The following is a 114,015-nucleotide window of genomic DNA, read 5'->3' as shown; positions in this document are numbered from 1 at the left end:
TGTAGTTGGTCGCGCCCAGAACCGCGGCCGTCGTGCCGTCATAGACCTTGGTCACGCCGGAGAGGCCGGCCGTCAGGGTCGCTCGGTCGATATGGCCCGCGCCCGAGGCGGTGACGGGCAGGACGTAGTTGGACAGCAGGGTCCCGCCGCTGGCGGTGAAGTCGCTCGCCCCCAGGCTGGCGGTCACGGTGCGCGCCCCGGCGTCTGCGCTGTCGTAGGTCCCGGCCGTCTCGGTGACGCTGGCCCCCTCGCCCGAGACGAAGCCGGCCAGCAGGTAGTCGGCCGCGTCCAGGGTGGCGGTGGTCGCGCCGTCATAGGTCTTGGTGGGGTCGCCCACGATGGTGACGGTCAGGCCCCGGGGCGTGATGTGGCCGACGCCGGTGGCGGTGGTCGGCAGGATGTAGTTGGAGAGGGTCGTGCCGGCATTGGCCGTGAAGTTGGGGCTGCCTAGCTGGGCGGTGACGGTGCGCAGGCCGGCGTTGGCGTTGTCATAGGTTCCGCTGGTCTGGGTGACGAGCGCGCCCTGGCCGGAGACGAAGCCGGTCAGCAGGTAGTTGCTGAGCACGGCCGAGGTGTTTCCGTCATAGGTCTTGGTCGGGTCGCTGAGGATGACCGCCGTCAGCTGCGCCTTGCGGATCAGGCCGCCACCGGTGGCGGTGGCGGGCAGGACGTAGTTGGAGAGCAGGGTCCCGCCGTCGGCGGTGAAGTCGGCGGCGTCCAGGTTGGCGGTGACTAGCCGGATGCCGGCGTCGGCCGAGCCGTAGTGGCCGGCGGTCTCGGTGACGCTCGCGCCCTGGCCCGCGACGAAGCCGGACAGGCTGTAGTTGCCGGCGGTCAGGGCGATGTCGGTGGTGGCGTCGTAGGTCTTGGTCGGCAGGCCGATGATGGTCGCGGTCAGGGCCTTGGGGTCGATGGTCCCGCCGCCGACGGCGGCCACGGGCAGGACGTAGTTGGCGAGGGTCGTGCCGCCGTTGGCCGTGAAGTCGCCGGCGCCCAGGCTGGCGGTGACGGTGCGCGATCCGGCATTGGGCGAGTCGTAGGTCCCGGCGGTCTCGGTGACGCTCGCGCCCTGTCCGGCGACGAAGCCGGTCAGCTGGTAATTGGCCCCGCTCAGCACGGCGGCGGTGGTGGCGTCGTAGGTCTTGGTCGGATTGCCGATGATGGTCGCGGTCAGGGTCTTGGGCGTGATGTGGCCCGTGCCCGTGGCGGTGGTCGGCAGGACGTAGTTGGTCAGCAGGGTCCCGCCGTTGGCGGTGAAGTCGCCCGCGCCCAGGCCGGCGGTGACGGTGCGCGCGCCCGCGTCGGCCGAGCCGTAGAGGCCGGCGGTCTGGGTGACGGTCGCGCCCTGGCCGACCACGAAGCCGCTCAGGCTGTAGTTGCCCGAGGCCAGGGTCGCGGCGGTGGTGGCGTCATAGACCTTGGTGGGATCGCCGACGATGGTGGCGGTCAGGGCCTTGGGATCGATGGCCCCGGCCCCGCTGGCGGTCAGCGGCAGGACGTAGTTGGACAGGGTCGTGCCGCCGTTGGCCGTGAAGTCGCCGCCGGTCAGGATGGCGGTGACCGTCCGGGCCCCGGCGTCGGCGAAGTCGTAGGCTCCGGCGGTCTGGGTGACGCTGGCGCCCTGTCCGGCCACGAAGCCCGTCAGCTGATAGTTGGCCCCGGTCAGGACCGCGCCGGTGGTGGCGTCGTAGGTCTTGGTTGGATTGCCGATGATGGTCGCCGTCAGGGTCTTGGGGGTGATGTGCCCGGTCCCCGTGGCGGTAGTGGGCAGGACGTAGTTGGTCAGCAGCGTGCCGCCGTTGGCCGTGAAGTCGCCCGCGCCCAGGGTGGCGGTCACCGCCCGCAGGCCGGCGTCGGCCGAGCCATAGACGCCGGTCGTCCGGGTGACGGTGGCCCCCTGTCCAGCGACGAAGCCGTTCAGCTGGTAGTCGGTCGCGGTCAGGGTCGCGGCGGTGGCGGCGTCGTAGATCTTGGTGGGGTCGCCGACGATCAGGGCGGTCAGGGTCTTGGGATCGATGGTCGCCGAGATCCCCGTCGGCTGGGTCAGGACGTAGTTGCCGGCGTCCGCCCCCGTCAGGGCGTAGCCGTTGGCGTTGACCAGATAGGTCCCGGCGTTGGCCGAGGGGAAGCTGGCCGAGGAGCCCGTGCTGTCGACGTCCAGGTCGTCGCTGCCCAGGATCCCCAAAACCGTCGTGCCGGTGTTGTTCAGGGTGAGTGTCGTGGTGGCGTCGTAGGTCTTGGTATTGGCCAGCATGCCGGTGAGGCTGACCGTGGCCGGGGTGATCTCGCCGATGGGGGCGTTGGTCAGGGTCGGGCCGATGGAATAGTTGCCCTGGTCGGTCCCGCCGAGAGCCAGGCCCGTCAGGCTGACATTGATCCCCGTGCCGACGTTCTTGCTGGCGTAGTTCCCCGTCAGGCTCGAGGTGTCGACGATCACGTCGTCGCCGACGACCACGCCCGACAGGGTGTAGGCCGAGGACGCGGTCGGCAGGGTGGTTCCGGCCGTATAGACCCGTGTCACCTTGATCAGGCTGAGCAGGGCCTGGGTGATGTCGGCGGTCAGGTAGCCGGGCTGGGTCAGGACGTAGTTGCCGGCGTCCGCGCCGCTCAGGGCGTAACCGGTGGTCGTCACCGTCTTGCCGATCCCGACATTGGGGTCGCCGAAGGTCCCGGTGGTGGCGTTGACCAGCTGCAGGTCGTCCGAGCCCAGGCGGCCGACCAGGGACGTTCCGGTGTTGTCGAGCGTCGCGGCGACCGTGCCGTCATAGACCTTGTCGTTGGCGACCGCCCCGGCCACCGAGGCCTGGGCGGGGGTGATGTGGCCGGTCCCCGAGGCGGTGACAGGCAGGGTGTAGTTGGTCAGCAGAGCGCCGCCGCCGGTGGCGAAGTCGCCGCTGGTCAGGGTGGCGGTCACCGTGCGGGTCCCGACGTTCTTGCTGTCGTAGACGCCCGCCGTCTCGGTGATCGTCAGGGTCTCGCCGGCCACCACCCCGACCAGGTCGTAGTCGGTCGAAGTGAGGGTGGCGTTGGTGGTGGTGTCGTAGACCCGGGTGGGATCGCCGACGATGCTGACGGTCAGGACCTTGGGGGTGATGATCCCGATGGGCTGGGCCGTGACGGTCGGGGAGATCGTGTAGTTGCCGGCGCTGGCGCCCGACAGCGACAGGCCGCTGAGGGTGACATTGATCCCGCCGGTCACCACCCCGCCGCTCAGGCTCCCCGCCACGTTCTTGGTGGCGTAGCCGCCGGACAGGCCCGAGGTGTTGGCCGTGACCGTGTCGCCGGAATAGACGCCGCTGAACTGGTAGGCCGAGGCGGCCGTGGGCAGGGTCAGCAGGCCGTCGTATGTCTTGGTCACGGCCAGCAGGCTGATCGGGGCGGGGGTGATGGTCGCCGTCAGGCCCTGAGGCTGGACCACGACATAGTTGCCCGCGTCGCCCCCCGTGACGGCGTAGCCGCCGGCGATCACGGGCTTGTTGACCCCGGCGTTGGCGTCCGGGGCGGTGAGGGCGGCGTTGTAGAAGAGGCCGCTGCTGGCGCCCGTCTGCAGGGTCACGTCGTCGGAGCCCAGCACGCCCGACAGGCCCGCGCCGGTGTTGTTCAGGATCGCCGTGGCCGTCTGGTCGTAGACCTTGTCGTTGGCCAGCACCCCGATCACCTGCAGCGAGGCCGGGGTGATGATCCCGATGGGGGCGTTGGTGGTGGTGGCCGCGATCGTGTAGTTGCCCGCGTCCGCCCCGTTCAGGGCCACGCCCGCCAGGGTCACGCCGATGCCGCTCCCGACGTTCTTGTCGGCGTAGCCGCCCGTGATGCCGCCGGCGTTCACCCCCACCGAGTCGCCGCCGACCACGCCCGCCAGGCCGTAGGCGCTGCCCACGGTCGGTACGCCCAGCCCCGCGTCATAGACCTTGGTCACCGAGGCCAGGGCCAGGGTCGCCTGGAAGATGTCGGCGACCAGCCCCGTGGGCTGGACCACGACATAGTTGCCCGCGTCGGCGCCGCCCAGGGCGTAGCCGGTGGCGGTGACGACGATGTTGGTCCCGACGTTCTTGCTGGCGAAGGTCCCGCTCGCGCCGCCCGAGACGACGCTGACCACGTCGGCCCCCAGCACGCCCGACAGAGTCGCCGCCCCGCTGTTCAGGACCGCGCTGGTATTGCCGTCATAGACCTTGTCCTGGGCGGTGACGTTGATCACCTGCACGCTGGCCGGGGTGATGGTCCCCGCCCCGGTGGCGGTGGTCGGCAGGGCGTAGTTGGCCAGGTTCGTGCCGCCGTTGGCGGTGAACTGGCCCGAGGCCAGGGTGGTGGTGACGGTCCGCGCCCCGACATTGTCGCTGTCGTAGGTCCCGGCGGTCTGGGTGACGCTGGCGCCCTGGCCCGCCACGAAACCGGTCAGGCTGTAGTTGGCGCTCGTCAGGTGGGCGGCGGTGGTGTCGTCATAGACCTTGGTCGGATTGCCCACGATGGTGGCCGCCAGCACCGCCTGGTTGATCGTCCCCGCCCCCGTGATCGTGGTGGGTAGGGTGTAGTTGGCCAGGCTGGTGCCTGCGTTGACCGTGAAGTCCGAGACCACCAGGTCGGCCAGCACCGTGCGCGATCCGGCGTCGGCCAGGTCGTAGCGGGCGTTGGAGGCCTGGGTGATCGACCCGCCCTCGCCGGCGACGAAGCCGGTCAGGCTGTAGTTGGCCGTGGTCAGCAGGGCCTGGGTCGAGCCGTTGTAGGTCTTGGTCGGATTGCCGATGATCGCGCCGGTCAGCAGGGCCGGGGTAATGTCGGCGGTCAGGCCCGAGGGCTGGGCCAGGCTGTAGTTTCCCGCGTCGGCGCCGCCCACCGTCAGGCCGCTGACCGCCACCGGCAGGTTGTTTCCCACGTTGGACTGGCTGAACAGCCCGCCCGCGCCGGCCGTGCTCAGGCTGACCGTGTCGGCGCCCAGCACCCCCTGCAGCGTGGCCGCTCCGAGGTTCAGGGTGGCGGTGCGGGTCGCGTCATAGGCCTTGTCCAGCGCCACGACGTTGGCCACCGTCAGCGGGGCGGGGGTGATGTTGGCGACGAGGCCGGTGGGCTGGAACAGCTGGTAGTTGGCCAGGTCCGCGCCGCCCAGGGTGAAGCCGGTGACGGTCACCGCTATGCCGGTCCCGACATTGCGGGTGGCGAAGGTCCCGGTCGCCCCGCCCGCGCCCAGGGTGACGTCGTCGCCGCTGATCACCCCGAACAGGGCGGCGGTCCCGGTGTTCAGGGTGGCCAGGGTGGTGGTGTCGTAGACCTTGTTCTGGGCCTGGGCGTTGAGGATCGTCAGGGGCGCGGGGGTGATGGTTCCGGGACCGACCGCCTGGGTGGGCAGGATGTAGTTCGAGCGCAGCCCGCCGTTGGCGAAGGTCACGCTGGTGGAGACCAGGGGGGCGGTGATCGTCCGGGCGCCGACCAGCTTGCTGTCGTAGTCGGCCACGACCGTGGGCTCGATGGCGGCGGTCTCCGAGCCGACCAGGCCGGTGAACTGGTAGTTCGAGGCCGACAGGAACGCCGTGGTCGACCCGTTGTAGATGTGGGTGGGATTGCCGACGATGGCCACGGTCAGCGGGGCCTTGAGGATCGTGCCGATCCCGGTGGCCTCGGTGGGCAGGTTGTAGTTGTCCAGATTGGTGTTGGGACCGGCGACATAGTCGCTGGGCGTCAGGGTCACGAAGACCGAGCGCTGGCCGGTGTCCTTGCCGCCATAGGTCCCAACCGTCTGGGTGATCGTGGCGCTCTCGCCCGGGATGAAGCCGTCGATCGTGTAGTCCGCCGGGCTCAGCGTCGCGATGGTGTTGCCGTCGTAGGTCTTGGTCGGGTTGCCCGTAATGCCCACGAACAGGAAGCCGGGGCCGGGATCCAGGCGGGTGATGGTGCCGTAGCCCGTCACCGGCGAGGGGATGTAGTAGTTGGACATCAGCGTCCCGGCGGCGGGATTGAAGTCGCCGGCGGTCAGGGTGGCCGAGACGGTCCACACCCCGGCGTTGGACGAGGCGTACTGGCCGTGGGTCTGGGTGACGGTGGCGCTCTCGCCGGCGACGAAGCCCGAGACCTCGTAGTTCGACGCCCCGAGGCTGGCGTTGGCGTTGCCGTCATAGGCCTTGGTGGGGTTGCCGATGATGCCGATGTCGAGCGGCGCGGGCAGGATGAAGCCCGAGGCGGTCACGGTGGCGGGCAGCTGGTAGTTCGACAGCAGCGTGCCGGACTGGGCCACGAAGTCCGAGGACGAGACGGTGGCGGTCAGGCTCCGCGCCCCTGCGTCCTTGGAGTCGTAGACGATGCCCGACGACTGCAGGGCGGTGATCCCCTCGCCGGCGACCAGGCCCGTGATGGTCACGTCGCCCGCCCCCAGCCGGGCCGCGGTCGTGCCGTCGTAGATCTTGATGGGCGGCCCGATGACGTTCAGCGTCAGCGGCCTGGGGGTGATGTCCCCGGCCAGGCTGGCCGATCCCGACACCGTGTAGTTGCCGCTGTCGGCGCCGCCCAGGGTCACCGGGCCGGCGACGACCGGGATGTTCTGGCCGACATTCTTGGAGGTGAAGTCGAAGCCGACCGGATTGAGCGAAACGATGTCGCCCGCGACCAGGCCGGTGAACGTCGCCCCGGTGGCGTCGATCGTGGCGGTGGTGGTTCCGTCATAGACCTTGTCGGACACCACCAGCCCGCTGACGGTTATGGTGGCCTTGGTGATGTCGGCCAGCAGGCCGGTCGGCTGGCCGACCACATAGTTGCCGGCGCTGGTTCCGTTCAGGGCGAAACCGCTGACGCTGACCGTCAGGTCGGTTCCCACCGCCTTGCCGGGGAAGAGGCCCGTCGCGGCCGAGGCGTTGAGGGTGACGTTGTCGCTTCCGATCACCCCGAACAGGCCCGCGCCCGAGATGTTCAGGGTGGCGACGGCGTTGCCGTCATAGACCTTGTCCTGGGCCGTCAGGCCCGTGATCGTCAGGGTGGCCGGATTGATCAGCCCCGCCCCCGTCGCCGTGGTCGGCAGGACGTAGTTGTTCAGGTCGACGCCGCTTCCGGCGACGAAGTCCGGCCGGGTCAGGCTGACGGTCACCGTCCGCGCCCCGGCGTTGGCCGAGTCGTAGGCCGCCCCGGCCGCCCCGCCCAGGGTGATCGTCTCGCCCGCCGCCACGCCCGCGATCTGGTAGTTGGCCGAGGTCAGGGTCGCGCTGGTGGTGGCGTTGTAGGTCTTGGTCGGCGCGCCCACCACCGATACGGTCAGCGGCGCGGCGGTGATCTGGCCTGTGGCCGAGGTCGGCGTCGGATCGGCGATCGCGTAACCGTAGACCGGCACGCCGCCCTGGGTGATCTGGAGGTTGCTGGTCGTCACCGTCAGGCCGGTCCCGACGTTCTTGCTGGAATAGACCCCGTCCAGCGTCCAGTCGTCGCCGGCGATCAGGCCCGTGACCGTGGTGTTGCCGGCGTTCAGCGTGGCGGTGGTCGTGCCGTCATAGGTCTTGACCACGGCGCCCAGGACGATGCTGGCCGAGGGCGCGGCGCGGTACAGCACGCCGTTGCCCGCCGCCGCCGGGGCGCCGCTGGTCAGGATGTCGTACTGGAAGAAGTCCGGCGTCAGCCCGCCCAGGGTGGTCGAGGCCGGATCGTCGGTGAGGACATACCATAGGCCGGTTGCGCTGATCGCTCCCGCCCCGCCCTGGTTCACGAAGCCGTTCGACGACGTGCCCACGTCGCCGGCCGTCGCGGTCAGCGAACCGCCGGACGTGATCGTCAGGGTTCTGACGAGGGTCGTGGTGGCGGGCACGACCACGTTCGTGCCGGTCACCGAGGCGGCGATGGTGGCGTCGCGGCCGGCCTCCAGCGTCACGAAGCCGTTGCCGCTGATCTGGGCGTTGACCGCCAGGTCGCGATAGGCGCTGAGGGTCAGGTCGCCGCCGCCGGTCCAGACGATGGGCGCCTGGACGGTCAGGTCGCCCGAGCCGCCCGTGCCGCTGGCGGTCTCCTGGGTGACACCCGCGCCGGTGTTGAGGGTGGAGACGATGGTCGAGGCCGCGGCGTCGTCGATGATCAGGTCGCTGGGATCCAGCAGCCACTTGCCGCCGGCGCCCGGCAGGATGCTGGCGGCGCCGACATCGATGCTCAGGCCCGAGGTCTCGATGCGCCCGCCGCCCGCCGGGCCGCCGGCCAGCAGCGCGGCGCCGTCGGCGATGGTGACGCTTTGGGCCATGCCGTCCTTGTCGCGATAGGCGGAGACCCCGACCAGAACCTCGCCCCCGGCCGTGCCGGTCGCCGAGACCCGCGCCGTGGCGGTCAGGGTCACGTCCCGGCCGTTGACCACGACCTGGCCGCCCTCGCCCGACGCCGCCGTGGCCGACAGGGCGCCGCCGACCGTGACCGAGCCCTCCGGCGCGCTCAGCCACAGCTGGCCCTCGATCCGTGTCGTGCCGGTGGCCTGGACCAGGCCCTCGCGATTGCCGGCCAGGGCGTAGACATTGCCGTGCGCGGCCTGCAGCGACACCGCCGCGGCCTGGATGCGCCCTTCCTGGGTCAGGTCGCCGCCGCCGCTCGCCGTGGCCACGTAGAGGCCCCGGTCGCCCTGGTCCGTCGTGGCCAGCAGCACCGCGTCGGCCGCGACCAGGCTGGCCCGGCCCTGGGCCGCCTCGATGCCGCCCCGGTTGGTCACGGCGGCGGCGATCATCACCACGTCGCCGCCGGTCGAGACGATCCGGCCTTCGTTGACGATCACGCCCGACGAGGTCCCGGAGAAGGCCAGGGCGCCGCCGGCCATGAAGCCGTCCAGGCTGGTCTCGCGGGTGGAGGCCACGAAGTTTCCGCCCGCCAGCACCTTGCCGCCGGCCCCGACGATCACCCCGCTCCGGTTCATCAGATAGACCGAGCCCGTGGCGCTCAGCATGCCGTCGATCCGCGAGATCTGCCCGCCCTGGACCCGGTTCAGCGTCGCGCCCTGGCCGTTGAGGATGTTCACCTGGCCGGCCGAGCCGATGGAGAAGCTGTTCCAGTCGATCACCCCGCGCGCGCTGGACTGGGTGATGGTCAGGACGTCGGGCGAGGGCGCGCCGATCTGGCCCTCGCCGCGCACGAAGGCGCCGCCGGTCGGCAGGACCGTCTGGGCCAGGGCGTGGCCGGCGCCGGCGGCGACCGACAGGCCCAGCAGGGCGGAGATCAGCGGCCGACGGGTAGGGCGCGTAGCCCGCGCCAGCATCGAACCGGACAGGAAGGCCAAGCGAAGATCTGGACTCATCGCGCACCGCCACGGACCCAAACGTTCCCCCCTTGCCGGCGAGGATGTCCGAGGGCGCCGAGCGGGGCCATGGGGCGAAACCCTTGAAGCCGCGTAGGAAATTTCGAGGGGGCGGTGGGGCGAAAAAAGACCGCGAAAGTCGTGGGCCGATCGCGCCGATGCGGCTATGGGATCGTTCCCGCCGACCCCGCTTCGAGGAGCCCCGCATGAGCGCCGCCGACACTCTCTTCGACGTGGACGCCTGGCGCGGCCGCATGGACGAGCGCTGGTTTGAGAGCGGCGCGGCCATGGCCGAGCAGGGGGCGGTGGACCTGGTGGCCATCGAGGACGAGGCGGTCGCCGCCCACGTCACCGGCAGCGGCGGCGACCTCTATGTGGTCACCCTGCGCGCCCCCGACGGCGAGGGCGCCTGCACCTGCCCGGGCTTCGAGAAGTTCGGGGCCTGCAAGCACCAGGCGGCGGTGGTCGTGGCCGCCAACCTGCTGGACGCCACCGGGCGCGGCTATGTCCGCGAGCGCCTGGCCCGCCTGCGCGACGGCCTGGCCCTGGAAAGCAAGGACGCCCTGATCGAGCGCATCATCGACCTCGCCAAGCGCGACCCGAAGGTGCTGGCGGGGCTGGAGCGGTAGTTGCAGCTCTTAGGGTGTCATCCCGGACAAGCGCGTAGCGCGCCGATCCGGGACCGACCCGAAGCTCTGAGTTCACGCATCGGTCCCGGGTCTTCCCCCGGCTTTCGCCGGGGTGCGCCCGGGATGACAGCCGTGGATGAGTTCAGCGCTTGGCGCTCGGGCGCGGGCCACCCGGCTTGCCGCCCGGACGCGGACCGCTGCGAACCGTGCTCGGCTTGGCCCCCGGACGCGCTCCGCCGGGCTTGGCGGCCTTGGCCGGAGCTTCGCCCGACAGCTTGCCCCCAGTCTTCCCAGGGCGAGCTTCCTTGGCGGCGGTCTTCTCGGCCAGGGCCTTGTCGCGCACCCGCTTGTTGGCCGCCTCGCGCGGGGACAGGGCCTTGGGGCCGATGATCTTGGTCTCGATGGACTTCTTGCCCGGACGCGCGCCCGGCTTTCCCGCGCCGGCCTTGGCCGGACCCGACTTCGCGACCGGCTTCGCGCCCGTCTTGGCGACGATGACGGGCTTCTTCTTGGGTTTGGCCCAGCCGGGCTTGCGGACGAACTTCTCGGGCTCGGCCTTCTCCTCGGGCGTGATCACGGCCGCCGAGGTCAGCTTGCCGGCCCGGGGCACGCCGCGCCGCTGGACGTCGCCACCGCCCGCCTGGCCCGGCGCCTTCAGGGGCTCGGCCACGCCGCCGAACTTGGGCTTGTCGCCGGTGGGCATGTTCTCGGTGGGCACGATGCCTTCCAAGAGCTCGCGGATCACCCGGGGGCCGACTTCCTCGACCTGGCCCGGCAGCAGGGTGCCCAGGGCGAACGGGCCGTAGGACAGGCGGATCAGCCGGTTGACCTTCAGGCCAATGGCCTCCAGCACCTTGCGGACCTCGCGGTTCTTGCCTTCGCTGAGGGTGACGGTGATCCAGAGGTTCTTGCCGCCGGCCTTGTCCTGGGCCTTGTCGAGACGGGCCTCGATGGCGCCGTAGCGCACACCCTCGATGGTGATGCCCTTCTGCAGGCGGTCCAGCTTTTCCTGCGTGGTGACGCCGAACGCTCGCACCCGGTAGCGGCGCTGCCAGGCGTTCTGCGGCATCTCCAGCGCCCGCGACAGCTCGCCGTCGTTGGTCAGCAGCAGCAGGCCTTCGGAATTGAGGTCCAGGCGCCCGACGGAGATCACGCGCGGCAGGTCGCGCGGCAGGGTCTGGAAGACCGTCGGCCGGTTCTGCGGGTCGTTGTGCGAGGTCAGAAGGCCCGTGGGCTTGTGGTAGCGGAAGATCCGCGTCGGCTCGGGCTCGTCCACCATCTTGCCGTCGACGGTCAGGATGTCGCCGGGGCGCACCTTGACGGCGGGGGTGGTCAGCACCGTGCCGTTCAGCGCCACCTTGCCGCTCTCGATCAGCCGCTCGACCTCGCGCCGCGAGGCCACGCCCGACCGGGCCAGCAGCTTGGCGACGCGCTCGCCCTCTCCGCCCTCGCCGATCTCGTGGTCGTCTTGACCCAGGAGGGCGTTGTCATGCAGGTGGGGCTGGTATTTCTCGGTCATGGCGTCGTCCTTCAAGGGCTGGGCGCATCTCACGATGGGCGGCTTCCTGATGGCGCCGATCCGAATGGGGATCAAGGTGACAGTGTGTCAAAATAGTATATACTAAGTATATGTTGGAGGTCTCCGCGCTATGAAGTACGAGCCCTTGAAGCGCTATCTGGAAGGAACTTTCCAGCACGGCGAGGTGCGTCTCGATTTCGCTGAGATTGAGCGCATCCTGAGCTTCGCTCTGCCAGCTTCGGCCTACGAACATCCGGCTTGGTGGTCGAACACGCGCGTCGGGCACTCGCACGCCGCTGCTTGGCTCGACGCGGGATGGAAGACCGCAGCGCTCGACCGCGCGGCGCGGAGGATCAGCTTCGTCAGGGCGGATGACTTGCCTGGCGGTATGGCCGAGGAGCGCGCGCCATTTGAACATCGAGACGCAGAGGCGATTGTGTTGTCGCGCGGCGTGCTCAGTTCGCGCGCCCTGCGCATGATCGACTATCATGTCGAGACCAACGGCGGCGACCGGGTCAGCGCCTGCGCCGCCCTGCTCGACCAGTTGGCCGAGGATCGGCTCGCGGCGATGTTCGACTGGTTTCAGAAGGCTTCGAAGCCATCCATGATCTCCAGCGCCGAATTGATCCGCGAGGACCGGGACAGTGATGACCGGTGAGGTCGTGCTGGATGCCTCGGTCGCTGCAGACCATTTCTTCCCGGGGCCAGGTTCAATCGTGGCGCGTGCGTTCATAAAGTCCGGGGCGCGGATGATCGTGCCGGATCTGATCTTCGCCGAGTTCGCCTCGGTCGCGATCAAGTTCGTCCGACGCGGCCTTGTTCCGACGGCGGTCGCGCGCGACGCTATCGCGCGGCTTCCGCTCTTGATCCATGAGGTCGTCTCCCTGGGCGATCTGGCCGGCCTCGCCTATGACTTGGCGGCCGAGCGCAGCTTTTCGACCTACGACGCCGTCTACCTGGCCCTAGCGCGTAAGCGTGGCCTCGCCCTGGTCACGGCCGATGCGAAGCTTGCTAGAAGGGCCGTCGACATGGGCCTGGCCGGCTATGTCCGCCTGTTGACACCGGAGTCCTGATCATCGCTGTCGCTCCACCTTCGAACCTCCCGCTCACCGACGAAGCCGCCATGGCCCTGGCCCTCGACGAGGCCCGCGCCGCCGCCGCGCGGGGCGAGACGCCGGTGGGGGCGGTGATCCTGGATCCGAGGACGGGCGAGGTGATCGCCAGGGCCGGCAACGGTCCCATCGGCGCCCATGACCCCACGGCCCACGCCGAGATCGCAGCCATGCGGATCGCGGCCGCCAAGCTGGAAAACTATCGCCTGACCGACCTCACCCTGGTGGTGACGCTGGAGCCCTGCGCCATGTGCGCCGGCGCCATCAGCCACGCCCGCATCGGCCGGGTGGTGTTCGGCGCCGAGGACCCCAAGGGCGGGGCGGTGCTGCACGGTCCGAAGTTCTTCGCCCAGCCCACCTGCCACTGGCGGCCGGAGGTCACGGGCGGGGTGATGGCGGAGGAAAGCGCCGAACTGCTGCGGGGGTTCTTCCGGGCGCGGCGGAAGAAGTAGGGGTCTGGGGACCTGCGATCAGGACAAAGAGGGTCGCCGGCAGGACGAACATCGCCATGCAGATCAGGGGCAAGGTCACGTCCGCCACATCAAGGGGCATGTCCTGCTGCAGATGAAGCCAGGCCAAAACCATCAGGGTCGCCAAGGCTCCCAGCGCTGCCGCAGCCATCAAGGTGTCGATCCTCGAGCGCCTTCCCAGTCGATCGAGGATCAAGCGTAGGCCCCATCCGACGCCGTAGATGATCGGCGCCGTGAGTTTGAGGAAGCCCGCCGCGTCGCTGGCCCATTTCTCCGGTTGGGTCTGCGAATAGCTGGATATGTACCGTCCGTAGAGGAAATACAGCGCGGGCACGAGCAGCGCGGCGAGAATGGCGGCCAGGTGCAGTCTGACGAGCTGGAAAATGCGAATGTTCACGGCGGCGCTCCCAGGCCATAGTGGCATGGCGAAAGCGTCGGCGGCGTCAAGAAGCTGTCAATTCACCATCGCCGAGCCCAGCAGCACCTTCGTCCCCTTCTTCCCCAAAGCCTTGTCGGCGGCGTCCTGCAGCTTGACGCCCAGGTAGTTGAGGTCCGGCGGGGCGCCGCGCGGCATGCCGGCGGTGTAGGTCATCAGGGTCTGGACGAAGGCGGCGCGCAGGCGGGGCTCCGACTGTTGCGTGAACTCCATCAGCTTGGGGTCCTTGGCCTCCACCCCCACCTCCAGGGTCAGCACGCCCCGGCGGCCGTCGCGGCGGATGGTGGTGGCGGTCAGGGGCTGGAGCGCCAGATAGGTCGGCGGCGCCTTCTTCTCCTCCTTGCCGTGACCGGCGAAGGCGGGCGGAGCGGCCAGGCTGGCGGCGGCCAGCAGGGACAGGGCGGAGAGGGTCAGGGCGCGGCGCATGAGCCCTTGTGGCACGACGTGGTTGACGTCCTCTTTACGTCTGGCGCGGATAAAGGGCCGTTAACCATGACTCGTCCCGTGCGCGTATGATGGCCGCCGGGGGCTCAGGAGGCTGAAATTGGGGCGCTTTTCACCGAAAACCCTCGATCTGGACGGCAAGGTCATCCTGGTGACCGGCGGCACCGGCTCGTTCGGCCGCCGCTTCATCGAGACCGTCCTGCGACGCGCCAAGCCGCGTAAGGTCATCATCTATTCCCGCGACGAATTGAAGCAGAGCGACATGCAGCTGGAGATGCGCGAGCTCTTCGGCGAGGAAATCTACGCCAAGCTGCGCTTCTTCATCGGCGACGTGCGCGACCGCGAGCGCCTGACCCTGGCCCTGCGCGGGGTCGACATCGTCATCCACGCCGCCGCCCTCAAGCAGGTGCCGGCGGCCGAGTACAACCCGTCCGAATGCATCCACACCAACGTGCTGGGCGCCGAGAACGTGGTCTGGGCCAGCCTGACCAATCACGTGAAGCAGGTGGTGGCCCTGTCGACCGACAAGGCCTGCAACCCGATCAACCTCTATGGCGCCACCAAGCTGGCCTCGGACAAGACGTTCGTGGCGGCCAACAACCTGTCGGGCGACATCGGCACGCGCTTCGCCGTGGTGCGCTACGGCAATGTGGTGGGTTCGCGCGGCAGCGTGGTGCCGCTCTACAAGCGTCTGCTGAGCCAGGGGGCCACCGAGCTGCCGGTCACCGACGCGCGCATGACCCGCTTCTGGATCACCCTGAACCAGGGAGTGGAGTTCGTGCTGTCGTCGCTGGAGATCATGCGCGGCGGCGAGATCTTCGTGCCCAAGATCCCGTCCATGACCATGCCCGACCTCGTCCAGGCCATGTCGCCGGGGGCCGGGGTCAAGATCGTCGGCATCCGTCCGGGCGAGAAGCTGCACGAGATGATGATCAGCGCCGACGACGCCCGCGCCACGGTCGAGCTGGAAGACCGCTACGTGATCGAGCCCACCTTCGTGGAATATCCGCGCAAGCCCTTCCGGGGCGAGGCGAGCGCCAAGGACGTGGCCGAGGGCTTCTCCTACAGCAGCGACAGCAACGACGACTGGCTCAGCGAGGACGGCCTGAACGCCATGCTGGCCGAGAAGGCCTAGGATGTCGGACCTGCCGTTCCTCCCCTACGGCCGTCAGACCATCGAGGACGACGACGTGGCGGCGGTGGCGGCGGCCCTGCGCGCCGATTTCCTGACGACGGGCCCGACCGTCGAGGCCTTCGAGACCGCCTTCAAGCAGAAGGTCGGGGCCGAGCACGCCATCGCCGTGGCCAACGGCACCGCCACCCTGCACCTGGCGATGCTGGCGCTGGGCGTGGGGGAGGGCGACGTCTGCATCGCCCCTTCGGTCACCTTTCTGGCGACGGCCAACTGCGCCCGCTATGTCGGGGCCGAGGTGGTGTTCGCCGACGTCGATCCGGGCAGCGGCCTGATGACGCCCGACACCCTGGCTGAAGCCTTGAAACGCGCAGGCGACCGCCGGGTGAAGGCGGTGCTGCCGGTGCACCTGCGCGGCGACGTCTGCGACCTGCCGGCCCTGAAGGCCCTGGCCGACGACGTCGGCGCGGTGCTGGTCGAGGACGCGCCCCACGCCCTGGGCTCGGTCGGGACCTTCGACGGCGTCGCCCATCCGGTCGGCGACGGCGCCTATTCCAGCTTCGCCAGCTTCTCGTTCCACCCGGTCAAGACGCTCGCCACGGGCGAGGGCGGCATGCTGACCACCAACGACGCCGCCCTGGCGGCGCGGGCGCGGTCCCTGCGCGGCCACGGCATGGTTCGCCCCGCCGGGGCCGATCCGTGGTGGTACGAGATGCCGGAGCTCGGCTTCAACTACCGCATCCCCGACGTGCTCTGCGCCCTGGGCATCTCGCAGCTCGCCAAGCTCGACCGCTTTGTGGCGCGGCGAAAGGCGCTGACAGCGCTCTACGTCGAGCAACTGTCAGGCCAGGCGCGTGTGAAGCTCGCCGCCAGCCCCGCCTGGTCCGACCCGGCCCTGCACCTGCTGACCGTGCTGATCGACTTCGAAGCCTTGGGAACCACCCGCCGCGCGGTGGTCGAGGCCTTGAAGGCCAAGGGCGTCGGCAGTCAGGTCCATTACATCCCGGTCCACAGCCAGCCCTACTACCAGGCCCGCTATGGCGTCCTTGATTTGCCGGGGGCTGACGCCTGGTACGCGCGGTGCCTGACGCTGCCGCTGTATCCGGGCATGGCGGACGGCGACGTTGAGCGGGCGGTCGAGGCGCTGAAGGCGGCGCTGGGGGGGTGATTGCCCCCTCTCCCAGAGGGAGAGGGTCGGGGTGAGGGGTTACGGCGTTCGACGGAGCGCCGGCACGCCGTCAAGCCTCGTAACCCCTCACCCTCCCATCGCTTCGCGACGGGTCCCTCCCTCTCCCTCTGGGAGAGGGGCAATAATCCCTAAGCCGCCGCCTTCGTCACCATGCCCTTGAGCAGGTCCATGGTCTCGGGCGAGCCGGCCAGTTCCTCGCGGGATTCCGGCGCTCGGGCGAGCTTCATCACTTCGGTTTTCGCCTTGTCGGCGACCGGGCCGCTGGGACCGGCCTCGCCCATGGCCAGCTTGATCAGCAGGGCCATCTTCTGGGGCAGGGGCGCGGGGGCGCGGACCAGCATCTGGATCAGGCGGGCGTCGGCCTCGATCATGCCGCCCACTTCGCCCAGGCGCGCGCAGAGCGGTTCGTAGTCCTCGACCACCAGGCCCGAGCGGATCAGCGATCTCTGCAGGGCCGCCAGCGCCGCCAGCTTGGCGGCCGGCGAGTCCGGTCCCTGGCGCAGCTCGCGCTCGAAGCGCAGGGCCAGGACATTGGCCGACAGCCAGCGGGCGGCCATGCGCTTGTTGACCGCGCCCATGACGTTCTCGGCCAGGCGGATCAGCATCTGGATCTCCTCGCGCGACGAGCGGTCGCGACCGAGCAGGGCCTCGATGAACTCGCCGTTCAGGAGGGTCTTGGAGCGGGTGGTGAAGGCGCTGGTGATGTCTTCCGGCGGCAGGATGCGGCCGGCGGCGGCGGTCAGGGCCATGGCCAGGGCGCGCAGATATTCGATCTCGGCCTCGGCGTCCGAGGGCTTCAGGCGCCGCACGCCGTTCAGTTCTTTGAGCACCCGCTTGGCGATCGAGAGGCGCACGGCCGGGAACTCGTCCTTGGCCAGCCACTCGCCCAGGCGCTTGGCGGTGCCCGACAGCTCCGGCATGCAGTTGCGCACGCCGGGTTCGATCTTGATCAACCCCTCGACTTGGGCGCCGCCCGACAGGCGGGTCATGGCGGCCAGGGTGGTGCCGAGGTCGGCGTCGTTCTCGCCCAGGAGGTCGGCCATGCCGGCCTTGGAGCCGATGATCTCCGACAGCGGCGTCTCGATGGCGGCCAGGGCCGCGGCGCGGGCCTTGGGCTCGGTCGGGGCCGCATCGGCCAGGTCCAGCAGGCGGGCGATCTTCTCGGACCAGTTCTTGCCCGGGGCGATCGAGGCGGCGACCCCGGCCCCTAGCAGGAAGGCGCGGTCCGGATCGGCCACCAGGCGCTCGGCGGCGCGGGCGAAGCCTTCCTTGTCGAGGTCCGGCAGCTGGCCCTTCTTGAAGGCCTTCATCAGGTTGGCGACGGTGCGTTCGACCAGGCCCTGGAAGGTGCGGATCAGTTCGTGGACCGACATGCCCCGGGCCTCGGCCTCGGGGATGGCGATCTTCTGCAGGGCGTGCTGCAGGTCGGTGCCGGAGGCTTCCAGCTTCTCGACCAAGTCGGGGCGGTGCAGCAGCTCGAACGGGGTGGCGTTGTGGCGGGCCAGCCAGCCGTCCAGCAGGCGGCCGATCCGGTCGCGGGCGTGGGCGGTGTAGAGGTCGGCGGGCTGGACGCAGAGCGGGTCGAGGTCTTCCTGGACCTTCTTGGGCTTGCCGCCGTCGACCAGGCCCTTGGTGAAGATCGAGATCGACTTGTATTCGCGGGTCTCGGGGTCGAGGGTTTCCTTGCTGACGCGCACGGCGACGGCGCGGCCTTGCTCCAGCGCCTCCTCGGCCGTGGCCAGGGCGTGGGTGCGGATCTCGGTGGCCATGTCGAGCGTCCACTGCGCGCCGGGCTTGCGGCGCACGAACAGCTCGTAATGGACTTGGTCGCTCATCGGCAAAGGGCTCCCCGAGCGGCTGTTATGGGATACAAGACCTTAAGGTGAGGTTGCCGAAGGGCCGCCTTGGCCGGGGTGCGCCGCATTGACGCCACGCTGGAGCCGCAAAAGGCGGGGAAAGCTTTGCCGCGCCACGCGTTGTAGGGCGAGGCGCCGGTCGATAGTATCGGCAGGCAAACCGCGAAAGGACCCATAGGGCTCTATGGCCGACATTACTCTCATCGACGACGACGAGAACATCGTCGCTTCGGTCTCGCTGGCCCTGGAAAGCCATGGGCATGTGGTCAAGGCTTATTATGACGGCGCGTCGGGGCTCGACGCGGTCGAGAGCCAGGCGCCCGATCTGGTGATCCTCGACGTCAAGATGCCGCGCATGGACGGCATGGAAGTGCTGCGCCGCCTGCGTCAGACCACCGAGATCCCGGTGATCATGCTGACGTCCAAGGACGACGAGATCGACGAGATCCTGGGCTTCAACCTCGGGGCCGACGACTACATCCACAAGCCGTTCAGCCAGCGCCTGCTGCTGGAGCGGGTCAAGGCCGTGCTGCGCCGGGCCCGTCCGGACGAGGAGGACACCACCGTCGGCGCGGCCGGGGCGGCCAACTCCAAGATCATGAAGCGCGGCAAGCTGACGCTCGACTCGGCGCGTCACGACAGCCTGTGGGACGGCAAGCCGGTGCGCCTGACGGTCACCGAGTTCCTCCTGCTGCAGTCGCTGGCCCAGCGCCCCGGCTTCGTGAAGAGCCGCGACAACCTGATGGACGCCGCCTACGACGATCAGGTCTATGTCGACGACCGCACCATCGACAGCCACATCAAGCGGATGCGCAAGAAGTTCCGCCAGGTCGATCCGGAATTCGATTCCATCGAGACCCTGTACGGCGTCGGCTACCGCTACCGCGAATCCTGATCCCGCCGTGGGATCGGACCTCGCAGATCGGCCGAAACGGCGGGTGACCTGGCCTCAGGTCGGCTGGCCGAGATTCGCGTGGCCGAAAGGCTCGCGGCTGGGCCGGCTGATCATCGGGCTGAACGTCCTGGCCCTGACCGTGCTGCTGGGCGGGGCGCTGGTGCTCAACGAGCTGCGCAGCGGCCTGATTCAGGCGCGCATCGACAGCCTGACCACCCAGGGCGAGCTGATCGCCAACGTCATCGACCTGGCCGCCACCGAGGGCGACCCCGAGCCGCGCCTGGACCCCGACCAGGCCAGCGCCATCCTCGAGCGGCTGTTCATCCCGCGCTCACAGCGGGCGCGCCTGTTCGACGCCAACGGCGTGCAGCTGGCCGACAGCTACATCGTCGCCGACCGGGTGGAGTCCAAGGTCCTGCCGCCGGCCCGCAAGCCGGGGCAGAGCGCCTTCGGCCTGAAGACCGACGATCCCGACGCCCGCCCCCTGGCGGCCGAGGCGGCGCGCGACGCCCTGGCCGCCGAGATCGCCCAGGCCAAGCTGGGCGAGCCCGTGGCCGGCACGCGCCGCGACGAGATGGGCGAGCGGGTGGTGTCGGTGTCGATCCCGATCCAGCACGTGCGCGCGGTCCTGGGGGTCCTGACCCTCGAAGCCGGGGACGTCGACCAGATCATCGCCGCCGAGCGCAAGGCCCTGCTGCCCTTCGCCCTGATCGCCGCGGCCACCACCCTGATCTCGTCGTTCCTGCTCAACCGCCTGATCGCCCAGCCGGTGCTGCGCATGGCCAGCGCCGCCGACCGCGTGCGCCTGGACGGGGCGCGGGCCATCTCCCTGCCCGACATCTCCGACCGCAAGGACGAGCTGGGCGACCTGTCGCGGGCCCTGGAGGAGATGACCGACTCCATGTCCGAGCGGATGGACGCCATCGAGCGCTTCGCCGCCGACGTGGCCCACGAGATCAAGAATCCCCTGACCTCGATCCGCTCGGCCATCGAGACCCTGGATCTGGTCACCGACCCGGCCGCCAGGGCGCGGCTGCTGGCCATCCTCCAGCAGGACGTCACGCGGCTGGACCGGCTGGTCACCGACATCTCCAACGCCTCGCGACTGGACGCGGAGCTGTCGCGCGAGGCGCCCCGCGCCTTCGAGCTGAACCTGCTGCTGGCCGAGGTGATCCACCTCTACGAGGCCCAGCTGCGGCCCGGCGAGGCCCCCGGCAGCGTGCGGGTGACCTTCGACGCCAAGGCCGCGCCCCAGCACGCCCGGATCGTGGCCCGCGAGACCCCCGTCGGGCAGGTGTTCCGCAACCTGATCGACAACGCCCGCTCGTTCAGCGCCGCCGACGGCGAGGTGCGGGTGACCCTGACCCGCGACCACGGCCTGCGCGACCACCACAACCGGCTGATCGTCACGGTCGACGACGACGGCCCGGGGATCCCGCCCGAAAACCTGGAGACCATCTTCGAGCGCTTCTACACCTCGCGGCCCAAGGGCAAGGCGTTCGGCGGCAATTCGGGCCTGGGCCTGTCGATCGCCCGCCAGATCGTCGAGGCGCACGGCGGGACCATGCGGGCCGAGAACCGCAAGGACGCCGAGGGCAATGTGGTCGGGGCGCGCTTCCGGGTCGACCTGCCCGAGGCCGGCGCCCAGGGCCATCACCACGGTCAACGCGACGCCCAGCGCGACGGCGGCGGACGCGAATGATCCGCCACGCCGGCCTGATCGCCCGCCGGATCGCCGGCGCCTGGCGCGGGGCCCTGATCGAAGGACCGTCCGGCGTGGGCAAGAGCGACCTGGCGCTGCGGGCCCTGGACCAGGGCTTTTCCCTGGTGGCTGACGACCGCACCCTGGTGTTCGTCTCGGGCGGCAAGCTCCACGGCCGCGCGCCCGACGCCCTGGCCGGCCTGATCGAGGCGCGGGGCGTGGGGGTGCTGGCCCAGCCGCACCTGCCGTTCTGCCGGATCGAGATCCTGGTCCGCTGCGTGGATCGGCCGCAGGCGGTGGAGCGCCTCCCCGACCCCATGTTCGAGGACATCGAGGGCGTCTCCGTGCCGGTCTTCGAACTGTGGCCTCTGGAACCCGCCGCGCCGGGGAAAATCGGACGCATGTTTGAGCATCTTGGAGTCGCCGGCTAACAAGCGTATCAAGACGACCCGCGCGGCCCTCCCTGGCCGCCACGGGTTATGGGGATCCCGTTTGAGAGATCAGGCATGATCGGGCTCGTGATTGTCACGCACGGGCGGCTGGCGGAGGAGTTCGTCTCCGCCATGGAGCATGTGGTGGGGCCGCAGAGCGCGGTCGCGGCCATCTGCATCGGTCCGGAAGACGACATGGAGCGTCGCCGGTCCGACATTCTGAAGGCGTGCGCCGCGGTCGACACCGACGGCGGCGGCGTGATTCTGCTGACCGACATGTTCGGCGGCACGCCGTCGAACCTGGCCATCTCGGTGATGGAGCAGACCAAGGCCGAGGTCATCGCGGGCCTGAACCTGCCGATGCTGATCAAGCTGGCCAGCGTGCGCCAGCGCGAGACCCTGCAGGCCTGCGTCGCCCACGCCCAGGAGGCTGGACGCAAATATATCTCCGTGGCCTCCTACGTGCTCGCGGGAGAGAAGTGAGTCGCATGGCGACGCGCACGGTCGAGATCGTCAACGAACGGGGGCTGCACGCCCGCGCCTCGGCCAAGTTCGTCAAGCTGGCCTCGGGCTTCGACGCCGAGGTCACCGTGGCCCGCGAGGGCACCTCCGTCGACGCCCGCTCGATCATGGGCCTGATGATGCTGGCCGCCGGCATCGGCTCGACCATCGACATCGAAGCCGAGGGGCCGGAAGCCGACGCCGCCGTCGAGGCGCTGGTGGAGCTGGTGTCGAACCGGTTCGACGAGGAGCGCTAGGCGCTGGCGCCGCATCCTTCCGGCTTGAATCCAAGGTGACGTCGAACATGGGCCGGCAAAAACCCGATTCCGAACTCTCGCGCTGGATAGGCGATGCTCAGGAGCGTCCTGTCGTGGTCAGGAGTTCGGCCGGGCTCAATGTTCTCGCCTTGGCCGCGTTTGGCGCGGGAACCCTCTTCCTGGCGAAGATGGCCATATTCGATATTTCGCCCCTGGTCACTCGAGGCGGGCCATTCATCCTAGTCGTGCTCGTCTTCGTAGGGCTGTTGGCGGCGTTCACGGGGTATTGTTCGTACGCCCTGCTGCGGCGCTGCTTCAATCCGCCATCGGTGACCTTGTCGCCCGAGGGCGTGTCCCTGCAGATGGACGGCAGGACCCGGCGTCTTCAGTGGTCGGAAATCACGAGTGTCGAGATCACGCGGGTCGACGGCCCGCGTGGGCCATCGTCGTGGATCACGTTCAACGGCCGCAAGATGTTCAGGGCCAAGGAAACGCCGCTCGGCGACTTGTGCATCCCGGATATCTGGGTGGTCGAGCTTCAAGAGCTGGTGGAAGCCCTGGAGAGGGGCCGAAAGCGGTTCTCTTCCCAAGGCCCGCGGCCCTGACCGGGACGGTGGCCATGGCGCGCGGCGAGCGCGGCCCGGTTTCCCGTTCCGCCCCGGCCGACGTCACGCGCGCCGAGACGCGAGAGCGCTAGAAGCGACCTGTCGCGCCGACCTTGCTACTCCGCCGCCACCGCTTCCGGCGCGACCGCCTTCGCCGAGCCCATCGGGCGCATGCCCAGGTCGTGGAACAGCTTGCTGTCGTCGTCCATGTTCGGCAGCGGCGTCGTGAGCAGCTTGCCGCCGACGAAGATCGAGTTGGCGCCGGCCAGGAAGCACAGGGTCTGCAGCTCGCGGCTCATCTCGTCGCGGCCGGCCGACAGGCGGACCATCGATTTCGGACAGACGATCCGGGCCACGGCGATGGTGCGGACGAACTCCAGCGAGTCGATGGCCTTGGCGCCGTCCTTCAGGATCGCGTCGCCCAGCGGCGTGCCGCTGACCGGCACCAAGCCGTTGATCGGCAGGCTGTCGGGATGGCTGGGAAGGGTGGCCAACTGGCGCAGCAGGCTGGCGCGGTCGCGGCGGGTCTCGCCCATGCCGACGATGCCGCCGCAGCAGGTGCTCATGCCCGCGTCGCGTACATAGGCCAGGGTGTCCAGGCGTTCCTGATAGGTGCGGGTCGAGACCACGTCGCCGTAGTACTCGGGGCCGGTGTCGAGGTTGTGGTTGTAGTAGTCGAGCCCGGCGTCCTTCAGTTCCTTGGCCTGCTCGGGGGTGAGCATGCCCAAGGTGGCGCAGGTCTCCATGCCCAGGGCCTTCACCCCCCCGATCATGGCGGCGAGCTTCGGCAGGTCGCGGTCCTTCAGCTCGCGCCAGGCCGCGCCCATGCAGAAGCGCTGGGCGCCGCCGTCGCGGGCTTCCTTGGCCTTGGCGATCACGACGTCGGCGTCCATCAGCTTCTCGGCCTTCAGGCCGGTCTTGAAGTGGGCGCTCTGGCTGCAATAGCCGCAGTTCTCGGCGCAGCCGCCGGTCTTGACCGACAGCAGCTGCGACAGCTGCAGTTCCGACGGATCGAACCAGGCCCGGTGCACGGTGGCGGCCTGGAAGACCAGCTCCATGAAGGGCAGGTCGAACAGAGCTTCCACCTGGGGAAGCGTCCAGTCGTAGCGGGGCTCGGCGGCGTTGATCTGCGTCATGGCGCGCAGGTTTGGACTCGGCCACACCGATTGGCAAGCACGCGACGCGTGCGAACGCGCTCAATTCCTTGCCCGGACTGGGCTGGGGGAGCCAAAAACCGCCAGCCCGGTTATAATCGCCGCATGGACCACGAAATCGAGCTGAAGTTCCTGATCGCCCCGGAGGCGTCGAACGCGGTCCTGGCCCGCCTGGAAGGGCGGGAGGCGGTGCGGCAGCTCGACGCCACCTATTTCGACACGGCCGAACACGCCCTGCGCAAGGCGGGCTTCGGCCTGCGGGTGCGCGACGGCGAGAACGGCCGCAAGCAGACCCTGAAATCGGCCTCGTCGGGCGGGGTGTTCGCGCGCGGGGAGTGGGAGAACGCGGTGGACGGGCCCGAGCCCGACCGCGAACTGCTGGCCAAGACCCCGGCCGCCAAGGTCATCAACGGCGACGCCCTGACCCCGGTCTTCGCCACCAATGTCAGGCGGGTGATCCGCCTGGTCGAGCGCGACGGGGCGATCATCGAGGCGGCTCTGGACCAGGGCGAGCTGCTGGCCAACGAGCGCCGGGCGGCGGTCAGCGAGCTGGAGCTGGAGCTGAAGGCCGGCGCCCCGCGCGTGCTGTTCGACCTGGCCCGGGACCTCGCCGCCCACGCGCCCCTGCGCCTGTCGCTGGTCAGCAAGGCCGAGCGCGGCTACGCCCTGGCGCTGGACGAGCCGGACGGTCCGCGCCCCGAAGCTCCGCTGGACCTGGACGCCACCACGGGCGAGGCCTTGCAGGCCCTGGGGCGCACGGCGCTGTGCCGCCTGTGCGCCGCCGCCGAGTCCCTTCGGACCCGTCCCGGCCCCGAGCGGGTGCACAAGCTGCGGGTGGCCGCCCGCCGGTTCCGCGCCCTCCTTTCCACCTTCAAGGCTCTGGCCGGTGATCCGGCTGCCGTCCACGTCAAGGCCGAGCTGAAGTGGCTGGCCGACCAGCTAGGTTCGGCGCGCAATCTGGATGTCTTCATCGCCGACGTCTGGCGGCCGGCGGTCGAGAGCCAGCCGGCCAACGATCCGGCGGACGCCGCCGCCCAGGACGAGGCCCGCGCCCTGGCCGCCTTCGGCAAGGCCCTGCTGGCCGCTCAGACGGAGGCCTACGCCCGGGCCGACGCGGCCGTGGACAGCGCCCGCTTCCGGTCGCTCGCCATCGACGCCGCCGCCTGGCTGGAGGCCGGCGCCTGGACGCTCGACAAGCGGCTGGAAAAGGTCCGCGCCCGCCCCGCCGCCGCCTTCGCCGCCGAGGCCCTGGACAAGCGCCGCAAGAAGATCCGCAAGGACGGTCGGGACCTAGCCGCCCTCAGCCCCGAGGACCGCCATCATCTGCGTATCCGGGGCAAGAAGCTGCGCTACGCCGTCGAGGACCTGGGCGGGCTGTTCCCCGATCACCCCAGGCGGCTGGAGCGCTTCGTCGCGGCGACCAAGGACTTGCAGGACGCCCTGGGCCTGCTCAACGACCAGGCCGGCCGTGAGGCCCTGGCCCGGGAGGTGGCGCTGTCGTGCGACGACCCCGAGGCCGCCTTCGCCGCCGGCCGGCTGACGGCGGGCGCCGCCGAGCACAACGCCGAGTTGCTGGCCGAGGCCCAAGGGGCTTATGTGACCTTCGCGGAGGCCAAGCGCTTCTGGTGAGGTCTCGGGAGGAATAGGGGCATGGTCCGGCGAGGTCTGGTTCTGGCGACCCTGATGCTCCTGGCGCCCGGCCTCGCCGTTCGCGCCGCCCAGCCGAGCCTCGCCAGCACCGAGGTCAAGGATTGGGCCGTGGTCTGCGACAACCTCCGCAACTGCGTGGCCGACGGGTTCTCGGAGGATGGCGACGACAAGCTCGCGATCCTGGAGCTCACCCGATCCGGCGCGCCGGACGCGGCGGCCCGGATCACGATGGAGCTGCTCGGCGACACGGCCCAGGCGATACGCGGCAAGCCGTTGGCCTTGGCCGTCGACGGCCGGACGATCCTGACCGTCAAGGCCGACCGCGACGGCGGGCTCACCCTCGCGGACGCCCAGGTCGGGCCGTTCCTGGGCGCGGCCCGCAACGGATCGGAGCTCTCCATTCGCCTGGGCGACGAGACATTGGGCGTGGTGTCGCTGGCTGGGATGGTCGCCGCCCTGCGTTTCGTCGATGACCGCCAGGGTCGGGCCGGCGGCGTCACGGCCCTGATCGCCAAGGGCGCCAAGCCGTCGTCGGCCACGCCGCCTCAGCCGGCCATGCCGGTGGTGCGACGGGCGCCGGCCGTGGCCCAGGCCGGCCTTCCCGGCAAACCCTCGGCCGAGGTCAAGGCGTTGATCGCCAAGGCCGAATGCGACGCCGAGCCGGATTTCTCCGGCGCCGGACCCGAAGTCTACCGCCTGTCGGCCGACAAGTTGCTGTGGCGGATTCCCTGTTCGGCGGGCGCCTACAACTTCACCTCGCTGTTCGTGATCGCCGACAACAAGGGCGGCGCGGCCAGGGTCGCGCCGCTGGAGGCCGTGGACGACGGCATGGCGGTCAATGCCGGCTACGATCCCAAGACGCGCATGCTCAGCGCCTACTACAAGGGGCGCGGCGTCGGCGATTGCGGCGAGTCCGACGAATGGGCCTGGACCGGCCAGAGCTTCGCGATGACCCGCTCCACCTTCATGCCGGCCTGCCGGGGCCAGTCCGACTGGCCGACCTCGTATCAAGCCAAGGTGGAATAGGGCCAAGGTCGAACAGGTCCGACTGTCGCAGGCATATAAAGAAATCCTTATGCCTTAATTGCGAGAAGGGCGCAGGCGCGGTATAGACCGCCCTCAAGACCATCCCCCGACCGCAGGAGCCGACCGTGGCCGACTACATCGTCAAGGACATCTCGCTCGCCGATTTCGGCCGCAAGGAACTCGCCATCGCCGAGACCGAAATGCCCGGTCTGATGGCCACCCGCGCCGAATACGGCCCGGCCCAGGTGCTGAAGGGCGCCCGCATCGCCGGCAGCCTGCACATGACCATCCAGACCGGCGTGCTGATCGAGACCCTCACCGCCCTGGGCGCCGAGGTCCGCTGGGCTTCGTGCAACATCTTCTCGACCCAGGACCACGCCGCGGCCGCCATCGCCGCCGCCGGCATCCCGGTCTTCGCCTTCAAGGGCGAGAACCTGGTCGAGTACTGGGAATACGCCCACAAGATCTTCGAGTGGCACGACGGCGGCTACCCGAACCTGATCCTCGACGACGGCGGCGACGCCACCCTGCTGTGCGTGCTGGGTCCCAAGGCCGAGAAGGATCCCTCGATCCTCAACAACCCGACCAACGAGGAAGAAGAAGCGCTCTATACCGTGATGAAGCGCTACCTGGCCGAAAAGCCGGGCTTCTACTCGGCGATCCGCGACGCCATCGGCGGCGTGTCGGAAGAGACCACCACGGGCGTGCACCGCCTGTACCAGATGGCCGCCAAGGGCGAGCTGCCGTTCCCGGCCATCAACGTCAACGACAGCGTCACCAAGTCGAAGTTCGACAACCTGTACGGCTGCCGTGAATCGTTGGTCGACGCCATCCGTCGCGGCACCGACGTGATGCTGTCGGGCAAGGTGGCCGTGGTCTGCGGCTACGGCGACGTGGGCAAGGGCTCGGCCGCCAGCTTGCGCCAAGGCGGCGCCCGCGTGATCGTCACCGAGATCGACCCGATCTGCGCCCTGCAGGCGGCGATGGAAGGCTACGAGGTCCAGACCCTGGACGACGTCGCCGACAAGGCCGACATCTATGTGACGGCGACCGGCAACAAGGACGTCATCACCGTCGACCACATGCGCCGGATGAAGAACAACGCCATCGTCTGCAACATCGGCCACTTCGACTCGGAGATCCAGGTCGCCGGCCTGAAGAACTTCAAGTGGGACGAGATCAAGCCGCAGGTCCACCACGTGGAATTCCCGGACGGCAAGAAGATCATCCTGCTGTCGGAAGGCCGCCTGGTGAACCTGGGCAACGCCACGGGCCACCCCTCGTTCGTGATGTCGGCCTCGTTCACCAACCAGACCCTGGCCCAGATCGAGCTGTGGACCAACGCCAAGTCCTACGAGAACCAGGTCTACACCCTGCCCAAGCATCTCGACGAAAAGGTCGCCTTCCTCCACCTGGAGAAGCTGGGCGCCAAGCTGTCGGTGCTGAGCAAGGAACAGGCCGACTATATCGACGTGCCGGTGACCGGCCCGTTCAAGCCCGGCCACTACCGCTACTAGGCTTCGGCTCACGCTGAAGACCAAGGGCCCGCCGCAGCGATGCGGCGGGCCTTTTCCATGTCCGGTCGAGTGCGGCCCGGCGTGCACGGAATGATCGATAACGTCGTTCGGTGACGCGCGCGCCACTCACTGTCGCGCTTGCCCTATTCAAGTCCTCAATGCTCGGCTAATCGCATTGTCATGCCGCTTGCTTTGATCATCTCCAGCCATGTCGCCGGCAGCCGGGTGGGCGCGTCGGCCCAGGCCGCCGCCCTCGTGCAGTTCCGCATCGATTCCATGGTCGTGCCGACGGTGCTCTATGGCCGCCACCCCGGCTGGGGCATTCCCGGCGGGGCGCCGGCGCCCATCGAGGTGATGGAGGGCATGCTCGACGGCATCGAGGCCAACGGGCTGTTCGGCCTGACCGACGTGGTCATCACCGGCTATTTCGCCAGCGCCGCCCAGGTGCGCGCGGCCGCCCGCACCATCGACGCCGTCCGCGCCTCGCCGCGCGAGAACCCGCCGCAGGGCGCCACGGCGCGCAAGCCGACCATCATCATCGACCCCACGATGGGCGACGCCGGCAAGGGCCTCTATGTGCCCGCCGAGGTGGCCGAGGCCATCGCCGCCGAGCTGATCCCGCGCGCCGACGTGGTGGCCTGCAACGCCTGGGAGCTGCAGCGCCTGACGGGCACGGACTCGCGAGACCCCCAGGCCGCAGTGCGCGCCGGCCGGCTGCTGAACAAGCCGACCCTGGTGTCGTCCGTACACAGAGGAAACGAGATCGGCGTGGTCTATGTCGACCGCAAGGAGGCCTGGCTGGCCGCCCACGCCAAGGCCGAACGCTCGCCCAGCGGCACAGGCGACCTGCTGACCGCCCTCTACGCCGCCTCGATCCTGGAAGGCCAGACGATCTCGTACGGCTTGGCCCGCGCCGTGGGCGGCGTCGCCGAGACGGTGACGGCGGCCAACATCTGGAACGCTCCGGAACTGCCCATCGTGGGCATGGCCGCGCGGATCAAGCAGACCTCGCCGACGGTTCGGATCGAGCGGCTGGCTTAAAGGCCTCCAATGCTCCCCCTCTGGGGGAGCTGGCGCGAAGCGACTGAGGGGGCCTGCGCGGCGAGGGGGGGGGGGGGGGGGGGGGCCCCTGCGCGGCGAACCCCCTCCGGCCCTCTGGGCCACCTCCCCCTGAGGGGGAGGATTTTGCTGGCGGATGACAGCCTTGGGCGCTCGGGTTAGAGCAAGCCCATGACCGTCGACATCACCGGCTTCTGCCCCGACCGCTTCTCCGCCGTCCGCGACGCCTTCGCCGCCAATTTCGCCGAGGGCTCGGAGCTGGGCGCTCGTTTCAGCCTGGCCATCGAGGGCGAGATCGTCGTCGACCTGATGGGCGGGTTCGCCGACCGCAAGCATCAGGTCGCCTTCGGGCCCGACACCCTGACCCCGCTGTTCTCGACCACCAAGGCGGTGGCCGCCCTGCTGATCGCGCGCCTGGTCGACCAGGGCCGGCTCTCCTATGACCAGACCGTGGCCTCGGTCTGGCCGGAGTTCGCGCAAGCCGGCAAGCAGGACGTCACCGTCGGCCAGGTGATGTCGCACCAGGACGGGCTGTCGGGCTTTCCCGACGAGACCGATCCGTCGATCTGGTTCGACTGGCAGGCCACGACCGCCAAGCTGGCCGCCCAGGCCCCGCTGTGGCCGATCGGCTCGGCCAGCGGCTATCACCCCGTCACCTTCGGCTTCACGGCCGGCGAGATCTTCCGCCGGGTCGACGGCCGCACCATGGGGACCGCCCTGCGCGAGGACCTGGCCGAACCCCTGGGCCTGGACCTCTGGATCGGCCTGCCCGACAGCGAGCACGACCGCTGCGCCGAGCTGATGCGCCCAACGGCCCTGCCCAAGTTCGGCGAGATCAACGCGGCGGTGAAGGCCGCCTTCATGACCAAGTGGGCCGCCCCGGGCGGGCGCGGCACGGCCGACTGGCGGCGAGCCGAAATCCCGTCGGCCAACGGCCACGCCACCGCCCCGGCCCTGGCCCGGCTGATGGGCGCCCTGGCCAGCGGCGGCTCGCTGGACGGCGTGAAGGTGCTGTCGCCGCAGACGATGGAGCTGGCGCGGGCCGAGCGGATCGTCGGCCAGGACCTGGTGCTGCCCTTCACGATCAGCTGGGGCGCGGGCTTCATGCGCAACACGCCCAACTTCTTCTACGGCCCGACGCCCGACGCCTTCGGCCATAGCGGCTGGGGCGGCTCGTGCGCCTTCGCCGACCCGTCGCGCGGCCTGTCGGGGGCCTATGTGATGAACCGGCAGGGGACCGAGCTGATCGGAGATCCGCGTCCCGTGCGTTTGATCCAGGCGGCCTATTCGGCGCTGTAGATCTGGAGGGACAGGCATGCGGGCGTTTGCGACGATCACCGGCCTGATTCTGTTGTCGGCGAGCGTCGCCCGAGCCCAGGACGCGCCCCGCGACTTCTGCGCCGACCGTCCGGGCAAGGGCTCGCCGCCCTGCGTGTTGGACGCGGGCCGCTTCCAGGCAGAGCTCGGCATCGCCGACGGCGCCTGGAGCCGGGGCGGCGGAACCTCGACGGACCACATCGCGCTCGGCGGCGTCGAACTGCGGCTGGGCCTGACCTCGACCGTCGAAGGCCAGGTCAGCTGGACCGCCTATGAGCGCATCCGCGACAAGGACCGGGCGTCGGGCGCGACCTCGACGGTCGACGGTGTCGGCGACGTCAATCTCGCCCTGCGCTGGTCGCTGCGGAACCCGGGCGGCGACGGGGTTTCCGTGGCGCTGCAACCCTTCGTCACCGCTCCGGTCGGCGCCGATGGGATCGGCGGCGGCAAGTGGCAGGGCGGGGTGATCGCGCCCGTCAGCCTGCCGCTAGACGCCGACTGGTCCCTGGCCCTGGCCCCCGAGGTCGACGTCCGGCCCGACGCCGACGGTTCGGGCGGCCACGCGGGCTTCGGCGGCGCGGTCGGGGTGGGGCGTTCGTTCGGCCCGGTGTCGCTGGGCGTGGAGCTGTGGGCCGACCGCGACGAGGACCCGTCCGGCCATGTCACCTCGGCCAGCTTCGACCTGACGGCCGCCTGGACGCCCAGGAGTCTTCCCGACCTGCAATGGGACGCCGGCGCCTATGTCGGCCTCAACCACGACACGCCGGACCTGGAGGTGGCGGTGGGCGTGGCCCGGCGGTTCTAGGCCGGCGCCAGCACCCGCGTCCGTTTCCACGCCCCGTAGGCGAAGGCCGCCACGCCCAGCCAGATGAACACGAACGACAGGGCCCGCAGCGGAGTGAAGGCCTCGCCCAGGAGGACGCCGATCAGGAACTGGATGGTGGGCGCGATGAACTGCAGGAAGCCCATGGCGCTGAGCGGCATGCGGCGGGCCGACCAGGCGAACAGCACCAGGGGCACCACGGTGGCCGGCCCGGCCAGCATCAGCAGGGTCGTGACGCCCGTCGCCGATCCGAAGTGGCCGACGCCCGTCGCATGCAGGTGCAGCACGTAGAGCAGGCCCGGAACCGCCAGGTAGGCGCATTCGATGAAAAGACCCGTCTGGGCGTCGGCCTTCACCTGTTTGCGCAGGATGGCGTAGAGGCAGAAGCTGAAGGCCACGCCCAGCGAGATCACCGGCAGGTGCCCCAGGGCCAGCGTCTGGATCGCCACGCCCACCGTCGCCAGGCCGATGGCGATCGCGCCCTCGCGGCTGATCCGCTCGCGGAACAGCAGGGCGCCGGCCGCCATGTTCATCAGCGGGTTGATGTAATAGCCGAGGCTGGCCTCGATCACGTGGTTGGCGTTGACCGCGAACACATAGATCGACCAGTTGATGAAGATCGCCGCCGTCGACAGGGCCAGGATCCCCAGCGTCTTGGGCTGGCGCAGCACGGCCAGCACCTGTTTGCCCTGCCTGGCCAGCAGCACGAACAGCAGCGCCCATGGCGCGGACCACAGGGTGCGGTGGGCGATCATCTCCCAGGAGCCGACGCCCAGGTTCGACAGCAGGTGGAAATATAGCGGCAGGAAGCCCCACAGCAGGTAGCAGCCCACCCCGGCGATCAGCGCGGTGCGACCCTCGTCGGGGCCCGTCTTGCTCAAGTCCGCCGTCATGGCGTCGTGTCCTGTGGTTCGAAGAAACGCTGTGTTCGAAGCAGCGGGGCGGCCAAACGAAAAGGGCTCCCGGGACCTGATGTCCCGGGAGCCCTTAAATCGTCCACCCGCTTGTTGCGGAGGTCGGCTTAGGCCGGGAGCTTCTGCTTGATCAGGCCCTTTTCGTGCAGCAGCTGGGCGATCTGCACCGCGTTCAGGGCCGCGCCCTTGCGCAGGTTGTCGGCCACGCACCAGAGCGCGATGCCGTTCTCGACCGTCGAGTCGGTGCGGATGCGCGAGACATAGACCGGGAATTCGCCGGCCGATTCCTTGGGCGTCATGTAGCCGCCGTCCTCGCGCTTATCGACCACCACCACGCCGTCGGCGTCGCGCAGGATCTCGCGCACGTCGTCCTCGTCCAGCGGGGTCTCGAACTCAATGTTCACGGCCTCGGAGTGGCCCACCATCACCGGCACGCGCACGCAGGTGGCGGTCAGCTTGATCGACGGATCCAGGATCTTCTTGGTCTCCGCCATCATCTTCCACTCTTCCTTGGTGAAGCCGTCTTCCATGAAGACGTCGATGTGCGGAATGACGTTGAAGGCGATCTGCTTGGTGAACTTCTTGGGCGGCGGGGCGCCCAGGACGTAGACGCCCTTGGTCTGGTCCCACAGCTCGTCCATGCCTTCCTTGCCCGCGCCCGAGACCGACTGGTAGGTCGACACGACCACGCGCTTGATCTTGGCCTCGGCGTGCAGGGGGGCCAGCACCACCACCAGCTGGGCGGTGGAGCAGTTGGGATTGGCGATGATGTTCTTGGGCAGGTGGTTGACCGCGTCCGGGTTCACCTCCGGCACCACCAGCGGCACGTCCGGGTCCATGCGGAAGTGGCTGGAATTGTCGATGACGATCGCGCCCGCGGCGCCGATCTTCTCGCCCCAGGCCTTGGCGATGGCGCCGCCGGCGCTCATCAGCACGATGTCGACGGTGGAGAAGTCGAACTGCTCCAGGTCCTCGCAGTGGAGGGTCTGGCTGCCGAACGAGACTTCCACGCCGATGGATTTGCGGCTCGCGATCGCATGCATCTTGTCCACGGGGAATTTCAGTTCCTCGAGGATGTTGAACATCTCACGGCCCACATTGCCCGTGGCGCCGACCACGGCGACCCGGTAACCCATCGCAGCCTCCAATTCATGACTTGCCCGCCAGACGACGGCAGGCGCGGACCCGTTACGCCCCGCAGGGCGCGGAAGCAAGGACAGCCTTTCTAATGCGACGCTTAGCGCGGGGCGTTGGGGGCAGATTTCACCCTGTCTCGATGGATTCTGCATCGCGGCGGTTGGACGCCTACCGCCGCTCGGCCTTCACGAAGTCCACGAACGCCCGCAGCGGCGCCGGCATGTGCCGGCGGCTGGGATAGTAGAGATACGGCCCGCTGAATGGCGGCAGCCAGTCGTCCAGCACCGTCTCCATCCGGCCCGCCGCGATGCTTCCGGCCACGAAGCCTTCGAAGGTGGCCAAGAGGCCCAGGCCCGCCTCGACGGCGGCGATTTCCAGCTCGCCGCTGTTGGTGACCAGCGGTCCCTCGGGCTGGACGCGGATCGTCTCGCCGTCCTTCTCGAACTCCCAGGCGTAGCTCGTGCCATGGGTGAAGCGGTGGCGGATGCAGGCATGGTCCAGCACCTCGCGCGGGTGGGTCGGACGGCCGTGCGCGGCGAAATAGGCCGGCGAGCCCACCACCACGAACCGCTGCGGCCCGGCCAGGGGCACGGCGATCATGTCCTTCTCCAGCCGCTCGTCGTAGCGAACGCCCGCGTCATAGCCGGCGGCCAGCACGTCGACGAAGGCGTCGTCGGCCGTGACCTCGACGCGAATCCCCGGGTGCGCCTTCAGGAAGCGCGGGATCAGGTCCGGAAAGACGATCCGCGACACCGCGCCCGGCACGTTCAGCTTCAGCACCCCCGTGGGGCTGTCGCGGAAGGCGTTGACCTCGTCCAGCGCCAGGGTGACGTCGGCCAGGGCGGGCGTCAGCCGGGCCAGCAGCCGCTCGCCGGCCTCGGTCGGGGTGACGCTGCGGGTGGTGCGGTTGAGGAGGCGCACCCCCAGATCCGCCTCCAGCCGCCGCACGGCTTCGGACAGCGACGAGGCCGAGACCCCGCGCAAGGCGGCCGCGCCCCGGAAGCCACGCGCCCGGGCCACGGCGGTGAAGGCGTCGAGATCGGCGAGGTCGGGCTGGGCCATTGTACGGATTTCCGAACAGCTCGTGCGGGGATGAACGGATTATCGCACGCGCGGCGTCGGCGCATAGTCCCCGCCATCGAACACGGAGAAACACCATGCAAACCCGTCAACTGGGCAAGACCGGCCCCGTCGTCTCGGCCCTGGGCCTGGGCGCCATGGGCATGTCGGGCATGTACGGCCCGTCCGACCGGGCCGAGAGCCTGGCCACCCTCGACGCCGCCCTGGAGGCCGGGATCACCCTGATCGACACCGGCGACTTCTACGGCATGGGCCACAACGAGATGCTGATCGGCGAGGCGCTGAAGGGCTCGAAACGCGACAAGGCCGTGATCAGCGTCAAGTTCGGCGCCCAGCGCGACCCCTCGGGCGCCTGGATCGGCTACGACGCCCGCCCCGCCGCCGTGAAGACGGCCCTGGCCTATACGCTGCAGCGCCTGGGCGTCGACCACATCGACATCTACCGCCCCGCGCGCCTGGACCCCAACGTGCCCATCGAGGACACGGTCGGCGCCATCGCCGAGATGGTCCAGGCCGGCTATGTGCGCCACATCGGCCTGTCGGAGGTGGGCGCCGAGACCATCCGCAAGGCCCACGCCGTCCATCCCATTGTCGACCTGCAGATCGAATACGCCCTGATCACCCGGGGCGTGGAGGACAAGATCCTGCCGGTCCTGCGCGAGCTGGGTATCGGCATGACCGCCTATGGCGTGCTGTCGCGCGGCCTGATCAGCGGCCACTGGGACAAGAACCAGGGCCAGGGCAAGGGCGACTTCCGCGCCTATTCCCCGCGCTTCCAGGGCGACAATGTCGACAAGAACCTGGCGCTGGTGGAAGCCCTGCGGACGGTGGCCGAGGCCAAGGGCGTCAGCGTCGCCCAGATCGCCATCGCCTGGGTGGCCGCGCAAGGGCAGGACATCGTGCCGCTGGTCGGGGCCCGCACCCGCGCGCGGCTTTCCGAGTCGCTGGGCGCGCTGGACGTGATGCTGTCACCTGCCGATCTGGCCGCCATCGAGCGCGCGGCGCCCAAGGGCGCGGCGGCCGGCGCCCGCTACGCCGAGGCTCAGATGGCCCATCTGGACAGCGAGCACTGACCGGTTCCCGGGAGCCGAATTACAAGGGGAGGCGGACGAAAATTTCCGCCTTCCCAGCGGCCGCGCCTGCATTTTAGGGTCGCGGTCATGATCGAAGCTCTGCTGAAAAAGATGGTCAAGGTCGGCGACCTGACCATTCACCTTCCCAACGGCTCGACGACCAAGGCCGGCGACGGCTCGGGGCCGCCCGTGACCATGCGGGTCAACGCCCGGGGCCTGCGCCGGCTGGTGGCCAATCCCAGCCTGGGCCTGGGCGAGGCCTATATGGAAGGCGACCTGAAGATCGAGCAGGGGACCCTGTGGGACCTGCTGGAGATCGTCGGCAAGAGCGGCGGGCGCACGCCCAAGCGCGGCACGCCGGTCACACGGGCCAAGAAGGCGCTCAAGCGCACGGTGCAGTCGGTCAACGACCGCATCGCCTCGCGTCGCAACGTCGCCCACCACTACGATGTGGGCAACGAGCTCTATAAGCGCTTCCTCGACGCCGACATGCAGTACAGCTGCGCCTACTTCGCGCGGCCCGACATGACCCTGGAGGAGGCCCAGGCCGCCAAGAAGGCTCATATCGGCGCCAAGCTGAACATCACGCCGGGCATGAAGGTGCTGGACATCGGCTCGGGCTGGGGCGGCATGTCCCTGACCCTGGCGGCCGACCATGGGGCCAGGATGACGGGGGTCACCCTGTCGACCGAGCAACTGGCCCTGGCCAAGGAACGGGCCGAGAAGACCGGGCTGTCGGACCAGGTCGAGTTCCGTCTCACCGACTATCGCGACCTGAACGAGACCTTCGACCGCATCGTCTCGGTGGGCATGCTGGAACACGTCGGCGCGCCGAACTTCCAGACCTATTTCGACACGATCAAGCGCCTGCTGACCGACGACGGCAGCGCGGTGATCCACTCGATCGGCCGAATGAGCGGGCCGGGGGCGACCAACGCCTTCACCGCCAAGTACATCTTCCCCGGCGGCTACATCCCGGGCCTGTCGGAGATCGTCCAGGCGGTCGAGGCGGCGGGCCTGTGGATCACCGACATCGAGATCCTGCGCCTGCACTACGCCGAGACCTGCAAGCACTGGCGCCTGCGCTTCCTGGCCGATCCGGACATCCCCACGATGTTCGACGAGCGGTTCCGGCGGATGTGGGAGTTCTATCTGTGCGGCGCCGAGCTGGGCTTCCGCTACGGCGGCCACATGGTCTTCCAGATCCAGGTGGCCAAGAAGGTCGGCGCCCTGCCGGTCACGCGGGACTACATGTTCGAGGGCGAGCGGTAGAGCGTTTTCGAGCGAAGTGGACGCCGGTTCGCGTGAAGAAAACGCGTCAAAGCAAAGAACTCTAGGCGCCACGAATGCGCCCGATTGCCGGGTGCTGATGAGCTTCTAGTTGAGTGGCGTGGCGTTCTCCCTGGGTGTGACACGGAGAGTCCCGATGATCCGGCTCGGCCTGCTGCTGGCGGCCTTCATGACCCTGCTGACGGCGCAGCCCGTCCTGGCCCAGAGCCAGGTCCGCGACTTCGTCGTCGCATCGAAGGCCTTCGAGGGAAACAAGATCGGGACCAGCCCGCGGCGGCGCGTGCGGGTCTATCTGCCCGACGGCTATGAGACCTCCGGGCGGCGCTATCCGGTCATCTACTACCTGCACAACATCTTCGAGGACGAGCGCGCGGCCTTCGACCGGGAAGGCTTCGCGGCCCTGCTCGACAAGGCGATCGCCGAAAAGGTGATCCCACCGGTGATCGTGGTGGCCGCCGATTTCAGCACCCCGCTGGGCGGATCGATCTATGCCAATTCGCCGGTCACCGGCCGGTGGCGCGACTTCATGGTCGGCGAGCTGGTCCCCTGGACCGACGGCCGCTTCCGCACCCTGGCGCGCCGCGATTCGCGGGGGCTGGCCGGCGACCGCATGGGCGGTCACGGCGCCATCGCCTTCGGCATGCGCCATCCCGACGTGTTCGGCGCCGTCTACGCCCTGCATCCGGTCGGCACGGGGCTTGGCCTGCAGACCATGTCGTCGCGGCCGAACTTCGACCTGCTGCAGAACGCCAAGTCGCTGGACGACCTGAAGGCCGATCCGTTCTCGCAGCTGTTCACGGCCATCTACCAGGCCCACCTGCCCAATCCGGGCAAACCGCCGCTCTATGCCGACCTGCCGGCTCGCAAGATCGACGGACGGCTGGTGGTCGACGCGGCCCTGACCGAGAAGCTGCAAAACGGCTTCCTGCTGGACCGCTCGGTGGCGCGCTATGCCGACAACCTGCGGACCCTGCGCGGCCTGAAGTTCGACTGGACGCGCGGCGATCCCAATCCCGACCACGTGATCTCCAACCAGGCCTTCTCGCGCCTGCTCACCGAATACGGCGTGCCGCACGAGGCCGAGGAATATGTCGGCGGCTGGGGCGACCGCACCTGGGGCCAGACGGGGCGGGTCTATACCGACCTGCTGCCGTTCTTCGCCCGGACGTTGGTGTTCGAGGAGAACTGATCCCTCTCCCCTTGCGGGAGAGGGTGGCCCCACGAAGTGGGGTCGGGTGAGGGGTCTCTCAGACCTTTCCGGACAGGGCTATCAACCCCTCATCCGACCTGCTTCGCAGGCCACCTTCTCCCGCAAGGGGAGAAGGAACGCGATGCGACAGGCAAGTTGATGTGATGGGCGTGGCAAGGCTAGTTTGCCGCCGCATCTTCCAGACCTCCGAGGACCTCCATGGGCCAGTTCCGCGCGGCCGATCTCTTCCGCCGCAAGCCCGTGGGCCAGGTCGTCGCCGAGGGCGGCGAGCATCTGCCGGAAGATGGCCTGCACCGCTCCATCGGCCTGTTCCAGCTGACCATGCTGGGCGTGGGCGCCACCATCGGCACCGGCATCTTCGTGGCCCTGACCACGGCCGTGCCCGCCGCCGGGCCGGCGGTGATCGTCAGCTTCGTGATCGCCGGGATCACAGCGGCCCTGACGGCCCTGTGCTACGCCGAGCTGGCCTCGACCATCCCGGTGTCGGGTTCGTCCTATTCCTACGCCTACGCCACCCTGGGCGAGTTCGTGGCCTTCCTGGTCGGGGCGTGCCTGTTGCTGGAATACGCCGTGTCGGCCTCGGCCATCGCCGTGGGCTGGGGGCAATATCTGAACGAGATGTTCTCCGACCTGATCGGCTGGCGCATGCCCGACGCCATCGCCAAGGCGCCGGGGGCGGGCGGGGTGTTCAACCTGCCGGCCGTGGTGCTGGTGGGCGCGTGCCTGATCCTGCTGCTGCGCGGCGTGAAGGAATCGGTGACGGTCAACGCCGTGCTGGTGGTGCTCAAGCTGCTGGTGCTGGCCTTTTTCGTGGTCATCGCCTTCAGCGGCTTCCACGCCGAGAACCTCAAGCCGTTCGCCCCGATGGGCGTGGCGGGGATCGGGGCGGCGGCCTCGTCGATCTTCTTCTCCTATATCGGCATCGACGCGGTCTCGACGGCGGGCGACGAGGTCAAGAACCCGCGCAAGACCCTGCCGTTGGGCATCATTCTGTCCCTGCTGATCGTCACGGCCGTCTACATCCTGGTGGCCCTGGCCGCCGTCGGGGCCCAACCCTGGACGGCCTTCGCGGGCCAGGAGGCCGGGCTGGCGGTGATCCTGCGCAACCTGACCGGCCAGGCCTGGACCTCGCTGATCCTGTGCGTCGGAGCCATCGTCTCGATCTTCTCGATCACCCTGGTGGTCATGTACGGCCAGACCCGCATCCTCTACGCCATGAGCCGCGACGGCCTGCTGCCCAAGGTGTTCCAGCGGGTCAATGCGAAGACCCAGAGCCCCGACCTCAACACCTGGATCGTGGCGGCGTTCATCGCCGTCCTGGCCGCCTTCGTGCCGCTCGACACCCTGGTGAACCTCACCAGCATGGGCACCCTGATCGCCTTCGCCATCGTCTCGCTGGGGGTGATCATCCTGCGCCGAACCCAGCCGGACCTGCCGCGCGGCTACCGCGTGCCGCTTTACCCGGTCGTGCCCCTGCTCAGCGTGGCCTTCTGCGGCTACCTGATCGCGGGGCTGCCGCTCGACACCTGGATCCTGTTCGCGGTGTGGGCGGCGGCGGCGTGCCTGATCTATTTCGGCTATTCGGTGCGGAAGTCGAAGCTGGCGGCCTGATCGGTCACCAGCGCTCGACGGGCGTGTCGAGCGCCAGGGGGCGCTGGTAGGACACGTCGCCGGCGTCACGCACGCCCTTGATGAAACCGCCCTGCTTGAATTGCGGCAGGGAGAGAATGCCGGCGTCGCCCGCGATCAGCAGATCGACCGTGCAGCGCCGCAGGGCGATCTTCCAGGCGCCGTCGCGCTTTTCCATCCGGTCCACATAGCGGCCGTTGATCAGGCGCACCGTCTTGCCGTCCGGGTTCAGCAGACCGACCAGCACGTAGCTTTCCACATGGGCGACATCGCCGGTGATCTCGCAGTTGTGGGTCGTGATGTTGTGCAGGCACAGCTGAGAGCCGCCGGCGTGGATGGCGTTGGCCCAGTCGGCATAGTCGGGGCCGGAATTGATCGCGGCCGCGCCGTGCTCGTCGACCCCGTCCGGGTGATAGGCGGCGCGCAGCAGGTCCACGTCGAAGCGGTCGTGGCCGCGCGCATGGGCGTGAACCACGTCCTCGATGGCGCGGCGGTCCAGCAGGAAGTCCACGTCGCGCCGCAGCCGGGTCAGGTCGGTCTCGTCCATCGGCGGGCTCCTCGATCAGCGGATGACGTGGGGGTGGGGGACATGCGGCGTGATCCCCAGGGTCTCGCGCACCGAGGGCGGGATCTTGCCGCCCGCGTCGGTGACGCCGTAGCGCCGGCCGAGATCCGCGCCGATCAGGGTCTGGCCGCTCAGGGCCATCAGCTCGGGATCGTTGTAGAGGGCCCAGATCAGGTGGCCGGTGAATTCCGGCGTCTCCAGCGCGTCGGCCAGATGGCCGTACTTGGCGGGCTCGGCGGCGATCATCGCCAGCAGGCGCTCGGTGGCCAGCGAGCCCATCCAGATTGACAGGGCCGCGACCTGGGCCTCGCGCAGGTCGACGGCCATGTCGAACGCCATCTTGTCGACGCCCGCCTTGTGCGCGCCGTAGGCCGGGCCGAAGACGTAGTGCGCCGCGCCCGGCGCGGAGGTGAAGACGATCAGGCCGCGACCCTGCTCGACCATCATCGGGGCGGCGTGCCAACTGGCGACGAAGCCGCTGCGGACGCCGACGGTGATCATGTCGCCGATCGCCAGGGGCTTCTGCCAGAAGTGGCCGGGCGCGGTCAGCTGGTCGTGGATGGCGCAGGCGTTGTTGACCAGGATGTCGACCCGGCCGTGCTCGGCGCGAACCTGGTCGAACAGGGCCTTCACCTGGACGTCGTCGGCATGGTCGACGCGGACGGCGACGCCCTGGCCGCCGGCGGCGGTGACCTCGGCCGCCGTGGCGTGGATCGTGCCCGGAACGCTCGCATCGCCCGCCGTCTGCGAGCGGCCCGTCACATAGACCGTGCAGCCGTGGCGCCCCAGGGCGGTGGCGATGCCGCGCCCGGCGCCGCGACTGGCGCCGGTGACGATGGCGATGGGGCCGGGCATTGCGATCCTTCCGATCCTGCGTACGGCACGCATGAATCGTCGGAGCAGACAGGGTGTCTACGGGCTCGGGTCCCGGGGCCCGCAAGCATCGCGCGGGCGGAGTCGGCTACTCCACCGTCACCGACTTGGCCAAATTCCGTGGCTGATCCACGTCCGCGCCCTTCACCACGGCCACATGGTAGGCCAGCAGCTGGATCGGGGCCGACATCACCAGGCTCGAGACCAGCGGGTCGCTGGCCGGGGCGGTGACCACCACGCGGGCGCCGGCCGGGGCGTGCTTGGCGCCTTCGGGGTCGGTGATGAACACCACCTGGCCGCCGCGCGCCATGACCTCGCTCATGTTCGAGGCCGACTTCTCGAAATAGCTGTCGAAGGGCGCCAGGATGATGATCGGGGTCTGGTCGTCGACCAGGGCGATGGGGCCGTGCTTCAGCTCGCCGGCGGCGTAGCCCTCGGCGTGGATGTAGCTGATCTCCTTCAGCTTCAGCGCGCCTTCCAGAGCCAGGGCCGACATCGGCCCACGACCCAGGAACAGCACGTCGCGGGCCTTGGCGATCTCGGCGGCGATGTCCTTGATCGCGCCTTCCAGGCCGATGGCCTCGGCGATCAGGCGCGGGGCCTCCAGCATCACCTTGCAGAGGCGCTTTTCCTCGGCCGCGTCGATGGTCCCCCGCGCCTTGGCGGCGGCCACGGCCAGGGCGATCATCACGCTGACCTGGGCGGTGAAGGCCTTGGTCGAGGCCACGCCGATCTCGGGGCCGCAGTGGATCGGCAGCACCACGTCGACCTCGCGGGCCATGGTCGACTCGGTGGCGTTGACCACCACGGCGCTCTTCATGCCCTTGGCCTGGCAGTAGCGCAGAGCCGCCAGGGTGTCGGCGGTCTCGCCCGACTGCGACATGGCGATGACCAGCGAGCCGGGCCGCAGGGCCGGCTGGCGGTAACGGAATTCCGAGGCGATCTCGACGTCCACCGGCAGGTCGGCCAGCTGCTCGATCAGGTACTTGCCGATGACGCCGGCGATGTAGGACGTGCCGCAGGCGACGATCTGGATGCGTTCCAGGTCGGCCAGGCCCAGGCCCTCGGGCAGGGTGGTGCGGGCCTCGATGGCGTCGACATAGGCCGCGATGGTGCGCTGGCAGCCCTCCGGCTGGTCATGGATCTCCTTTTCCATGAAGTGCCGGTAGTTGCCCTTTTCCATCAGCACGGCCGAGGCGGGCACGACCTTGATCGGACGATCGACCGCCTTGCCCGAGGCGTCGAAGATCCGGGCGCCGGCGTGGTCGAGGATCGCGTGGTCGCCGTCGTTCAGATAGGCGATGCGGTTGGTGAAGGGGCCCAGGGCCAGGCCGTCCGAGCCGACGAACATCTCGCCGTCGCCATAGCCCACGGCCAGGGGCGGGCCGTTGCGAGCCGCCAGGATGGTCTCGTCCTCGCCGCCTACCAGGATGCACAGGGCGAAGGCGCCGCGCAGGCGGTTCAGCGTGGCCTGGAAGGCTTCCAGCGGGGCCAGGCCGGTGGCCAGCTCGGCGTCCAGCAGGTGGGCGACCACCTCGGTGTCGGTGTCGCTCTGAAACTCGCGGCCGGCGGCGATCAACTCGGCCTTCAGCTCGGCGAAGTTCTCGATGATGCCGTTGTGGACCACGGCCACGCGGCCGACGATGTGGGGGTGGGCGTTGCGCAGGGTGGGGGCGCCGTGCGTGGCCCAGCGCGTGTGGCCGATACCGGTGGTGGCGACCAGCGGCTCATGGGCCAGGACGCTTTCCAGTTCGCGAAGCTTGCCCGGCGCGCGGCGGCGCTGCAGCGTTCCGTCCACCTGGGCCGCGACCCCGGCGGAGTCGTAGCCCCGGTATTCCAGCCGCTTGAGGCTGTCGACCAGACGTTCCGCGACGGGCTTGTTGCCGACGATGCCGATGATGCCGCACATGGGCCATGATCCTTTGTAGAACGCGCCGACGGGACTATTGCTACCCGCGCGGGATATTTCGAGCGCCGCCTTTAGCATTCGCTTATCGGCCGCTCTCATAAATCTGCATTTCGGATCGTTTCGCGGCCCGATGAAGACCTAATCGAGACAAGATCGAGATCATGAGCAAGCGCGCCTATTTCGGGACCGACGGCATCCGCGGCCAGGCCAACAAGCACCCGATGACCGCCGAGGTCGCCCTGCGGGTGGGCCTGGCGGCCGGCAAGCTGTTCCGCTCGCAGGACGACCGCCGCCACCTGGTGGTGATCGGCAAGGACACCCGCCTGTCGGGCTACATGATCGAGCCGGCCCTGGTGGCCGGTTTCGCCAGCGTCGGCATGGACGTGCGGCTGTTCGGCCCGCTGCCGACCCCGGCCGTGGCGATGATGACCCGCTCGATGCGCGCGGATCTGGGCGTGATGATCAGCGCCAGCCACAACGACTTCGCCGACAACGGCATCAAGCTGTTCGGTCCCGACGGCTACAAGCTGTCGGACGAGCAGGAGCTGAAGATCGAGGCCCTGATGGACGAGGGTCTGCAGGAGGGCCTGGCGCCGCCGCGCGGCCTTGGCCGCGTCAAGCGCATCGACGACGCCCAGGCCCGCTATGTCGAGATCGTCAAGGCCACCTTCCCGCGCCACCTGTCGCTGGCCGGCCTGCGGATCGTGATCGACTGCGCCCATGGCGCGGCCTATCGCGTGGCTCCCACCGCCCTCTACGAGCTGGGCGCGGAGGTGATCGAGCTGGGCGTCTCGCCCGACGGGACCAACATCAACGCCGAATGCGGCTCCACCCATCCGGAGTCGATGGCCAAGCTGGTGCGCGAATATCGCGCCGACATCGGCATCGCGCTGGACGGCGACGCCGATCGGCTGGTGATCTGCGACGAGAAGGGCGTGGTGGTCGACGGCGACCAGATCATGGCCATCGTCGCCCTGGCCTTCGCCAAGGCCGGCAAGCTGAAGGCCGGAGGGGTTGTGGCCACGGTGATGTCGAATCTGGGCCTGGAACGGCTGATGACCGACAACGGCCTGACGCTGGAGCGCACTTCGGTGGGCGACCGCTACGTGATGGCCCGCATGCGCGAGGGCGGTTTCAACATCGGCGGCGAGCAGTCGGGCCACGTGATCCTGTCGGACTTCTCGACCACGGGCGACGGCCTGATCGCGGCCCTGCAGGTGCTGGCGACGATGATCGAGACCGGAAAGCCGATGAGCGCCCTGGGCCGTCAGTTCGAGCCCGTGCCGCAGCTGCTGGAGAACGTCCGGTTCGCGGGCGGCAAGCCGCTGGAGCACAAGACGGTGAAGGAGGCCATCGCCGACGGCGAGGCCCAGCTGAACGGGTCGGGCCGCATCGTGGTGCGCCCCTCCGGCACCGAGCCCCTGATCCGCATCATGGCCGAGGGCGACGACCCGGCCCTGGTCCGCAAGGTGGTCAAGTCGATCGTCTCGGCCGTGAAGGCGGTCTAGAACGCCGCGACCGAGGCCTGGACCGAGAGGCCCTGCATCGACAGCTTGAGGCCGATCCTGGGCGGCGCGTCCGGCGAGAGCGTCAGGGTCGCGCCGAACAGGGCCAGGGCGAGGGCCGCGCCGAAGGCGGCCACGATCAGATGAATACGCATCTTGGCCTCCTTCGGCCGGAATTGCGGGTGAAGGCTCAGTCGCCGTCCACCCCGTCGACCACGGCGCGCAGATAGTCGACGTGGCGGCGGAAGGCCTTGCGGCCGGTGGGGGTCAGGGCCACGCGGGTGCGGGGCTTCTTGCCGACGAAATCCTTGGCGATCTCGACATAGCCGGCCTTTTCCAAGGTGGTCAGGTGGCTGCCCAGATTGCCGTCGGTGGCCTGGGTCACCGCCTTGAGGCGGGCGAACTCCACAGGGTCGGCGTCGCGCTCGGCATGCAGAGCGGCCATGATTTTCAGCCGAAGCGGCTGGTGGATCAGCTCGTCCAGTTCGGCCATGCTCAGCCCCTCCGCAGCCACAGGCCCGAGACGAACAGCCCGCCGCCGCCGACCGCCGCCATCCAGAAGGCGAGCCAAGGCTGGAAGGCGTAGTAGCCGACCAGGCTGGCGGCGAAGATCGCCGCGCCCACCCACAGGTAGCGGGGCGCGAAGACGATGCCGACCCCCGCATAGACCAGCCCCGTCACCAGGCCCGGATAGACAATGGCCGCCTCCAGCGAGGGGTGGAACAGCGAGTAGGTGGCCGACATGAAGGCCAGGATCGCGAAGGTGCCCGCCATGATCTTCCAGCCTTGCCCCGGCTGAGCCTTGACCCCGGCCCGGGCCTGGCCTCGGCGGCTGAGCAGCAGGGTGGCGGCGATGCCGATCACGTCCGCCACCAGCCAGGTCAGGCCCCACCGCTCGGGCGGCAGCAGGCCCATGGCCGAATAGCCCAGCGCCCAGACCACGCCCCAGCTCATCATGATCGGGCCGGCGATCTGGTAGCCCTTCAGCACGCGGCCGCGGCCGGCGGTGCTCTCGATATCGGCCAGCGCGGACGCCGCCTCGTTCCTCGAAATGCCCATCTCGCATCCCTCCTTCGGTTCGCGCTCAAAGCGCTCTGTGATGCAGAGTTATCATGCACCATTACTCTGTCAAGCAGAGTTCTCTCCAAGCATGAAGTTCTCGCACGGTCGTCGTCCGCACGGGGGAACCGATGGCTCGTCGAACATGTTCAGTTCCCGCGCGGTCGCGGTCGAGTTCGGAGCATGGTCATGGCGTCCCTTTCAGCATCCCGGACGGGGAGCGGCGCTTGGGCCGCCGTGCTCCTGGGCGTCGTCTTCGCCCTGATCGGCCTGACCCTGCTCGTCGGCGGCGCCTGGCTGGTCGCCCTGGGCGGCTCGCCCTACTACGTCCTGGCGGGCCTGGGGCTGCTGGCCTCGGGCGGATTGCTGGTCCGGCGAAGGGCCCTGGGGGTCTGGATCTATGTCGGCGTCTTCGTGGCCACGGTGCTGTGGGCGCTGTGGGAGGCGGGGCTGAACGGGTGGGCTCTGGTGCCGCGCGTCGTCGCTCCGACCGTGCTGCTGATCCTGGCCCTGGCCGTGCTGCCCACCGTCGATCCCGGCGCGCCTGGCCGCAAGCGGACGCTGGTCGGCTTCGCGGCCCTGGCCGTGTTCCTGCTGATCGGCGGGGTGGTGGTGGCCCAGGCCAATCGCGCCAGGGTGGACGGGGCGCTGCCCGCCGTGGCGTCCATGACCGACAACGACCCGGCCCTGATGCGGGTCGGCGCCGACTGGCCCGCTTACGGCGGCACCCATGCCGGCCAGCGCTATTCGCCGCTGGCCCAGCTGAACGCCGACAACGTCAAGAACCTGGCCCGGGTCTGGATGATCCGCACCGGCGACATGCCCAGCGCGGCCGCCCAAGGCAAGTACGGGGCCGAGAACACGCCGCTGAAGGTGGGAAACACCCTCTATCTCTGCACCCCCAAGAACATCATGATGGCCATCGACGCGGCCACGGGCCAGACCCGCTGGCGCCACGACCCCAAGGTGCCCGACGAGGCCATCCCCTACACCGCCGCCTGCCGGGGCGTGTCCTACTACGCCGTGCCCGACGCCGATCCTGCCCAGGCGTGCTCGACCCGGGTGATCGAAGGCACGCTGGACGCCCGCCTGATCGCGGTCGACGCCCGCACCGGCGCTCCGTGCGCCGATTTCGGCCAGAACGGCCAGGTCTCGACCGCCGTCGGCTTCGGTCCCTCGGCGGCTGGCATGCTGTCGATCACCTCGGCGCCGACCATCGTGCGCGGCGTGATCGTCACCGGCCATCAGGTGCTGGACGGCCAGCGGCGCGACGCGCCGTCGGGCACGATCCAGGGCTTCGACGCCGTCACCGGCGCCCTGCGCTGGGCCTGGGACATGACCCGTCCGGACATCGCGGCCCTGCCCCCCGAAGGCCAGACCTACACCAAGGGCACGCCCAACATGTGGACCACGGCCACCGGCGACGAGGCCCTGGGCCTGGTCTATCTGCCGCTGGGCGTCTCGGCCGCCGACTACTGGAGCTCCAGCCGCTCGCCGTTGGAGAAGGAATTCTCCACCTCGCTGGTCGCCTTGGACGTGGCCACTGGCAAGCCGCGCTGGAAGTTCCAGACCGTGCACAACGACGTCTGGGACTACGACCTGGGCTCGCAGGGCACGCTGATCGATTTCCCCACCGCCGGCGGCCCGGTTCCGGCCGTGGTGCTGCCCAGCAAGAAGGGCGACATCTATGTGCTGGACCGCCGCACCGGTCAGCCGCTGGTTCCGGTGCAGGAGCGCGCCGTGCCGCAGGGCGGGCTGGAGCCTGCTCAACGCACCGCGACCCAGCCGTTCTCGCTGTTCCACACCCTGCGCAAGCCGGACCTGACCGAAAAGCAGATGTGGGGCATGTCGCCGATCGACCAGATGGTCTGCCGCATCCAGTTCAAGCGGGCCAAGTACGACGGCTTCTACACCCCGCCCGTCGCCGACCGTCGCTACATCGAATATCCCGGCTACAACGGCGGTTCGGACTGGGGCGGCGTGGCCGTCGATCCCAGTCGCGGCGTGATCGTCGCCAACTACAACGACATGCCCAACTACAACCGCCTGGTGCCGCGCAAGGAGGCCGACGCCAAGGGCTGGACCCCGCGCGGCGACGCCCGTGGGGGCTCGATGAAGAAGAGCGCGGAAGGCGCGGGCGACCCGCAGGTGGGCACGCCCTACGCCATCGACGTCAACGCCGGCTGGCGCCTGCCCTTCACGGGCCTCCTCTGCAAGGAACCGCCCTACGGCGGCCTGAGGGCCGTCGACTTGAAGACGGGCAAGACCCTGTGGGACCGGCCCCTCGGCTCGGCCCGCACCAACGGTCCGTTCGGGATCCCCTCGCATCTGCCGCTTGAGATCGGCACGCCCAACAACGGCGGGGCGGTGGTCACGGCCGGCGGCCTGGTGTTCGTGGCGGCCACGACCGACAACCTGATCCGGGCCATCGACCTGAAGACCGGCAAGACCGTCTGGCAGGACGTGCTCCCGGCCGGCGGCCAGGCCACGCCCATGACCTACGAGGTCGGCGGCAAGCAGTACCTGGTCATCATGACCGGCGGGCACCACTTCATGGAGACCCCGATCGGCGACCAGGTCATCGCCTACGCGCTGAAATAGCGGCTACCCCAGCTTCGGCTGTTTCAGCCGGCGCTTGTTGACGTGGGCCGAGGGGGCGGGGGCTTCGATCTCCTCGGGATATTCGCCCTTGAAGTAGAAGCGCTGCCAGGCCTCCTTCATCGCTTCGGGGTCGCGCTTGAAGATGCGGGTGTTGAACTCGCCGCGCTTGGCGGCCCAGGCGTCGTACTGGCCGCGCAGGTCGGGGTTGGAGTTCATCGAGCGGATCACCGGCTGGACCTGCTCCAGCGGCTTGTCCTGGATCATCATGAAGAAGCAGAACGGCTCGCCCTTCTCGAACCGTACCGTGCCCGGGCGGGTGAAGATCCAGTTCATCGTGAAGGGGAAGGGCAGCCAGTCGGTCTCGACCAGGCCCGCCAGCGGCTGGATGCCGTCCTTGACGTGGTTGGGCGGACCCATGGTCCAGATCGACCAGCCCGGCGGGGTCTTGAACAGATAGCCGGTATGGAACGTCACCGTGCCGCGCGAGAAGTGCGACTTCACAAAGTCGTCGAAGCCCGGATGCGGATGGTCGGCGCGGAAGGTGATGCAGTTCTGGTGCGCTCCGCCGTCCCAGGTGGCGGTGAAGCCGACCGGGCACAGGATCTCCCAGCCGGTGGTGTTGGCCATGGTCAGCGGCAGGCAGCGATAGGGGTGGCGGTCGGCGAAATGGTCCATCCACGCCCGCTGCGGCCGGCCCGGCACGATCTCGGGCGGGCGGGGCTCGGTGGGGTAGCACTCCAGTTCCATGCCGGCTCTCTTCTTCCCTCGCTGGTCTTGGAGTCTGGTCTAGCGGCCCACGGCTCGGCTAGGAAGTCCCCCATGAAAAGCCGCGCCGACCTGTTCGCCTTTCTCGACGCCCACGGCGTCGCCCATTCCACCCTCGACCATCCCCCGGTGTTCCGGGTGGAAGAGGGGCTGGAGATCAAGGCGGCCCTGCCCGGCGGCCACACCAAGAACCTGTTCCTCAAGGACGCCAAGGGTCAGCTGTGGCTGATCTCGGCCCTGGGCGAGACGACCATTGACCTCAAGCGCCTGCACACGGTGATCGGCTCGGCCCGGCTGTCGTTCGGCAGTCCCGAGCTGATGGTCGAGACCCTGGGCGTGACGCCCGGCTCGGTCACCGCCTTCGGCCTGATCAACGACGTCGAGCATCGCGTGCGCTTCGTGCTGGACGCGGCTCTCGCCAAGGCCGATCCGGTCAATTTCCACCCCCTGGGCAACGACGCCACCACGGCCGTCTCGCAGGACGGCTTGCGCCGTTTCCTGGCGGCCCTGGGGATCGCGCCGATGATCGTCGATTTCGACGCCATGGCCGTGGTCCAATAAGCGGCTTGCCCCGATTGCGAACCGCGTCCCGAGGGACCATCTTGGCCGCCGAGGCCGGGGCGGCGTCCCCGGCAAGATCCATCCCGCGCCCCGCGCGTTGAAGACCCGCGTACCAGAGAGATCCCATGGCCCTGATCGGCGACACTCCCCCTCCCATCCAGGCCGGCGGCGCCACGAAGAGCCCGCACATCAAGGACGGGACCGACGCCAGCTTCATGGCCGACGTGATCGAGGCGTCGAAGACCCAGCCGGTCATTGTCGACTTCTGGGCCACCTGGTGTGGCCCCTGCCGTCAGCTGACCCCGGCCCTGGAAAAGGCGGTCAACGCCGCCGGCGGGGCGGTCAAGCTGGTCAAGATCGACGTCGACAAGAACCCCGGCTATTCGGGCCAGCTGCGCGTGCAGTCGATTCCGACGGTCTACGCCTTCGTCAACGGCCAGCCGGTCGACGGCTTCCAGGGCGCCCTGCCCGAGAGCCAGGTCAAGGCGTTCATCGACCGCGTGGCCGGTCCTCCGCCCGAGAGCGACATCGACGCTCTGCTGGCCATGGCCAAGGAGTCGGTCGATCTGGGCGACCTGGGCGGCGCGGCCCAGGCCTATGCCCAGGTCCTGCAGATGGACCCGGCCAACCTCAAGGCAATCGGAGGCCTGGCCAAGTGCTACCTCTCGGCCGGCGACCTGGAAGGCGCGGCCGAGGTGGCGGCCACCGCCCCGGCGGGCGCCAAGGACCCGGACCTGGAAAGCGTGCGCGCCGCCCTGGCCCTGGCCGAGGACGCCCCGTCCGAGACCGCGCCGTTCGAAAAGCGCCTGGCCGCCGATCCCGACGACCACGAGGCCCGCTTCGAGCTGGCCAAGGCCCTGGCCGGCGCCGGCCATCTTCAGGCCGCTTCGGACCATCTTCTGACCATCATCGAACGCGACCGTGCCTGGAACGACGAGGCGGCCCGCAAGCAGCTGCTGACCGTGTTCGAAGCCGCCGGCTACGCGTCGGAGGTAGCCAAGGCCGGTCGCAAGCGGTTGTCGTCGATCCTGTTCAGCTAGGCCGTCATTTCCGCCGGATTACCAAGGAGCGCCGTATGCCGGGAGTCTATCGAAGGGCCGACGACCTGCCGCTGGTGATCCCGGTGTTCCCGCTGGACGGCGCCCTGCTGCTGCCCGGCGGCCAGCTGCCGCTGAACATCTTCGAGCCGCGCTACCTCAACATGTTCGACGACGCCATGTCGGGCGAGCGGATCATCGGCATGGTCCAGACCCGGCCGGGCGGCGACCTCGAGCGTCCGAACCTGGCGCCGGTGGGGTGCGCGGGCCGGGTGACCAGCTTCGCCGAGACCAGCGACGGCCGCTATCTCGTCACCCTGACCGGAGTGTGCCGCTTCCGGGTGGGCGAGGAGCTGCCGGCTCGCTCGCCCTACCGCCAGGTGCGCGCCGACTTCACCGCCTTCGAGGACGACCTGCACGAGGACCAGCCCTCGACCGTCTCCGGCGATCCGTCCTCGCTGCTGGACGCCCTGCGCCGCTATCTGGACCATCGGGGCCTGGCCATCGACTGGTCCAGCGCCGAGGCCGCGCCGTCCGACGCCCTGATCAACAGCCTGGCCATGGCCCTGCCGTTCGAGCCGGTCGAGAAGCAGGCCCTGCTGGAAGCGCCCACTCTCGCCGACCGCCGCGAGACCCTGGTGGCCCTGCTGGAGATCGACGCCGCCGGCGACGACGAGGAGCCCGGTACACTGCAATAGGGGACGCTGCAGTAGGGGGTGTGCGGCTGTTCCAAAACCGCTTAGAAACGCAGCCATGACCGCCGCACCGCCTCCGCCGCCCGCCGATCTGGATCCGCGCCTCCTGGAGGTGCTGGTCTGTCCCGTCACCCGCGCGCCGCTGTTCTATGACCGCGCCCGGGGCGAGCTGGTCAGCAATTCGGCCAAGCTGGCCTATCCGATCCGCGACGGCGTGCCGATCATGCTGCCCGAGGAAGCCCGGAACCTGGAAGACTAGGTGACCGACGCCCGGCCCCGCCTCGCATCCCTGGATGTGCTCCGGGGCCTGACGATCGTCGGCATGATCGTCGTCAATTCGGCGGCCTTCTGGTTCTACGCCGAGAACGCGCCGGTGTTTCCGGCCCTGATGCACGCCCATTGGCGCGGCTACACCCTGGCCGACGCGGTGTTCCCGGCCTTCGTGTTCATGACCGGGGTGTCGATCCCCCTGGCCCTGGGCCGTGCGGGCGAGGGGCTTTCCGCTCCCACCTTGCGGCGACTGCTGGTCCGGGCCGGACGCCTGTTCCTGCTGGGCGTGATCCTGTCCAACATCTTCTGGATGGCCACGCCCGACAGCGTGATCTTCCGGCCCATGGGCGTGCTGCAGCGCCTGGCCCTGGCCTTCCTGGGCGCGGCCGTTCTCTACAAGCTCCTGGGGCCGCGCGCTCGTCTGGCGCTCGCCGTGGTCCTGTTGCTGGCCTACTGGCCGCTGTGCCTGGCGCCCTATCCGGGCGGGCACGCCGACCTGGCCACGCCCGGCGCCAATCTGGTGGGCTGGATCGACCGCATCCTGCTGGGCGGTCACACCTATGTGAAGGGACCGCTGGGCTACGACCCCGAGGGCCTGGTCTCGACCCTGCCGGCCATCGCCCAGGCCCTGCTGGGCGTGGCGGCCGGCGAATGGCTGATCAACCGGCGCGGACCTCTCGGCTTGCTGGCGGCCGGTGTCGTCCTCGTGGCCGCCGGCCTGGCCTGGGGCCTGGTCTTCCCGATCTCCAAGGAGCTGTGGACGTCCAGTTTCGTCCTGCTGTCGACCGGGGTCCCGATGATCCTGCTGGCCGGCCTGCACTGGCTGCTGGACCTCAAGGGCGTCCGCCTGCCCGGCACGCGCGTCCTGTCCGACTTCGGGATCAACGCCGTCTTCGCCTACAGCCTGCACATGCTGACCTCGGAGGTTCCGGGCGCGGGTGTGCTGAAGATCGCCTACGGATGGGCCACGCCCCTGGTCGGCCCGGAGACCGCCGCCCTGATCCCGATCGCGGCCTATGTCGCCCTGATCTGGCTGGTGCTGGCCTATATGCGGCGCAAGGGCTGGGTGGTGAAGGTCTAGACCTTCGCCGGCCAGGCCTTGCGGCCCGCCAGCTGCAGCCCCAGCGCCACCAGGGCGCAGGCCGCGCCGAGGGCGCAGACCGCCGACCAGCCGGCCAGGTTCCAGGCCAGGGTCGCGCCGGCCGATCCGGCCGCGCCGCCGAGGAAGCTCACGCCCATGAAGATGGTGTTGATCCGCGCTCGCGCCTCGGGCCGCAGGGCGTAGACCAGGTGCTGGTTGGAGATCAGCGAGCCCTGGACGGCGAAGTCCATCACGATCACTCCGACGATCAGCCCGGCCAGGGCGTTCCACAGGCCGAAGATCAGCCAGGACACGACGCAGAGCCCGGCGCCGAGCAGGATCACCAGGTGGGGGCCGCGCTTGTCGGCGATCCGCCCGGCCAGGGGCGCGGCCAGTATGCCCACGGCCCCGACCACGCCGAACAGGCCGGCGACGTCGGCGCCCAGGCCAAAGCGCGGCTCCTTCAGATGCAGGGCCAGGATGGTCCAGAACATGGTGAAGCCGGAAAACAGCAGGGCCTGGGTGATGGCCGCGCGGCGCAGGGTGGGCAGGGCCGTCCACAGCTCGCCCAGCGATTTCAGCAGAGCGCCGTAGCCCAGGTTCCCGCTGGCGGGGCGACTGCGCGGCAGGACCGCGGCCATCAGGGCGCAGGCGACCAGGGCCATGGGCGCGCCCAGCCAGAACATCGCCCGCCATCCCAGATGGGTGGCCACGAAGCCCGCCAGGGTGCGGCTCAGCAGGATGCCGCACAGCAGCCCCGCCATCACCGTGCCGATGGTCGCGCCGCGCCGCTCGGGCGTCGATAGGTGGGCGGCGAACGGCACGATCTGCTGGGCCGCCGTGGCGCTGAACCCGACCACCAGCGAGGCCAGGATCACCAGGCCCACGTTGGGCGCCAGGGCGATGGCGATCAGGCCGGCGGCCAGCACCAGGAACTGGGTGAGGATCACGCTTCGCCGTTCCAGAAGGTCGCCCAAGGGCACCAGCAGGAACAGGCCCAGGGCGTAGCCCAGCTGGGTCGCGGTGGGGATGAAGCCGGCCACGGTCTGGCCGGGGAAGTCGGCCTCGATCACCCCCAGCATCGGCTGGTTGTAATAGATGTTGGCGACCGCGACGCCCGTGGCGACCGCCATGGCCAGGGTTAGGCCCCGACCCAAGGCCGGCTGGCTCGGGGCGTCGGTGGCGGTCTGGGAGGTCATGCAAGCAACTCCGGCGCGTCGATGCGTCTAGGTCGGGCGTGTTACGCCTCGCCGCAAGGGCGCGCTTGAAAGATCCCGTCTAGATCCCCACGCCCCGCAGCAGCTTGGGCAGGTCGCCCACCCCGCCGCCGGCCTCGTGCATGAAGAACCGCCGAGCGGGGGCGATGCGGTTGACGGCCGCCATGCCCACCCCGCGCGCCAGACGCAGCAGCGGGTTGTCGTTGGAGAACAATCGCACGAAGCCGTCGAAGGCCAGGGCGTTGGAAACGTTGTCGAACCGCCGCCAGCGGGCGTAGCGCTCCAGGGTCGCCTCAGCCCCGATGTCCTCGCCGTTGCGCAGGGCCTCGGCCACCACCTCGGCCAGGGCGGCGGCGTCCTTGAGACCGAGATTCAACCCCTGGCCGGCGATGGGGTGCACCCCGTGGGCGGCGTCGCCGATCAGGGCCAGGCGCGGGGCGACCAGCCGCTCGGCCAGCGACAGCGACAGCGGATAGACGAAGGTCGGGCCGGCCATCTCGACCGCGCCCAGGAACTCGCCGAACCGCCGCATCAGGTGGCTGTGGAAGGCTTCGGGCGAGGCGTGGCGCAGGGCCTCGGCCCGGTCGGTGCTCTCGGTCCACACCAGGCTGGCGCGATTGTCCGTAAGCGGAAGAATGGCGAACGGGCCGCTGGGCAGGAAATATTCGTGGGCCACGCCCTGGTGCGGATGCTGCATCCGGACGGTGGCCACCACCCCGCTCTGGCCGTAGCTCCAGCCGATGTCGCCGATGCCGGCGGCCTTGCGCAGCACGCCGTTGCGCCCCTCGGCGCTGACCACCAGCGGGGCCGACAGGGTCCGGCCGTCCGTCAGGGTCAGGGTCGCGCCGGCGGCGGTGACCTCCAGCCCCTTGGCGCCGACAGGGGCCAGCACTTCGACGCCCTTGTCGATCACGGTCTGGGCCAGGGCCGCGCGGATCTGGCGGTTCTCGATCAGATAGCCCAGGGGTTCGCCCTCGGAGCGGTCGGCGATCTCGCCGCTGTCGAACCGCAGGAAGAACGGCGAGGGGCCGCCCGAGGCCGGACCCGGGGCCTTGCCGTCGGTGACCAGGATCTGCTCGATCCGCTGGACGTGGGGCGCGAGCGCCTCGCCGGCCCCGATCGCCCTCCACTGCCGGAACGACGAATAGGCGATGGCCGACGAGCGCCCGTCGAAGCTTTCCGCCAGCTGGGCGTCGAACGGCTGGGGATCGACCAGCAGGGCTTTCACCCCCGCCGAGGCCAGGGCGAGCGCCAGGGTGGTTCCGGCCATGCCGGCTCCGGCGATGATGACGTCGGCGTCGTGGTCGCGCATGGGCGGATATGGCGCGCGGCGGGCGGTGGTGTCCAGAGGGCGCGGCTTGCGGCCGCCTGGGCTTGCGCGCAAGCTGGACCGATGAGTTCCACGTCCGCCGCGCCGCCGTCCGGCCCCGTCGCCCTGATCCTGATCGACATGCAGCGCGGCATGCTGCCCGAAAACACCGGTCCCCGGAACAATCCCGGCGCCGAGGACAACATGGCGCGCCTGCTGGAGACCTGGCGGGCGCGGGGGCTGCCCATCGTCCACGTGCGCCACATGTCCCGGTCGCCGAGCGGCTCCTTCTGGCCGGGCTTGCCGAACTGCGAGTTCCAGCCGCGCTTCCAGCCCCTGCCGACCGAGCACCGGATGGAGAAGAACGTCAGCGACGCCTTCGCCAACAGCGGCCTGGAGCGCTGGCTGCGGCTGCGCGACATCTCGCGCCTGGTGATCGTGGGCGTCAGCACCAACAATTCGGTGGAGGCCACGGTGCGGGCGGCCTTCTGCCTGGGCTTCCAGGTCACCCTGCCGGGCGACGCCTGCTACACCTACGACAAGGTCGACATCCTGGGCGTGGCCAGGCCCGCCGAGGATTGGCACGTGACGACGCTGTCGAACCTGCACGGCGAATACGCGACCGTGACCTCCACCGAAGCGGTGATCTCGGCCTAGGGCAGCGGCCGGGGCTTCCGGTCTTCTCCGATGGCCACGAAGGTGAACACCCCTTGGGTCACCTTGTGCGCCTGCTCGGCGTCGCGGCGGCGGCGCCAGGCCTCGACCTGGATCTTCAGCGAGGTGCGGCCCACGTGGACGACCTTGGCGAACAGGCTGACCTCGTCGCCGACGAACACCGGGCTGATGAAGGTCATGCCGTCGATGGCGATGGTGGCGCAGCGGCCGTTGGCGCGGTGGAAGGCCACCGAGGCGGCCGCCAGGTCCATCTGCGACAGCAGCCAGCCGCCGAAGATGTCGCCCTCGGGGTTGGTGTCGGACGGCATGGCGATGGCGCGCAGCACCGGGGCCTCGTGCGGCCATTCGGCGGCTTCCCAGGCCTTGGCCAGGGTCTCGGCGCGCTGGGTCGTTGGAACCTGGTCGGTCACCTAGTGGCCGCCGGAGCCTTCGTAGACGCCGGGCGCCAGCTGCTCGTCCTCGTCGTGGCCGGCGGCGGTCGAGGCCACGAAGCGGCGGTCGCAATAGGAGCAGTCGACGAAGCCGGCCGCGCCCATTTCCAGCCAGACGCGGGGGTGACCCAGCGCCCCGCCGACGCCATCGCAGGCGATGCGGTGCGAGCGGACCATGATGGTTTCCGGCGCGGGGCCGGCGCCGATCTCGACGACGGCGGGCTCCATGGCGGTGGGAGCGGTGGTCTTGGCCTTGCGCGCCATGTTCGTAAAACCCTTGAAATCCAGACGCGGCCTTGGCGTGGCGACGTTGCAGGCATACCTATGCGACCAGTCGCGGCGCCGTCAATTGAAGCCGCCCGTTCCTTTTCCGATCTGGACGCTCCATGGACCTGCCCGCCTACGCGATCGAAGCCGAAGGCCTGTTCAAGACCTATCCCGCCACCAAGACCGCGCCCGAGAAGCGCGCGCTCAACGGCATCGACCTGAAGGTGCCGCGCGGCTCGATCTTCGGCCTGCTGGGTCCGAACGGCGCGGGCAAGTCGACCTTCATCAACATCCTGGCGGGCCTCACCCGCAAGTCGTCGGGCACGGTGAAGATCTGGGGCCGCGACATCGACGAGCGCCCGCGCGACGCCCGCGCCGCCATCGGGGTGGTGCCGCAAGAGCTGGCCGCCGACGTCTTCTTCACCCCGCGCGAATCGCTGGAGGTCCAGGCCGGCTTCTACGGCGTGCCCAAGAACGAGCGCCGCACGACCGAGCTGCTCAACGCCCTGGGCCTGGGCGACAAGGCCGACGCCTATGTGCGCCAGCTGTCGGGCGGCATGAAGCGGCGTTTGATGGTGGCCAAGGCCATGGTCCACCAGCCGCCGGTGCTGATCCTGGACGAGCCCACAGCCGGGGTCGATGTCGAGCTGCGCCGCCAGCTGTGGAGCTATGTCACGGGCCTGAACCAGCTGGGCGTGACCATCGTGCTCACCACCCACTACCTGGAAGAGGCCCAGGAGCTGTGCGACCAGATCGCCATCGTCAATCGCGGCGAGGTGGTCGTGAACGAGCCGACGGCCAAATTGCTCAGCCGCATGGACATCCGCAACGTGGTGGTCACGCCCGAGGAGCCGGTGACGGCCGCGCCGCTGCTGCCGGGCTTCGAGAGCAAGCTGCGGGCGGGCGGGGCGTTCAGCGTCTCGTACCGCACGGGCCAGTCCAGCGTGGAGCAGGTGCTGGCGGCGGTCCGCGCCGAGGGGCTGAAGATCAAGGACATCGCCACCGAGGATCCGGACCTGGAGGATGTGTTCGTGTCGCTGACCTATGGGGATCCGAACGCCAAGGATCCGTTGAAGACTTAGGTAGCACCTCACTTGCCCCCACCTGACGGCTTCGCCGTCTGTCCGCCCCCGTAGGGGGCGGAGGACCTGAACGCGGGCCCTCTTCCCCCTGCGGGGGAAGACGACCGCGAAGCGGTCCGTAGGGGGCAAGTGTTCGCCGTCGAGGCGCCGGAAGCTCTATCTCACCCTCCCGCCGATCCCCGATTGCGCCGAACGCCGCATCGGTGGAGTTTGCGCCCCAGTTTTCGGGCGTGAGGGCGGTATGCGGACATTTCTCATTCGGATCGTGATGGCTCTGGCCCTGGCGGCCGGCCTCGGCGGCGTGGCTATGGCCAAGCCGATCCCGATCAAGGTCGTGGTCGTCACCACCTTCGAGATCGGGGCCGACACCGGCGACATGGCCGGCGAGTTCCAGCCCTGGGTCGAGGGCTGGCCGCTCAAGCACGAAATCACCATCCCGGGTGTCCGCCACGTGGCCCGCTATTCCGACGACGGCGTGCTGGCCATCGTCAGCGACATGCGCGGCCGGGCGCGCGACAGCGTCGCGGCCCTGATCCTGTCGGACCAGTTCGACCTGACCCACGCCTATTGGCTAGTGGCCGGCATCGCCGGGACCGATCCCAAGGTCGCCTCGCTGGGCAGCGCCGCCTGGGCCCGTTACGTGGTCGACGCCGACCCGATCTACGAGGTCGATGCGCGCGACATGCCCGCCGGCTGGCCCTACGGCCTCTATTCCAACGACGCCGAGCGCCCCAATGTGAAGGGCAAGGCCGAAGGCTCCAGCGCCATGGTCTGGACCCTGGACAAGGGCCTGGTCGACTGGGCCTACGCCCTGACCAAGGACGTCAAGCTGCCCGATCCGCCCGGCCTGCAGGCCCTGCGCGCGCCCTACAAGGGCGACCCCGAGGGCCAGCGCCCGCCGTTCGTGCTGAAGGGCGACGCCCTGGGCACGGTGCGCTTCTGGCACGGCGACCGTCTGACCCAGTGGGCCGAGGACTGGGTCAAGCTCTGGACCGACGGGGCCGGAACCTTCACCATGACCGACTGCGAAGACCAGGGGATCCTCGACGTGCTCGACGCCCACGCCACGTCTGGAAGGATCGACCGCAAGCGCGTCCTGGTGCTGCGCACGGCCAGCAACTATTCGCGCGGCCCTCAAGGCCAGCAGAGCCTGCCGCACGTGTTCCACGGCGAAGGCCTGACGGCCAGCTTCGACTCCGCCTTCCGCGTCGGCGGCGTGGTGGTGCGCGAGCTGACCACCCATTGGGACCGCTACGCCGCCGCCGTTCCCGCCGGAGCCCGATAGTCATGCTCGAACGCGTCTTCGGCCTGAAGGCCAATGGGACCAATGTCCGCACCGAGGTGCTGGCCGGCGTCACCACCTTCATGACCATGGCCTATATCGTGGTGGTCAATCCCACGATCCTGGGCGAGGCCGGCATGCCGGTGGCCGCCGTGGCCGCCGCCACGTGCCTGGCCGCCGGCTTCGGCTCGATCCTGATGGGGCTGATCGCCAACTACCCCCTGGCCCTGGCGCCGGGCATGGGGCTGAACGCCTATTTCACCTACACCGTGGTCAAGGGCATGGGCGTGCCGTGGCAGGTGGCGCTGGGCTGCGTCTTCCTGTCGGGCGTGGCCTTCCTGATCCTGACCCTGGCGGGCGTGCGCCAGATGATCGTGGCGGCCATTCCCAAGCCCCTGTTCGCGGCCGTGGCCGCCGGGGTGGGTCTGTTCATCGCCTTCATCGGCCTGAAGGAGGCCGGGATCATCGTCGCCAATCCCGCCACGACCGTGGCCCTGGGGGATCTCACCACCCCGACCGCCGCCGTGGCGGTGATGGGCCTGGTGCTGATCGCGGTGCTCCAGGCCTGGCGGGTCAAGGGCGCGATCCTGATCGGCATCCTGCTGGCCACCGCCGCGGGCTGGGCCCTGGGCCTGGCCAAGATCGTGCCGGCGACGTCCAGCCTGTCGGAACTGACCGCCACCGCCTTCAAGATGGACGTGGCCGGCGCCTTCCACCTGCAGGGCGGCATGGCCCTGGCCATGCTCGAGATCGTCTTCGTCTTCCTGTTCGTCGACCTGTTCGACAATGTCGGCACCCTGGTGGCGGTGACCAAGAAGGCCGGCCTCCAGGCGCCCGACGGCTCGATCCCGCGCCTGAACCGCATCCTGCTGGCCGACTCGGCCGCCACCATGGTCGGCGCGGCGGCCGGCACCTCGACGGTGACCAGCTATATCGAGAGCGCCGCGGGCGTCACCGCCGGCGGCCGCACCGGCCTGACGGCGGTGGTGGTCGGGATCCTGTTCCTGGTCACCCTGTTCTTCGCGCCCCTGGTCCAGGCCATCCCGGCCGCCGCCACCGCCCCGGCCCTGATCCTGGTCGGGGCCATGATGGTGGGCGCCCTGGTCGACGTGGACTGGGCCGACCCCACCGTGGCCATCCCCGCCTTCCTGACGCTGGTGACCATCCCGCTGACCTTCTCGATCGCCAACGGCCTGGCCTTCGGCATCACCAGCTATGCGGTGCTCAAGCTCCTGACCGGCAAGATCAGGAAGGGCGACTGGCTGCTGCTGATCCTGGCGGCGCTGTTCGTCGTCCGCTTCATCTATCTGGCGAAAGGCTAGCAAAGACCCGTTTGCGCCAGCGCGGCCTTTCGGCTAAGACCGCGCTTCCGCAAGGCGGAAGCACCCGTAGCTCAGCTGGATAGAGCGTTGCCCTCCGAAGGCAAAGGTCACACGTTCGAATCGTGTCGGGTGCGCCAGCCTCTCTGACGAGGCCCCCCAAACCATCTCCCTTCCGCGCCGTTTAGGCGTTGAAACCTTCGGGCCGTTCGGTCACCGATAGGCGGCTCGCCACGGGCGCGTGTTCGCGCCCTCCCGCCTCGACGGAGACTGCTCGCATGTGTGACGACGATATCCACCCCGGCCTGGTCCACGATCCCCGCCTGTCGCGGCGGACCTTCGGTCTGGCGGCCGCGGCCCTCGGCGGGGTCGCCGCCACGACGGCTCATGCCGGCGCGCCGGTGGTCGAGAAGGACGTCGAGATCAAGACGCCCGACGGCGTGGCCGACGCGGCGCTGTTCTACCCGGAAGGCCCCAAGGGGAAGAATGGGGGCAAGTGGCCGGCCGTGCTGGTCTGGCCCGACGTGATGAGCCTGCGGCCGGTGTTCCGCGACATGGCCCGGCGCCTGGCGGGCGAGGGCTATGTGGTGCTGGTCCCCAACCTCTACTACCGGGCCAAGAAGGCGCCGGTGATCGAGGGCACGTTCAACTTCGCCAATCCCGAGGATCGCGCCAAGTTGACCCCGCTGCGGGCCACGGTGACGCCGGAGGGCACCGACCGCGACGCCACCGCCTATGTCGCCTTCCTCGACGCCCAGCCCCAGACCGACAAGGGTAGGAAGGTCGGCGTCCAGGGCTATTGCATGGGCGGCCCGCTGGCGTTCCGGACGGCGGCGATCGCGCCGGGCCGGATCGCGGCCGTGGCCAGCTTCCACGGCGGCGGTCTGGTCACCGACCAGCCGACCAGCCCGCACCTGCTGATCCCCAAGACCCACGCGTCGTTCCTGATCGCCGTCGCCGACAACGACGACAAGCAGGACCCGACCGTGAAGGACAAGCTGAAGGCCGCCTTCGCCGAGGCCAAGCGCCCGGCCACGGTCGAGGTCTACGAGGGCGCGGCCCACGGTTGGACCGTCAAGGGCGGCGCCGTCTACAACGAACCCGCCGCCGAGAAGGCCTGGGCGGAGTTGCTGGCGTTGTACAAGAAGACGCTGGGCTGACGACTCGAAGAAAAGGAGCGCGGCGGTCAGACCGTCGCGCTCCAGGAACCGAAGTCGATGGCGTGCGGGAGGCGTTCGGCGGCCATCACGCCGAAGTCGTCCGGATGATCAGAACTTCACGCCCAGCGACAGGCCGTAGGTGCGCGGCTTGCCGGGGAAGCGGACCACGACGTTGGCGTTGCTGCTGACGGCGGTCCAATAGTACTCGTCGGTGAGGTTGCGGCCCCAGACCGACAGGTCCCAGCCCTTCTCGGGGCTGGAGACGCCGACGCTGGCGTTGAGCAGGCCGTAGCTGTCGATCGCGAACAGCGGATTGCCCTCCAGGTCGGCCGATGACTTGTCCTGCCAGCGGCCGTTCAGGGTCGCGTTCAGCTTCAGGCCGTTGGCCAGGTCGTGGTCGAACAGGGCCGTGAGCCCGCCCTGGAACTTGGGGCTGTAGAGGAACGGCTGGCCGTCGAAGTCCTGCGGCTGGCCGGCGGCGTTGATGCCGGTATAGCCCTTGACCTCGGTGTGCAGCCAGGTGGCCGAGGCGATCAGGGTCAAGTCGCGCACCGGCCGCCAGGTGAGGTCGCCGTCCAGGCCGTAGGCGTTGGAGTCGGGCACGTTGGCCAGGCGCGACAGGGCCGTGTAGATCGGGTCGGCGAAATACACGCTCAGCTGCTTGTCGGTGTAGTCGTAATAGAAGGCGCTGAGATTGAGCTGCACCCGGCGGTCGGCCAGGGCCGCCTTCATCCCCAGCTCGTAGGCGGTCAGCAGCTCCTGATTGGCCGGGGCGTCCTGGGTGGAGATATTGGCCGCGTTGATCGGGGTGACGCCGGCCTTGGCCCCGCGCGAGATCGAGCCGTAGAGCAGGACGTCCTCGCTGGCCTTCCAATCCAGGGCCACGCGCCAGGCCAGGTTGTCCTCGTCCAGCTTGGACTTGACCAGGCCGAAGGTCTTGGTGGCGGGGTCGAAGGTGTTGCACTGGCCCTGGCTGATGGGCGCCACTAGGCCGTAGGCGGCGAAGAACAGGGCGCGGTTGACGACATTGACGTTGGGCAGCATGTCGCCGTTGAAGTCGCGCGAGCAGCCGGCGAAGTCCTGCTTGTCCTGGCTGTAGCGCACGCCCAGCGTCAGCTTCAGGGCGTCGGTCAGCTGGTGGTCGACATTGGCGAAGACGCTCCAGGTGTCGGTCTCGATATTGCCGATGTCCTCGTAGGTGCGGAACGCCTGGCTCATCTGCAGGGGCGTATAGCCGCCGCTGTTGAAGGGCGTGGCCAGCAGGGTCGAGCCGTAATAGCGCACCAGGCCGACATTGGCGTTCTGGCCGAGCAGGGTGCGGTTGCTGTCCAAGAGCTCGTCATGGGCGACATAGGCGCCCACCAGCCACGAGCCCTTGGCGGTCTTGCCCTCGAAATGCAGTTCCTCGGCCGAGGACTCGATCTCGCCGTGGGCGTCCTGGATCAGGATCTCGTAGGGCGCGCCGCTCCAGTCGAAGACGGCGTCGCGGGTCAGCTTGTTGTAGCTGGTCAGCGAGACCAGGCGGACGGAGTCGGTCAGGTCCCAGACCGCCTTCAGCTTGACCGCGTCCATGCGGTCGTCCTCGCGGGCCGGACCGCCGATACCCAGGCCCGCCCCGATGTCGGTCCCCCGCGCGGTGCGCGAGACCCAGTCGGCCTGGCTGGCCTTGGTGGGGGCGTGGGTGGCGATGTAGTTGACCAGCCCCGGGGCGTTGAACGGGCTGGCGGCCGTGGCCGGGGTGAAGCCGATGCCCTGGGCGGCCACCGTGTCGGACTTGTTGATCCAGCCCGAATAGGAAAGTTCGAACTCGGCCTTGTCGGTGGGCTGGAAGGCGATGGCCGCGCGCCAGCCGTCGCGGTGGTTCTCGCCCTGGCGCTCGCCGCGCGTATTGCTGATCTGCCAGCCCTCGTCGCTGTCCTCCGAGCGGAAGGCCAGGCGGCCTTGCAGGCGCGGCGCCAGCGGCCCGCTGACGAAGCCTTCGATATTGTGCGTCTGGTAGTTGCCGCCCTCGACGGTGAAGCCGCCCTCGAACGTCTCGGTGGGCTTGTTGGTCACGAAGTCGACCAGGCCGGCGGTGGTGTTGCGGCCGTAGAGCGTGCCTTGCGGCCCCTTCAGCACCTCGACCCGCTCCAGGTCGAAGATCGGGCCGGTGTTCATGAACGGATAGGCGTAGGCGACCTCGTCGACATAGGTGCCCACGGTCGAGGTGGCCGACAGGTTGATGGTGTTGAAGCCGATGCCACGCAGCGTGTAGGTCGGCACGCCCTGATAGCTCTGCGAGACGGTGAAGCTGGGGGCGATGGCCGTCAGGTCCTTGGGGTCGGTGACCCGCAGCTTCTGCAGCGTCTCGCCGCTGAAGGCCTGGATCGGCATGCCGACGCTGTTGGCGGTCTCTTCGCGGCGCTGGGCCGTGACGACCAGGGTCTCGATGGTGAAGGGCTCGGTCTTCGACGGAGTCTGGGCTTGCGCCCCGGCGGGCAGGGCCGCCAGCAGGGCCAGGGCCGAGACGCTCAAGATCAGCGGCAGACGCGATGGTCCGGACATTGTTGTTCCTCCCTCATGCCGCGCCTTCATGGGACGCTGGCGTTGAGTGGAGCGTGCGGGGCTAGCGCAAGGCGAACAAGCTATCGGAAATGATAGGGGCGCCCTCGCGCGACGCCTTCAAAGCCCCAGGATCTGGCGGGCGATGATGTCGCGCTGGATCTCGCTGGAGCCGCCGTAGATCGAGGCGGCGCGGTTGTTGAGATAGCGGGCCATGGTGGTCAGGCCGTGCTCGGGGCCGATGGGCGTCAGGTTCGAGCCCGCCGCCCGGGCCTGGGGCTGGTGCGGCGCGCCATAGGCCCCCAGGCCGTCGACGGCCAGTTCGTCCAGACGCTGGAGGGCCTCGGAGCCCTGCAGCTTCAGGAGCGAGGAAGCCGGGCCCGGATTGCCGCCGCCGGCCAGGGCGCTCAGCACCCGGCGCTCGGAGATGTCGATGGCCAGGCCCGCGATCTCGGCCTCGGCCAGGCGGCGGCGATGGTCGGGATCGTCGAGCAGGATGTCGGTGGCGTCGCCGGCCTCCTGCTCGGCGCAGGCGCGCAGGCAGCGCTGCATGGCCTCCAGCCCCGGGCCGTAGCCGCCGCCGCGCTCGAATTCCAGAAGGTGCTTGGCCACGGCCCAGCCCTGGTTCTCCCCGCCCAGCCGGTCGGCGACGGGCGTGCGGGCCTCGTCGAAGAACACCTGGTTGACCTCGTGTTCGCCGGCCAGGGTGACGATCGGCTTCACGCTGATGCCCGGATTGTCCATGTCCAGCAGCAGGAAGGTGATCCCCGCCTGAGGCCGGCCCTCCGTCGAGGTGCGCACCAGGCAGAACATCTTGTTGGCCCAGTGGGCGTGGGTGGTCCAGATCTTCGAGCCGGTCAGCACGTAGTCGTCGCCGTCACGCACCGCGCGCAGCGACAGCGAAGCCAGGTCCGACCCCGAGCCGGGCTCGGAATAGCCCTGGCACCAGTAGTCCTCGCCCGACAGAATGCGTGGCAGGTAGTGGGCCTTCTGGGCCGGCGTGCCGAACGCCATGATCGCCGGGGCCACCATCTTCAGCCCCATGGGCGCGAGACTCGGCGCCCCCGCCCGGGCGCATTCGGCGGCGAAGACGTGGCGCTGGATCACGCTCCAGCCGGGTCCGCCGTACTCCACCGGCCAGGACGGGGCGACCCAGCCGCGCGCGTGCAGGATCCTCTGCCAGGCCAGGCTGTGGGCCTTGTCGCTGAAGACGCTGGTCATCCGGCGGCCGGCTTCGGCGAGTTCAGGCGTCAGCTCGGCGTCCAGGAAGGCGCGCACCGCGTCGCGGAAGGCCAGGTCTTCGGCCGACAGTTCAAGCTCCACGCGTCACCTCGCCGGCGTCCCCAGGGGCGGTCTCGCGCCGCTCCGTGCAAGGCTCGTCAAAGCCGCCGGACGGCGCAAGCTATCGGAACTGATAGGGCGTTGACGTCGGGGATCGTTGCGCGACGACCGCCTTGAGATCATCGTCCTCCGGGGCGGAAAAAGAGGCGAGACCCATGGGCGAAAACCTCGCGCTGGTGGAGGATCTGGCGCGGCAGGTCGAGGCTTTGGGCCGGGCCGTGGGCCTGCCGTTCATCGCCGTCAGCGCCGACATCTCCAGCCCCAAGCCCATGCTCGGCGCCGACGGCCGGCCCCTGGCCGAGACCCTGTTCCGCTGGATCGATCCGGAGCTGGAATACTGGCGCGACCGAGCTTTCGCTCTGCGTGCGCCCTTCGTCTTCGCCGCCCGCCTGACCTCCGAGCCGTTCTTCTTCCGCGACGGGCGGCTGGAGACCTGGCGTCCGGCGGCCTGGACCCAGGCGATGGGGGTGATAGAGCCGTGCGACATGTTCGGGGTCGGCACGGCCATCGTCGCCCCGGCCTATCTGCCGCGCGGCACGATCGGGGCGGTGGTTTGGGCCTCGCCCGACGCCGCCGTCGACGTCGGGGCGATCTTCGCCGCGCGGGCCGAGCAGTGCCATTTGCTGGCCCTGCGCCTGACCGCCGCCTACCAGGAGGCGGCCCTGGGCGCGCGCAAGGACATGGCGCGGCTGACCCGCCGCGAGATCCAGTGCCTGAAATGGGCGGCGGCGGGCAAGACCGACGGCGAGATCGCCGCCATCGTCCAGATCGCCACCCCCACGGTCCGCTTCCACATGATCAACGCGGCCGAGAAGCTGGGCGTGGCCGGCCGTTCCCAGACCGTCCATCGCGCCGCCAGCCTGGGCTATATCGGCGCGGCCTGAGCGATCGCGCGTGCTGGGCGCACAAGCGGGCGGAATCCTACAATTTCGGGACGGCTAGGACGTTCAGTCTGCGGCCTCGAGGATCGATCTGTGATCCCGGCGCAAAGATCCCTGTCCCGCAGGTCCCCTAATCCGGGGAAGGGCGGCGCACTAGCTTTGCGGCTCGACATCGTATCGGAGCCCGTATCGTGCCTCTCGCCCTCTACGCCCTGACCGTCGGCGCCTTCGGGATCGGCGTCACCGAATTCGTGATCATGGGCCTGCTGCTGCAGGTCTCGGCCGATCTCGGCGTCTCGATCCCCCAGGCGGGTCTCCTGATGACCGGCTACGCCTTGGGGGTCTTCGTCGGCGCGCCGATCCTGACCATCCTGACCCGCCGACTGCCGCGCAAGACCACCCTGCTGGTGCTGATGGCCATCTTCACCCTGGGCAACATCGCCGCCGCCCTGGCCCCCAGCTACGGCCTGCTGATGGCCGCGCGGATCGTCACCGCCCTGGCCCACGGCACCTTCTTCGGCGTCGGCTCGCTGGTCGCCGTCAGCCTGGTGGCGCCCGAGCGCAAGGCCTCGGCCATCGCCATCATGTTCACGGGCCTGACCCTGGCCACCCTGCTGGGCGTGCCGTTCGGCTCGTGGCTGGGCCTGGCCTATGGCTGGCGCGCCACCTTCTGGGCCGTGGGCGCGATCGGCCTGGTCGCTTTCGTGGTGCTGGCGGCCCTGGTCCCGCGCGAGAAGGACGTCGCCGCGCCGGGTCCACTGCGCGAGGAGTTCGCCGTCCTGGCCCGGCCGCAGGTGCAGATGGGCCTGGTGATGACGGTTCTGGGGTTCGGCGGCGTGTTCGCGGTGTTCACCTATATCCAGCCGATCCTCACCGAACTGGCCGGCTATTCGAAGGACGCGGTCTCGCCGATCCTCTTGGTGTTCGGCGCGGGCCTGGTCGGCGGCAACCTGCTGGGCGGCCGCTGGGCCGACAAGGCCCTGGGGCCGGCCCTGGTGGGGAGTCTGGCGATCCTGACCGTCGTGCTGGTCGCCTCGGCCTTCGGCTTCCATGACCGCATCGGCGCGGTGGTCGCCGCCTTCCTGCTGGGCGCGGCCGCCTTCGCCACGGTGGCGCCGCTGCAGATGCGGGTGCTGTCCCAGGCGGGCGGCGCGGGCCAGGGCCTGGCGTCCAGCCTGAACATCGCCGCCTTCAACCTCGGCAACGCCTTCGGCGCCTGGCTGGGCGGGGCGGTGATCGCCCACGGACCGGGCCTGGCCGCCGTGCCCCTGGTCGCCGCCGTCGTGCCCCTGTCGGCCCTGGCCCTGGCGGGTCTCAGCCTCTCGGTCGAGCGGCGGGCGCTGAAGTTGGCCTGATAGTCCGTAGCCGGACGATCAGCCTTGGCCGGTCTTCATCAGGGCCGAGCGCGAGGGCAGAAGCTGGGCTTGGAAGGGCAGCAGGGCGGCCCCTACCGCCGGGCCGTCGGCCGAGGTGGCGGCGCGCTCCACCCTGGCCAGGGCGGGCACGGCCTCGACCTTGGCCAGCCGGGCGTTGACCGCCGCCACCAGCCGGTCGATCAGGTCGTCGGGCAGGCGGCCGCCCACATAGATGGCCTCGGGATTGACCACGCAGCTGATGGCCACGAACGGCTGGGCCAGGAGGTCGGCGCTCAGGGCGATCCAGGCCTCGACCAGGGTCTGGCCCTTGGGCGGCAGGTCGGTCAGCTGGTCGGGGCGGCTCACAGTGAAGCCGCCGGCCTCCAGGTGGGCGTACAGCGCCGACAGCGACACCACCTCCTGCAGCGAGCGGGCCGAGGTCAGGGGCGAGCTGACCGGCAGGAAGCCGATCTCGCCGCTGCGGCCCTGGGCGCCCCGGAAGTAGTCGCCCCCGACCACCAGGCCACCGCCCAGGCCCGACGAGACCAGCACGTAGAAGAAGCTGGGCTTGCGCAGGCCGTGGCCGAACTGCAGCTCGCCCAGGGCGGCCGCGGCCGCGTCGTTCTCCAGATAGACCGGCAGGGGCAGGACGTCGGCCAGCAGCTTGGCGACGTCGACCGAGCTCCAGACGTCGTACTCGGCGGGACGGTGGGGCAGGTCCACCCGGCCCAGGTCGTCGGGCAGGGCCACGCCGATGCCGGCCAGGCGCGGCGGGGCGTCCTTCCAGGCCGCCAGCATCTTGCGGATCTGGGTCTTGCAGAACTTGGCCACGTCGGCCGGCAGGGGGAACTCGATCTCCTGGCTGGCCCGGGCCCGCACCACGCCCATCAGGTCCAGCAGCACGACGGTGATGTGGTCGCGGTCGATATTGACCCCGATCGACAGGCAGCCGTCGGGATTGACCGTCAGGTTCATGGCCGGCTGGCCGCGCGCGCCCTGCACCCGGCCCGCCTCGAGGATCAGGCCGTCGTCCAGCAGGCGCTTGGTGATGTTGGCCACGGCCGGCGGGGTCAGGCCGCTGATCTGGGCCAGGGTCACGCGGGTGATCGGCGCGCCCACCCGGATGGCCTGCAGGATGACCCGCTGATTGTGGTCGCCGACCCGCTCCAGATTGGCGCCCGACAGGCTGGTTCCCGTGGCGCGCTTCCGGCTCGACTTCCGCGTGGCTTCCAAGGACGGCATCCGGTGATTTGACGAATGGCCTTACTAGCATTGCCTCGGCTGCGGGCGATAGCGGGGCGTTTGCCATGGATTATTTAAATTGCTTTCTTTATTCTGCGCGGCTGACTATTGAGCCCTGATCGGAAGCGCGTCGCAGCGCGGGCTCCGAAGGGCGGAGGAATTCGGCTTGATTCAGGTCGGCGTTGATTTTGGCGGCACGAAGATCGAGGCCGCCGCCCTGGCTCCCGACGGCCGGTTCCTGGCGCGGGTGCGCGCCCCCAATCCCGGATCCTACGACGCCGCCATCGCCACGGTCCGCGACCTGATCGGCCAGGTCGAGCAGCAGGCCGGCGGGCGCGGCTCGATCGGCGTGGGCGCGCCCGGCTCGGTGTCGCCGCGCACGGGTGTGATGCGCAACGCCAATTCCACCTGGCTGAACGGCCGCCGGTTCCGCGAGGACCTGGAGACGGGCCTTGCCCGTCCCGTGCGCCTGGCCAACGACGCCAACTGCCTGGCCCTGTCCGAGGCCGTCGACGGCGCGGCCGCCGGCCTGGCCGTGGTGTTCGCCGTGATCGTCGGCACCGGCTGCGGCGGCGGGCTGGTGGTGGACGGCAAGCTGGTCGAGGGCGCCAACGGCGTGGCCGGCGAGTGGGGCCACGTCCCGCTGCCCTGGCCCAAGCCCGAGGAATCGCCCGGTCCCGCCTGCTGGTGCGGCCGTCACGGCTGCCTGGAGACCTGGATCTCGGGCACCGGCCTGCGTCGCGACCATGCCGAGCGCACCGGCCAGGACCTGAGCGGCGAGGCGATCATCGACGCGGCCCGCGCGGGCGAGCCCGCCGCCGCCGCCAGCTTCGACCGCTATCTCGACCGCCTGGCCCGGGGCCTGGCCGTGATCTGCGACATCGCCGATCCGGACGCCTTCGTGTTCGGCGGCGGCCTGTCGAACGTGGCCGAGATCTACGAGCGCCTGCCCGCCTTCATCGAGCCGCACGTCTTCTCCGACGGCTGGCGGGCCCGCCTGGCCCCGGCCCGCTGGGGCGACTCCTCGGGCGTGCGGGGCGCGGCGCGGCTGTGGACTCTGGCCGAGGCCCAAGTCCAGGCCGGGGCCCATGACGCGGCCTGACATCGCCGCCGTCGCCCTGACCGCCCTGCTGGCGTTCGGCGCGGCGTCCTGTTCGGCCCTGGCCGCCCCCGACATCGCCGTCACCGGCGGCACGATCCATGGCGAGGCCCGGGGCGAGGGCGCGGTCTTTCGCGGGGTGCCCTTCGCCGCTCCGCCGGTGGGCGAGCGCCGCTGGAAGCCGCCTGGACTCGTCGCCGCCTGGAGCGGGACCCGCGAGGCTGTCGTCTCGGGCGCGCCCTGCCTGCAGCGGTCCTATGGCTGGAACGCCAAGGACGCCGCCGACAGCCGCGAGGACTGCCTCTATCTCGACCTCCGCACGCCGCGCCTGAAGGCCGACGCGAAGCTGCCGGTCATCGTCTGGATCCACGGCGGCGCCAATCGGGCTGGATCGGCGCGGGGCACGGTGGAGTCGGGGCTGGTCGAACAGGGCGTGGTGCTGGTCTCGATTCAGTACCGGCTGGGCGCGTTCGGCTTCCTGTCGCACCCGGGGCTGACCGCCGAGGGCATGGGCGCCTCGGGCAACTACGCCCTGATGGACCAGATCGCCGCCCTGCGCTGGGTGCGGGACAACATCGCCAGGTTCGGCGGCGATCCGGGCAATGTCACGATCGTCGGCCATTCGGCGGGCGGCCAGGATGTGGGTCTGCTGCTGCTGGCGCCGGATGCGCGCGGCCTGTTCCACAAGGCCGTCGAGCAGAGCGGCACGGCGGGCTTCGGCCTGCCGCCGCGCTCACTGGCCCAGAACGAAAAGCTGGGCCTGGACCTGGCCAAGGCGGCGGGAGCGAAAGACCTGGCCGGCCTGCGCGCCGTGTCCGGTCCCGCCATCCTGGACGCCTCGGAGGGCCTCAAGCCCCCCATCGCCGACGACGGCTTCGTCTGGCTGCAGGCGGTGGTGGACGGGGCGGTGATCCGAGAGGCCCCGGCCAAGACCCTGGCGGCCGGTCGCCAGGCCAAGGTCCCGCTGATCATCGGCAATAGCGCGAGCGAGCTGTCGCTGTACGGCGGCGCGGCCAACGCCCGGACCTGGATCGCGGCCGAGTACGGTCCCGGGGCAGGCCAGGCCCTGGCCTTCTACGGCATCAAGGCGGGCGAGCCGGTTTCGGACGCGGACGCCGACCAGATCGCCACCGACACCGGCTTCCGCTGCCCGGCCATCTGGGTGGCCGGCCGCCAGGCGGCCGCCGGCGCGCCGGTCTGGCGCTACGACCTGAACGTCGCCGCGCCGGGCTCGGGCGCCGTGCGCCATGGCTCGGAACTGCCGTTCGTGTTCGACACGCCGCCCGCCGGATCGGATGCGGCGACCTGGCCGCCTTTGCAGGCCTATTGGATCAACTTCGCCCGGACCGGCGATCCCAACGGCCCTGGCCTGGCGGCCTGGCCCGCCGTCGGGCGCATGGGCGCGGCCCTGGCCTTCACCCCGTCGGGACCGGTCCCGACCCGAGACGACCACGGGGCGCTCTGCCGGTTGCTGCCCCGTCCCTGACACTGACCAAGCGGCCCGCAGAGGCCGTTCCCGGAGGAGGAAGACAAGATGACCAAGTTCGCGCGTCGACTAGCGTTGCTGGCCTCCTGCGCCGCCCTGGCCACAGGCGGGGCCTTTGCCCAGACACCATCCGTCTACGGACCTTACAACGCCGACCTGCCGCGCGGCGGCGACGGCCTGTCCAAGCCGCTGGCCGGAGCGGCCCTGCCCGCCGACGGCCCGTGGTCGCTGCAAGGCTGGGTCAGACCCGCCGTGGCCGCGCCCGGCCGCACGGTGGTGGCCGGGGTCGGCGAGGCGCCGGCGGGCGGCCGCTTCCTGGTGCTGGACGGCGGTGTCCCGGCGGTGCTGGTCGGCGGGGGCGTGGTCAAGGCCAAGGGCGCTCTGAAGCCCGGCGCCTGGACCCATCTGGCGGCCGTGTCGGACGGCGCCCGCGTGGTGCTGTATGTCGACGGCGCCAAGGCCGGGGAGGGCGCGGCGCCGGCGATCGGACCGGCCCCGGTCGTGCAGCTGGGACCGCGCAAGGTGGACGGCACCGCGCCGTTCGGCGGCCAGGTCGCCGGTTTCACCGCCCAGGGCGGGGCGCTGAGCCCGGCCGAGCTGAAGGCCCTGGCGGCGGTCAGGCCCGATCCTGACCTGACCGTCTACGAGTCCGGCGCCCCGACCTGGCCGGTGCAGGTGCGCCAGATGTACGGCCAGGTCGCGCCGCAGGACGCCTGGACCCGGCCCAAGAGCCAGGCGCCGTTCTCCAAGCCCGTGGCCATCGCCCCCTATGCCGGACCTGCCCTTGTGGCCGACGGCGACGCCGCCTGGACCCTAAAGCGCTGGTCGCTGGCCGAGGCGCCCAAGGTCGGCGGCGACGGGACAGCGCTGTCGCGGCCCGGCTACGACGCCAAGGCCTGGTACGCCGCCACCGTGCCGGGCACGGTGCTGACCACCCTGGTCGACCGCGGCGTCTATCCCGACCCCGACTACGGCCTCAACAACACCGCCATCCCCGAGAGCCTGAACAAGCAGGATTACTGGTACCGGACCGAGTTCGACGCCCCGGCCGGCCAGGAGGGCCGTCACCAGGAACTGATCTTCAAGGGGATCAACTACGCCGCCGAGATCTGGCTGAACGGCGAGAAGCTGGGCACGCTGAAGGGCGCCTTCATCCGGGGCCGGTTCGACGTGACGGGCAAGCTGAAGCCCGGCGTCAACGCCCTCGCCGTCAAGGTCTCGCCGCCGCCGCATCCGGGCCTGGCCCACGAGGAGAGCCTGACCGCCGGGGTCGGCGAAAACGGCGGCATGCAGGCCCTGGACGGCCCGACCTTCATCGCCAGCGAAGGCTGGGACTGGATCCCCAGCGTCCGCGACCGCAATACGGGCCTGTGGCAGGACGTGGTGTTGCGCTCGACCGGCGATGTGCGGATCGGCGACACCCATGTGGTGACGACCTTGCCCAAAGCCGACAACAGCGTCGCCGAGGTCGAGATCGCCGTGCCCGTCCAGAACCTGACGGGCGCGCCGGTGCGGGCCAAGGTCCGCGCGGCCTTCAACGACGTGGCCGTCGAGAAGGAGGTCGAGCTGGCGCCGGGTCAGGGCGAGGTGGTGTTCAAGCCCGCCGACTTCCCGCAGCTGTCGATCCGCGATCCCAAGCTCTGGTGGCCCAACGGCTATGGCGCCCAGACGCTCTACGGCCTGCGGGTGCTGGCCAGCGTCGACGGCAAGGTCAGCGACCAGAAGGACAGCCGCATCGGCCTGCGCCAGATGACCTACGAGCTGTCGCTGATGGATTCCAAGGGCGAGCTGCGCCGGGTCGAGGTCGACTATTCCAAGGCCCGCCAGCTGGGCCAGGACATCACCGACGGCAGCCACGAGGGCATCCGCAAGGTGACGGACGGCTGGGCCACTTCGCTGACCAAGGTCGGCGAGACCTCGCCGGCGGTGAAGGACATCCCCGACACCGGCCTGACGCCGTATCTGGTCATCAAGGTCAACGGGGTGAAGATCGCCGCGCGCGGCGGCAACTGGGGCACGGACGACTGGCGAAAGCGTGTCTCGCGCGAGCGGCTGGAGCCCTATTTCCGCCTGCACCACGACGCCCATCTCAACGTCATCCGCAACTGGGTGGGGCAGAACACCGAGGACGTCTTCTACGACCTGGCCGACGAGTACGGCCTGCTGGTGCTGAACGACTTCTGGGCCTCGACCCAGGACTATCAGTTGGAGCCGCAGGACGTTCCGCTGTTCCTGGCCAACGCCGCCGACGTGATCGGCCGCTACCGCAACCACCCCTCCATCGCCCTGTGGTTCGGCCGCAACGAGGGGGTGCCGCAGCCGATCCTCAACGAGGGGCTGGAAAAGCTGGTCCACGATCTGGACGGCACGCGCTGGTACACCGGCAGCTCCAACCGGGTGAACCTGCAGAACAGCGGGCCCTACAATTATCGGGAGCCGGAGACCTATTTCACCGACCACGCCAAGGGCTTCTCGGTCGAGGTCGGCACGCCGTCGTTCCCCACCCTGGAGGCCTTCCAGGCCGCCGTGCCCGTGCCCGACCGCTGGCCGATCAGCGACGTCTGGGCCTATCACGACTGGCACCCGACGGGTAACGGCGCGACCAAGACCTTCATCGACGCCATGACCGCCAAGCTGGGCGCGCCCACGAGTCTGGAGGACTTCGAGCGCAAGGCCCAGCTGATGAACTACGAGACCCACCGGGCGATCTTCGAGGGCATGAACCAGGAGCTCTGGACCAAGTCTTCGGGGCGCCTGCTGTGGATGACCCAGCCGGCCTGGCCCAGCACGATGTGGCAGATCCTCAGCCATGACTACGACACCCATGCGTCGTTCTACGGAACCCAGAAGGGCTCGGAGATCGTCCACGTGCAGATGAGCCTGGCCGATCACCGGCTGGCGGTGGTCAACAATGGTCTCAAGCCGATCGTGGGGGCGACCCTGCGGGCCCGGGTGGTCGGGCTGGACGGCAAGCCGCTGGCCGAGCGGTCTTCCAAGATCGGCGTCGGGGCCAACGCCAAGGCCCTGGGCGAGGTGCTGGACCTCTCCGGCCCGCTGGCCCAGGGCGCGGTGGTGGTGCGGCTGGACCTGACCGCCGCCGACGGGACGCCGCTGTCGAGCAACCTCTACTGGGTGGCGCGCGACGCCGAGGGCGAGCGCAAGCTGTCGGCCATGGCGGCCCAGCCGGTGACGGTGTCGGCGACGTCGTCCAAGTCCGGCGCGGAGACGGTGGTCGCCGTGTCCCTGGCCAACACCGGCTCGGCCCCGGCCCTGAACGGCAAGCTGACCCTGGTCGACGCCAAGGGCGCGCGCATCCTGCCGGCCTACTATGCCGACAACTATGTCTCGCTGCTGCCGGGCGAGAGCCGGACCGTGGAGGTCCGCTATCCGGGCGCGGTCGTGGGCGCGAAAGTGGAACTGAGAGGGTGGAACGTGACGCCCGCCGTAACGGAGGTGCGTTGATGCTGGACCGTCGATCCCTGCTGACGGCGGGCTTGGCCGCCGCCCCGGGCCTGGCGCTGGCCCAGACCGCAGCCCCGCCCGCCCCGAGCCCGGAGGAGCTGCGGCTGCGCACCGACTGGCCGTTCCTCCAGCGCTACGCGGCCGAGAACGCTGTCGACCGCGACTTGCCCGCCGAGCGGCGGCGGGTGGTGTTCATTGGCGATTCGATCACCCAGGGCTGGCGCGACTCGCGGCCGGACTTCTTCGCGAGCCACGGCTTCCTGGGGCGCGGGATCGGCGGCCAGGTGACGGCCCAGATGCTGGTGCGGTTCTGGCCCGACGTGGTGGCGCTGAAGCCGGCGGCGGTGCACGTCCTGGCCGGGATCAACGACATCGCCCAGAACGCCGGCCCCTACGACCCGGCCGCCACCCAGGCCAATCTGATGGCCATGACCACCCTGGCCCAGGCCAGCGGGATCGCCGTGATCCTGGGCACGGTCACCCCGGCGGCGGAGTTCCCCTGGCGGCCGGGCCTGGGGCCCATCGCCAAGGTGGCGGCCCTGAACGCCTGGCTGCGGACCTGGGCCGCCGAGCGTGGCGCCGTGCTGGCCGACTACACCGCCGTGCTCGACGACGGAGCGGGCGGCATGAGGCCCGGCCTGGCCTATGACGGCGTCCACCCGACCGGCGACGGCTATTTCGCCATGGAGCCGGTGACCCTGGCGGCGGTGGAGCGGGCCCTGGCCTCGAAGGGATAGACCGGGCCGTCGGCCTCCCGAGAGGAGGTGTCGCCAGGATCGGCTTTGACAAAACAGCGCGCGGCAGAAATCATCCAATTAATAGGATAATTATCCATATATTGGGAGGTTGGCGCCGTGTCGTTGCGTTCGAGAAGGCTCGCCCCGGCGGTCGTCCTGGCCTGCCTTCTGATCCAGTCGATGACCGCCTTCGCGGCGACGCAAGGCGCGGCGTCTTCCAGCGCCGTCGTCGAAGCCGTCCCGACGCTCGGCCCCAGGGCGTTCATCGACTATTTCAGGCCCATGCCGGCGGCCGCGCTGTCCACGACCGCCTGGGGCGCCCGGGAGGTCGGGGCGCGCGATCAGGACAACGGTCTCGAAGACCGGGGTATGAGCCGCTGGAACTATTGGGACGGCCAGATCCTCAAGGGCCGCGACGGCAAATACCGCATGTTCGCCAGCCGCTGGGACCAGGCGCTGGGCCACAAGGCCTGGGGCGACTCCCTGGCCGTCACCGCGGTCAGCGACACGCTGTTCGGGCCCTATCGCGACAGGGGCCTGGCCTGGCCCGACAATCAGGGCGGCCGGGGCCACAACGTCACCGCGCTGAGACTGCACGACGGCCGCTACGCCGTCGTGATCAGCGAGACGCGTGACGGCGACGTCTTCGTGTCGGACTCGATCGACGGGCCGTGGCGGCAACTGGGCTCCATCGGCCTCGACCAGAGCCGCTTCCAACTGGTCAAGACGCCGGGCGACGTCGCGGTGCGGAACGAGCCGGCGGCCAAGCCCGCGCGCGCGGCCAATTTCAGCGTCATGCTACGGCCCGACGGCGCCTATCAGATCGTTCCCCGCTCGGGACAGATCCTGATCAGCACGCAGGGCGTTCTTGGCCCCTACGTCGTGATGGGCGATAGCGTCTATCGGGGGCTGGACGGCATGCCTCAGCGCGACCTGCGCGCCTTCGAGGACCCCGTCGCGTGGTTCAGCGGCGGCTGGTACCACATCGTCGTCAATCACTGGCGCGAACGCCGCGCCTATCACCTGATCTCGCGCGACGGGATCGCGGGGTGGAAGGTTCAAGGCCTGGCCTATGAGCCCGGCGCGGACTTCGTCCGCTACGCCGATGGCGCTCGCAATCATTGGAACAAGCTGGAGCGTCCGGGCGTGGTGATCGAGAACGGCCATGTGGTGGCGATGACCTTCGCGGTGGTCGATACGCCCAAGGACGATCAGACCGGCGACAACGGACACGGCAGCAAGGTCATCGTCGTGCCCTTCGACGGCGCGGCGATGGACCGGGATTTGGCCAAGCTCCAGCCCTAGAGCAATGCGCGGGCGTGGCCTCCGCAACCCCTCAAACGTTGCCGAACGATCCCGATAACGCAATTCGGTTTCAGAAAGTTTCTGTCCTGCATTGACAGCGCTGTCGGCTGCTCATAGGTTGAAGCTACCGGCATGCCTAAAAAGGCCGGAGCTCCACGGGAGGATGCGCTGGCATCCCTCAACTTCTGCGTCTTGGCTCGTTCGGCTCCGCTGATCGAGAACGAGAGCTGCTGCCGAAAACCAGGGGAAATACAATGACGACAAAGACTTATCGATCGCGCGCGGTCCTGCTGTCGGCCGCCTCGGCCGTGGCGATGCTGGGCGCCGGCCAGGCCATGGCCCAGACCGCCGCGCCGCCCGCCCAGGACACATCCACGGTTGAGGAGGTCGTGGTCACGAGCTTCCGCGCCTCGCTCGCGAACGCGCTGAATCTGAAGAAGAACTCGGATCAGATCATCGAGTCGATCACCGCCGAGGACATGGGCAAGTTCCCCGACCAGAACATCGCCGAGTCTCTGCAGCGCCTGCCCGGCGTGCAGATCGACCGCGAGAACGGTCAGGGCACCAAGGTCCGCATCCGGGGTCTCGACCAGAACGTCACCCTGCTGAACAACGACACCTTCCTGTCGGGCCTGGAAGCCTTCCGCCTCGGCGAAGGCAACGCCAAGCAGACCAATTCGCTGGAAGGCATTCCGTCCGACCTGCTGGCCGGCGTCGACGTGATCAAGTCGCCCCAGGCCGACCAGATCGAGGGCGGCCTGGGCGGCACGGTCAATCTGAAGACCCGCAACGCGCTGGACATGCGCAGCGACACCACCCTGTCGGCCGACGTGCGCGGCAACGAGGGCTCGACCAACGGCAAGATCCAGCCGAACGTCTCGATCGTGGTGGGCCACAAGTTCAGCGACAGCTTCGGCCTGCTGGGCAGCGTGTCCTACGACAAGAACTACATCGACACCGAGGTGCTGAGCGGCGAGAACCGCGGCGGCTGGGCGTATCTGAACCGCCCCACCGCCACCGGCAACAACCAGGTCCAGACGGGCACGGCCAACATCTGGTCGCCGGAATACCGCTACAGCAACAACCGTCACCAGGAACGCGAGCGCACCGCCTTCTCGCTGAACGCCGACTGGAAGCCGTCCGACTCGCTGTCGGTGAGCGCCGACTGGTTCCACTCGGACCTGAAGATCTTCACCGGCGAGCACTCGCTGAAGTGGGCCTACGCCAACGAAAACGCGATGTACAATTCGCAGGGGCTGACGTTCGACAACAACGGCGTCCTGCAGTCGGGCCTGGTCACGGCCAACTCGTCCGAAGGCGACACCTTCGCCAAGAACGCCAAGGCCAAGACCGACAATCTGCAGTTCTCGGCCGACTGGAACAACGGCGGCCGGCTGAGCGGCAAGGTCCGCGCCGCCTGGTCCAAGACCGACTACAAGTCCACCTCGGGTCAGGTCGACACCCGCTACACCCAGTACACCGTGCGTGACGGCGTGGCCGGCTTCGCGCCCAACTCCACCGCCCCGGCGACGGCCACCTACGGCTTCACCAACGGCGCCTATCCGATCTTCACGCCGAACGCCGCCCTGGCCACGGCCATGACCACGCCCAGCTCGGTGTTCTTCAAGTCGCACTGGGCGTTCGGCGACAAGTCCAAGCTGGACGACAAGGCCCTGACCGCCGACTTCAAGTTCCGCCCCGAATTCGGCGAGGGCGGCGGCCTGGTGCTCAGCTTCGGCGGCCGCTATTCCGAGAACAAGGTGACCTCCGACTACGGACGTTACCTGAATGACCTGTCGGCCAAGGGTGAGCTGCCGGCCAGCGCCCAGGGCACCACCGACCACGGCGTGTTCGTGGATTGGACCCCGCTGGGCTACTTCCAGGACGGTTCGATCGGCCTGAAGAAGTGCGACATCGCCTTCTACGGCTGCTCGCGCTTCGGCAATTCGGTGGCGGTGAACACGCCCTACCAGACCGTGGCCACCAATCCGGGCCGCGCGGTCACCGATAACGTTCACGGCGTGACAGCGCTGTTCCAGGACTACGGCCAGATGAAGGACCCGGTGGGCTGGATCCAGGCCCTGTATCCCTCGACCAAGTTCGCCTTCTACCGCGACCCGATCGAGTCCTTCAAAATCAAGGACGAGACGACCTCGGGTTACCTGATGGCCGACATGGGTGACGACGGCTTCCACGTGAACGCCGGCGTCCGGGTGGTGCACACCAAGCTGGTCATCGACTCGTCCAACACCCCGGTCACGCCGCTGTGGTGGGGCACCGACAGCTGGAACGGCATCCTGAAGAACCCCGACTCGGTCCGCACCGTGCGGGAGTACACCGACGTCCTGCCCAGCGTGAACGCGGTGTTCAACGTCACCGAGAAGGACAAGGTCCGGGCCACCGCGGCCCGCGTCGTGGCCGCCCAGAACCTGTTCGACCTGGGCCAGGGCGCTTCATACAACTTCACGCGCTCGTCCACCCCGGGGCCGAACTTCGACAAGTTCCTCTACACCAACGGCAGCGGCGGCAACCCCAACCTCGATCCGTTCCGCGCCTCGCAGTTCGACCTGGCCTGGGAACACTATTTCGGCAGCCAGGGCCTGATCTCGGCGGGCGTCTTCTACAAGACGATCGACTCGTTCATCGTCCCCGAGACCTTCTCGGTCTCGGTGAAGGACCAGTCGGTGGCCGGCGCCACGACCGGCACCTTCAACTCGGTGGCCAACGGCGAGGGCGGCACGATCAAGGGGCTGGAGTTCCAGGCGCAGTACGCGTTCGAGAACGGCTTCGGCTTCACGGGCAACTACACCTACTCCGACTCCAGCTCGCCCGAGTTCACCGACTTCTCCGACAACCTGCCCATCCCGGGCGTGTCCAAGCACGCCTTCAACGTCCAGGGCTATTTCGAGAGGGGGCCGTTCTCGACCCGCCTGTCGTACGCCTGGCGTGACAAGGCCTATCTGGGCCGGTTCAGCTTCGGCGCCGATCCCGACACGCACAAGCTGGGCATCTACAACGAGGCCTACGGCCAGCTGGACGGCCAGGTCGCCTACGCGATCACGCCGGACCTGAAGGTCACCCTGGAAGGCTCCAACCTGACCAAGGAAGACAACAAGGCCTACCTGCAGTTTCCGGACCTGCCGTTCCGCTTCGTCTCCGGCGACCGCCGCGTCACGTTCGGTGTCCGCTACCGCTTCGGCGGCTAGCACTTGAGCACGGCCTCCGCCGGGGACAGGATCGTCCCCGGCGGAACGCCATGAACCAGGAGGACGGCATGCCGGACGATCGCTGGATCCAGGACATCGTCATCGTGGGCGGCGGCAGCGCCGGCTGGATGACCGCCGCGGCCCTCGCCCGGGGGCTGGACCGCCGCTACCGCATCCAGGTGGTCGAATCCCAGGACATCGGCGTGGTCGGGGTGGGCGAGGCGACGATCCCGCCGATCAAGCTGTTCAACGCCATGCTGGGCCTGGACGAGGCCGAGTTCATGCGCGAGACCCGCGCCACCTACAAGCTGGGCATCCGGTTCGACGACTGGGGCGCCCGGGGCCATTCCTATTTCCACCCCTTCGGCGCCTACGGCCACAGCGCCGAGGTCGGCCACTTCTTCCAGTACTGGCTGAAGCTGAACGCCGAGGGCGCGGGCCTGGATCTGGACGACTATTCGCTGTGCGCGAAGGCGGCCCAGGCCGGCCGGTTCGACCGCCAGAGCGACGATCCGCGCGATCCGATGTCGACCTTCGGCTCGGCCTATCACTTCGACACCATCCTCTACGGCCAGTACCTGCGCCGCTTCGCCCAGACCCTGGGCGTGGTCCGCACCGAGGGCGAGGTGGTCCAGGTCGACCAGGACGGCGAGACCGGCTTCGTCACCGCCGTGCGGCTGAAGTCGGGCCAAGTGGTCGCCGGCGACCTTTTCATCGACTGCACCGGTTTCCGGGGCCTGCTGATCGAGCAGACCCTGGGCGCGGGCTACGACGACTGGTCCCACCAACTGCCGATGGACCGCGCGGCGGCCGTGCCCTGCCATCTGAAGGGCCCCCTGTCGCCCTACACCACCTCCACCGCCCTGAAGGCCGGCTGGCAGTGGCGCATCCCGCTGCAGCACCGGGTGGGCAACGGCTATGTCTATTCCAGCCGCTTTATCTCCGACGACGAGGCCGTGGCGACGATCAAGGGCAATCTGGAGAGCCCGGCCCTGGCCGAGCCGCGTCTTCTGCGGTTCGTCACCGGGCGCCGCCGCAAGACCTGGGACAAGAACGTCGTGGCCATCGGCCTTTCCAGCGGGTTCCTGGAGCCCCTGGAGTCGACCAGCATCCACATGATCCAGGCGGCCATCAACAAGCTGCTGCAGCACTTCCCCGACCGCGGCTTCTCGCCGGCCAACCGCGAGACCTTCAACCGGCGCCTGCGCACCGACGTGGAGACGATCCGCGACTTCCTGATCCTGCACTACAAGGCCACCGTCCGCGACGACGCCGAGCTGTGGCGCTATGTGCGCGACATGCCCATTCCCGACAGCCTGGCCGAGCGCATGGCCCTGTTCGAGGAGCGCGGCCAGCTGGTCATCCATCCCGACGAGATGTTCACCCCCACCTCGTGGCTGGCCGTGCTGCTGGGCCAGGGGATCAGGCCGCGCGGCTACAGCCCCCTGGTCGCCGAGCACGACAGCCGGGCCGTCGGCGAGGGCTTCGCTGGCATGAAGGCCATGATCGCCCGCCGGGTCGAGGCCATGCCCGGCCACGCCGACTACCTCAAGCGCCACGGCATGTGGGCGCGGGAGGTCGAGCCCGCCTGAGGCGTCCGCGCCTCGCGAGCCCTCTCCGACGTCTTGGAAGAACAGCAAAGGTACCGCTATCAAATAGTCTAGACAGCGCTGTCAATTCATGTTGCAGTCCAGATCGAACAAGGGGCGACAGTCCCCGTATCAGGAAGGAAACCCTTCGGCCCGCGCGCCCGACGGCGCCGCGTCGGCCGCTCGACCCGACCCGCTCGTCATCCGTCCCGCCCCAGCGCCGATCCGTCGGCGGGGACGACGCGGCGCCGCCCGACCCCTCCGGCGACGTCGCGACTGGCCGCCCTTCCCAGGGGCTCTCCAAACTCCGGCGCGGCGACGTTCTCCCCGCCGCGCCGGTCTTTTGCCCGCAAGCCCGCTTCCTGTTCCCGAAGGTGTTGAATGACCGTCCGCTCCCGCCTTCTGACGTCGCTTCTGGTCAGCTCGACCATCCTGGCCGGACCGGCCCTGGCCCAACCCTCGGCCGTCGCCCATCCCGACCAGTGGCCGGCCGCCGCCAGCCCGGCGGCGATCACCGACGCCAGGACCGAGGCCTTCATCGGTGAGCTGATGAAGACGATGAGCGTCGAGGAAAAGGTCGGCCAGACCATCCAGGGCGACATCGCCTCCATGACCCCGGCGGACCTGGAAAAGTACCCGTTGGGCTCGATCCTGGCCGGCGGCAACTCCGCGCCCGGCGGCGACGACCGCGCTCCGCCCAAGGCCTGGACCGACCTGATCGACGCCTTCCGCAAGGAGGCCCTGGTCCCACGCCCCGGCCATACGCCGATCCCGATCCTGTTCGGCATCGACGCCGTCCACGGCCACAACAACATCGTCGGGGCCACGATCTTCCCGCACAACATCGGCCTGGGCGCCATGCGCGACCCGGACTTGATCCGCCGCATCGGCGCGGCGACGGCCGAGGAGGTGGCGGTGGTCGGCGGCGACTGGACCTTCGGCCCCACCGTGGCCGTGCCGCGCGACGACCGCTGGGGTCGCAGCTACGAGGGCTATGCCGAGGACCCGGAGGTGGTGAAGTCCTATTCCGGCCCCATGACCCTGGGTCTGCAAGGCGAACTTAAGCCCGGCAAGACCCTGGGCGAGGGCCACATCGCCGGCTCGGCCAAGCACTTCCTGGCGGACGGCGGCACCGAGGGGGGCAAGGACCAGGGCGACGCGGTGATCCCCGAGAGCGAGCTGGTCGCCGTCCATGCCCAGGGCTATCCGCCCAGCATCGACGCCGGCATCCTGACGGTGATGGCCTCGTTCTCCAGCTGGAACGGCCAGAAGATCACCGGCAACAAGACCCTGCTGACCGACGTCCTGAAGGGCCGCATGGGCTTCCAGGGCTTCGTCGTCAGCGACTGGAACGCCCACGGACAATTGCCTGGCTGCACCAACACCAGCTGCCCCCAGGCGATGAACGCGGGGCTGGACATGTACATGGCCCCCGACAGCTGGAAGGGGCTCTACGACAACACCCTGGCCCAGGTGAAGTCGGGCCAGATCCCGATGGCGCGGCTGGACGACGCGGTGCGCCGCATCCTGCGGGTCAAGGTCAAGGCGGGCCTCTTCGAGCGCACGGCGCCGACGGTGCAGGGCCGGTTCGACCGCCTGGGCGCGCCCGACCATCGCGCCATCGCCCGCGAGGCGGTGGCCAAGTCGCTGGTGCTGCTGAAGAACGACGGCGTCCTGCCGGTCAAGCCGGGCGCCAAGGTGCTGGTGGCCGGCGCCGCCGACGACATCGGCAAGGCCTCGGGCGGCTGGACCCTGACCTGGCAGGGCACGGGCAACAAGAACAGCGACTTCCCGCACGGCCAGTCGATCTGGGGCGGGATCGAGCAAGCGGTGAAGGCGGCCGGCGGTCAGGCCGAACTGGCGGCTGACGGCAAGTTCAAGACCAAGCCGGACGTGGCCGTCGTGGTGTTCGGCGAAGACCCCTATGCCGAGTTCCAGGGCGACGTCGCCCACCTCGGCTACCAGCTGAGCGACAAGGCGGATCTGGCCCTGATCAAGACGCTGAAGGCGCAGGGGATCCCGGTGGTGTCGGTGTTCCTGTCGGGGCGGCCGCTGTGGACCAACCCCGAGATCAACGCCTCGGACGCCTTCGTCGCCGCCTGGCTGCCGGGCAGCGAGGGCGGCGGGGTGGCCGACGTGCTGGTCGCGGACAAGGGCGGCAAGCCCAAGCGTGACTTCCAGGGCAAGCTTGGCTTCTCCTGGCCCAAGCGCGCCGACCAGGGTCCGCTCAATCGCGGGCAGGCGGGTTACGATCCGCAGTTCGCCTATGGCTATGGCCTGTCCTACGCCAAGCCCGGCCGGGTCGGGACGTTGCCGGAAGATCCCGGCCAGGTGGCCGCCGCCGGCAGCGTCGACCGCTACTTCGTGGCCGGCCGCCTGCCCGCGCCGTGGCGGATGGACTTCGTCGGCGCCGGAAGCGTCAAGGCGATCGACGCCGGGGCCCAGGAAAACGCTCGCCAGGCCGACTGGACGGGGCAGGGCATGCTGGCCATTCACGGCCCGCCGATCGACCTGTCGCGCCAGACCACGGGCGACATGGCGGTGATGTTCCGTTACCGGATCGACGCGGCGCCCACCGCTCCGGTGTCGATGAGCATCGGCTGCGCCGACGACGCCTCCTGCGCCGGCACGCTGGACGCTTCCAGCCTGTTCAAGGGCGGGGCGCCGGGCGAATGGCGAAGCGTGAAAGTCAAGCTGTCGTGCTTCAAGGCCGTCGGCGCGAAGATGGACCATGTCACCGCGCCGTTCGTGGTCAGCACGAAGGGACCGTTCGCGCTGTCGCTGACCGAGGTGCGGCTGGCCTCCAACGAGGGCGACGCGATCTGCCCGAAATAGAGCTGGCCCAAACAACGGGAGCCCGCGCCAAGTTCGCGCTCTGGCTCGGCGCGGGGGGACTCGGCTAGGGTGGCGTCATGTCCCGCACCACCCCCGCAACCCTCGCCCTGACCAAGGCCGGCGTCGAGTTCACGGTCCACGCCTACGACTACGACCCCGACGCCGACAGCATCGGCCTGGCCGCCGCCGCCGCCCTGGGCGAGGACCCCTGCCGGGTGCTCAAGACCCTGATGGCCCTGGTCGACGGCAAGCCGGTGCTGGTCGTCGTGCCGTCCGACCGCGAGGTGGCGATGAAGAAGCTGGCCGCCGCCGCCGGCGGCAAGTCGGCCCAGATGATGAAGCCCGCCGACGCCGAGCGGATCAGCGGCTACAAGGTCGGCGGCATCAGCCCCTTCGGCCAGAAGAAGCCGCTGCCCGTGGTGATCGAGGAAGACGCCCTGCTGGAGGATCGCGTCTACATCAACGGCGGCCAGCGCGGTCTGCAGGTGCGGCTCGATCCGAACGCGGCGCGGGACGTGCTGAAGGCCACCGTGGCCGGCGTCTCGTCCTAGCCCCGAAAGCTCATCGCCACGTCGCAACGTTCGTAGCGGGCGCCGAACAGCCGCATGATCTCCGGGTCATGCTGGAAGCCCAGCTTCTCGTAGAGATGGATGGCCGCCGCGCATTTGGTGTTGGTCAAGAGGTACAGCCGGTCGGCCACGCCCATGGCGCGGGCCCGCTCCAGGGCCGCGGCCAGCAGGAACTCGCCGACCTTGCGGCCGCGCGCCGAGGTCGACACGCCCATCTTGGTCAGCTCGAACCAGCCGTCCTTCATCTTCATGATCGCGCAGGTGCCCACCACGCCCAGGTCTGGCGTCTCCGCGAACAGGATCGCCCCGCCCTTGTCGACGATCAGCTCGCGCGGGTTGGACAGCAAGGTGATGTCGTTCTCCTCGAGCGCGAACATGTCCTGGATCCATTCGGCGTTGATCCGGTAGAACGGCTCGGCCAGGTCGTCGGAGAAGTCGCGCACGGTCATGGCGGGCGACAGGATGCGGTCCAGCAGCGGGCGGCGGTCGAGCTCCGCTTCGATCAGGGCGATCTCCTTCATCAGTTCGGCGTGTCGCCCGCCGCACAGCGAGATGGCGGCGGCCTCGACCCGGGGCCACAGGTCGCGCTCCAGCCGATCCATCAGCGCCTCGCCGGCCGGGCTCAGCGCCAGCAACTTGTGACGCTGGTCGCGCCCCTCGCGGCTGGCGTCGATCAGCCCCTGCTCGACCAGAGCCTGGATGGCCCGCGTGGCGGTGGGCTGGCTGAGCCGCAGATGCTGGGCCACCCCGCCGACGGTCTGCGGACCGTGCCGCCGCAACACCGCCAGGAACTGCTGCTGCGCCGGCTGGAGTGGCAGTCCCATGGCCTGCAGCGACGCCGCCGCGTCGGTCTGCAACCGATCGGCCAGGCGCTTCATCCGGCTGCCAAGGAAGGTCACGCCCAGGTCGGAGAGGGTGTCGGGGGTCATGATCGACGTCCAATCATATAGCTATACATATACATGACTATGTGATTTCATCTGGCAAGTGGAATTCGAGGCGGCGCCATCCGCTTCGCGTTCGCCGAACAGTGGCGCCCGAGCCACAATCGCCACGCGACCTGACGGACGCCGACGCCTACGCCTTGTCCCGGTCCGGGGATCGTGAGATCAGCGCGCCCCGTCCCTAGCTCTTGGAGCCGTCGCCGCATGATCCTGAACGCCCCGCCATTCAAGCCACCGATCCCGGTGCGATGGCGCGCGTTCGGCGAGCCGCGCCCGCTTCGTCCCCTGACCCACCGCTAGCGACGGCCGCCCCGGCCGCCGCCGGGAGCTATCGATGTCCACCCTCGTCCTGGCCAGGCCGACGCACGTCGCCTCGCCCCTGCTGCGCCTGATCGCGCCGCCCTATGCCGACGTGCTGGCCGCTCTGTGGCCCGCGCCGCACACCCCCTTCGTCACCGCGCCGACCGCGCGGCGGCATCTGATCTGCCTGATGCTGGCCATGGGCGTGCAAGCCCGCGCGCCGGTCGATCTGTCGCAGCTGCTGGAGGCGCCGCTGCGCAAGGCCGCGCGACTGGTCGTGGATCCGGCTCCGGACGGCCTGGCCCGGGCGCTGGAACGGCTGGGCGAGATCGCCTGGCAGCCCGAGGACTACCGCGCCCTGCTGAGCCTGCTGGCTGATCCCAAGCCGGCCAAGACCCTGCGCCACGCCGAGGCGATCCAGCCCGAGCAGGTGCGGATTCTGGCCGCCCTGCCCAAGCCGTTGCGCGACGCGGGCGGCGCGGCCACGCGCGTCACCGCCGGTCAGGCCAAGCTCCTGGCCGAGGCCCATGCCCTGCTCAGCCGCCGCCTGTCGCCGGAGGTGCTGGCCCAGCGGATCGCGGTCTGGACCCGCGCCCCCACGGCTAAGGCTCTGTTCAACCTGGTGGCCGACGACTTCCGCCGCGACCTGCCCAAGGCGCCGCATCCGGGTACGGAGCGCCTGAGGCCGCTGGAGACGGCGGCGGCCATCCGCGACGCCGCGCGCCGCTACCGCAACTGCCTGGCCAGCTATGTGGACGACGCCATCGACCATCGTTGCGCGGTCTACGAATGGCTGCCGACGCCGGGGGCGGTGATCGAGGTGACTCCCGACACCTACTTCGGCTGGCGGCTGGACCAGGCGCGACTGGAGAACAACAAGTCGGTCGACGACGCCACCCGGGCGGCGATCGTCGAGGAGCTGCGCGGCATGGGCATCCATGTCGGCCGCAGCGCCTGGCAGATCCGCCGGGCCCTCGCACGCGCCGGTTCGCCGACCTTCGACCTGGAGCCGCTGGACGCCGCGATCGCCGAATATTTCACGGACGACTGATCGTTCCGCAGGCGCCCAACCCCTTGTGGGGCCTCGGAAACGCCTTGGTTGGGTGCAATCGTCGGATGCGGCGCGGCGCGTGGCTCCTTCCGGCTGATTGAGCGTTTCGGGGTTCTCGGCCAAGGTAGCGTCATCAGCGAGAGGTTGTATCCGTCCTTGAACCACTTCACGTTCACGCGCGCCCCCGCGCGGCGCGTTCAGGCCACGCCTGCCGCCTCACGTTCCGCCACGCCCTATCCGGAGTGGGTCCCCGCCGAGCGGCCGCTGGCCATGCCCGAGCAGGACCTGCGCCACGGGCGGCTGGCGCCGCTGTCGAGCGCCGGCTGGCGTCGGCGGCGGACCGTGCTGCTGGTGGGCTCGGGAGCGATCACGGCCGCGGCGGGCGGGGTGACGGCCATGCTGTTCGCGCCCGGCGGCCTGTCGGTGGTGGACGTCCTGGCCTTCAGCCTGTTCATCGTCCTGTTCGCCTGGGTGGCCTTCGCCTTCGTCAGCGCCCTGGGCGGCTTCTGGACGAGCTGGCGCGAGGCGGGCCGAGCGTCCGACCCAGTCCAGCCGGTGATCCTGACCCGGACGGCCCTGCTGGCCCCCACCTATAACGAGGATCCGGGCCGCATCCTGGCCGCGGTCCAGGCCATGCACGAGGACCTGGCCGCGCGGGGCGTCGGGGCGCTCTACGATATCTTCGTGCTCAGCGACACGCGCGACGAGGCCATCGCCCGCGACGAGGCGGTCGGCGTGCTGCGCCTGCGCGCGCGCCTTGGGCCCCAGGCGAAGATCTTCTATCGCCGGCGCCTGAAGAACACCGACCGCAAGGCCGGCAACATCGCCGAATGGGTGACGCGGTTCGGCGGCGCCTACGAGCAGATGCTGATCCTGGACGCCGACAGCCTGATGTCGGGCGAGACCATCATCGCCCTGACCGCCGCCATGGAGGCCGATCCGAAGTTGGGCCTGTTGCAGACCTCGCCGACCATCGTCAACGCCGAGACGCCGTTCGCGCGCCTCCAGCAGTTCGCCTCGCGCGCCTACGGGCCGATGCTGGCGGCCGGCCAGGACTGGTGGTCGGGGCCGGAGGGCAACTACTGGGGCCACAACGCCATCATTCGCACCCGAGCCTTCGCCGAGCAGGCGGGCCTGCCGCACCTGCCGGGACCGCGCCCGTTCGGCGGCCACATCATGAGCCACGACTTCGTCGAGGCGGCCCTGCTGCGCCGGGGCGGCTGGAAGGTGCGGCTGGCGGCGGGGCTGGAGGGCAGTTTCGAGGAGACCCCGCCCACCATCCTGGACATGGCCATTCGCGACCGCCGCTGGTGCCAGGGCAATCTGCAGCATCTGGGCGTGGTCGCGGCGGCGGGGCTGCACTGGGTCAATCGCCTGCACCTGATCCGGGGCGTGCTGTCCTACGCCACCTCGCCGCTGTGGCTGTTCCTGCTGATCGCGGGCGCGGGGGTGTGGATGGAGCAGGGCGGACCGTCGGCCGTGCTGGGGGCGGGAGCGGCCACCTGGCTGTTCGGCCTGACCATGGCCCTGCTGATCGCCCCCAAGCTGATGGCGGCGGCCCTCACCTTGCGCAGCGGCGCCGCCCGCCGGGCGTTCGGCGGGACGCGGCGGTTCGTGGCCGGCATGGTCGCCGAGATCGTGCTGTCGGCCCTGGTGGCGCCGGTGCTGATGCTGATGCAGAGCGTGTCGGTGCTGCAGGTGCTGCTGGGCCGCGACGCCGGCTGGGCCACCCAGCAGCGCGATCCGGGGCGCCTCTCCAAACGCGAGGCCTGGCGCATCCACCGCGCCCACATGGGCATCGGTGGCGTGGCCGCGGGTCTGGTCTTCGCCCTGGACCCGGTGATGTTCTGGTGGTCGAGCCCGGTCTATCTGGGCCTGATCTTCTCCGCGCCCCTGGCGCTGCTGCTCTCGCAGCCGGAACTGGGCGGGTGCCTCGGCCTCTTCCGCACGCCCGAGGAGCGCACCCCGCCGCCGGTGGCGATCCGCGCGGCCCAGCTACGCGAGGCCTACGACGCCGAGGCGCCGATCCGGCTGGCGATCGAGAAGTTCCTGCGCGTTCCGGCCAAGGTGTATGGCTTCGAGGCGATACACACCCAGCCTCGGCGGTACGCGCTGGCAAGCTAGAGGGTTTCACGCTCACACTTACAGCCGTCATCCCGGGCCTCGTGCCCGGGACCCCTCTATCCGCCGCAGGTGCGGAAGAGTGGCGCGCTGGCGCGCCAACGCGCCTCACATGGAAGCTGAACCAGGGGTCCCGGGCACAAGGCCCGGGATGACGACTGGTTGGGAGGTCGGCCCCTAAACGTCCACCTCGGCGTCCAGGGCGTTGTCCTGGATGAACTCGCGGCGCGGTTCGACCAGGTCGCCCATCAGGCGGCTGAACATGTCGTCGGCGTCGTCGGCGTGGTTGACGCGGACCTGCAGCAGGGTGCGGGCCTCGACGTCCAGGGTGGTTTCCCACAGCTGGTCGGGGTTCATCTCGCCCAGGCCCTTGTAGCGCTGGATGGTCAGGCCCTTGCGGCCGGCGTCCAGCACCGCGCCCAAGAGGTCGAGCGGACCGCGCACGGTGGTCGACTTGTCCTTGCGGCGGAAGATCGCCGGACCGGAGAACACCTCGGCCAGGGTCGTGGCGCGTTCGGCCCAGCGGCGGGCGTCGGCGGCGTGCAGCAGGCCGTCGTCCAGGACCACCGTCTCGGTCACGCCGCGACGGATGCGCTTGAAGACGAAGGCGGTGTCGGAGCGCTCGCCCGACCACGGGCCGTCGCCTTCTTCCGCATACAGATCGAGACGCTTGGCGGCGGCGGCGATGTCGGGCTTGTCGCCGAACAGGCCGGCCAGGGCCGCCTGCTCGATGGCGAAGGCCGGTGCGCGCTGGGCCAGGCGGTCGATATTGCCCTTGGCCGAACGGCACAGCTGGACCAGGGACAGCAGGTCCTGGGCCATGCGGCGCTCGCCCGAGGCCAGGTCCAGCTCGGCCCCGTCCACGCCCTCGTCCACCAGGAAGGCGTCCATCTCGCTGTCGTCCTTCAGATAGCGCGAGGACTTGCCCTTGGCGGCTTTGTAGAGCGGCGGCTGGGCGATGTAGATGTAGCCGCGCTCGATCAGCTCCGGCATCTGACGATAGAAGAAGGTCAGCAGCAGGGTGCGGATGTGGGCGCCGTCGACGTCGGCGTCGGTCATCAGCACGATCTTGTGGTAGCGCACCTTGTCCGGGTTGAAGTCGTCGCGGCCGATGCCGGCGCCGAGCGCCGTGATCAGCGTGCCGATCTGGTCCGAGGACAGCATCTTGTCGAAGCGCGCGCGCTCGACGTTCAGGATCTTGCCGCGCAGGGGCAGGACGGCCTGGTTGTCGCGGTTGCGGGCCTGCTTGGCGCTGCCGCCGGCCGAATCGCCCTCGACGATGAAGATCTCGGACTTGGCCGGATCGCGCTCGGAGCAGTCGGCCAGCTTGCCGGGGAGGCTGGTGATGTCGAGCGCGCTCTTGCGGCGCGTCAGTTCACGGGCCTTGCGGGCGGCTTCACGCGCGGCGGCGGCTTCGGCGATCTTGCTGACGATCTGCTTGGCTTCGTTCGGGTGCTCTTCGAACCAGGTCGCCAGGCCCTCGGAGACCAGGCCTTCGACGGCCGGGCGCACTTCGGACGAGACCAGCTTGTCCTTGGTCTGCGAGCTGAACTTGGGGTCCGGCACCTTGACCGACAGCACGCAGGTCAGGCCTTCCCGGGCGTCTTCGCCGCCCAGATTGACCTTTTCCTTCTTCATGATGCCCGAGCTCTCGGCATAGCCGGTGATGATCCGGGTCAGGGCCGCGCGGAAGGCCGAAAGGTGCGTGCCGCCATCCCGCTGCGGGATGTTGTTGGTGAAGCACAGCATCTGCTCGTGGTAGCTGTCGTTCCACCACAGGGCCAGATCGACCTCGACCTTGTCCTTGACGCCGCGCACCGAGATCGGCGCCTTCAGCAGCGGGGTCTTGGCCTTGTCCAGGTGGCGGACGAAGGCCTCGATGCCGCCGTCGTAGTGCAGCTTTTCTTCCCACGGCTCGGCGTCGCGATGGTCCTTGAACCAGATCGTCACGCCCGAGTTCAGGAAGGCCAGCTCGCGCAGGCGGTGCTCCAGGGTCTTCCGGTCGAATTCGATGAAGGCGAAGGTGTCGGTCGACGGATAGAAGGTCACTTCCGTGCCCGTCAGGGTTTCGCCGGCCTTGGGGCCGTCCTCGCGTACGGGCGAGTCGCCGGTGACGGCCAGGCTGGTCACCGCGTCGCCGCGCTCGAAGCGCATCTGGTGGACCTTGCCGTTGCGGTGGATCAGCAGTTCCAGCCAGTCCGACAGGGCGTTGACGACCGAGACGCCCACGCCGTGCAGGCCGCCCGAGACCTTGTAGCTGTTCTGGTCGAACTTACCGCCGGCGTGCAGCTGGGTCATGATGACCTCGGCCGCTGAGACGCCTTCGCCCTCGTGCATGTCGACCGGGATGCCACGCCCGTCGTCGGTGACCGTCACCGAGCCGTCGGCGTTCAGGATCACCTGGACCTTGGTGGCGTGGCCGGCCAGGGCCTCGTCGATGGCGTTGTCGACCACCTCGTAGACCATGTGGTGCAGGCCCGAGCCGTCGTCGGTGTCGCCGATGTACATGCCGGGGCGCTTGCGGACGGCGTCCAGGCCCTTCAGCACCTTGATCGAGTCCGCGCCGTACTGGGCGGCGGCTTCCTCGGTCGACATTTCGGGCGACACTTCAGGGACTTGGTCTTCGGTGTTCTCGGTCATACGTCTTCCAATGCGGTCAGGCCCCGTTCGCTGACGCGAACGCCGAGAGCCCGACCTTTCAGATGGTCGAACAGCGACTCGTCGGTGCCTGTCAGAAAAGCCTGCAGGCCGAGCGCCGTGAGTTCGTCGGCCAGGGCGGCCCGCCTTTTCAGGTCGAGATGCGCGGCGACTTCGTCGAGCAACACTATAGGATTCGGTGCGTCTTTCGCACGCGAAAGTCGCGCGCTCTGGGCCAGAACCAGGTTCAGAATCAGCGCTTTCTGCTCGCCGGTGGAACATTCGGCGGCGGGGCGGTCCTTGTCGACGTGATGGATGGCCAGATCGCCCCGGTGCGGGCCGGTCAGGGCGCGTCCGGCGGCCCCGTCGCGGGGCCGGGCGGCGGCCAGGGCGGCGGCCAGGCGACGCTCGATCTCGGCGACCTCGAGGCCCTCCAGCGCCATCTTTTCCCACTCGCCGGTCAGGGCCAGGCGGGCGCGGGGGAAGGGGCGGTCGCCTCTGCTATCGATTTCAGCTTGCAGGGCCAGGAGGGTGCGGGCCCTCGCCGTGGCCATCAAGGCCCCGGCCTGGCCCAGGCGCGCCTCCAGGGCGGTCAGCCAGACCTCGTCGGCGGGCCGGCCGGTCTCGACCGCGTCGGTCAGCAGCTTCATCCGCTCGCGCTGGGCCTTGTCGTAGGCGTTGGCGTGGCGGGCGTGGTCGGGTTCGCCGGCGAAGACCAGGCGGTCGAAGAAGCGGCGGCGCTCGGAGGCGGCCTCCAGGAACAGGCGATCCTGGGCAGGGGTCAGCCAGATGGGGCGCACATGGTCGGCCAGGCGGCCGGGCGGGACGGTCTCGCCGTCGATGCGGACCAGGCGGCGGGCCGAGCCGGCGGCTTCGACGCCGGTGCCCAGGCGGATCGGCTCGTCGTCGCCGCTCTCGGCTTCGGCGGCCACGGCCCAGGCCCGGCCCATGGCCTCGCCCGGCAGGCGGCGGCCCACCTCGGTCAGGCCGGATCCGCGCAGGCCCTTGCCCGGCGACAGCAGGCTGATGGCTTCCAGCAGGTTGGTCTTGCCCGCGCCGTTGGCTCCGAACAGATAGACGCTGGCCCCGTCGGGACGCAGCACCGCGCGCTCGTAGGAGCGGAAGTCGGTCAGGGTCAGCGAAAGCAGGGCGGCGCGGCTCACCGACGCCTTCTAGCCTATTCGGCGCCCAGGTCTAAATCCGATCAGCCCCAATCGCGGCGACGGCCGGCCCCGGCATGGGCCACCAGGCGGACGGGGCCGCGCAGGGCGTGGGCCAGATGCGGCCCGCCCGCCAGCACCAGGAACCAGGCGGCTCCGCTCAAGACGACGACGACGATTCGTTCCCAGGCCACGCGCATCGGCGGACTCCTTGCAGGAGGTCTCGGTGCGCTTCGATTGCGGCGGCGGCGGGATGGAACGGCGGCCGAATCTGGGCCGCCGTCAGGCGTGGATCAGCCGAACTTGTAGCCGCACAGCTTGTTGCCATCCAGGTCGCGGAAATAGGCGAAATAGACGCCCGGCATCCGCTCGCCCGGCGCGCCCTCGCAGGCGCCGCCCAGTTCGATGGCCTTGGCGTGGAAGGCGTCGACGGCCTCGCGGCTCTCGAAATCGAAGCCGCCCATCATGCCGTTGCCCACGCAGGCCGGATTGCCGTCATAGGGGCCCAGAACCCCGAACAGGCTGCCGTCCTTGCCGCGATAGAGCCGTCCGCCCGAGGGGTGTTCGTACAGGCCGCGCATGCCGATCGAGCCCAGCAGGGCGTCATAGAAGGCCTTGGCCTCGTCCAGCTTGTTGGATCCCACCGTCAGGTAGCCGATCCTGGCCATGCGCCTTCCTCCCGTTTTCTTATGCAACGGAGGCTAGCATGGCCGGCGGGGCGGGCAAGGCGTCGGAGACTTCGATCGCATCGGCGACGTGGCGCGACACCAGAAGTTGCTTGCGTGCTGTTACGATTTCGTCACGATATCGGTAACAAACCTCGGGGGAGGGAACCTATGCGAAACAAGATTTTGGGCGCGCCGCGCCAGTGGTGGCAGAGCCATCCGGAACTGGGCCTGGCCACCGGCTGGGCGGTGATCTGCGGCGGCCTGTGGCTGGCCGTGCGGGTGCTGGGCCTGGCCTAGGCTCACTCGGTCCGGCGTGGGATCGCCCCACTTGCCCCCACCTGACCGCTTCGCGGTCTGTCCGCCCCCGTAGGGGGCGGAGGACGCCGCACTCACGCACTTCTTCCCCTACGGGGGAAGGAGCGCCGAAGGCGCGAAGGGGGCAAGTGTCCCGCGCACAGCAAAACGGGCGCTCGTGGCGCCCGTTTCCTAAAAGCTTGAAAGCTGGAGCCGCTACACCCGCAGCGGCATCAACACGTACTTCACGCCCGGGTCCGTCGGGTCGACCACCAGGGTGGGCGAGGCCGGGTCGGCGAAGCGGAACTCGGCGATGGGGCCGCCGATCTGGCCGCAGACGTCCAGCAGGTAGCGGGCGTTGAAGCCGATCTCGAAGGCCTCGCCGTCGTAGTCGACCTCGACCTCTTCCACGGCCTGGCCGGCTTCCATGTTGCGCACGGTCAGGGTGATGCGGCCTGGCTCGACGGCCAGCTTCACCGAACGGCTCTTCTCGGCCGAGATGGTGGCCACCCGGTCGACGGCCTTGGCGAAGAGGTCGTTGTCCAGGGTCAGGATCTTGGCGTTGTCGCGCGGGATCACGCGCAGATAGTCGGGGAAGGCGCCGTCGATGACCTTGGAGGTCAGGGCCGCGCGGCCGAACTCGAAGCGGATCTTCTGGGCGCTGATCTGCAGGTCGACCTGCTCGCCGGCCGATTCCATCAGGCGGCGGGCCTCCTGGATGGTCTTGCGGGGCACGATCACGCCGGGCAGGCCGGCCGCGCCCTCGGGGGCGTCCATCTCGGCCAGGGCCAGGCGGTGGCCGTCGGTGGCCACGGCGCGCAGCTTGGTCACGCCGCCGTCGTTGACGGTGTGGAGATAGAGGCCGTTCAGATAGTAGCGGGTCTCTTCGGTCGAGATCGCGAAGCGGGTCTTGTCGATCAGCCGCATCAGGTCGTTGGTGTCGACCGCGATCCGGCTGGAGAGGCCGTCGCTGCTCATCACCGGGAAGTCGCCGGCCGGCAGGACCGGCAGGTTGAAGCGCGAGCGGCCGGCCTGGATCACCAGGCGGGGATCGTCGCCGCTGAACGACAACGACACGTCCGAACCGTCGGGCAGCTTGCGGACGATCTCGTAGAGGGTGTGGGCCGGCGCGGTGATCTGGCCGGGCACGTCGATTTGGGCCAGGCCCTCGTCGATGATCTCCATGTCCAGGTCGGTGGCCGAGAACGACAGGGTGTCGCGATCGGCCGACAGCAGGATGTTCGACAGGATCGGGATGGTGTTGCGGCGTTCCACGACGCTCTGCACGTGACCCAGCGCCTTCAGCAGCGCCGCCCGCTCGATGGTAAGCTTCATATCTCGGTCCAGGTCCCAGGATCGCCGCCGACGAAGAGAATCCCCCCGCGACCCCGCAATGAATGGACTTGCGACATTAGCGCAAACCGCGACCGGGGGAAGGCCCGGCCGCGGCGAAATGCGCGACCGGGCCTCGATCATGGGGCGACTAGGCGCTCGCGGGGCTCTCGGCGCGGGCCGGCAGCACCCAGCCGGGGCGCACGAAGTGGCAGGTGTAGCCGTTGGGAATGCGCTCCAGATAGTCCTGGTGCTCGGGCTCGGCCTCCCAGAACGGGCCCGCCGGCTCGACCTCGGTCACCACCTTGGCGGGCCACAGACCCGAGGCGTCGACGTCGGCGATGGTGTCCAGCGCCACGGCCTTCTGGGCCTCGCTGGTGTAGTAGATGGCCGAGCGGTAGCTGAGCCCGATGTCGTTGCCCTGGCGATTCTTGGTGGTCGGATCGTGGATCTGGAAGAAGAACTCCAGGATCTTGCGATAGCTGATCACGCTGGGATCGAAGATGATCTCGATGGCCTCGGCGTGGGTGCCATGGTTGCGGTAGGTGGCGTTGGGCACGTCGCCGCCGGAATAGCCGACGCGGGTCTTCAGCACGCCCGGATAGCGGCGCAGCAGGTCCTGGACGCCCCAGAAACAGCCGCCGGCGAGGATCGCGGTTTCGGTGGTCATGGTCTGACGTCTTTCTTGCGAGGGAAGGTCGAGGCTACATGTTGGGTCCGTCCGGGTTTCGCGCAAGCGCGTCGCCCTTGCCCGAAAGGCTCTACGTGCCCCGTCCCGCCGTCTTGTTCGTTTGCCTCGGAAACATCTGCCGCTCGCCCCTGGCCGAGGCGGCCTTCCGGCAGGAGGCGCAAGCCCGGGGCCTGGACGTCGAGATCGATTCGGCCGGCACGGGGTCATGGCACGTCGGCCATCCGCCCGACCGCCGGGCCCAGGCCGTGGCGCTGCGGCACGGTATCGATATCTCGGGCTATCGCGGCCGGCAGGTGAAGCCCGAGGACTTCCGGCGCTTCACCCACGTGGTGGCCCTGGACCGCGACAACCTCGCGGACCTCAAGCGCATCCGGCCGTCGGACGGGACGGCTGAGCTGATGCTACTGCTGGACGTGGTGGAGGGCCGCCAGGGCAAGTCGGTGGCCGATCCCTATTATGGCGAGGACCGGGACTTCGACGTCACCTGGGCCGACGCGGTGGCCGGGGCCAAGGGGCTGGCGGATAGAATCGCGGGGGAGGGCTGAGGGCGGCCCGCACCCCAGATTGTCATCCCGGGTCTACGCTACGCGCTTGTCCGGGATGACAGCTAAGAGGGCGATCAGGCCTTCGTGTCGAACGAGCCGCCCGTATCCGCGCCGTTGGCCGCGTACGGGTTGGCGCCCGCCGTCGGTTCGGCCGGGGCGTCGGGGCCCTTGGAGCCCTTGGCGGCCACGGCCACCATGGCCGGACGGACCAGGCGGCCCATCAGTTCGTAGCCGGCCTGCAGCACGGTGATCACGCCGCCCGCCGAAACCTCGTCCGACGGCTGCTCCATCACCGCCTGGTGCAGGTGCGGATCGAACTTCTCGCCCTTGGCCGGGGCGATCTGCTTCAGGCCATTGCGTTCGAAGGCGCCCTGAAGCTCCTTCTCGGTCATCTCGACGCCGACGATGAAGTTGGTCACCGCCGCGTCTTCCGAGCCGCGCGGGCTGTGGGCGGTGGCGCGCGACAGGTTGTCGGCCACGCCCAACAGGTCGCGGGCGAACTTCTGGATGGCGTAGGCGCGCGCGTCGTTCATCTCGCGCTCGGCGCGGCGCTTGGTGTTCTCGGCCTCGGCGGCGAAGCGCAGGGCCTGGTCCTTCAGGGCCGCCACTTCCAGCTTCAGCGCCTCGATTTCCTGGGCAGCGTCATCAGCCTCGAAGGCCACGTCTTCGGCCGGCGCCGTATCGTCGGTCATACAGTCCTCATCCATCCATCATCCGGCCGAGCACGCGGGCGGTATAGTCCACCAGCGGGATCACCCGGGCATAGTTCAAGCGGGTGGGACCGATCACGCCGATCGCCCCCAGCACCTTCTGTCGGCCCGTCATATAGGGCGCCGCGATCAGGGAGGAACCCGAAAGCGAAAAGAGTCGCGTTTCGGCCCCGATGAAAATGCGCACCCCTTCCGCCGAGCGGACGTCGTCCAGCAGGCCGATCAGCTGGCCCTTCTGCTCCAGATCGTCGAACAGCCGGCGCACGCGCTCCAGGTCCTCCCGGGCGCTGGCGTCGGCCAACAGGTTCGCGCGGCCCCGGACGATCAGGGCGCGGTCGGGGTCGTCGCCGCCGCTCCAGGCGGCCAGACCGTCCTCGACCAAACGCGCCGCGGCGGCGTCCAGTTCACGCCGGGCCGTGTCGAGTTCGGCGGCCATCTCGGCCTTGGTTTCGTTCAGGGTGCGGCCGCGCAGGCGGGCGTTGAGGAAGTTCGACGCCTCCTGCAGGGCGGCGGGGGTGACCCCGGCCGCGCGCTTCATCAGCCGGTTTTCCACGGTGCCGTCGTCGAACACCATGATCGCCAGGGCCTGGTCGGCGCCCAGGGCCACGAACTCCACGTGCTTGACCCCGCCCTCGCGGACCGGGGCCACCACCACCCCCGCCCCGCCGGCCAGGCCCGAGAGGATGGCCGACGCCTCGCCCATCGCCTCCTCGAACGAGCGGCCGTGGGCGAACAATCGCGCCTCGATGGTGCGCCGCTCCTCCTCGCCGATGTCGCCCACTTCCAAGAGGCCGTCGACGAACATCCGCAGGCCCGCATGGGTGGGGATGCGGCCGGCGCTGGTGTGGGGGGCGTCCAGCAGGCCCAGTTGGGCCAGGTCCTGCATGGTGTTGCGGATCGAGGCCGGCGACAGCTGCACCCCGCCGCGCGAAATGGTCCGCGACCCGACCGGCTCGCCGGTCTCCAGGTAGGATTCCACCACCCGGCGGAAGATATCGCGAGCGCGGGCGTCCAGGTCCGTGAGGCTGGGAGTCTGAGCGGAAAACCCCGAAAACAGCTGTGTCATGTCGCCTTCGAACGCGTCCGGACAGGACCCACGGCCGGACCCTCGGATTTCGACGGGGTTGGACGATCCCGTCTTCGGTAGGATAAGCGGCGCAATCCTATCACGCAAAGCCCCGGAGTTTCCCATGCGTCCGTCCGAACGCGCCGCCGACCAAACGCGAGACGTCACGCTGGAGACCGGCGTCAACCGCTATGCCGAGGGCTCGTGCCTGGTCAGCTTCGGCCACACCAAGGTGCTGGTCACCGCCACGGTCGAGGAGAACGTCCCCGGCTGGATGCGCAACAAGGGCGCCGGCTGGGTCACGGCCGAATATGGCATGCTGCCCCGCGCCACCCACACCCGGGGCCGCCGCGAGGCCGCGCAAGGCAAGCAGAGCGGCCGCACCCAGGAAATCCAGCGCCTGATCGGCCGTTCCTTGCGCGCCGTGGTCGACCTGAAGGCCCTGGGCGAGCGCCAGATCAGCCTGGACTGCGACGTCATCCAGGCCGACGGCGGCACCCGCACGGCCGCCATCACCGGCGCCTGGGTCGCCCTGCGCATCGCGGTCAACTACCTGATCGAGGAGGGCGTGCTGAAGACCGACCCGATCCTGGGCCAGGTGGCGGCCGTCTCGTGCGGCGTCTTCAAGGACACCCCGGTGCTCGACCTCGACTACGAGGAAGACTCCAGCGCCGAGGCCGACAGCAATTTCGTGCTGACCAACAGCGGCGACATCGTCGAGATCCAGGCCACCGGCGAGAAGCGCGGCTTCACCCGCGGCGAGTTCGACACCTTGTTCGCCCTGGCGGAGAAGGGGATCGGGGAGCTGTTCGTGAAGCAGCGGGAAGCGGTTTCGAAGTAGCGCCCCGCCACGGGACGCTTGCCCCCTACGGACCGCTTCGCGGTCGTCTTCCCCCGTAGGGGGAAGAGCTGGACGTGCGGCTCCGCCCCCTATGGGGGCGGACAGACCGCGTAGCGGTCAGGTGGGGGCAAGTGGAGATCAATCCTCTTCGTGCGTATGCCCCGGACCCGGCTCATAGGTCATCAGATCCCCCGGCTGGCAGTCCAGCTCGCGGCACAGGGCGTCCAGCGTCGTGAAGCGCACCGCGCGGGCCTTGCCGGTCTTGAGGATCGACAGGTTGGCGATGGTCACGCCGACCCGATCCGACAGCTCGGTCAGCGACATGCGTCGTTCCAGCAGGATGCGGTCCAGTTGCACGCGGATGGCCATTGTCTTGTTCTTCTCGCGTCAGATTGTCAGTTCGGCCTCCCGCCGAAGGCGGGCGCCTTCGCGGAAGACTTCGGCCAGGACGAACACCACCAGGACCGGAAACCAGGCGCTCAGGCTGAACGAGCCGTCGACCATCTTGGTGTCCGGGGCCAGCCACTTGGCCAGGGCGGCGAAGATGTAGTGGCCGATCTCCAGGGCGGCGAGGACGAGGCCCACCACCCGCAGGCGGCGGACATTGTCCGGGTGGAACGGGTCGCCGGCGGTCAGGGTCGAGAACACCCGTCGCAGGCGCTCGACGATCACCATCCAGCCGCCGGACAAGAGTGCCCAGGCCCCCAGGGCGCCGGCGAACAGCGGCCCCTTGCTGATCAGCTCGTCGATCGAGCCGCCGATGTGCAGGCGCGCGGTGATCAGCTCCGGATTGAAGCTGAGCAGCAGCACCGCCACCGTGAAAATGGCCAGCAGGCTGACCCAGACCCACAGGCCTACGTAGATCACGTCGAGAATGATCTTCAGGAAACTCGATACCGAACCTGGCCCCAAGGCGCGCATCCGCTCTTCCCCATCCTTCAAGCAGAACGCCGACCATGCCCCGTTCAGCGCGGGGCGGTCAAAGGCGGGGTCAGAACGTCTTGAGGGCGAAGGTCACGGCGGCGAGCGGCAGACCGGCGATCAGCGTCAGGGTCGCCACGCGAGTGGCGACGGCGTCGACGATGCGGAACAGTCTGGCGGCGGACATGGCGGGCCTTCGGATCGGATGCGGGGCCGCGTCCCTATGGCGCGCCTCCCATGACCGCAAGATAGGCGGCGATTTTCTCCGGACCAATGTCGCTTATCGATAAACGATATTAAACCTCTGTAATGATCGCCCCTCGCGGAGGGATCACACAGGGGTGTGGCGTCGGGGCCACGCGTTCGGCATCGCGGCCGGGGACATGCACTTGTGCGTGTCCCCATCAGGCGCACGGAATTTGCTGCGAAGGCCGATGCGGCCGCGCTTGTGGTTGGGGACACGCACAAGTGCATGTCCCCGTCCGAAAACCTTGCGGGCGCGGGGCCACATGGAGGAGTAGAGACCTCTTAGGCATGGTTTTCCCGAGGAGACGCCCGATGACGCTGAAGCTGGACGCCGGAACCAAGCTCGTGGCCGCGACGCACAATCCGGGCAAGGCCAAGGAGCTGCACGCCCTGCTGGACGGCCGGTTCGAGGTGCTGGCCGCCGGGGCCCTGGGCTTGCCCGAGCCGGACGAGACCGAGACCACCTTCGTCGGCAACGCTCTGCTGAAAGCCCGCCACGCCGCCGACCTGTCGGGCCAGATCGCCCTGGCCGACGATTCGGGCCTGTCGGTGGCGGCGCTGGACGGCGCTCCCGGCATCTATTCGGCGCGCTGGGCGGGGCCGGAGAAGGACTTCGCCATGGCCATGGACAAGGTGGCCGAGCGGATCGAGGAGACCGGCTCGGAGGAGCGCGCCGCCTGGTTCACCTGCGCCCTGGCCGTGGCCTGGCCCAACGGTGGCCCGGCGGTGGTGGTGCAGGGCGAGGTCCACGGGACCCTGACCTTCCCGCCGCGCGGCGACCGTGGCTTCGGCTACGACCCGATCTTCGTGCCGAACGGCTTCGAGCAGACCTTCGGCGAGATGGAGCCGGCCGCCAAGGACGCCATGAGCCACCGCGCCGTGGCCTTCGCCAAGCTGAAGGCGGCGCTGTTTGAGTGACGTCTTACCAAGGGATGGGCCACCGCTGGGCGTCTATGTCCATTGGCCCTACTGCGCCCGCATCTGCCCCTATTGCGACTTCAACGTCGTGCGCGACCGGGGCAGGACCGACGAGCAGGCGGCCTTGGCCGACGCCATCGTCGCCGATCTGACGGCCCAGCGCGCCCTGACCGGCCCGCGCGCCCTGCTGTCGATCTTCTTCGGCGGCGGCACGCCTTCGCTGATGGATCCGGCGCAGGTGGCCCGGGTGATCGAGACGGCCAAGGCCCTGTGGGCGCCGGCTGACGATCTGGAGATCAGCCTGGAGGCCAATCCCACCGACGCCGAAACCGACCGCTTCGAGGCCCTGGCGGCGGCCGGGGTGGCGCGGCTGTCGCTGGGCGTCCAGGCCCTGGACGACGCGGCCCTGGCGCTGTTGGGCCGCAACCACGACGCCGACTCGGCGCGGCGGGCCCTGAACGTGGCGGCCAAGGCCTTCCCGCGCCTGTCGGCCGACCTGATCTACGCCCGGCCCGGGCAGACGGTGGAGGCCTGGACGACGGAGCTCTCAGACCTGCTGGCCATGGGCCCCGAGCACGTCTCGCCCTACCAGCTGACCATCGAGGCCGGCACCGCCTTCGACCGGGCCGTGGGCCGGGGCAAGCTGGTGGTGCCCGACGAGGACCTGGCCGCCGCCCTGTTCGAGACCACGCAAGGCGTGCTGGAGGCGCACGGCTTCGACGCCTACGAGGTCTCCAACCACGCCCGGGGCGCGGCGGCCCGCTCGCGCCACAACCTCGTCTACTGGCGCGGCCACGACTATGTCGGGGTCGGCCCCGGGGCGCATGGCCGCCTCACCCTGCCGGACGGCAAGCTGGCCACCACGGCCCAGCGGGGCATCGCCGACTACATCCGCGCCGTCGCCGAGAGCGGCGTCGGCTTCGAGCGCGAGGCCCTCACCGCCCTGGAGGCGGCCGAGGAGCGCCTGCTGCTGGGGCTGCGGATCGACGACGGCGTGGCCTATGCCGAAGTCGCCCCGCTGGCCCTCTCGCCCGACACGCCGAAGGTGAAAGCCCTGGTCCAGGACGGCCTTCTGGTCGACGATCCGGACCGTCTCCGCGCCACCCGAACGGGCCGACTTGTACTGGACCGGCTGACAGGAACGCTCGCGACCTGATAACCCTGCGCCAAGCGTCGCGTTTCGGACGCCAGCGCCATAGGAAAGTTCGCCCTTGAGCCGCCAGCTAGCCCCGCCTGCTCTCTCCGACGCGCCGCTGGCGCCGGGGCTCTATCTGGTGGCGACGCCGATCGGGAACCTGCGCGACATCACCTTGCGGGCCCTGGACGTGCTGGCCGCCTGCGACGTGCTGCTGGCCGAGGACACCCGCGTCACCGGAAAGTTGTTGTCGGCCTACGGCATCCGCACCCGGCTGGAGCGCCACGACGAACACGTGGCCGAGCGGACGATCCCGGGGATTCTGGAGCGGCTGGAGGCCGGCGAGCGTGTGGCCCTGGTCTCGGACGCGGGCACGCCGATGGTCTCCGACCCTGGCTTCCGCCTGGCCCGCGAGGCCATCGCGGCCGGCCACGACGTGATCCCCATCCCTGGCGCCTCGGCGGCCCTGGCGGCCCTGACCCTGGCGGGCCTGCCCACCGAGCGGTTCCTGTTCGCGGGCTTCCCCCCGCCCAAGAGCGCCGCGCGGCGGACCTTCCTGGAGGAGTTCGCCCATGTCCGCGCCACCCTGATCTTCTACGAGGGCGCCTCGCGCGTCGCCGACAGCCTGGCCGACATGGCCGCCGTGTTCGGACCCGACCGCCCGGCCGCCGTCTGCCGCGAGCTGACCAAGCTCTACGAGACCTGCGTGCGCGGCCCGCTGGACCAGCTGGCCGCCGATCCTCGCTTTACGGCCCCCAAGGGCGAGATCGTCATCCTGGTGGGGCCCGGCGAGGACAAGGTCGCCAGCGCCGACGACGCCGAAGCGGCCCTGCGCGAGGCCATGGCCCGCCTGCCCCTGGGCGAGGCGGCGTCCGAGGTGGCCAAGGCGCTGGGCCTCTCACGCAAGGACCTCTACCGCCAGGCCCTGGCGATCAAGGAGGCCGGATGAGCGCGGTCCGCCCGGAACGCCAGGCCCAGAGACAGGGCGAGCGGCGCACGCGCGGCGCGGCCGCCCGGCTGTCGGGACGGCGCGCCGAGGTGGTCGCGACGCTGTGGCTGATGGCCAAGGGCTACCGGATCCTGGGTTTCCGCCTGGCGACGCCCTTCGGCGAGATCGACCTCCTGGCGCAACGGGGCGGCGTCCTGGCCGTTGTTGAGGTCAAGAGCAGGACCAGTCTGGAGGCGGCGCTGGAAGCGGTGACCTACGAACAGCGGGCCCGTCTTCGCCGCGCGGGCGCCCACGTCGCCGCCGGACGCGCCGGCCTGCGCGACGCCGCCATCCGCCTGGACCTGATCGCCCTGGCCCCCGGCCGCCCACCCCGACACGTGGTCAATGCCTGGATGGACGGCCAATGACCCGGGAAGAGGCCGAAGCCCTGCTGACCGACGCCGGCCGCGCGGCGGACAAGGACTTCCCGCTGTTCGAGGCGGCCTTGGCCTGCGCCGTGCACGACGATCCCGACCGCGACTATGGCGCGGCCCGCGACCTGGCCCAGGCGGCCGTCGAGCGCCTGACCGACCGGCTCAAGGCCGAATCGCCCGAGGAGGCCCTGGCCGAGGCCATGGCCGGGGACCTGCGCCTGTCGGGCGACCTGATCACCTACGACCACCCTGACAACGCCGACGTCATCGCCATCGCCGAGCGCCGCAAGGGCCTGCCCGTGGCGCTGGGGGTGTTCTACCTGCACGCCGGCCGAGCCTGCGGCCTGGACCTGAACGGCGTCGACTTCCCCGGCCACTTCCTGCTGCGCATCGAGACCGACGAGGGGCCGCTGGCGCTCGATCCGTTCAGCGAGGGGCGGGTGGTGCTGCCGTCTGAGCTGTCGCGCCGGGCTCTGCGCACGGGGCTGATGCCCGACGTGGCCGCCAAGCTGGACGTCTTGATGAGCCCGATCCCGGACCGGGCCGTGCTGATCCGCCTGCAGAACAACATCTTCGCCCGCGCCCAGCAGGCCCGCGACTGGGGCCGCGCCGAGCGCTCGGCCCTGCGCCGCGCCCTGCTGGACCCCACCGACCACCACCCCTGGCTCGACGTCGCCGCCGCCCGCGAGGGCCAGGGCGCCCTGGCCGGGGCGCTGCAGGCCCTGTCCCACGCCCAGGTCCTGGACGGCGGCGCGGCCATCGCCGCCCGCGCGGCGCGGGAGCGGGTGAGGCTCAGACTCAATTAGCGCGGCCGGGGACATGCGCATGCGCGTGTCCCCAGATCTTGGCGCGGCGCGTGTTGTTGGGGACACGCACAAGTGCATGTCCCCGGCCGTGGTTACTGCGCCGGCCGCTCCGTCACGAACCGCGCCACCGAATCGCGGAAGGCCTGCACGTCCTTGTTCAGCTGGATCAGCTGGGCGGGGCTCATGGCGGCCGAGGCGAACAGGGTCTGGCCCAGGCATGCGCTGCGGGCCTGCATGTCGCGGCCGTGGTCGGTCAGGCTGACCACCACTTGGCGCTCGTCGGCGGGGTTGCGTTCGCGCGACAGGAGGCCCGCCGCCTCCATCCGCTTGACCAGCGGGGTGACGTTGCTGGAGTCCAGCCCCAGCCGCTCGGCGATGGCGCCCACGCTCTGGCCGTCCACCTCCCACAGCGTACTGAGCACAAGGTACTGCGGATAGGTGATCTCCAGCGCGTCGAGCAGCGGCTTGTAGGCGCGGTTGATCGCCAGGCTGGCGCCATACAGCGAAAAGCACAGCTGGTCGTCGAGCGTGAGGGCGCGGCGGGTGTCGGTCACGGGAAGCTCCTGCCCCGTCTGTAACGCGAAAATAGATGTCGTGACAAATAATGACTCGACAGCGGTCGGGGTCGTTCGATACGGATATATGTCGTGACATCAAATGTCGCGACATTCATGTTTTCATCAGGGAGGCCGGACATGGCCGAGCACACCGCCGCCGACGCGCTGAAGCGCTACTATTTCCTCCGGGCCGGCGTGGCCGCCGCCTGGGTGGCGGCCGCCTTCACCATCGGCGCGGCCCAGCCCCTGGTCGGCGGCGCTCTGCTGGTGGCCTATCCGGCCTGGGACGCCCTGGCCAACGCCCTGGACGCCCGCGCCAATGGAGGCTTCCAAGCCAACGCGCCCCAGGCCTTCAACACCGTGGTCAGCCTCCTGGTCGCCCTGGGCGTCCTGGCCGGGCTGCAGTTCGACCCGCGCCTGGTGCTGGTGCTGTTCGGCGCCTGGGCGATCCTGGCGGGCCTCTTGCAACTGGCCGCCGGCGTGCGCCGCTGGCGGACCTTCGGGGCCCAGTGGGCGATGGTGCTGAGCGGCGCCCAGTCGGCCCTGGCCGGCGGCCACTTCATCAGCAAGGCCGCCGCCCCCGGCGCCGCGCCGCTGGTCACCATCGTCGCCCCCTATGCGGCGTTCGGGGCCTTCTACTTCCTGGTCTCGGCCATCGCCCTGACCGTGAAGGGCCGGCGCGCGGCCAAGGCGGCCTGACGGCTAGTACGCGGCCGTGAACCGCGCGCGGCCATGGCGATGCTGCTCCAGCTCGTCGACCATGGCGATGGCGTAGTCGGCGAAGCTGATCCTGCTGTCGCCCGCCGCGTCCGTGACCAGTTGATCGCCGCCCAGGCGGAAGGTCCCGGTGCGCGGCCCCTCGAAGATGAAGGCGGCCGGCGAGAAGAAGGTCCAGTCGATCGTGGTCTCGCCGCGCAGCGCCTCCAGGAAGGCGATGCCCCCTTGGGCGAACACCTTCCACTCCTCGGGGAAGTCCGGGGTGTCGATCAGGCGCAGGCCGGGGGCGACCTCCAGGCTGGCCGCGCCGCCCGTGACCAACAGCCGCCCGACGCCTGCCTGGCGCAGGGCCGACAGCAGGGTCTGCGCCGAAACATCGAAATGCAGGGCGCTGATCACCGCGTCGCTGCCCTTGATCAACTCGGCCAGGGCGGCGGGATCGGCGGCGTCGCCCGCCGTCGCCGTCACGCCCGGCGCGGTGGCAATGGCGTCCGGCTTGCGGGCTACGGCCAGCACCTGGTGACCGCGCGCGGCCAGTTCCTGGGTGATTTCCGAGCCGGCGCGACCACTGGCGCCGAGAACCGCGACCTTCATGGGAGTCTCCTTGGTTTCCATCGGTGACCAGGTGCGCTAGAGAAACCCACCATGCAAGACGGCACCTTTCCCTCCCTTGGTCACCTCCAGGAAACCGGTCCGGACGGCGGCCTGCCGGCCGGCGTCGCCGCCATCGGCGCGCGGGGCGACGTGTTCGCCGCCGACTGTCCCACCCGCAGGCTGCTGGACCGCGTCGGCGACAAGTGGAGCGTGCTGATCCTGATGCTCCTGGGCGACGCCGACATGCGCTTCAGCGACCTGAAGCGCCGCATCCGGGGCGTGTCGCAGAAGATGCTGACCCAGACCCTGCGCTCGCTGGAGCGCGACGGCCTGGTCACCCGGCGGGTCGAGGCCACGGTTCCGGTGACGGTGACCTACGGCATAACGCCCCTCGCCCGGGACCTGCTGTCGGCCCTGCGGCTGATGATCGACTGGGCCGAGACCCGCATGCCCGAGGTGGTGGCGTGCCAGGCGCGCTACGACAACCGCGGCTTGAACTAGCTTTCCTCCTCACCCGCGAAGCGGGGGAGGTGGCGCGATGCGGATACGCATCGTGACGGAGGGGGCGTCCGGCCACCGCCCCTGACGCCCCCTCCGTCCGCTGCGCGGACACCTCCCCCGTTTCACGAGGGAGGAGAAGGCCTCTCGCAATCGCGCCGTTCGAACCTAACTAGACAATCGTCGCCGAGGACCGTCTAGGTCTGCGCGAACAAAGCCCCGGAGTCCCCATGTCGCTGAGAGTCGCCGTCCAGATGGATCCCGTCCTGGGGATCAACATCGAAACCGACACCACCTTCCTGATGATGTGGGAGGCTCAGCAACGCGGCCACAGGCTGTGGTTCTACACGCCCGACAAGCTGTCGATGGAAGACGGCCGGGTGTTCGCCCGGGCCCAGCCGCTGGTGCTGACCAAGACCCAGGGCGCCCACGCCCAGCTGGGCGAGACCGTGGTCCTGGACATGAAGGACGACGTCGACGTGGTGCTGATGCGCCAGGATCCGCCGTTCGACATGGCCTACATCACCGCCACCCACTTTCTGGAGAAGGTCCACCCCCACACTCTGGTGGTGAACAACCCGGCGGAAGTGCGCAACGCGCCCGAGAAGCTGTTCGTCACCGACTTCCCGGGCGTGCAGCCGCCCACCCTGATCACGTCCGACCACGAAGCGATCTACGACTTCCGCGCCCGGCACGGCGACATCGTGCTCAAGCCCCTCTACGGCGGCGGCGGCTCGGGCGTGGCGCGGCTGCTGGCCGACGACCCCAATCTCGACGCCCTGCTGGAACTGCACGCCATGATCGGCCGCGAGCAGGTGATCGCCCAGAAATTCGTCCCGGCCGTGAGCAAGGGCGACAAGCGCATCCTGCTGGTGCACGGCGAGCCGGTGGGCGCGGTCAACCGCGTGCCGGCCGCCGGCCAGGTGCGGTCGAACCTGCGGGTCGGCGGCCGGGCCGAGGCGGTGGACCTGACCGCCCGCGACCTGGAGCTTTGCGCCATCATCGGCCCGGAACTGAAGAAGCGCGGCTTGCTGTTCGTGGGCATCGACGTGATCGGAGAATATCTGACCGAGATCAACGTCACCTCGCCCACCGGCGCCCAGCAGCTCAAGCGGTTCGGCGGCGCCGACGCCGCGGCGATCCTCTGGGATCGGATCGCCGAGCTAAGCTCTACCGCAGGATGAAGACCTACCTGTAGACGACTGAATCGTCACACTTTCCTGAAACGTTCGTTTTTCGTTCTTGCTCCGCTCCAACGGCCATGCTTGGCTTGTGGATAAATCGGTGGGGAAAAGGGCGAAAAACCCAATGGCGGCAAAGGTTGTCACCGTCGCGTTCGAGGGCGTGGAGGCGCGCCGCGTCGACGTCGAGGTGCAGCTCACGGGCGGCGAGACGCGGTTCGTTCTGGTCGGATTGGGCGACAAGGCCGTGGCCGAAAGCCGCGAGCGGGTGCGAGGCGCGTTCGCGGGGCTGGGCCTGTCGATGCCCAGCCGGCGCATCGTCGCCAATCTCGCGCCGGCCGACATGCCCAAGGAGGGCAGCCACTACGACCTGCCCATAGCCCTGGCCGTGATGGCGTCCATGGGGGTCATTCCCATCGACGCGCTCGACGGCTGGGCGGCGATGGGCGAACTGTCCCTGGACGGACGGATCGTGCCGGCCGCCGGAGCCCTGCCCGCCGCCATGGCGGCCGGGGCCATGGACCTGGGGCTGATCTGTCCCGAGGCCAGCGGACCGGAGGCGGCCTGGGCCGGCGGCACGCGCATCCTGGCCCCGCGTTCTCTGGTGGCGCTGATCAACCACTTCCGGGGCGGCCAGATCCTGTCGGCCCCGTCGCCCGGTCCGGTGGTCGAGGGCGAGGCGGCCAAGGACCTGCGCGACGTCAAGGGCCAGGAGCACGCCAAGCGGGCGCTGGAGATCGCCGCGGCCGGCGGCCACAACCTGCTGTTCTGCGGCCCGCCCGGCTCGGGCAAGTCGATGCTGGCCCAGCGCCTGCCGGGCCTCCTGCCGCCGCTGACCTCGACCGAGCTCCTTGAGACCTCGATGGTCCATTCCGTGGCGGGACTGATCGCCAAGGGAACCCTGACCCGCGCCCGGCCCTATCGCGCCCCGCACCACAGCGCCTCGATGGCGGCCCTGACCGGCGGCGGGCTGAAGGCCAAGCCGGGCGAGGTGTCGCTGGCCCATAACGGCGTGCTGTTCCTGGACGAGTTGCCCGAGTTCGGGGTCCAGGCCCTGGACAGCCTGCGCGGTCCGCTGGAGACCGGCGAGGTGATGGTGGCCCGCGCCAACGCCCATGTGCGCTATCCGGCCCGGGTGCAGCTGGTGGCGGCGATGAACCCCTGCCGCTGCGGTCACGGCGGGGCCGGGCGCGGGGCGTGCGGCAAGGCCCCGCGTTGCATCCGCGACTACCAGGGCCGGGTCAGCGGGCCGCTGATGGATCGCATCGACCTGGCCGTCGACATGCCCGCCGTCACCGCCGCCGACCTGGCCCTGCCGCCGCCTTCGGAAGGCACGGCCGAGGTCGCCGCCCGGGTGGCCCAGGCGCGCCGCCTGCAGTTCGAGCGGGCCGAGGGAATCGAGGGCGCCCCGCCGGGAGCCGAGGCCCTGAACGGCCGGGCCGAGGGGCGCTTCCTGGAGAAGATCGTCGATCTGGACGAAGCCGGCCGGGGCCTCCTGGCCCGCGCCGCCGAGACCGGCCAGATCAGCGCCCGAGGCTGGACCCGCGTCCTGCGCCTGGCCCGCACCATCGCCGACCTGGAAGGCGCGGCCGGCGTGAAGCGCGTGCACGTGGCCGAGGCGTTGGCGCATAGGCGGACGGCCGTGATGGGGGCCGTCGAGGCGTCTCCCTACCCGTGAAGGGGACATGCACTCACGGCAGAGCGTCGGCCGGTGGGCAGGGCGCCTAGGGTGAGTGCGTGTCCCCAAAGTCGTCCGCTGAGCCTGGCGGGCGTCGTGTCCGAAGGTGGGGACACGCACTCACTTCAAGGCCGTTGATCAGCCCGCCGAGGTCTTGCCGTGATTGCATGTCCCCTGCGATTCAGCGGCCACGGCTGGGGACACACGCATGCGTGTGTCCCCATCAGCAGGCTCTATCCTCAGCGAATAGCGACCGGAGTTCAGCGATTTCAATCGCTTGAACTTTCTCGACCTAACTTATCCCCACGCTCCGGACCTGCCGTATCCTTATCCCACCTGAAAGCACGGGAAGGGCGCACGTACGGCGACCGTTGCGGCTTTCGGGGGCGATCGAGCGGGAAGCTCTGTCGGTGGTCCTCTTCGGAGGACCAACCTCGTCCATCTGGTGCCGGCCGGGCCTCGAAAATAAACGGCGTTGGATGGGGGCCGGCAGAACAGCAGGCGGGCGGTGATGCGCTCGCGGTCCGGGACCGGGCGCGTTGGCCTGGTTCCGCCCGTCGGAGGCTTCAAGGCGGCGAGGCCCTAACAGGGTTCAGCGTCGCGGGCTTTCGGATAACGGTCGCGCGAAGCGCTCTAGCGTCGTCGAAACGGTATTCAAAACTGCAAATCATCCGGGCGAGGCCCGGGCGCTTCGCACCCTTCCCACCTCACGGCGCTGGCTGATGGGGACACACGCATGCGTGTGTCCCCGGCCGGTGATCGGTCTACTTCGTCAGCGGGCGCAGGATGATCTCCACCCGGCGGTTCTGGGCGCGGCCTTCGGCGGTGTCGTTGCTGGCGATCGGCTGGCGCTCGCCCTGGCCGGCCACGAAGACCCGGTCGGGCAGGACCCGGCCGACATTGGTCAGGTAGCTGGCCACCGAGCCGGCGCGACGCTCCGACAGGGCCTGGTTGTAGTCGTCCGGACCGCTGCTGTCGGCATGGCCGACGATGTCGATGGTGGTCTGGGGATAGGCGTTCAGGGTGCGGGCCACGTCGTCGAGCACGCGGGTGAACTGCGGCTGCACTTCGGACTTGTCGACCGCGAAGGTGACGTCGCTGGGCATGACCAGCACGATCTGGTCGCCGTTGCGGCGGATCATCACGCCCGAGCCTTCCAGGCTGCGGCGGAAGTCGGCCTGCTGACGGTCCATGTAGTTGCCGACCGCGCCGCCGGCCAGGGCGCCGATGCCGGCCCCGATCAGGGCGTTCTTGCGGCCCTGCTCGCCCTTGTTGGTGTTGGTCAGATAGCCCAGGGCCGCGCCGATGCCCGCGCCGGTCAGGGCGCCGGTGCCGGTGTTGTTGCGCACGGGCATGCCGGTATAGGGGTCGGTGGTGGTGCAGGCGCCCAGGGCGAGCACGCCCGTCAAAGCCAGGCCGATGGCGGTTTTCTTAATCATGTCGGTCTTCCTCTTTGGCGTCGTGTCTTGGCGTCCCGAGCGGGCTAGGTAGTCAGCCGCTCTTGATCCCACGGCGCGCCGTGTGATCCCTTGGCAGGCAGAACGCCCCGTCCATGGTCAAGTTCCGACATCGCCGATGACCCGGGGATGAACAAACCCTCCGCCGCGCTTGGCGCTCCGGCCCCGGCCGGTGTAGTAAGCGCGGTCTTACTTCATTTCGAGGCTCAAGCCCGTGTCCGCATCCGCCATCGAACCCGTCTCGTTCACCCTCTATTCGAAGGACTTCCAGCGGTTCGCCCAGGAGCTGGGCGCGTCGTTCGAGCGCTACGGATTCGCGGTGCTGTCCGACTACGACCTGCCGCAGGACCGCATCGACGCGGCCATTTCCGACACCAAGGCCTTCTTCGCCCTGCCGGTCGAGACCAAGAAGCAATATGCCGGGGTGAAGGGTGGGGCGCGCGGCTACATCCCGTTCGGGGTCGAGACCGCCAAGGGCGCCACGCACCACGACCTGAAGGAATTCTGGCACATGGGCCGCGACCTGCCGCCCGGCCACCGCTTCCGCGCCACCATGGCCGACAACGTCTGGCCCGCCGAGATTCCGGCCTTCAAGCACGATGTGTCCTGGCTCTACAACGCGCTGGACACCATGGGCGGCAAGGTGCTGGAGGCCATCGCCACCTATCTGAAGCTGGACCGCGACTTCTTCAAGCCGACCGTCGAGAACGGCAACAGCGTGCTGCGCCTGCTGCACTATCCGCCGATCCCGCAGGACGCCACCGGCGTGCGGGCCGGGGCCCACGGCGACATCAACACCATCACGCTCCTGCTCGGCGCGGAAGAAGGGGGTCTCGAACTCCTGGACCGCAACGGCGACTGGCTGCCGATCAACCCGCCCCCGGGCTGCATCGTCGTCAATATCGGCGACATGCTGGAGCGCCTGACCAACCACGTCCTGCCCTCGACGATCCACCGCGTGCAGAACCCGCCGCCCGAGCGCCGCGGCGTGGCGCGCTATTCGACGCCGTTCTTCCTGCACTTCGCGTCGGACTACGAGATCAAGACCCTGCCCAACACGATCACGGCCGAAAATCCGGACCGCTATCCGGAATCGATCACCGCCGACGAGTTCCTCCAGCAGCGTCTGCGCGAGATCAAGCTGGCGTAGGGAGCGGATCCTTCTCCCCTTGCGGGAGAAGGTGTCGGCGCAAGCCGACGGATGAGGGGTCGCACAGACGCAAAACGCCGCGACAGCTGAAAGGCTGGTCGCGGCGTTTCTGTTCTTCAACCCCTCACCCGACCTCGCTCCGCGAGGCCACCCTCTCCCGCAAGGGGAGAGGGAAGAGCGGTCCTTATTTCGTGATCCGCAGGTTCTGGATGGAGCCGGCGATGGTGTTGAACACCGAGGTCAGCTGGGCCGCGTCGGTGACGTCGTAATACATGTCCGACTTGCTCGCGCAGGCCTGCAAGATTCCCTTGGAGTGCGAGGACACGCCCACGCCGATCGAATAGATCTGGATGCCCTTGGCCTTGGCGTTTGAGCACACCATCAACTGCCGGTCGTCGATGGCGTTCATGCGGTCGGTCGCGCTGGAACCGGCCACCAAGGCCGTGCCAGACTTGTTCTTCAGGCGCCCCTGCCAGACATAGCCGTAGCCGCTGTAGGTGGAGTCGTTTTCGTTGTTGCTCTCGCTCATGACGTTGTCGCCGTCGGTCAGCAGCACGATCACCTTGGTGGTGTTCTTGGTCCCATAGGCCGAGATCTTGGCGTCCGCCGGCGCGGCCGAGGCGAACGGGCTGTTGGGCGAGATCATGTGCCAGCCCCACATCGCGCCCATGGCCACGTTGGTGTTGCCCGACGCGACCATCGTCTTGAGCTTGGCCTTGACGGTATTGGTGCCGCCCGAGCTCTTCAGGTTGGTCAGCTTGAGCACGCTGGTGATGCCGCAGCCGTCGTTGGGGCCGCCGTCCACGTCGCTCGCGCCGCTGCGCAGGTTGGCCGCCACGTACTTGGACGTCAGGCCCTGGCGGCGGAGAAACGCGGTCTCCGAGTTCCAGGCGTTGGGGCTGGCCAGGTAGTCCTTGGCGTAGTCGTTCGAAACCGAGTTGGTATAGGTATAGGTGCTGCTCGAGCCGGAGCTCTTGTAGATCTTGTACGAGGAATCCGGCTCGTCGGGCGCGAAGAACGGCACGAACATGCTGGCCGGCGTGGACGCATCGGCGGCGTCGTCGGTGACATCGTAGGGGGCCGGCCGGCTTTCGATGCAGCCGCTCCAGCTCAGGCCCATGGCGGTCAGCAGCGCGAAACGATCCGGACGCGCGCCGTCGTTGAAGGTGTCGGCCCCATAGGTCGAGGGCAGGCTGCCGCGCAGCCAGGTGACCGCGCTCGGGGTCGTGGCGCCCACATTGACCGTCATCGAGAACGGCACCACGGCGAGCTTGACCGCGTCGGTCTCGGTGGCGCGGCTCGCGGCGGCGGCCAGCACGTCGACCAGCGATTGGGAGGCGGTGATCAGGGCGTCGATCTTGCTGCCGCCCTTGCCCAGGCTGCTGGCCATCGAGCCGGTATTGTCCAGCACCAGGGCCACTTCCAGCTTGTTGACCGAGCGCATCACGGTCGAGGTGGCCGATATCGGCGTGTCGGTCTTGCTCCAGAGATTGGCGATGATCGGCTTGATGATCACGCCTTGGATCGTGCCGACCACGGTGTTGTCGTCGCCCAGCTGGAAGGTCGAGTTGCCGGAGGTCAGGCTCACGCCCAAGCCGCTCATCTCGGTGGCCAGGGCGGCGTCGCCGATGGTGTCGAGGTCGGCGTTGGTGGTCGCGGTCGAGCGGGCGGCCATCAGGGTGGCCGCGTCCAGGGCGTCCTGCAGCTGGCGCTTCTGGACGCTGGCCCGGCTGACGTCGATCAGGGCGAAGGCCAGGATGGTGATGGGGAGCAGCAGCAGGGCGAACTGCACGGCGATGGCCCCGCGCTCGTCGCGGCCCCAGGGCGCGACAAGG

98 protein-coding genes, 1 tRNA gene and 2 pseudogenes (2 of these 101 only partly in view) are annotated in these 114,015 nt (G+C 69.5%); 62 read left to right on the top strand and 39 right to left on the bottom strand.

Annotated features, from left to right (window positions below):
* On the bottom strand, nt 1-9,232 hold the 5' portion of the coding sequence (locus AC07OA_RS04730; protein ID WP_494662602.1) for a YDG domain-containing protein. 3,569 nt of this gene lie to the left of the window's left edge; only the first 9,232 of its 12,801 coding nucleotides appear in the window; its start codon is at nt 9,230-9,232; the stop codon falls past the left edge of the window.
* 206 nt (nt 9,233-9,438) lie between these two features.
* Between AC07OA_RS04730 and AC07OA_RS04725 the strand changes: the two genes are divergently transcribed.
* On the top strand, nt 9,439-9,861 hold the full coding sequence (locus tag AC07OA_RS04725) for an SWIM zinc finger family protein (RefSeq protein WP_494662601.1): 423 nt from the start codon (nt 9,439-9,441) through the stop codon (nt 9,859-9,861).
* A 142-nt stretch (nt 9,862-10,003) separates the two neighbouring features.
* Here the strand turns inward: AC07OA_RS04725 and AC07OA_RS04720 are convergent, their stop codons facing one another.
* On the bottom strand, nt 10,004-11,380 hold the full coding sequence (locus AC07OA_RS04720) for a pseudouridine synthase (protein WP_494662600.1): 1,377 nt from the start codon (nt 11,378-11,380) through the stop codon (nt 10,004-10,006).
* Nucleotides 11,381-11,510: 130 nt separating this feature from the next.
* Between AC07OA_RS04720 and AC07OA_RS04715 the strand changes: the two genes are divergently transcribed.
* The 3 genes from AC07OA_RS04715 to AC07OA_RS04705 are packed head-to-tail and all read left to right on the top strand — an operon-like array spanning nt 11,511 to nt 12,944.
* Nucleotides 11,511-12,038, top strand: a complete 528-nt coding sequence (locus AC07OA_RS04715; RefSeq protein ID WP_494662599.1) for a DUF7662 domain-containing protein — start codon at nt 11,511-11,513, stop codon at nt 12,036-12,038.
* Nucleotides 12,028-12,453: a type II toxin-antitoxin system VapC family toxin gene (locus AC07OA_RS04710; protein WP_494662598.1), complete on the top strand. Its 426-nt coding sequence runs from the start codon at nt 12,028-12,030 to the stop codon at nt 12,451-12,453. Before AC07OA_RS04715 ends, AC07OA_RS04710 begins: the two co-directional genes overlap by 11 nt.
* A gap of 2 nt (nt 12,454-12,455) precedes the next feature.
* Nucleotides 12,456-12,944 (top strand): nucleoside deaminase, encoded by a 489-nt coding sequence (locus AC07OA_RS04705; RefSeq protein ID WP_494662921.1) that lies wholly within the window; start codon nt 12,456-12,458, stop codon nt 12,942-12,944.
* Here the strand turns inward: AC07OA_RS04705 and AC07OA_RS04700 are convergent.
* Both AC07OA_RS04700 and AC07OA_RS04695 read right to left on the bottom strand, forming a co-directional pair.
* Complete coding sequence (locus tag AC07OA_RS04700; protein WP_494662597.1) at nt 12,871-13,359, bottom strand: hypothetical protein; 489 nt, start codon at nt 13,357-13,359, stop codon at nt 12,871-12,873. The genes AC07OA_RS04705 and AC07OA_RS04700 overlap by 74 nt on opposite strands.
* Before the next feature lie 57 nt (nt 13,360-13,416).
* A complete protein-coding gene (locus AC07OA_RS04695; RefSeq protein ID WP_494662596.1) occupies nt 13,417-13,824 on the bottom strand; it encodes a hypothetical protein in 408 nt (135 codons plus the stop codon).
* 118 nt (nt 13,825-13,942) lie between these two features.
* On the opposite strand from AC07OA_RS04695, the gene pseB reads away from it, so the two are divergent.
* From pseB to AC07OA_RS04680, 3 genes and pseudogenes are all read left to right on the top strand, one after another.
* Nucleotides 13,943-14,977: a UDP-N-acetylglucosamine 4,6-dehydratase (inverting) gene (gene pseB, locus AC07OA_RS04690; RefSeq protein WP_494662595.1), complete on the top strand. Its 1,035-nt coding sequence runs from the start codon at nt 13,943-13,945 to the stop codon at nt 14,975-14,977.
* A gap of 1 nt (nt 14,978) precedes the next feature.
* A complete protein-coding gene (gene pseC / locus AC07OA_RS04685; RefSeq protein WP_494662594.1) occupies nt 14,979-16,142 on the top strand; it encodes a UDP-4-amino-4,6-dideoxy-N-acetyl-beta-L-altrosamine transaminase in 1,164 nt (387 codons plus the stop codon).
* A gap of 31 nt (nt 16,143-16,173) precedes the next feature.
* Nucleotides 16,174-16,287: pseudogene (locus AC07OA_RS04680) on the top strand (hypothetical protein); the annotation flags it as partial.
* A 4-nt stretch (nt 16,288-16,291) separates the two neighbouring features.
* Here AC07OA_RS04680 and AC07OA_RS04675 read toward each other — a convergent pair.
* Nucleotides 16,292-17,998 carry a hypothetical protein gene (locus tag AC07OA_RS04675; protein ID WP_494662593.1) on the bottom strand — a complete coding sequence of 569 codons (1,707 nt, stop codon included), beginning with the start codon at nt 17,996-17,998 and terminating at the stop codon, nt 16,292-16,294.
* Nucleotides 17,999-18,203: 205 nt separating this feature from the next.
* Here AC07OA_RS04675 and chvI point away from each other — a divergent pair, with 205 nt between their 5' ends.
* From chvI to AC07OA_RS04645, 6 genes are all read left to right on the top strand, one after another.
* Nucleotides 18,204-18,914: a two-component response regulator ChvI gene (gene chvI, locus AC07OA_RS04670; protein ID WP_494662592.1), complete on the top strand. Its 711-nt coding sequence runs from the start codon at nt 18,204-18,206 to the stop codon at nt 18,912-18,914.
* A gap of 7 nt (nt 18,915-18,921) precedes the next feature.
* Nucleotides 18,922-20,616: a two-component sensor histidine kinase ChvG gene (chvG, locus tag AC07OA_RS04665; protein WP_494662591.1), complete on the top strand. Its 1,695-nt coding sequence runs from the start codon at nt 18,922-18,924 to the stop codon at nt 20,614-20,616.
* Nucleotides 20,613-21,047 (top strand): HPr kinase/phosphorylase, encoded by a 435-nt coding sequence (locus AC07OA_RS04660; RefSeq protein ID WP_494662590.1) that lies wholly within the window; start codon nt 20,613-20,615, stop codon nt 21,045-21,047. Before chvG ends, AC07OA_RS04660 begins: the two co-directional genes overlap by 4 nt.
* Nucleotides 21,048-21,122: 75 nt before the next feature.
* Entirely contained in the window at nt 21,123-21,530 is a 408-nt protein-coding gene (locus AC07OA_RS04655; protein ID WP_012288621.1) for a PTS sugar transporter subunit IIA, read from the top strand.
* Entirely contained in the window at nt 21,527-21,805 is a 279-nt protein-coding gene (locus AC07OA_RS04650) for an HPr family phosphocarrier protein (RefSeq protein WP_494662589.1), read from the top strand. Before AC07OA_RS04655 ends, AC07OA_RS04650 begins: the two co-directional genes overlap by 4 nt.
* A gap of 35 nt (nt 21,806-21,840) precedes the next feature.
* Nucleotides 21,841-22,410, top strand: a complete 570-nt coding sequence (locus AC07OA_RS04645) for a hypothetical protein (protein ID WP_494662588.1) — start codon at nt 21,841-21,843, stop codon at nt 22,408-22,410.
* Between the two features lie 116 nt (nt 22,411-22,526).
* Here AC07OA_RS04645 and bioB read toward each other — a convergent pair whose 3' ends face one another.
* A complete protein-coding gene (gene bioB, locus AC07OA_RS04640; RefSeq protein ID WP_494662587.1) occupies nt 22,527-23,546 on the bottom strand; it encodes a biotin synthase BioB in 1,020 nt (339 codons plus the stop codon).
* 123 nt (nt 23,547-23,669) lie between these two features.
* Between bioB and AC07OA_RS04635 the strand changes: the two genes are divergently transcribed.
* From AC07OA_RS04635 to AC07OA_RS04610, 6 genes are all read left to right on the top strand, one after another.
* The gene (locus AC07OA_RS04635; RefSeq protein ID WP_494662586.1) at nt 23,670-25,193 is read left to right on the top strand and encodes a CYTH and CHAD domain-containing protein; all 1,524 of its coding nucleotides are present in this window, start codon (nt 23,670-23,672) and stop codon (nt 25,191-25,193) included.
* 21 nt (nt 25,194-25,214) lie between these two features.
* Nucleotides 25,215-26,240, top strand: a complete 1,026-nt coding sequence (locus AC07OA_RS04630) for a DUF1176 domain-containing protein (protein ID WP_494662585.1) — start codon at nt 25,215-25,217, stop codon at nt 26,238-26,240.
* Between the two features lie 125 nt (nt 26,241-26,365).
* Nucleotides 26,366-27,757: an adenosylhomocysteinase gene (ahcY, locus tag AC07OA_RS04625; RefSeq protein ID WP_494662584.1), complete on the top strand. Its 1,392-nt coding sequence runs from the start codon at nt 26,366-26,368 to the stop codon at nt 27,755-27,757.
* Nucleotides 27,758-27,937: 180 nt separating this feature from the next.
* Nucleotides 27,938-28,798 (top strand): bifunctional hydroxymethylpyrimidine kinase/phosphomethylpyrimidine kinase, encoded by an 861-nt coding sequence (locus AC07OA_RS04620; RefSeq protein WP_494662583.1) that lies wholly within the window; start codon nt 27,938-27,940, stop codon nt 28,796-28,798.
* 189 nt (nt 28,799-28,987) lie between these two features.
* Nucleotides 28,988-30,115, top strand: coding sequence for a serine hydrolase domain-containing protein (locus AC07OA_RS04615; RefSeq protein WP_494662582.1), 1,128 nt, complete (start codon nt 28,988-28,990; stop codon nt 30,113-30,115).
* A 16-nt stretch (nt 30,116-30,131) separates the two neighbouring features.
* Nucleotides 30,132-30,938: a transporter gene (locus AC07OA_RS04610; protein WP_494662581.1), complete on the top strand. Its 807-nt coding sequence runs from the start codon at nt 30,132-30,134 to the stop codon at nt 30,936-30,938.
* Here the strand turns inward: AC07OA_RS04610 and rarD are convergent.
* The 3 genes from rarD to AC07OA_RS04595 form a co-directional block, all read right to left on the bottom strand.
* Entirely contained in the window at nt 30,935-31,849 is a 915-nt protein-coding gene (gene rarD / locus AC07OA_RS04605) for an EamA family transporter RarD (RefSeq protein WP_494662580.1), read from the bottom strand. The genes AC07OA_RS04610 and rarD overlap by 4 nt on opposite strands.
* Nucleotides 31,850-31,977: 128 nt before the next feature.
* Nucleotides 31,978-33,006, bottom strand: coding sequence for an aspartate-semialdehyde dehydrogenase (locus tag AC07OA_RS04600; RefSeq protein WP_494662579.1), 1,029 nt, complete (start codon nt 33,004-33,006; stop codon nt 31,978-31,980).
* A 169-nt stretch (nt 33,007-33,175) separates the two neighbouring features.
* On the bottom strand, nt 33,176-34,069 hold the full coding sequence (locus tag AC07OA_RS04595; RefSeq protein WP_494662578.1) for a LysR family transcriptional regulator: 894 nt from the start codon (nt 34,067-34,069) through the stop codon (nt 33,176-33,178).
* Between the two features lie 95 nt (nt 34,070-34,164).
* Here AC07OA_RS04595 and AC07OA_RS04590 point away from each other — a divergent pair, with 95 nt between their 5' ends.
* The 4 genes from AC07OA_RS04590 (at nt 34,165) to AC07OA_RS04575 (ending at nt 39,271) form a co-directional block, all read left to right on the top strand.
* On the top strand, nt 34,165-35,160 hold the full coding sequence (locus tag AC07OA_RS04590) for an aldo/keto reductase (RefSeq protein WP_494662577.1): 996 nt from the start codon (nt 34,165-34,167) through the stop codon (nt 35,158-35,160).
* 87 nt (nt 35,161-35,247) lie between these two features.
* Nucleotides 35,248-36,432, top strand: a complete 1,185-nt coding sequence (locus tag AC07OA_RS04585; protein ID WP_494662576.1) for a class I SAM-dependent methyltransferase — start codon at nt 35,248-35,250, stop codon at nt 36,430-36,432.
* 154 nt (nt 36,433-36,586) lie between these two features.
* Nucleotides 36,587-37,639: an alpha/beta hydrolase-fold protein gene (locus AC07OA_RS04580; RefSeq protein WP_494662575.1), complete on the top strand. Its 1,053-nt coding sequence runs from the start codon at nt 36,587-36,589 to the stop codon at nt 37,637-37,639.
* 219 nt (nt 37,640-37,858) lie between these two features.
* A complete protein-coding gene (locus AC07OA_RS04575; RefSeq protein ID WP_494662574.1) occupies nt 37,859-39,271 on the top strand; it encodes an amino acid permease in 1,413 nt (470 codons plus the stop codon).
* A 4-nt stretch (nt 39,272-39,275) separates the two neighbouring features.
* On the opposite strand, the gene AC07OA_RS04570 is transcribed toward AC07OA_RS04575, so the two are convergent.
* From AC07OA_RS04570 to glmS, 3 genes are all read right to left on the bottom strand, one after another.
* Nucleotides 39,276-39,836: a nuclear transport factor 2 family protein gene (locus AC07OA_RS04570; RefSeq protein ID WP_494662573.1), complete on the bottom strand. Its 561-nt coding sequence runs from the start codon at nt 39,834-39,836 to the stop codon at nt 39,276-39,278.
* 15 nt (nt 39,837-39,851) lie between these two features.
* Nucleotides 39,852-40,709 carry an SDR family NAD(P)-dependent oxidoreductase gene (locus tag AC07OA_RS04565; RefSeq protein ID WP_494662572.1) on the bottom strand — a complete coding sequence of 286 codons (858 nt, stop codon included), beginning with the start codon at nt 40,707-40,709 and terminating at the stop codon, nt 39,852-39,854.
* 106 nt (nt 40,710-40,815) lie between these two features.
* Complete coding sequence (gene glmS / locus AC07OA_RS04560; RefSeq protein WP_494662571.1) at nt 40,816-42,636, bottom strand: glutamine--fructose-6-phosphate transaminase (isomerizing); 1,821 nt, start codon at nt 42,634-42,636, stop codon at nt 40,816-40,818.
* A gap of 161 nt (nt 42,637-42,797) precedes the next feature.
* Between glmS and glmM the strand changes: the two genes are divergently transcribed.
* Entirely contained in the window at nt 42,798-44,144 is a 1,347-nt protein-coding gene (gene glmM, locus AC07OA_RS04555) for a phosphoglucosamine mutase (RefSeq protein WP_494662570.1), read from the top strand.
* Here glmM and AC07OA_RS04550 read toward each other — a convergent pair.
* Genes AC07OA_RS04550 through AC07OA_RS04540 form a run of 3 tightly spaced genes read right to left on the bottom strand, consistent with a single transcriptional unit; the run spans nt 44,141 to nt 45,200 of the window.
* Complete coding sequence (locus tag AC07OA_RS04550; RefSeq protein WP_494662569.1) at nt 44,141-44,296, bottom strand: hypothetical protein; 156 nt, start codon at nt 44,294-44,296, stop codon at nt 44,141-44,143. The genes glmM and AC07OA_RS04550 overlap by 4 nt on opposite strands.
* Before the next feature lie 35 nt (nt 44,297-44,331).
* Nucleotides 44,332-44,634, bottom strand: a complete 303-nt coding sequence (locus AC07OA_RS04545) for a winged helix-turn-helix domain-containing protein (protein ID WP_494662568.1) — start codon at nt 44,632-44,634, stop codon at nt 44,332-44,334.
* 2 nt (nt 44,635-44,636) lie between these two features.
* Nucleotides 44,637-45,200 carry a hypothetical protein gene (locus AC07OA_RS04540; RefSeq protein WP_494662567.1) on the bottom strand — a complete coding sequence of 188 codons (564 nt, stop codon included), beginning with the start codon at nt 45,198-45,200 and terminating at the stop codon, nt 44,637-44,639.
* 189 nt (nt 45,201-45,389) lie between these two features.
* Here AC07OA_RS04540 and AC07OA_RS04535 point away from each other — a divergent pair, with 189 nt between their 5' ends.
* A complete protein-coding gene (locus AC07OA_RS04535) occupies nt 45,390-47,801 on the top strand; it encodes a membrane-bound PQQ-dependent dehydrogenase, glucose/quinate/shikimate family (protein ID WP_494662566.1) in 2,412 nt (803 codons plus the stop codon).
* A 3-nt stretch (nt 47,802-47,804) separates the two neighbouring features.
* Here the strand turns inward: AC07OA_RS04535 and AC07OA_RS04530 are convergent, their stop codons facing one another.
* The gene (locus tag AC07OA_RS04530; RefSeq protein ID WP_494662565.1) at nt 47,805-48,548 is read right to left on the bottom strand and encodes a DUF6065 family protein; all 744 of its coding nucleotides are present in this window, start codon (nt 48,546-48,548) and stop codon (nt 47,805-47,807) included.
* A gap of 72 nt (nt 48,549-48,620) precedes the next feature.
* On the opposite strand from AC07OA_RS04530, the gene AC07OA_RS04525 reads away from it, so the two are divergent.
* The 5 genes from AC07OA_RS04525 to AC07OA_RS04505 all read left to right on the top strand — a co-directional run bounded on the left by AC07OA_RS04525 (nt 48,621) and on the right by AC07OA_RS04505 (nt 52,210).
* Nucleotides 48,621-49,127 (top strand): prolyl-tRNA synthetase associated domain-containing protein, encoded by a 507-nt coding sequence (locus tag AC07OA_RS04525; protein ID WP_494662564.1) that lies wholly within the window; start codon nt 48,621-48,623, stop codon nt 49,125-49,127.
* Between the two features lie 125 nt (nt 49,128-49,252).
* Nucleotides 49,253-50,167 carry a tetratricopeptide repeat protein gene (locus tag AC07OA_RS04520; protein WP_494662563.1) on the top strand — a complete coding sequence of 305 codons (915 nt, stop codon included), beginning with the start codon at nt 49,253-49,255 and terminating at the stop codon, nt 50,165-50,167.
* 35 nt (nt 50,168-50,202) lie between these two features.
* Nucleotides 50,203-50,862, top strand: coding sequence for an LON peptidase substrate-binding domain-containing protein (locus tag AC07OA_RS04515; protein WP_494662562.1), 660 nt, complete (start codon nt 50,203-50,205; stop codon nt 50,860-50,862).
* A 55-nt stretch (nt 50,863-50,917) separates the two neighbouring features.
* Nucleotides 50,918-51,118 carry a Trm112 family protein gene (locus AC07OA_RS04510; RefSeq protein WP_494662561.1) on the top strand — a complete coding sequence of 67 codons (201 nt, stop codon included), beginning with the start codon at nt 50,918-50,920 and terminating at the stop codon, nt 51,116-51,118.
* Nucleotides 51,119-52,210 carry an acyltransferase family protein gene (locus AC07OA_RS04505; RefSeq protein WP_494662560.1) on the top strand — a complete coding sequence of 364 codons (1,092 nt, stop codon included), beginning with the start codon at nt 51,119-51,121 and terminating at the stop codon, nt 52,208-52,210. It abuts the gene before it with no gap.
* On the opposite strand, the gene AC07OA_RS04500 is transcribed toward AC07OA_RS04505, so the two are convergent.
* Complete coding sequence (locus tag AC07OA_RS04500) at nt 52,207-53,409, bottom strand: MFS transporter (RefSeq protein WP_494662559.1); 1,203 nt, start codon at nt 53,407-53,409, stop codon at nt 52,207-52,209. The genes AC07OA_RS04505 and AC07OA_RS04500 overlap by 4 nt on opposite strands.
* A gap of 79 nt (nt 53,410-53,488) precedes the next feature.
* Entirely contained in the window at nt 53,489-54,739 is a 1,251-nt protein-coding gene (locus AC07OA_RS04495; RefSeq protein WP_494662558.1) for a UbiH/UbiF/VisC/COQ6 family ubiquinone biosynthesis hydroxylase, read from the bottom strand.
* An 81-nt stretch (nt 54,740-54,820) separates the two neighbouring features.
* Here AC07OA_RS04495 and AC07OA_RS04490 point away from each other — a divergent pair, with 81 nt between their 5' ends.
* Nucleotides 54,821-55,393, top strand: a complete 573-nt coding sequence (locus tag AC07OA_RS04490) for a cysteine hydrolase family protein (RefSeq protein WP_494662557.1) — start codon at nt 54,821-54,823, stop codon at nt 55,391-55,393.
* On the opposite strand, the gene AC07OA_RS04485 is transcribed toward AC07OA_RS04490, so the two are convergent.
* Both AC07OA_RS04485 and AC07OA_RS04480 read right to left on the bottom strand, forming a co-directional pair.
* Nucleotides 55,390-55,821 (bottom strand): acyl-CoA thioesterase, encoded by a 432-nt coding sequence (locus AC07OA_RS04485; protein ID WP_494662556.1) that lies wholly within the window; start codon nt 55,819-55,821, stop codon nt 55,390-55,392. The two genes, AC07OA_RS04490 and AC07OA_RS04485, sit on opposite strands and share 4 nt — an antisense overlap.
* Entirely contained in the window at nt 55,822-56,106 is a 285-nt protein-coding gene (locus AC07OA_RS04480) for a zinc-finger domain-containing protein (protein WP_494662555.1), read from the bottom strand.
* A gap of 122 nt (nt 56,107-56,228) precedes the next feature.
* On the opposite strand from AC07OA_RS04480, the gene AC07OA_RS04475 reads away from it, so the two are divergent.
* The 5 genes from AC07OA_RS04475 (at nt 56,229) to AC07OA_RS04455 (ending at nt 60,952) form a co-directional block, all read left to right on the top strand.
* Complete coding sequence (locus AC07OA_RS04475) at nt 56,229-57,191, top strand: ABC transporter ATP-binding protein (RefSeq protein ID WP_494662554.1); 963 nt, start codon at nt 56,229-56,231, stop codon at nt 57,189-57,191.
* 241 nt (nt 57,192-57,432) lie between these two features.
* Nucleotides 57,433-58,476 (top strand): purine nucleoside permease, encoded by a 1,044-nt coding sequence (locus AC07OA_RS04470; RefSeq protein ID WP_494662553.1) that lies wholly within the window; start codon nt 57,433-57,435, stop codon nt 58,474-58,476.
* 2 nt (nt 58,477-58,478) lie between these two features.
* The gene (locus tag AC07OA_RS04465; protein ID WP_494662552.1) at nt 58,479-59,795 is read left to right on the top strand and encodes an NCS2 family permease; all 1,317 of its coding nucleotides are present in this window, start codon (nt 58,479-58,481) and stop codon (nt 59,793-59,795) included.
* Between the two features lie 60 nt (nt 59,796-59,855).
* A tRNA-Arg gene (locus AC07OA_RS04460) sits at nt 59,856-59,932 on the top strand.
* Nucleotides 59,933-60,070: 138 nt separating this feature from the next.
* Nucleotides 60,071-60,952, top strand: coding sequence for a dienelactone hydrolase family protein (locus AC07OA_RS04455; protein WP_494662551.1), 882 nt, complete (start codon nt 60,071-60,073; stop codon nt 60,950-60,952).
* A 108-nt stretch (nt 60,953-61,060) separates the two neighbouring features.
* Here the strand turns inward: AC07OA_RS04455 and AC07OA_RS04450 are convergent, their stop codons facing one another.
* Nucleotides 61,061-63,496 carry a TonB-dependent receptor gene (locus tag AC07OA_RS04450; RefSeq protein WP_494662550.1) on the bottom strand — a complete coding sequence of 812 codons (2,436 nt, stop codon included), beginning with the start codon at nt 63,494-63,496 and terminating at the stop codon, nt 61,061-61,063.
* 117 nt (nt 63,497-63,613) lie between these two features.
* On the bottom strand, nt 63,614-64,816 hold the full coding sequence (locus tag AC07OA_RS04445) for an acyl-CoA dehydrogenase family protein (protein ID WP_494662549.1): 1,203 nt from the start codon (nt 64,814-64,816) through the stop codon (nt 63,614-63,616).
* A gap of 173 nt (nt 64,817-64,989) precedes the next feature.
* On the opposite strand from AC07OA_RS04445, the gene AC07OA_RS04440 reads away from it, so the two are divergent.
* Entirely contained in the window at nt 64,990-65,718 is a 729-nt protein-coding gene (locus AC07OA_RS04440; RefSeq protein ID WP_494662548.1) for a helix-turn-helix transcriptional regulator, read from the top strand.
* Nucleotides 65,719-65,906: 188 nt separating this feature from the next.
* Nucleotides 65,907-67,070: an MFS transporter gene (locus AC07OA_RS04435; RefSeq protein WP_494662547.1), complete on the top strand. Its 1,164-nt coding sequence runs from the start codon at nt 65,907-65,909 to the stop codon at nt 67,068-67,070.
* Nucleotides 67,071-67,088: 18 nt separating this feature from the next.
* On the opposite strand, the gene AC07OA_RS04430 is transcribed toward AC07OA_RS04435, so the two are convergent.
* Nucleotides 67,089-68,312, bottom strand: a complete 1,224-nt coding sequence (locus AC07OA_RS04430) for an ROK family transcriptional regulator (protein ID WP_494662546.1) — start codon at nt 68,310-68,312, stop codon at nt 67,089-67,091.
* A gap of 166 nt (nt 68,313-68,478) precedes the next feature.
* Here AC07OA_RS04430 and AC07OA_RS04425 point away from each other — a divergent pair, with 166 nt between their 5' ends.
* From AC07OA_RS04425 to ybaK, 9 genes are all read left to right on the top strand, one after another.
* Nucleotides 68,479-69,414, top strand: coding sequence for an ROK family protein (locus AC07OA_RS04425; protein ID WP_494662545.1), 936 nt, complete (start codon nt 68,479-68,481; stop codon nt 69,412-69,414).
* On the top strand, nt 69,401-70,897 hold the full coding sequence (locus AC07OA_RS04420; RefSeq protein WP_494662544.1) for a carboxylesterase/lipase family protein: 1,497 nt from the start codon (nt 69,401-69,403) through the stop codon (nt 70,895-70,897). Before AC07OA_RS04425 ends, AC07OA_RS04420 begins: the two co-directional genes overlap by 14 nt.
* Nucleotides 70,898-70,945: 48 nt before the next feature.
* Entirely contained in the window at nt 70,946-74,359 is a 3,414-nt protein-coding gene (locus tag AC07OA_RS04415; protein WP_494662543.1) for a glycosyl hydrolase 2 galactose-binding domain-containing protein, read from the top strand.
* The gene (locus tag AC07OA_RS04410; RefSeq protein ID WP_494662542.1) at nt 74,359-75,096 is read left to right on the top strand and encodes an SGNH/GDSL hydrolase family protein; all 738 of its coding nucleotides are present in this window, start codon (nt 74,359-74,361) and stop codon (nt 75,094-75,096) included. Before AC07OA_RS04415 ends, AC07OA_RS04410 begins: the two co-directional genes overlap by 1 nt.
* Before the next feature lie 117 nt (nt 75,097-75,213).
* Nucleotides 75,214-76,401, top strand: a complete 1,188-nt coding sequence (locus tag AC07OA_RS04405) for a glycoside hydrolase family protein (RefSeq protein WP_494662541.1) — start codon at nt 75,214-75,216, stop codon at nt 76,399-76,401.
* 254 nt (nt 76,402-76,655) lie between these two features.
* Nucleotides 76,656-79,607 carry a TonB-dependent receptor gene (locus AC07OA_RS04400; protein WP_494662540.1) on the top strand — a complete coding sequence of 984 codons (2,952 nt, stop codon included), beginning with the start codon at nt 76,656-76,658 and terminating at the stop codon, nt 79,605-79,607.
* Nucleotides 79,608-79,675: 68 nt separating this feature from the next.
* Nucleotides 79,676-81,199 (top strand): tryptophan halogenase family protein, encoded by a 1,524-nt coding sequence (locus AC07OA_RS04395; RefSeq protein ID WP_494662539.1) that lies wholly within the window; start codon nt 79,676-79,678, stop codon nt 81,197-81,199.
* Between the two features lie 378 nt (nt 81,200-81,577).
* Nucleotides 81,578-84,031: a glycoside hydrolase family 3 protein gene (locus tag AC07OA_RS04390; RefSeq protein WP_494662538.1), complete on the top strand. Its 2,454-nt coding sequence runs from the start codon at nt 81,578-81,580 to the stop codon at nt 84,029-84,031.
* A gap of 77 nt (nt 84,032-84,108) precedes the next feature.
* Complete coding sequence (gene ybaK / locus AC07OA_RS04385) at nt 84,109-84,582, top strand: Cys-tRNA(Pro) deacylase (RefSeq protein ID WP_494662537.1); 474 nt, start codon at nt 84,109-84,111, stop codon at nt 84,580-84,582.
* Here the strand turns inward: ybaK and AC07OA_RS04380 are convergent.
* On the bottom strand, nt 84,579-85,529 hold the full coding sequence (locus AC07OA_RS04380) for a bifunctional helix-turn-helix transcriptional regulator/GNAT family N-acetyltransferase (RefSeq protein WP_494662536.1): 951 nt from the start codon (nt 85,527-85,529) through the stop codon (nt 84,579-84,581). The genes ybaK and AC07OA_RS04380 overlap by 4 nt on opposite strands.
* Nucleotides 85,530-85,878: 349 nt before the next feature.
* Here AC07OA_RS04380 and AC07OA_RS04375 point away from each other — a divergent pair, with 349 nt between their 5' ends.
* Together AC07OA_RS04375 and mdoH are read left to right on the top strand one after the other, a co-directional pair.
* Nucleotides 85,879-86,895, top strand: a complete 1,017-nt coding sequence (locus AC07OA_RS04375; protein WP_494662535.1) for a hypothetical protein — start codon at nt 85,879-85,881, stop codon at nt 86,893-86,895.
* A gap of 156 nt (nt 86,896-87,051) precedes the next feature.
* Entirely contained in the window at nt 87,052-89,019 is a 1,968-nt protein-coding gene (gene mdoH / locus AC07OA_RS04370; RefSeq protein ID WP_494662534.1) for a glucans biosynthesis glucosyltransferase MdoH, read from the top strand.
* A 174-nt stretch (nt 89,020-89,193) separates the two neighbouring features.
* On the opposite strand, the gene gyrB is transcribed toward mdoH, so the two are convergent.
* From gyrB to AC07OA_RS04350, 4 genes are all read right to left on the bottom strand, one after another.
* Nucleotides 89,194-91,656 carry a DNA topoisomerase (ATP-hydrolyzing) subunit B gene (gene gyrB / locus AC07OA_RS04365; RefSeq protein ID WP_494662533.1) on the bottom strand — a complete coding sequence of 821 codons (2,463 nt, stop codon included), beginning with the start codon at nt 91,654-91,656 and terminating at the stop codon, nt 89,194-89,196.
* Complete coding sequence (gene recF, locus AC07OA_RS04360) at nt 91,653-92,816, bottom strand: DNA replication/repair protein RecF (protein WP_494662532.1); 1,164 nt, start codon at nt 92,814-92,816, stop codon at nt 91,653-91,655. The genes gyrB and recF overlap by 4 nt, the downstream gene beginning before the upstream one ends.
* A 41-nt stretch (nt 92,817-92,857) precedes the next feature.
* Nucleotides 92,858-93,013 (bottom strand): hypothetical protein, encoded by a 156-nt coding sequence (locus AC07OA_RS04355; protein WP_494662531.1) that lies wholly within the window; start codon nt 93,011-93,013, stop codon nt 92,858-92,860.
* A 93-nt stretch (nt 93,014-93,106) separates the two neighbouring features.
* Nucleotides 93,107-93,481 carry a VOC family protein gene (locus AC07OA_RS04350; protein WP_494662530.1) on the bottom strand — a complete coding sequence of 125 codons (375 nt, stop codon included), beginning with the start codon at nt 93,479-93,481 and terminating at the stop codon, nt 93,107-93,109.
* A 168-nt stretch (nt 93,482-93,649) separates the two neighbouring features.
* Here AC07OA_RS04350 and AC07OA_RS04345 point away from each other — a divergent pair, with 168 nt between their 5' ends.
* The gene (locus tag AC07OA_RS04345; protein ID WP_494662529.1) at nt 93,650-93,778 is read left to right on the top strand and encodes a hypothetical protein; all 129 of its coding nucleotides are present in this window, start codon (nt 93,650-93,652) and stop codon (nt 93,776-93,778) included.
* Between the two features lie 213 nt (nt 93,779-93,991).
* Here the strand turns inward: AC07OA_RS04345 and dnaN are convergent, their stop codons facing one another.
* Both dnaN and msrA read right to left on the bottom strand, forming a co-directional pair.
* Complete coding sequence (gene dnaN / locus AC07OA_RS04340) at nt 93,992-95,110, bottom strand: DNA polymerase III subunit beta (RefSeq protein WP_494662528.1); 1,119 nt, start codon at nt 95,108-95,110, stop codon at nt 93,992-93,994.
* A 148-nt stretch (nt 95,111-95,258) separates the two neighbouring features.
* Complete coding sequence (gene msrA / locus AC07OA_RS04335; RefSeq protein ID WP_494662527.1) at nt 95,259-95,777, bottom strand: peptide-methionine (S)-S-oxide reductase MsrA; 519 nt, start codon at nt 95,775-95,777, stop codon at nt 95,259-95,261.
* A gap of 95 nt (nt 95,778-95,872) precedes the next feature.
* On the opposite strand from msrA, the gene AC07OA_RS04330 reads away from it, so the two are divergent.
* Entirely contained in the window at nt 95,873-96,343 is a 471-nt protein-coding gene (locus AC07OA_RS04330) for a low molecular weight protein-tyrosine-phosphatase (RefSeq protein ID WP_494662526.1), read from the top strand.
* Nucleotides 96,344-96,417: 74 nt separating this feature from the next.
* Here AC07OA_RS04330 and grpE read toward each other — a convergent pair whose 3' ends face one another.
* Nucleotides 96,418-97,035 (bottom strand): nucleotide exchange factor GrpE, encoded by a 618-nt coding sequence (grpE, locus tag AC07OA_RS04325; RefSeq protein ID WP_494662525.1) that lies wholly within the window; start codon nt 97,033-97,035, stop codon nt 96,418-96,420.
* Between the two features lie 7 nt (nt 97,036-97,042).
* Nucleotides 97,043-98,119, bottom strand: coding sequence for a heat-inducible transcriptional repressor HrcA (gene hrcA / locus AC07OA_RS04320; protein WP_494662524.1), 1,077 nt, complete (start codon nt 98,117-98,119; stop codon nt 97,043-97,045).
* A 124-nt stretch (nt 98,120-98,243) separates the two neighbouring features.
* On the opposite strand from hrcA, the gene rph reads away from it, so the two are divergent.
* On the top strand, nt 98,244-98,960 hold the full coding sequence (rph, locus tag AC07OA_RS04315; RefSeq protein ID WP_494662523.1) for a ribonuclease PH: 717 nt from the start codon (nt 98,244-98,246) through the stop codon (nt 98,958-98,960).
* A 138-nt stretch (nt 98,961-99,098) separates the two neighbouring features.
* Here the strand turns inward: rph and AC07OA_RS04310 are convergent, their stop codons facing one another.
* Nucleotides 99,099-99,329 (bottom strand): helix-turn-helix domain-containing protein, encoded by a 231-nt coding sequence (locus tag AC07OA_RS04310; RefSeq protein WP_494662522.1) that lies wholly within the window; start codon nt 99,327-99,329, stop codon nt 99,099-99,101.
* Nucleotides 99,330-99,347: 18 nt separating this feature from the next.
* On the bottom strand, nt 99,348-99,881 hold the full coding sequence (locus AC07OA_RS04305) for a DUF2975 domain-containing protein (RefSeq protein ID WP_494662521.1): 534 nt from the start codon (nt 99,879-99,881) through the stop codon (nt 99,348-99,350).
* 558 nt (nt 99,882-100,439) lie between these two features.
* Between AC07OA_RS04305 and rdgB the strand changes: the two genes are divergently transcribed.
* From rdgB to AC07OA_RS04280, 5 genes are read left to right on the top strand one after another with little or no spacing between them, the layout of a single operon-like run.
* Nucleotides 100,440-101,045, top strand: coding sequence for an RdgB/HAM1 family non-canonical purine NTP pyrophosphatase (gene rdgB / locus AC07OA_RS04300; RefSeq protein WP_494662520.1), 606 nt, complete (start codon nt 100,440-100,442; stop codon nt 101,043-101,045).
* Between the two features lie 25 nt (nt 101,046-101,070).
* Nucleotides 101,071-102,201 (top strand): radical SAM family heme chaperone HemW, encoded by a 1,131-nt coding sequence (hemW, locus tag AC07OA_RS04295; protein ID WP_494662920.1) that lies wholly within the window; start codon nt 101,071-101,073, stop codon nt 102,199-102,201.
* Nucleotides 102,202-102,256: 55 nt separating this feature from the next.
* Nucleotides 102,257-103,129 carry a 16S rRNA (cytidine(1402)-2'-O)-methyltransferase gene (rsmI, locus tag AC07OA_RS04290; protein ID WP_494662519.1) on the top strand — a complete coding sequence of 291 codons (873 nt, stop codon included), beginning with the start codon at nt 102,257-102,259 and terminating at the stop codon, nt 103,127-103,129.
* Nucleotides 103,126-103,536: a YraN family protein gene (locus AC07OA_RS04285; protein WP_494662518.1), complete on the top strand. Its 411-nt coding sequence runs from the start codon at nt 103,126-103,128 to the stop codon at nt 103,534-103,536. The genes rsmI and AC07OA_RS04285 overlap by 4 nt, the downstream gene beginning before the upstream one ends.
* Nucleotides 103,533-104,348: a SirB1 family protein gene (locus AC07OA_RS04280; protein WP_494662517.1), complete on the top strand. Its 816-nt coding sequence runs from the start codon at nt 103,533-103,535 to the stop codon at nt 104,346-104,348. Before AC07OA_RS04285 ends, AC07OA_RS04280 begins: the two co-directional genes overlap by 4 nt.
* Before the next feature lie 92 nt (nt 104,349-104,440).
* On the opposite strand, the gene AC07OA_RS04275 is transcribed toward AC07OA_RS04280, so the two are convergent.
* A complete protein-coding gene (locus AC07OA_RS04275) occupies nt 104,441-104,902 on the bottom strand; it encodes a MarR family winged helix-turn-helix transcriptional regulator (protein WP_494662516.1) in 462 nt (153 codons plus the stop codon).
* Between the two features lie 141 nt (nt 104,903-105,043).
* Between AC07OA_RS04275 and AC07OA_RS04270 the strand changes: the two genes are divergently transcribed.
* Entirely contained in the window at nt 105,044-105,604 is a 561-nt protein-coding gene (locus AC07OA_RS04270; protein WP_494662515.1) for a DUF308 domain-containing protein, read from the top strand.
* 3 nt (nt 105,605-105,607) lie between these two features.
* Here the strand turns inward: AC07OA_RS04270 and AC07OA_RS04265 are convergent, their stop codons facing one another.
* Nucleotides 105,608-106,216, bottom strand: coding sequence for an NAD(P)-dependent oxidoreductase (locus AC07OA_RS04265; protein WP_494662514.1), 609 nt, complete (start codon nt 106,214-106,216; stop codon nt 105,608-105,610).
* A 51-nt stretch (nt 106,217-106,267) separates the two neighbouring features.
* Here AC07OA_RS04265 and AC07OA_RS04260 point away from each other — a divergent pair, with 51 nt between their 5' ends.
* Nucleotides 106,268-106,717 (top strand): winged helix-turn-helix transcriptional regulator, encoded by a 450-nt coding sequence (locus tag AC07OA_RS04260; protein ID WP_494662513.1) that lies wholly within the window; start codon nt 106,268-106,270, stop codon nt 106,715-106,717.
* On the opposite strand, the pseudogene AC07OA_RS04255 reads toward AC07OA_RS04260, so the two are convergent.
* Nucleotides 106,710-106,793 (bottom strand): annotated as a pseudogene (locus AC07OA_RS04255) (hypothetical protein); the annotation flags it as partial. The gene AC07OA_RS04260 and the pseudogene AC07OA_RS04255 sit on opposite strands and share 8 nt — an antisense overlap.
* Before the next feature lie 151 nt (nt 106,794-106,944).
* On the opposite strand from AC07OA_RS04255, the gene gshB reads away from it, so the two are divergent.
* Both gshB and AC07OA_RS04245 read left to right on the top strand, forming a co-directional pair.
* The gene (gene gshB, locus AC07OA_RS04250) at nt 106,945-107,898 is read left to right on the top strand and encodes a glutathione synthase (protein ID WP_494662512.1); all 954 of its coding nucleotides are present in this window, start codon (nt 106,945-106,947) and stop codon (nt 107,896-107,898) included.
* A 124-nt stretch (nt 107,899-108,022) separates the two neighbouring features.
* A complete protein-coding gene (locus AC07OA_RS04245; RefSeq protein ID WP_494662511.1) occupies nt 108,023-109,573 on the top strand; it encodes a YifB family Mg chelatase-like AAA ATPase in 1,551 nt (516 codons plus the stop codon).
* Nucleotides 109,574-110,337: 764 nt separating this feature from the next.
* On the opposite strand, the gene AC07OA_RS04240 is transcribed toward AC07OA_RS04245, so the two are convergent.
* Nucleotides 110,338-111,012, bottom strand: coding sequence for a YiaD family glycine zipper/OmpA-like lipoprotein (locus AC07OA_RS04240; RefSeq protein WP_494662510.1), 675 nt, complete (start codon nt 111,010-111,012; stop codon nt 110,338-110,340).
* Nucleotides 111,013-111,244: 232 nt separating this feature from the next.
* Between AC07OA_RS04240 and AC07OA_RS04235 the strand changes: the two genes are divergently transcribed.
* The gene (locus tag AC07OA_RS04235) at nt 111,245-112,180 is read left to right on the top strand and encodes an isopenicillin N synthase family dioxygenase (RefSeq protein ID WP_494662509.1); all 936 of its coding nucleotides are present in this window, start codon (nt 111,245-111,247) and stop codon (nt 112,178-112,180) included.
* 184 nt (nt 112,181-112,364) lie between these two features.
* Here the strand turns inward: AC07OA_RS04235 and AC07OA_RS04230 are convergent, their stop codons facing one another.
* Nucleotides 112,365-114,015, bottom strand: partial view of a TadE/TadG family type IV pilus assembly protein gene (locus AC07OA_RS04230; RefSeq protein WP_494662508.1) — the 3' portion only. The gene runs 41 nt beyond the window's last position; the window shows 1,651 of its 1,692 coding nt (coding positions 42-1,692); its start codon lies beyond the right edge, outside the window — the gene reads right to left on this strand; the stop codon is at nt 112,365-112,367.

It is taken from the genome of Caulobacter sp. GW821-FHT09B08 (assembly GCF_059418225.1).
Note: the sequence above shows the minus strand (reverse complement) of the source record. Positions and strands in the feature narration are given on the sequence as shown.

Coding starts and splice junctions, on each gene's coding strand:
- AC07OA_RS04440 (WP_494662548.1), top strand. CDS start 64,990: ATGGGCGAAAACCTCGCGCTGGTGGAGGATCTGGCGCGGCAGGTCGAG.
- AC07OA_RS04415 (WP_494662543.1), top strand. CDS start 70,946: ATGACCAAGTTCGCGCGTCGACTAGCGTTGCTGGCCTCCTGCGCCGCC.
- AC07OA_RS04525 (WP_494662564.1), top strand. CDS start 48,621: ATGAAAAGCCGCGCCGACCTGTTCGCCTTTCTCGACGCCCACGGCGTC.
- AC07OA_RS04450 (WP_494662550.1), bottom strand. CDS start 63,496: ATGTCCGGACCATCGCGTCTGCCGCTGATCTTGAGCGTCTCGGCCCTG.
- AC07OA_RS04695 (WP_494662596.1), bottom strand. CDS start 13,824: ATGCGCCGCGCCCTGACCCTCTCCGCCCTGTCCCTGCTGGCCGCCGCC.
- gyrB (WP_494662533.1), bottom strand. CDS start 91,656: ATGACCGAGAACACCGAAGACCAAGTCCCTGAAGTGTCGCCCGAAATG.
- AC07OA_RS04345 (WP_494662529.1), top strand. CDS start 93,650: ATGCGAAACAAGATTTTGGGCGCGCCGCGCCAGTGGTGGCAGAGCCAT.
- AC07OA_RS04545 (WP_494662568.1), bottom strand. CDS start 44,634: ATGGCCGAACTGGACGAGCTGATCCACCAGCCGCTTCGGCTGAAAATC.
- AC07OA_RS04400 (WP_494662540.1), top strand. CDS start 76,656: ATGACGACAAAGACTTATCGATCGCGCGCGGTCCTGCTGTCGGCCGCC.
- AC07OA_RS04630 (WP_494662585.1), top strand. CDS start 25,215: ATGGTCCGGCGAGGTCTGGTTCTGGCGACCCTGATGCTCCTGGCGCCC.
- AC07OA_RS04390 (WP_494662538.1), top strand. CDS start 81,578: ATGACCGTCCGCTCCCGCCTTCTGACGTCGCTTCTGGTCAGCTCGACC.
- ybaK (WP_494662537.1), top strand. CDS start 84,109: ATGTCCCGCACCACCCCCGCAACCCTCGCCCTGACCAAGGCCGGCGTC.
- AC07OA_RS04350 (WP_494662530.1), bottom strand. CDS start 93,481: ATGGCCAGGATCGGCTACCTGACGGTGGGATCCAACAAGCTGGACGAG.
- rph (WP_494662523.1), top strand. CDS start 98,244: ATGCGTCCGTCCGAACGCGCCGCCGACCAAACGCGAGACGTCACGCTG.
- glmS (WP_494662571.1), bottom strand. CDS start 42,636: ATGTGCGGCATCATCGGCATCGTCGGCAACAAGCCCGTCGCGGAACGT.
- hrcA (WP_494662524.1), bottom strand. CDS start 98,119: ATGACACAGCTGTTTTCGGGGTTTTCCGCTCAGACTCCCAGCCTCACG.
- AC07OA_RS04615 (WP_494662582.1), top strand. CDS start 28,988: ATGACCGTCGACATCACCGGCTTCTGCCCCGACCGCTTCTCCGCCGTC.
- AC07OA_RS04375 (WP_494662535.1), top strand. CDS start 85,879: ATGTCCACCCTCGTCCTGGCCAGGCCGACGCACGTCGCCTCGCCCCTG.
- AC07OA_RS04265 (WP_494662514.1), bottom strand. CDS start 106,216: ATGAAGGTCGCGGTTCTCGGCGCCAGTGGTCGCGCCGGCTCGGAAATC.
- pseC (WP_494662594.1), top strand. CDS start 14,979: ATGTCGGACCTGCCGTTCCTCCCCTACGGCCGTCAGACCATCGAGGAC.
- AC07OA_RS04355 (WP_494662531.1), bottom strand. CDS start 93,013: ATGCGCGTGGCCTGGGAACGAATCGTCGTCGTCGTCTTGAGCGGAGCC.
- AC07OA_RS04585 (WP_494662576.1), top strand. CDS start 35,248: ATGATCGAAGCTCTGCTGAAAAAGATGGTCAAGGTCGGCGACCTGACC.
- AC07OA_RS04240 (WP_494662510.1), bottom strand. CDS start 111,012: ATGATTAAGAAAACCGCCATCGGCCTGGCTTTGACGGGCGTGCTCGCC.
- AC07OA_RS04490 (WP_494662557.1), top strand. CDS start 54,821: ATGAGTTCCACGTCCGCCGCGCCGCCGTCCGGCCCCGTCGCCCTGATC.
- AC07OA_RS04565 (WP_494662572.1), bottom strand. CDS start 40,709: ATGCCCGGCCCCATCGCCATCGTCACCGGCGCCAGTCGCGGCGCCGGG.
- AC07OA_RS04380 (WP_494662536.1), bottom strand. CDS start 85,529: ATGACCCCCGACACCCTCTCCGACCTGGGCGTGACCTTCCTTGGCAGC.
- bioB (WP_494662587.1), bottom strand. CDS start 23,546: ATGACGCAGATCAACGCCGCCGAGCCCCGCTACGACTGGACGCTTCCC.
- AC07OA_RS04655 (WP_012288621.1), top strand. CDS start 21,123: ATGATCGGGCTCGTGATTGTCACGCACGGGCGGCTGGCGGAGGAGTTC.
- AC07OA_RS04620 (WP_494662583.1), top strand. CDS start 27,938: ATGCCGCTTGCTTTGATCATCTCCAGCCATGTCGCCGGCAGCCGGGTG.
- AC07OA_RS04535 (WP_494662566.1), top strand. CDS start 45,390: ATGGCGTCCCTTTCAGCATCCCGGACGGGGAGCGGCGCTTGGGCCGCC.
- rarD (WP_494662580.1), bottom strand. CDS start 31,849: ATGACGGCGGACTTGAGCAAGACGGGCCCCGACGAGGGTCGCACCGCG.
- AC07OA_RS04245 (WP_494662511.1), top strand. CDS start 108,023: ATGGCGGCAAAGGTTGTCACCGTCGCGTTCGAGGGCGTGGAGGCGCGC.
- AC07OA_RS04715 (WP_494662599.1), top strand. CDS start 11,511: ATGAAGTACGAGCCCTTGAAGCGCTATCTGGAAGGAACTTTCCAGCAC.
- AC07OA_RS04590 (WP_494662577.1), top strand. CDS start 34,165: ATGCAAACCCGTCAACTGGGCAAGACCGGCCCCGTCGTCTCGGCCCTG.
- dnaN (WP_494662528.1), bottom strand. CDS start 95,110: ATGAAGCTTACCATCGAGCGGGCGGCGCTGCTGAAGGCGCTGGGTCAC.
- AC07OA_RS04725 (WP_494662601.1), top strand. CDS start 9,439: ATGAGCGCCGCCGACACTCTCTTCGACGTGGACGCCTGGCGCGGCCGC.
- AC07OA_RS04540 (WP_494662567.1), bottom strand. CDS start 45,200: ATGGGCATTTCGAGGAACGAGGCGGCGTCCGCGCTGGCCGATATCGAG.
- AC07OA_RS04395 (WP_494662539.1), top strand. CDS start 79,676: ATGCCGGACGATCGCTGGATCCAGGACATCGTCATCGTGGGCGGCGGC.
- AC07OA_RS04465 (WP_494662552.1), top strand. CDS start 58,479: ATGCTCGAACGCGTCTTCGGCCTGAAGGCCAATGGGACCAATGTCCGC.
- AC07OA_RS04480 (WP_494662555.1), bottom strand. CDS start 56,106: ATGGCGCGCAAGGCCAAGACCACCGCTCCCACCGCCATGGAGCCCGCC.
- AC07OA_RS04675 (WP_494662593.1), bottom strand. CDS start 17,998: ATGAGCGACCAAGTCCATTACGAGCTGTTCGTGCGCCGCAAGCCCGGC.
- AC07OA_RS04430 (WP_494662546.1), bottom strand. CDS start 68,312: ATGCCGTCCTTGGAAGCCACGCGGAAGTCGAGCCGGAAGCGCGCCACG.
- AC07OA_RS04420 (WP_494662544.1), top strand. CDS start 69,401: ATGACGCGGCCTGACATCGCCGCCGTCGCCCTGACCGCCCTGCTGGCG.
- AC07OA_RS04710 (WP_494662598.1), top strand. CDS start 12,028: ATGACCGGTGAGGTCGTGCTGGATGCCTCGGTCGCTGCAGACCATTTC.
- AC07OA_RS04270 (WP_494662515.1), top strand. CDS start 105,044: ATGGCCGAGCACACCGCCGCCGACGCGCTGAAGCGCTACTATTTCCTC.
- AC07OA_RS04455 (WP_494662551.1), top strand. CDS start 60,071: ATGTGTGACGACGATATCCACCCCGGCCTGGTCCACGATCCCCGCCTG.
- AC07OA_RS04510 (WP_494662561.1), top strand. CDS start 50,918: ATGACCGCCGCACCGCCTCCGCCGCCCGCCGATCTGGATCCGCGCCTC.
- AC07OA_RS04575 (WP_494662574.1), top strand. CDS start 37,859: ATGGGCCAGTTCCGCGCGGCCGATCTCTTCCGCCGCAAGCCCGTGGGC.
- AC07OA_RS04285 (WP_494662518.1), top strand. CDS start 103,126: ATGAGCGCGGTCCGCCCGGAACGCCAGGCCCAGAGACAGGGCGAGCGG.
- grpE (WP_494662525.1), bottom strand. CDS start 97,035: ATGACCGACGATACGGCGCCGGCCGAAGACGTGGCCTTCGAGGCTGAT.
- AC07OA_RS04660 (WP_494662590.1), top strand. CDS start 20,613: ATGATCCGCCACGCCGGCCTGATCGCCCGCCGGATCGCCGGCGCCTGG.
- AC07OA_RS04530 (WP_494662565.1), bottom strand. CDS start 48,548: ATGGAACTGGAGTGCTACCCCACCGAGCCCCGCCCGCCCGAGATCGTG.
- AC07OA_RS04595 (WP_494662578.1), bottom strand. CDS start 34,069: ATGGCCCAGCCCGACCTCGCCGATCTCGACGCCTTCACCGCCGTGGCC.
- AC07OA_RS04635 (WP_494662586.1), top strand. CDS start 23,670: ATGGACCACGAAATCGAGCTGAAGTTCCTGATCGCCCCGGAGGCGTCG.
- AC07OA_RS04570 (WP_494662573.1), bottom strand. CDS start 39,836: ATGGACGAGACCGACCTGACCCGGCTGCGGCGCGACGTGGACTTCCTG.
- AC07OA_RS04600 (WP_494662579.1), bottom strand. CDS start 33,006: ATGGGTTACCGGGTCGCCGTGGTCGGCGCCACGGGCAATGTGGGCCGT.
- AC07OA_RS04260 (WP_494662513.1), top strand. CDS start 106,268: ATGCAAGACGGCACCTTTCCCTCCCTTGGTCACCTCCAGGAAACCGGT.
- AC07OA_RS04310 (WP_494662522.1), bottom strand. CDS start 99,329: ATGGCCATCCGCGTGCAACTGGACCGCATCCTGCTGGAACGACGCATG.
- AC07OA_RS04305 (WP_494662521.1), bottom strand. CDS start 99,881: ATGCGCGCCTTGGGGCCAGGTTCGGTATCGAGTTTCCTGAAGATCATT.
- AC07OA_RS04470 (WP_494662553.1), top strand. CDS start 57,433: ATGCGGACATTTCTCATTCGGATCGTGATGGCTCTGGCCCTGGCGGCC.
- gshB (WP_494662512.1), top strand. CDS start 106,945: ATGTCGCTGAGAGTCGCCGTCCAGATGGATCCCGTCCTGGGGATCAAC.
- AC07OA_RS04580 (WP_494662575.1), top strand. CDS start 36,587: ATGATCCGGCTCGGCCTGCTGCTGGCGGCCTTCATGACCCTGCTGACG.
- rdgB (WP_494662520.1), top strand. CDS start 100,440: ATGACGCTGAAGCTGGACGCCGGAACCAAGCTCGTGGCCGCGACGCAC.
- AC07OA_RS04610 (WP_494662581.1), top strand. CDS start 30,132: ATGCGGGCGTTTGCGACGATCACCGGCCTGATTCTGTTGTCGGCGAGC.
- AC07OA_RS04495 (WP_494662558.1), bottom strand. CDS start 54,739: ATGCGCGACCACGACGCCGACGTCATCATCGCCGGAGCCGGCATGGCC.
- AC07OA_RS04410 (WP_494662542.1), top strand. CDS start 74,359: ATGCTGGACCGTCGATCCCTGCTGACGGCGGGCTTGGCCGCCGCCCCG.
- AC07OA_RS04720 (WP_494662600.1), bottom strand. CDS start 11,380: ATGACCGAGAAATACCAGCCCCACCTGCATGACAACGCCCTCCTGGGT.
- AC07OA_RS04550 (WP_494662569.1), bottom strand. CDS start 44,296: ATGCGTATTCATCTGATCGTGGCCGCCTTCGGCGCGGCCCTCGCCCTG.
- AC07OA_RS04515 (WP_494662562.1), top strand. CDS start 50,203: ATGCCGGGAGTCTATCGAAGGGCCGACGACCTGCCGCTGGTGATCCCG.
- AC07OA_RS04520 (WP_494662563.1), top strand. CDS start 49,253: ATGGCCCTGATCGGCGACACTCCCCCTCCCATCCAGGCCGGCGGCGCC.
- AC07OA_RS04475 (WP_494662554.1), top strand. CDS start 56,229: ATGGACCTGCCCGCCTACGCGATCGAAGCCGAAGGCCTGTTCAAGACC.
- AC07OA_RS04500 (WP_494662559.1), bottom strand. CDS start 53,409: ATGACCTCCCAGACCGCCACCGACGCCCCGAGCCAGCCGGCCTTGGGT.
- msrA (WP_494662527.1), bottom strand. CDS start 95,777: ATGACCACCGAAACCGCGATCCTCGCCGGCGGCTGTTTCTGGGGCGTC.
- chvI (WP_494662592.1), top strand. CDS start 18,204: ATGGCCGACATTACTCTCATCGACGACGACGAGAACATCGTCGCTTCG.
- glmM (WP_494662570.1), top strand. CDS start 42,798: ATGAGCAAGCGCGCCTATTTCGGGACCGACGGCATCCGCGGCCAGGCC.
- AC07OA_RS04280 (WP_494662517.1), top strand. CDS start 103,533: ATGACCCGGGAAGAGGCCGAAGCCCTGCTGACCGACGCCGGCCGCGCG.